Source organism: Nesterenkonia sp. CL21 (assembly GCF_031705515.1).
In the GTDB taxonomy this organism is placed as follows: Bacteria; Actinomycetota; Actinomycetes; order Actinomycetales; family Micrococcaceae; genus Nesterenkonia; species Nesterenkonia aethiopica.
This window is the reverse complement of sequence record NZ_JAUTWR010000001.1, coordinates 514,215-628,543: the sequence shown is the minus strand read 5'-3', so window position 1 is coordinate 628,543 and position 114,329 is coordinate 514,215. Positions and strand designations below refer to the sequence as shown.

At 68.5% G+C, this 114,329-nt stretch carries 107 protein-coding genes, 7 tRNA genes and 1 pseudogene (2 of these 115 cut by a window edge); 39 read left to right on the top strand and 76 right to left on the bottom strand.

All coding sequences use genetic code 11. From position 1 onward, the window contains the following. From Q7C18_RS02830 to Q7C18_RS02700, 27 genes are all read left to right on the top strand, one after another. Window positions 1-48 (top strand) — tRNA-Asn (locus Q7C18_RS02830) (it extends 24 nt beyond the left edge of the window). An 83-nt stretch (window positions 49-131) separates the two neighbouring features. Next, window positions 132-204, top strand: a tRNA-Trp gene (locus tag Q7C18_RS02825). 34 nt (window positions 205-238) lie between these two features. Next, on the top strand, window positions 239-1,657 hold the full coding sequence (locus Q7C18_RS02820) for a galactosyltransferase-related protein (RefSeq protein WP_311024070.1): 1,419 nt from the start codon (window positions 239-241) through the stop codon (window positions 1,655-1,657). Continuing rightward, entirely contained in the window at window positions 1,654-2,259 is a 606-nt protein-coding gene (locus Q7C18_RS02815) for a hypothetical protein (protein WP_311024068.1), read from the top strand. The genes Q7C18_RS02820 and Q7C18_RS02815 overlap by 4 nt, the downstream gene beginning before the upstream one ends. Before the next feature lie 11 nt (window positions 2,260-2,270). Continuing rightward, entirely contained in the window at window positions 2,271-2,567 is a 297-nt protein-coding gene (locus tag Q7C18_RS02810; RefSeq protein WP_311024067.1) for a glutaredoxin domain-containing protein, read from the top strand. A gap of 61 nt (window positions 2,568-2,628) precedes the next feature. Beyond that, window positions 2,629-2,901 carry an HNH endonuclease signature motif containing protein gene (locus Q7C18_RS02805; protein WP_311024065.1) on the top strand — a complete coding sequence of 91 codons (273 nt, stop codon included), beginning with the start codon at window positions 2,629-2,631 and terminating at the stop codon, window positions 2,899-2,901. A 14-nt stretch (window positions 2,902-2,915) separates the two neighbouring features. Beyond that, complete coding sequence (locus tag Q7C18_RS02800) at window positions 2,916-3,353, top strand: hypothetical protein (protein ID WP_311024064.1); 438 nt, start codon at window positions 2,916-2,918, stop codon at window positions 3,351-3,353. Between the two features lie 17 nt (window positions 3,354-3,370). After that, on the top strand, window positions 3,371-5,071 hold the full coding sequence (locus Q7C18_RS02795) for a terminase TerL endonuclease subunit (RefSeq protein WP_311024063.1): 1,701 nt from the start codon (window positions 3,371-3,373) through the stop codon (window positions 5,069-5,071). After that, window positions 5,058-6,530 carry a phage portal protein gene (locus tag Q7C18_RS02790; protein ID WP_311024061.1) on the top strand — a complete coding sequence of 491 codons (1,473 nt, stop codon included), beginning with the start codon at window positions 5,058-5,060 and terminating at the stop codon, window positions 6,528-6,530. Before Q7C18_RS02795 ends, Q7C18_RS02790 begins: the two co-directional genes overlap by 14 nt. 7 nt (window positions 6,531-6,537) lie before the next feature. Then, window positions 6,538-7,614, top strand: a complete 1,077-nt coding sequence (locus Q7C18_RS02785) for a hypothetical protein (RefSeq protein WP_311024059.1) — start codon at window positions 6,538-6,540, stop codon at window positions 7,612-7,614. After that, window positions 7,614-8,165 (top strand): hypothetical protein, encoded by a 552-nt coding sequence (locus tag Q7C18_RS02780; protein ID WP_311024058.1) that lies wholly within the window; start codon window positions 7,614-7,616, stop codon window positions 8,163-8,165. Before Q7C18_RS02785 ends, Q7C18_RS02780 begins: the two co-directional genes overlap by 1 nt. 74 nt (window positions 8,166-8,239) lie before the next feature. After that, window positions 8,240-9,409: a hypothetical protein gene (locus tag Q7C18_RS02775; RefSeq protein WP_311024057.1), complete on the top strand. Its 1,170-nt coding sequence runs from the start codon at window positions 8,240-8,242 to the stop codon at window positions 9,407-9,409. Between the two features lie 34 nt (window positions 9,410-9,443). After that, complete coding sequence (locus Q7C18_RS02770) at window positions 9,444-9,917, top strand: hypothetical protein (protein ID WP_311024055.1); 474 nt, start codon at window positions 9,444-9,446, stop codon at window positions 9,915-9,917. A gap of 11 nt (window positions 9,918-9,928) precedes the next feature. After that, window positions 9,929-10,339 (top strand): hypothetical protein, encoded by a 411-nt coding sequence (locus tag Q7C18_RS02765; RefSeq protein WP_311024054.1) that lies wholly within the window; start codon window positions 9,929-9,931, stop codon window positions 10,337-10,339. Beyond that, on the top strand, window positions 10,339-10,755 hold the full coding sequence (locus Q7C18_RS02760) for a hypothetical protein (protein ID WP_311024052.1): 417 nt from the start codon (window positions 10,339-10,341) through the stop codon (window positions 10,753-10,755). Before Q7C18_RS02765 ends, Q7C18_RS02760 begins: the two co-directional genes overlap by 1 nt. 3 nt (window positions 10,756-10,758) lie before the next feature. Beyond that, the gene (locus tag Q7C18_RS02755) at window positions 10,759-11,307 is read left to right on the top strand and encodes a hypothetical protein (RefSeq protein ID WP_311024050.1); all 549 of its coding nucleotides are present in this window, start codon (window positions 10,759-10,761) and stop codon (window positions 11,305-11,307) included. A 9-nt stretch (window positions 11,308-11,316) separates the two neighbouring features. After that, window positions 11,317-11,904, top strand: coding sequence for a hypothetical protein (locus Q7C18_RS02750; RefSeq protein ID WP_311024049.1), 588 nt, complete (start codon window positions 11,317-11,319; stop codon window positions 11,902-11,904). Window positions 11,905-12,014: 110 nt separating this feature from the next. Next, window positions 12,015-12,461 carry a hypothetical protein gene (locus tag Q7C18_RS02745; protein WP_311024048.1) on the top strand — a complete coding sequence of 149 codons (447 nt, stop codon included), beginning with the start codon at window positions 12,015-12,017 and terminating at the stop codon, window positions 12,459-12,461. 74 nt (window positions 12,462-12,535) lie between these two features. Further along, on the top strand, window positions 12,536-12,937 hold the full coding sequence (locus Q7C18_RS02740; RefSeq protein ID WP_311024047.1) for a hypothetical protein: 402 nt from the start codon (window positions 12,536-12,538) through the stop codon (window positions 12,935-12,937). A 45-nt stretch (window positions 12,938-12,982) separates the two neighbouring features. Continuing rightward, window positions 12,983-19,015: a hypothetical protein gene (locus Q7C18_RS02735; protein ID WP_311024046.1), complete on the top strand. Its 6,033-nt coding sequence runs from the start codon at window positions 12,983-12,985 to the stop codon at window positions 19,013-19,015. A gap of 103 nt (window positions 19,016-19,118) precedes the next feature. Beyond that, window positions 19,119-20,096, top strand: coding sequence for a hypothetical protein (locus tag Q7C18_RS02730; protein WP_311024045.1), 978 nt, complete (start codon window positions 19,119-19,121; stop codon window positions 20,094-20,096). Between the two features lie 33 nt (window positions 20,097-20,129). Then, window positions 20,130-22,097 (top strand): hypothetical protein, encoded by a 1,968-nt coding sequence (locus Q7C18_RS02725; protein WP_311024044.1) that lies wholly within the window; start codon window positions 20,130-20,132, stop codon window positions 22,095-22,097. Further along, window positions 22,098-25,271, top strand: coding sequence for a hypothetical protein (locus Q7C18_RS02720; RefSeq protein ID WP_311024043.1), 3,174 nt, complete (start codon window positions 22,098-22,100; stop codon window positions 25,269-25,271). Between the two features lie 12 nt (window positions 25,272-25,283). After that, window positions 25,284-26,045 carry a hypothetical protein gene (locus Q7C18_RS02715; protein WP_311024041.1) on the top strand — a complete coding sequence of 254 codons (762 nt, stop codon included), beginning with the start codon at window positions 25,284-25,286 and terminating at the stop codon, window positions 26,043-26,045. Continuing rightward, complete coding sequence (locus Q7C18_RS02710) at window positions 26,042-26,464, top strand: hypothetical protein (protein WP_311024039.1); 423 nt, start codon at window positions 26,042-26,044, stop codon at window positions 26,462-26,464. Before Q7C18_RS02715 ends, Q7C18_RS02710 begins: the two co-directional genes overlap by 4 nt. A 183-nt stretch (window positions 26,465-26,647) precedes the next feature. Next, entirely contained in the window at window positions 26,648-27,571 is a 924-nt protein-coding gene (locus tag Q7C18_RS02705) for a M23 family metallopeptidase (protein WP_311024038.1), read from the top strand. A 12-nt stretch (window positions 27,572-27,583) separates the two neighbouring features. Next, complete coding sequence (locus Q7C18_RS02700; protein ID WP_311024037.1) at window positions 27,584-27,796, top strand: hypothetical protein; 213 nt, start codon at window positions 27,584-27,586, stop codon at window positions 27,794-27,796. A gap of 73 nt (window positions 27,797-27,869) precedes the next feature. On the opposite strand, the gene Q7C18_RS02695 is transcribed toward Q7C18_RS02700, so the two are convergent. The 23 genes and pseudogenes from Q7C18_RS02695 to Q7C18_RS02590 form a co-directional block, all read right to left on the bottom strand. Next, window positions 27,870-28,271, bottom strand: a complete 402-nt coding sequence (locus tag Q7C18_RS02695; protein WP_311024036.1) for a hypothetical protein — start codon at window positions 28,269-28,271, stop codon at window positions 27,870-27,872. Between the two features lie 28 nt (window positions 28,272-28,299). Next, window positions 28,300-28,899 carry a hypothetical protein gene (locus Q7C18_RS02690; RefSeq protein ID WP_311024034.1) on the bottom strand — a complete coding sequence of 200 codons (600 nt, stop codon included), beginning with the start codon at window positions 28,897-28,899 and terminating at the stop codon, window positions 28,300-28,302. After that, window positions 28,883-29,089 carry a hypothetical protein gene (locus Q7C18_RS02685; protein WP_311024032.1) on the bottom strand — a complete coding sequence of 69 codons (207 nt, stop codon included), beginning with the start codon at window positions 29,087-29,089 and terminating at the stop codon, window positions 28,883-28,885. The genes Q7C18_RS02690 and Q7C18_RS02685 overlap by 17 nt, the downstream gene beginning before the upstream one ends. After that, window positions 29,086-29,751: a hypothetical protein gene (locus Q7C18_RS02680; RefSeq protein WP_311024030.1), complete on the bottom strand. Its 666-nt coding sequence runs from the start codon at window positions 29,749-29,751 to the stop codon at window positions 29,086-29,088. The genes Q7C18_RS02685 and Q7C18_RS02680 overlap by 4 nt, the downstream gene beginning before the upstream one ends. Before the next feature lie 8 nt (window positions 29,752-29,759). Further along, a complete protein-coding gene (locus Q7C18_RS02675; protein ID WP_311024029.1) occupies window positions 29,760-30,119 on the bottom strand; it encodes a hypothetical protein in 360 nt (119 codons plus the stop codon). Then, entirely contained in the window at window positions 30,116-30,253 is a 138-nt protein-coding gene (locus tag Q7C18_RS02670) for a hypothetical protein (RefSeq protein ID WP_311024027.1), read from the bottom strand. Before Q7C18_RS02670 ends, Q7C18_RS02675 begins: the two co-directional genes overlap by 4 nt. A gap of 38 nt (window positions 30,254-30,291) precedes the next feature. Next, window positions 30,292-31,530 carry a hypothetical protein gene (locus tag Q7C18_RS02665; protein WP_311024026.1) on the bottom strand — a complete coding sequence of 413 codons (1,239 nt, stop codon included), beginning with the start codon at window positions 31,528-31,530 and terminating at the stop codon, window positions 30,292-30,294. Beyond that, window positions 31,518-31,751, bottom strand: a complete 234-nt coding sequence (locus Q7C18_RS02660) for a hypothetical protein (RefSeq protein WP_311024025.1) — start codon at window positions 31,749-31,751, stop codon at window positions 31,518-31,520. Before Q7C18_RS02660 ends, Q7C18_RS02665 begins: the two co-directional genes overlap by 13 nt. Beyond that, window positions 31,748-32,425 (bottom strand): hypothetical protein, encoded by a 678-nt coding sequence (locus tag Q7C18_RS02655; RefSeq protein ID WP_311024024.1) that lies wholly within the window; start codon window positions 32,423-32,425, stop codon window positions 31,748-31,750. The genes Q7C18_RS02660 and Q7C18_RS02655 overlap by 4 nt, the downstream gene beginning before the upstream one ends. Window positions 32,426-32,447: 22 nt before the next feature. Then, entirely contained in the window at window positions 32,448-33,110 is a 663-nt protein-coding gene (locus Q7C18_RS02650; RefSeq protein ID WP_311024022.1) for a toprim domain-containing protein, read from the bottom strand. Window positions 33,111-33,135: 25 nt separating this feature from the next. Beyond that, window positions 33,136-33,288: pseudogene (locus Q7C18_RS16745) on the bottom strand (CHC2 zinc finger domain-containing protein); the annotation flags it as partial. Window positions 33,289-33,329: 41 nt separating this feature from the next. Then, the gene (locus Q7C18_RS02645) at window positions 33,330-33,527 is read right to left on the bottom strand and encodes a hypothetical protein (protein ID WP_311024020.1); all 198 of its coding nucleotides are present in this window, start codon (window positions 33,525-33,527) and stop codon (window positions 33,330-33,332) included. Further along, window positions 33,527-34,042, bottom strand: coding sequence for a crossover junction endodeoxyribonuclease RuvC (locus Q7C18_RS02640; RefSeq protein WP_311024019.1), 516 nt, complete (start codon window positions 34,040-34,042; stop codon window positions 33,527-33,529). Before Q7C18_RS02640 ends, Q7C18_RS02645 begins: the two co-directional genes overlap by 1 nt. 36 nt (window positions 34,043-34,078) lie before the next feature. Continuing rightward, entirely contained in the window at window positions 34,079-34,873 is a 795-nt protein-coding gene (locus tag Q7C18_RS02635; RefSeq protein ID WP_311024017.1) for a DnaB-like helicase C-terminal domain-containing protein, read from the bottom strand. Between the two features lie 10 nt (window positions 34,874-34,883). Further along, window positions 34,884-35,261, bottom strand: a complete 378-nt coding sequence (locus tag Q7C18_RS02630; RefSeq protein ID WP_311024016.1) for a hypothetical protein — start codon at window positions 35,259-35,261, stop codon at window positions 34,884-34,886. Continuing rightward, window positions 35,258-35,899: a hypothetical protein gene (locus tag Q7C18_RS02625; RefSeq protein ID WP_311024015.1), complete on the bottom strand. Its 642-nt coding sequence runs from the start codon at window positions 35,897-35,899 to the stop codon at window positions 35,258-35,260. The genes Q7C18_RS02630 and Q7C18_RS02625 overlap by 4 nt, the downstream gene beginning before the upstream one ends. Next, entirely contained in the window at window positions 35,896-36,390 is a 495-nt protein-coding gene (locus Q7C18_RS02620; protein ID WP_311024014.1) for a hypothetical protein, read from the bottom strand. The genes Q7C18_RS02625 and Q7C18_RS02620 overlap by 4 nt, the downstream gene beginning before the upstream one ends. Next, entirely contained in the window at window positions 36,387-36,566 is a 180-nt protein-coding gene (locus tag Q7C18_RS02615; RefSeq protein ID WP_311024013.1) for a hypothetical protein, read from the bottom strand. The genes Q7C18_RS02620 and Q7C18_RS02615 overlap by 4 nt, the downstream gene beginning before the upstream one ends. Continuing rightward, on the bottom strand, window positions 36,563-37,012 hold the full coding sequence (locus Q7C18_RS02610; RefSeq protein WP_311024012.1) for a hypothetical protein: 450 nt from the start codon (window positions 37,010-37,012) through the stop codon (window positions 36,563-36,565). The genes Q7C18_RS02615 and Q7C18_RS02610 overlap by 4 nt, the downstream gene beginning before the upstream one ends. Before the next feature lie 58 nt (window positions 37,013-37,070). Next, complete coding sequence (locus Q7C18_RS02605) at window positions 37,071-37,316, bottom strand: hypothetical protein (protein ID WP_311024011.1); 246 nt, start codon at window positions 37,314-37,316, stop codon at window positions 37,071-37,073. A gap of 89 nt (window positions 37,317-37,405) precedes the next feature. Further along, window positions 37,406-37,846: a hypothetical protein gene (locus tag Q7C18_RS02600; protein ID WP_311024009.1), complete on the bottom strand. Its 441-nt coding sequence runs from the start codon at window positions 37,844-37,846 to the stop codon at window positions 37,406-37,408. A 59-nt stretch (window positions 37,847-37,905) separates the two neighbouring features. Then, on the bottom strand, window positions 37,906-38,769 hold the full coding sequence (locus tag Q7C18_RS02595) for a PD-(D/E)XK nuclease family protein (RefSeq protein WP_311024007.1): 864 nt from the start codon (window positions 38,767-38,769) through the stop codon (window positions 37,906-37,908). Beyond that, a complete protein-coding gene (locus Q7C18_RS02590; protein ID WP_311024005.1) occupies window positions 38,750-39,019 on the bottom strand; it encodes a hypothetical protein in 270 nt (89 codons plus the stop codon). Before Q7C18_RS02590 ends, Q7C18_RS02595 begins: the two co-directional genes overlap by 20 nt. A gap of 596 nt (window positions 39,020-39,615) precedes the next feature. Here Q7C18_RS02590 and Q7C18_RS02585 point away from each other — a divergent pair. After that, complete coding sequence (locus tag Q7C18_RS02585) at window positions 39,616-40,278, top strand: site-specific integrase (RefSeq protein ID WP_311024004.1); 663 nt, start codon at window positions 39,616-39,618, stop codon at window positions 40,276-40,278. 122 nt (window positions 40,279-40,400) lie between these two features. Here the strand turns inward: Q7C18_RS02585 and Q7C18_RS02580 are convergent. Then, a tRNA-Gly gene (locus Q7C18_RS02580) sits at window positions 40,401-40,474 on the bottom strand. 110 nt (window positions 40,475-40,584) lie between these two features. Here Q7C18_RS02580 and Q7C18_RS02575 point away from each other — a divergent pair. Next, on the top strand, window positions 40,585-43,986 hold the full coding sequence (locus Q7C18_RS02575) for a glycosyltransferase family 2 protein (protein ID WP_311024003.1): 3,402 nt from the start codon (window positions 40,585-40,587) through the stop codon (window positions 43,984-43,986). Here Q7C18_RS02575 and Q7C18_RS02570 read toward each other — a convergent pair. The 8 genes from Q7C18_RS02570 to coaD form a co-directional block, all read right to left on the bottom strand. Next, the gene (locus Q7C18_RS02570; protein ID WP_311024002.1) at window positions 43,952-46,153 is read right to left on the bottom strand and encodes a glycosyltransferase; all 2,202 of its coding nucleotides are present in this window, start codon (window positions 46,151-46,153) and stop codon (window positions 43,952-43,954) included. The two genes, Q7C18_RS02575 and Q7C18_RS02570, sit on opposite strands and share 35 nt — an antisense overlap. Continuing rightward, the gene (locus tag Q7C18_RS02565) at window positions 46,150-47,418 is read right to left on the bottom strand and encodes an LCP family protein (RefSeq protein ID WP_311024001.1); all 1,269 of its coding nucleotides are present in this window, start codon (window positions 47,416-47,418) and stop codon (window positions 46,150-46,152) included. The genes Q7C18_RS02570 and Q7C18_RS02565 overlap by 4 nt, the downstream gene beginning before the upstream one ends. Before the next feature lie 120 nt (window positions 47,419-47,538). Then, entirely contained in the window at window positions 47,539-48,597 is a 1,059-nt protein-coding gene (gene mutM, locus Q7C18_RS02560; protein WP_311024000.1) for a bifunctional DNA-formamidopyrimidine glycosylase/DNA-(apurinic or apyrimidinic site) lyase, read from the bottom strand. A 19-nt stretch (window positions 48,598-48,616) separates the two neighbouring features. Beyond that, the gene (gene rnc / locus Q7C18_RS02555) at window positions 48,617-49,300 is read right to left on the bottom strand and encodes a ribonuclease III (protein ID WP_070161054.1); all 684 of its coding nucleotides are present in this window, start codon (window positions 49,298-49,300) and stop codon (window positions 48,617-48,619) included. A 68-nt stretch (window positions 49,301-49,368) separates the two neighbouring features. Beyond that, window positions 49,369-49,572: a 50S ribosomal protein L32 gene (gene rpmF / locus Q7C18_RS02550; RefSeq protein WP_070161041.1), complete on the bottom strand. Its 204-nt coding sequence runs from the start codon at window positions 49,570-49,572 to the stop codon at window positions 49,369-49,371. 73 nt (window positions 49,573-49,645) lie between these two features. Beyond that, window positions 49,646-50,209, bottom strand: a complete 564-nt coding sequence (locus Q7C18_RS02545) for a YceD family protein (RefSeq protein ID WP_311023998.1) — start codon at window positions 50,207-50,209, stop codon at window positions 49,646-49,648. A gap of 156 nt (window positions 50,210-50,365) precedes the next feature. Continuing rightward, on the bottom strand, window positions 50,366-51,274 hold the full coding sequence (gene galU, locus Q7C18_RS02540; protein WP_085437403.1) for a UTP--glucose-1-phosphate uridylyltransferase GalU: 909 nt from the start codon (window positions 51,272-51,274) through the stop codon (window positions 50,366-50,368). An 81-nt stretch (window positions 51,275-51,355) separates the two neighbouring features. Continuing rightward, entirely contained in the window at window positions 51,356-51,838 is a 483-nt protein-coding gene (gene coaD, locus Q7C18_RS02535; RefSeq protein ID WP_070161039.1) for a pantetheine-phosphate adenylyltransferase, read from the bottom strand. Window positions 51,839-51,960: 122 nt separating this feature from the next. On the opposite strand from coaD, the gene Q7C18_RS02530 reads away from it, so the two are divergent. Together Q7C18_RS02530 and Q7C18_RS02525 are read left to right on the top strand one after the other, a co-directional pair. Then, a complete protein-coding gene (locus tag Q7C18_RS02530) occupies window positions 51,961-53,286 on the top strand; it encodes an aminotransferase class I/II-fold pyridoxal phosphate-dependent enzyme (protein WP_311023997.1) in 1,326 nt (441 codons plus the stop codon). 5 nt (window positions 53,287-53,291) lie between these two features. After that, window positions 53,292-54,116, top strand: a complete 825-nt coding sequence (locus Q7C18_RS02525) for a fused MFS/spermidine synthase (RefSeq protein ID WP_311023996.1) — start codon at window positions 53,292-53,294, stop codon at window positions 54,114-54,116. A 63-nt stretch (window positions 54,117-54,179) separates the two neighbouring features. On the opposite strand, the gene rsmD is transcribed toward Q7C18_RS02525, so the two are convergent. From rsmD to Q7C18_RS02505, 4 genes are all read right to left on the bottom strand, one after another. Further along, window positions 54,180-54,731 carry a 16S rRNA (guanine(966)-N(2))-methyltransferase RsmD gene (rsmD, locus tag Q7C18_RS02520; protein WP_311023995.1) on the bottom strand — a complete coding sequence of 184 codons (552 nt, stop codon included), beginning with the start codon at window positions 54,729-54,731 and terminating at the stop codon, window positions 54,180-54,182. Between the two features lie 62 nt (window positions 54,732-54,793). Then, complete coding sequence (locus Q7C18_RS02515) at window positions 54,794-57,040, bottom strand: ATP-dependent DNA helicase RecG (protein ID WP_311023994.1); 2,247 nt, start codon at window positions 57,038-57,040, stop codon at window positions 54,794-54,796. After that, window positions 57,037-58,050, bottom strand: coding sequence for a DAK2 domain-containing protein (locus tag Q7C18_RS02510; RefSeq protein WP_311023993.1), 1,014 nt, complete (start codon window positions 58,048-58,050; stop codon window positions 57,037-57,039). Before Q7C18_RS02510 ends, Q7C18_RS02515 begins: the two co-directional genes overlap by 4 nt. 65 nt (window positions 58,051-58,115) lie before the next feature. Beyond that, complete coding sequence (locus Q7C18_RS02505) at window positions 58,116-59,156, bottom strand: LCP family protein (RefSeq protein WP_070161030.1); 1,041 nt, start codon at window positions 59,154-59,156, stop codon at window positions 58,116-58,118. A 335-nt stretch (window positions 59,157-59,491) separates the two neighbouring features. On the opposite strand from Q7C18_RS02505, the gene Q7C18_RS02500 reads away from it, so the two are divergent. Beyond that, on the top strand, window positions 59,492-60,007 hold the full coding sequence (locus Q7C18_RS02500) for a DUF3515 domain-containing protein (RefSeq protein ID WP_070161028.1): 516 nt from the start codon (window positions 59,492-59,494) through the stop codon (window positions 60,005-60,007). 74 nt (window positions 60,008-60,081) lie between these two features. Here Q7C18_RS02500 and Q7C18_RS02495 read toward each other — a convergent pair whose 3' ends face one another. The 6 genes from Q7C18_RS02495 to leuC all read right to left on the bottom strand — a co-directional run bounded on the left by Q7C18_RS02495 (window position 60,082) and on the right by leuC (window position 66,712). Beyond that, the gene (locus tag Q7C18_RS02495) at window positions 60,082-61,278 is read right to left on the bottom strand and encodes a D-alanine--D-alanine ligase family protein (protein ID WP_311023992.1); all 1,197 of its coding nucleotides are present in this window, start codon (window positions 61,276-61,278) and stop codon (window positions 60,082-60,084) included. Window positions 61,279-61,286: 8 nt separating this feature from the next. Continuing rightward, a complete protein-coding gene (locus Q7C18_RS02490; protein WP_311023991.1) occupies window positions 61,287-62,360 on the bottom strand; it encodes an NAD(P)H-dependent glycerol-3-phosphate dehydrogenase in 1,074 nt (357 codons plus the stop codon). 3 nt (window positions 62,361-62,363) lie between these two features. Beyond that, window positions 62,364-63,107: a 1-acyl-sn-glycerol-3-phosphate acyltransferase gene (locus Q7C18_RS02485; protein ID WP_070161026.1), complete on the bottom strand. Its 744-nt coding sequence runs from the start codon at window positions 63,105-63,107 to the stop codon at window positions 62,364-62,366. A gap of 20 nt (window positions 63,108-63,127) precedes the next feature. After that, entirely contained in the window at window positions 63,128-64,450 is a 1,323-nt protein-coding gene (gene murA / locus Q7C18_RS02480) for a UDP-N-acetylglucosamine 1-carboxyvinyltransferase (protein WP_070161024.1), read from the bottom strand. Between the two features lie 184 nt (window positions 64,451-64,634). Then, window positions 64,635-65,234, bottom strand: coding sequence for a 3-isopropylmalate dehydratase small subunit (gene leuD / locus Q7C18_RS02475; RefSeq protein WP_070161023.1), 600 nt, complete (start codon window positions 65,232-65,234; stop codon window positions 64,635-64,637). 32 nt (window positions 65,235-65,266) lie between these two features. Beyond that, window positions 65,267-66,712: a 3-isopropylmalate dehydratase large subunit gene (gene leuC / locus Q7C18_RS02470; RefSeq protein WP_311023990.1), complete on the bottom strand. Its 1,446-nt coding sequence runs from the start codon at window positions 66,710-66,712 to the stop codon at window positions 65,267-65,269. Window positions 66,713-66,909: 197 nt separating this feature from the next. Here leuC and Q7C18_RS02465 point away from each other — a divergent pair, with 197 nt between their 5' ends. After that, window positions 66,910-67,806 (top strand): IclR family transcriptional regulator, encoded by an 897-nt coding sequence (locus Q7C18_RS02465; RefSeq protein ID WP_396954320.1) that lies wholly within the window; start codon window positions 66,910-66,912, stop codon window positions 67,804-67,806. Window positions 67,807-67,885: 79 nt separating this feature from the next. Continuing rightward, window positions 67,886-69,214: a UDP-glucose/GDP-mannose dehydrogenase family protein gene (locus Q7C18_RS02460; protein WP_083277605.1), complete on the top strand. Its 1,329-nt coding sequence runs from the start codon at window positions 67,886-67,888 to the stop codon at window positions 69,212-69,214. Window positions 69,215-69,301: 87 nt separating this feature from the next. Here the strand turns inward: Q7C18_RS02460 and Q7C18_RS02455 are convergent, their stop codons facing one another. From Q7C18_RS02455 to Q7C18_RS02370, 18 genes are all read right to left on the bottom strand, one after another. Then, entirely contained in the window at window positions 69,302-70,606 is a 1,305-nt protein-coding gene (locus Q7C18_RS02455; RefSeq protein ID WP_311023988.1) for a thiamine-phosphate kinase, read from the bottom strand. A 67-nt stretch (window positions 70,607-70,673) separates the two neighbouring features. Then, entirely contained in the window at window positions 70,674-73,319 is a 2,646-nt protein-coding gene (locus Q7C18_RS02450; protein ID WP_311023987.1) for a helix-turn-helix transcriptional regulator, read from the bottom strand. Beyond that, entirely contained in the window at window positions 73,316-75,850 is a 2,535-nt protein-coding gene (locus Q7C18_RS02445) for a helix-turn-helix transcriptional regulator (RefSeq protein WP_311023986.1), read from the bottom strand. The genes Q7C18_RS02450 and Q7C18_RS02445 overlap by 4 nt, the downstream gene beginning before the upstream one ends. Window positions 75,851-75,979: 129 nt before the next feature. Next, window positions 75,980-76,055 (bottom strand) — tRNA-Glu (locus tag Q7C18_RS02440). Between the two features lie 83 nt (window positions 76,056-76,138). Continuing rightward, window positions 76,139-76,211, bottom strand: a tRNA-Glu gene (locus tag Q7C18_RS02435). A 79-nt stretch (window positions 76,212-76,290) separates the two neighbouring features. Continuing rightward, window positions 76,291-76,362: transfer RNA gene (locus tag Q7C18_RS02430), tRNA-Gln, on the bottom strand. A gap of 71 nt (window positions 76,363-76,433) precedes the next feature. Beyond that, window positions 76,434-77,165 carry an HAD family hydrolase gene (locus Q7C18_RS02425; protein ID WP_311023985.1) on the bottom strand — a complete coding sequence of 244 codons (732 nt, stop codon included), beginning with the start codon at window positions 77,163-77,165 and terminating at the stop codon, window positions 76,434-76,436. Beyond that, window positions 77,162-78,670: a glutamate--tRNA ligase gene (gltX, locus tag Q7C18_RS02420; protein WP_070159526.1), complete on the bottom strand. Its 1,509-nt coding sequence runs from the start codon at window positions 78,668-78,670 to the stop codon at window positions 77,162-77,164. Before gltX ends, Q7C18_RS02425 begins: the two co-directional genes overlap by 4 nt. Window positions 78,671-78,697: 27 nt before the next feature. Next, window positions 78,698-79,471 carry a fumarylacetoacetate hydrolase family protein gene (locus tag Q7C18_RS02415; protein WP_311023984.1) on the bottom strand — a complete coding sequence of 258 codons (774 nt, stop codon included), beginning with the start codon at window positions 79,469-79,471 and terminating at the stop codon, window positions 78,698-78,700. A gap of 70 nt (window positions 79,472-79,541) precedes the next feature. Further along, entirely contained in the window at window positions 79,542-80,615 is a 1,074-nt protein-coding gene (locus Q7C18_RS02410; protein WP_311023983.1) for a branched-chain amino acid aminotransferase, read from the bottom strand. Between the two features lie 69 nt (window positions 80,616-80,684). Next, entirely contained in the window at window positions 80,685-81,797 is a 1,113-nt protein-coding gene (locus Q7C18_RS02405; protein ID WP_311023982.1) for a 3-isopropylmalate dehydrogenase, read from the bottom strand. A gap of 108 nt (window positions 81,798-81,905) precedes the next feature. After that, a complete protein-coding gene (gene metG, locus Q7C18_RS02400; protein WP_311023981.1) occupies window positions 81,906-83,513 on the bottom strand; it encodes a methionine--tRNA ligase in 1,608 nt (535 codons plus the stop codon). Window positions 83,514-83,558: 45 nt separating this feature from the next. Beyond that, a complete protein-coding gene (serA, locus tag Q7C18_RS02395) occupies window positions 83,559-85,160 on the bottom strand; it encodes a phosphoglycerate dehydrogenase (protein ID WP_311023980.1) in 1,602 nt (533 codons plus the stop codon). Between the two features lie 95 nt (window positions 85,161-85,255). Beyond that, on the bottom strand, window positions 85,256-86,281 hold the full coding sequence (ilvC, locus tag Q7C18_RS02390; protein ID WP_311023979.1) for a ketol-acid reductoisomerase: 1,026 nt from the start codon (window positions 86,279-86,281) through the stop codon (window positions 85,256-85,258). 58 nt (window positions 86,282-86,339) lie between these two features. Continuing rightward, complete coding sequence (gene ilvN / locus Q7C18_RS02385) at window positions 86,340-86,873, bottom strand: acetolactate synthase small subunit (protein ID WP_085437541.1); 534 nt, start codon at window positions 86,871-86,873, stop codon at window positions 86,340-86,342. A gap of 2 nt (window positions 86,874-86,875) precedes the next feature. After that, a complete protein-coding gene (locus tag Q7C18_RS02380) occupies window positions 86,876-88,753 on the bottom strand; it encodes an acetolactate synthase large subunit (protein WP_311023978.1) in 1,878 nt (625 codons plus the stop codon). Window positions 88,754-89,055: 302 nt separating this feature from the next. After that, window positions 89,056-90,804, bottom strand: coding sequence for a dihydroxy-acid dehydratase (gene ilvD, locus Q7C18_RS02375; protein ID WP_070159518.1), 1,749 nt, complete (start codon window positions 90,802-90,804; stop codon window positions 89,056-89,058). After that, window positions 90,785-91,837: an EamA family transporter gene (locus Q7C18_RS02370; protein ID WP_311023977.1), complete on the bottom strand. Its 1,053-nt coding sequence runs from the start codon at window positions 91,835-91,837 to the stop codon at window positions 90,785-90,787. The genes ilvD and Q7C18_RS02370 overlap by 20 nt, the downstream gene beginning before the upstream one ends. A 94-nt stretch (window positions 91,838-91,931) precedes the next feature. Between Q7C18_RS02370 and Q7C18_RS02365 the strand changes: the two genes are divergently transcribed. Next, window positions 91,932-93,176 (top strand): LysR substrate-binding domain-containing protein, encoded by a 1,245-nt coding sequence (locus Q7C18_RS02365; protein ID WP_311023976.1) that lies wholly within the window; start codon window positions 91,932-91,934, stop codon window positions 93,174-93,176. 289 nt (window positions 93,177-93,465) lie between these two features. On the opposite strand, the gene Q7C18_RS02360 is transcribed toward Q7C18_RS02365, so the two are convergent. Then, window positions 93,466-94,086 carry an ANTAR domain-containing response regulator gene (locus Q7C18_RS02360; RefSeq protein WP_070159513.1) on the bottom strand — a complete coding sequence of 207 codons (621 nt, stop codon included), beginning with the start codon at window positions 94,084-94,086 and terminating at the stop codon, window positions 93,466-93,468. Window positions 94,087-94,240: 154 nt separating this feature from the next. On the opposite strand from Q7C18_RS02360, the gene Q7C18_RS02355 reads away from it, so the two are divergent. Continuing rightward, window positions 94,241-94,321 (top strand) — tRNA-Leu (locus tag Q7C18_RS02355). A gap of 276 nt (window positions 94,322-94,597) precedes the next feature. Here the strand turns inward: Q7C18_RS02355 and Q7C18_RS02350 are convergent. Next, window positions 94,598-94,768: a hypothetical protein gene (locus tag Q7C18_RS02350; protein WP_311023975.1), complete on the bottom strand. Its 171-nt coding sequence runs from the start codon at window positions 94,766-94,768 to the stop codon at window positions 94,598-94,600. A gap of 405 nt (window positions 94,769-95,173) precedes the next feature. Continuing rightward, a complete protein-coding gene (locus tag Q7C18_RS02345; protein ID WP_311023974.1) occupies window positions 95,174-95,581 on the bottom strand; it encodes a four-helix bundle copper-binding protein in 408 nt (135 codons plus the stop codon). Between the two features lie 197 nt (window positions 95,582-95,778). Here Q7C18_RS02345 and Q7C18_RS02340 point away from each other — a divergent pair, with 197 nt between their 5' ends. Continuing rightward, window positions 95,779-96,039, top strand: coding sequence for a hypothetical protein (locus tag Q7C18_RS02340; protein WP_139827706.1), 261 nt, complete (start codon window positions 95,779-95,781; stop codon window positions 96,037-96,039). Window positions 96,040-96,095: 56 nt separating this feature from the next. Continuing rightward, entirely contained in the window at window positions 96,096-96,695 is a 600-nt protein-coding gene (locus Q7C18_RS02335) for a hypothetical protein (protein ID WP_311023973.1), read from the top strand. 202 nt (window positions 96,696-96,897) lie between these two features. On the opposite strand, the gene pyk is transcribed toward Q7C18_RS02335, so the two are convergent. From pyk to Q7C18_RS02295, 8 genes are all read right to left on the bottom strand, one after another. Then, on the bottom strand, window positions 96,898-98,409 hold the full coding sequence (gene pyk / locus Q7C18_RS02330; protein ID WP_070159504.1) for a pyruvate kinase: 1,512 nt from the start codon (window positions 98,407-98,409) through the stop codon (window positions 96,898-96,900). Window positions 98,410-98,534: 125 nt separating this feature from the next. After that, window positions 98,535-100,001: a glutamate synthase subunit beta gene (locus tag Q7C18_RS02325; RefSeq protein WP_311023972.1), complete on the bottom strand. Its 1,467-nt coding sequence runs from the start codon at window positions 99,999-100,001 to the stop codon at window positions 98,535-98,537. Next, entirely contained in the window at window positions 99,994-104,652 is a 4,659-nt protein-coding gene (gltB, locus tag Q7C18_RS02320) for a glutamate synthase large subunit (RefSeq protein WP_311023970.1), read from the bottom strand. Before gltB ends, Q7C18_RS02325 begins: the two co-directional genes overlap by 8 nt. 357 nt (window positions 104,653-105,009) lie before the next feature. After that, a complete protein-coding gene (gene lgt, locus Q7C18_RS02315) occupies window positions 105,010-106,185 on the bottom strand; it encodes a prolipoprotein diacylglyceryl transferase (RefSeq protein ID WP_311023968.1) in 1,176 nt (391 codons plus the stop codon). 140 nt (window positions 106,186-106,325) lie between these two features. Next, the gene (gene trpA, locus Q7C18_RS02310) at window positions 106,326-107,144 is read right to left on the bottom strand and encodes a tryptophan synthase subunit alpha (RefSeq protein WP_311023966.1); all 819 of its coding nucleotides are present in this window, start codon (window positions 107,142-107,144) and stop codon (window positions 106,326-106,328) included. Further along, the gene (gene trpB, locus Q7C18_RS02305; RefSeq protein ID WP_311023965.1) at window positions 107,141-108,451 is read right to left on the bottom strand and encodes a tryptophan synthase subunit beta; all 1,311 of its coding nucleotides are present in this window, start codon (window positions 108,449-108,451) and stop codon (window positions 107,141-107,143) included. The genes trpA and trpB overlap by 4 nt, the downstream gene beginning before the upstream one ends. 60 nt (window positions 108,452-108,511) lie before the next feature. Further along, window positions 108,512-109,348: an indole-3-glycerol phosphate synthase TrpC gene (gene trpC / locus Q7C18_RS02300; protein ID WP_311023963.1), complete on the bottom strand. Its 837-nt coding sequence runs from the start codon at window positions 109,346-109,348 to the stop codon at window positions 108,512-108,514. 7 nt (window positions 109,349-109,355) lie between these two features. Further along, window positions 109,356-109,745 carry an HGxxPAAW family protein gene (locus Q7C18_RS02295; protein WP_311023962.1) on the bottom strand — a complete coding sequence of 130 codons (390 nt, stop codon included), beginning with the start codon at window positions 109,743-109,745 and terminating at the stop codon, window positions 109,356-109,358. A 153-nt stretch (window positions 109,746-109,898) separates the two neighbouring features. Between Q7C18_RS02295 and Q7C18_RS02290 the strand changes: the two genes are divergently transcribed. Continuing rightward, window positions 109,899-110,780 (top strand): sulfurtransferase, encoded by an 882-nt coding sequence (locus Q7C18_RS02290; RefSeq protein WP_311023960.1) that lies wholly within the window; start codon window positions 109,899-109,901, stop codon window positions 110,778-110,780. A gap of 147 nt (window positions 110,781-110,927) precedes the next feature. Here the strand turns inward: Q7C18_RS02290 and Q7C18_RS02285 are convergent, their stop codons facing one another. The 5 genes in view from Q7C18_RS02285 to hisG are tightly spaced (at most 49 nt apart) and all read right to left on the bottom strand, a layout consistent with a single transcriptional unit that may run on beyond the window. After that, the gene (locus tag Q7C18_RS02285) at window positions 110,928-111,506 is read right to left on the bottom strand and encodes a Trp biosynthesis-associated membrane protein (RefSeq protein ID WP_311023959.1); all 579 of its coding nucleotides are present in this window, start codon (window positions 111,504-111,506) and stop codon (window positions 110,928-110,930) included. Beyond that, window positions 111,503-113,074, bottom strand: a complete 1,572-nt coding sequence (locus tag Q7C18_RS02280) for an anthranilate synthase component I (RefSeq protein WP_311023957.1) — start codon at window positions 113,072-113,074, stop codon at window positions 111,503-111,505. Before Q7C18_RS02280 ends, Q7C18_RS02285 begins: the two co-directional genes overlap by 4 nt. Further along, a complete protein-coding gene (gene hisI / locus Q7C18_RS02275) occupies window positions 113,061-113,432 on the bottom strand; it encodes a phosphoribosyl-AMP cyclohydrolase (RefSeq protein WP_070162209.1) in 372 nt (123 codons plus the stop codon). Before hisI ends, Q7C18_RS02280 begins: the two co-directional genes overlap by 14 nt. Before the next feature lie 49 nt (window positions 113,433-113,481). Beyond that, entirely contained in the window at window positions 113,482-114,252 is a 771-nt protein-coding gene (gene hisF / locus Q7C18_RS02270; RefSeq protein ID WP_311023954.1) for an imidazole glycerol phosphate synthase subunit HisF, read from the bottom strand. Window positions 114,253-114,270: 18 nt separating this feature from the next. Next, window positions 114,271-114,329: the final stretch of an ATP phosphoribosyltransferase gene (hisG, locus tag Q7C18_RS02265; protein WP_311023952.1), read on the bottom strand. 793 nt of this gene lie beyond the right edge of the window; only the last 59 of its 852 coding nucleotides appear in the window; its start codon lies off the right edge, out of view; the stop codon is at window positions 114,271-114,273.

Below are 114,329 nucleotides of genomic sequence, written 5' to 3'. Positions count from 1 at the left end.
ATCCGACTGTTGATCGGCGGCGCGCAGGTTCGAGTCCTGCCTGGGGAGCTGCGCCCGACGGGCTCATAACCCAACCCAGGCGCCCTCGCGGGGGATTCGTCCACTGCTGCTTCAGTGGCCTGCGGGGATCAGTCACTCTAGCTCAACTGGAAGAGCAGCGGTCTCCAAAACCGCCGGTTGCAGGTTCGAGTCCTGCGGGTGGCGCTCATCAAGCCTGCGACGAGAGGTTCCCACCGCCATGCCCGACGTGACTATCGACGGCATCCGCTACGTCCCCATCGTGGACGAGGCTGGCGACATGCCGACAGGTCGAGTCGGGATTGCGGTCACCACCTACGGTCGTGACGCCATCCTCCAAGACACCCTGGAGCGCCTGACGCCCCTCCTGCCGCCCGGCGCGGTGGCCGTGGTGGTGGACGACGGGTCCGACACCAGCGTGGCCCCAGAGGCCCCGTGGGAGCTCATCAAGCTCGAGCAGAACCTGGGAGCCCCTAGCGCCAAGAATCGCTGCCTCGAGGCGCTCTACGAGGCGGGCGTCGAGCACTTCTTCCTCTTCGATGATGACACCTACCCCACTGAGGGTGGATGGTGGATTCCCTACGCAGCCTCCCCCGAACCCCACCTGCAGTACCAGTTCCCCTCGGCCCCGGACCACTGGCCGATCCGAGAGCTCCGCAGGGACGGCCAGCACCGCGCCTTCGAGCGCAGCCGAGGCCCCATGCTCTACGTGCACCGCTCAGCGGTGGATGAGGTCGGGGGCTTCCACTGCGCCTTCGGGAAGCGCGGCGGCTGGCATGAAGACTTCAGCCTCCGTGTCAACGAGGCCGGGCTGACAAAGTACCCATTCCAGGATGTCATCGCCCCCGCGCTCTACTGCCGCGACCAGGACGAGAAGGGCATCAGCAGCCGCTCGCACAAGGCTCACAGCCTCTGGCAGTACGTGGATCGCGCATCACTCCCCCGCTACGCCGAGTTCCGCACCACGCCGGTTCCGGTCCTGGTCCCCCGTCGCCCTGACGGCGGCCACCGGGACGAGCTCTGGAAGTTCCTCCAGGAGGCTGTGTGGGCCGACAGGAGCGACTACCAGCTTATCGAGGGGCTCCACCCCTGGGGTCCGTTCAACAGGGCTGCAGCGCTCAACACGGCTGCTCGCATCGCGGGCAACTGGGACGTGGCAGTCATCAGTGACGGCGACGCCTGGGTGCCCGACGCCCAGCTGGACGCAGCCGTGGAGGCGGCTCGAGAGACCGGAAAGCTCGTCTCGGCACTGACCGAGGTCAAGATGCTCTCCGAGGCCAGCACGCAGACGATCCTCGAGACGGGCGACCGCAGCAAGGGCCGCGCGTCGAGCGTCAAGAAGAAGGATGGCGAGACCCGTTCGATCTGCCTGGCAGTTCCGCGCGCAGTCTTCGAGGCCGTGGGCGGATTCGATGAGGGGTACCGCCACTGGGGCGCCGAGGATGAGGCGTTCTGGCACGCCTGCAAGGTGGCCGCTGGCGCCCCCGAGCGCGTTTCCGGCCCCGCATTCCACCTCTACCACCCTCCCGCCTCAACTCGGGAAGAGCGCTCCACGGACCCCGCGTATCAGCGCAACTGGGACCGCTGGCTGCGCTTCTCGCAGCTGACGACGCTGGAGGGGATCAGGAGCTTCACGTGAAGATCGCCGTCGTTGGACACCACGAGCGCCAGGCAGTCGCCACGCGCCTCGCCGATGCCCTCGAGGCCGAGGGTCTGTTCATTGACGAGGGTCACCACGGAAGCCTCTGGAATCACGAGCGCGCCCTGCTGTGGGCCGAGGGCCAGGACGAGAGGGTCCTGGTTCTAGAGGAGGACGCCCTCCCCTGCCAGGGCTTCCGAGAGGCCGCATCGGGCCTCCTGGAGCGTTTCCCAGACGACCTGGTCTCCCTGTACCTGGGCACGGGTCGTCCGCCTCAGTGGCAGGAGCAGATCGCCCTGAGTCTCATCGCCTCAGACGCGGCCAGGACCTCCTACTTGGTCCTTCCGCAGCTGCTGCATGGCGTGGCCTACTCGGTCCCGCACCACAGCGTCTCAAGCGTCCTGGCGGGCCTCCAGAAGGGTCCCGCCGACTACTCCATCGGCAATGCCTGGCGAGACGCTGGCGGCGGGCCGATCATCTACCCGACCTTCAGCCTGGTTGACCACATGGACGGTCCCAGCGTGGAGGCACACCCTGACGGAAGGCCCCGACTCGAGCGGAGGCAAGCCTGGCGCCCACCGAGGCGCCTCATGACTCTCTGAAGGAGACCCCCTTGATCACTGTCTGGTCCAAGCCGAACTGCGTCCAGTGCAACGCCGTCAAGCGACACCTGGACAAGAACGGCATCCCGTATGAGGAGCGCGACCTCACGCTGGACCCGGACAAGCTGCTCGAGTTCAAGGATCGGGGCCTCGCACAGGCCCCGGTGGTCGAGAGCTCGACGCGGGACACCTTCACCGGATTCAACCCTTACAAGCTGGACGAGCTCGTGGAGGACGCATGGGAGCTCGTGGCGGGCTGCGGCGAGGAAGACTGCTGCAGAACCCCTGACGACTGCGAACGGCCCTGACATGGCCTGGGAGTCCAGCGACAGAGGCTCCCGGCTCCCCAGCGATTGGCCGCAGACTCGCGTGCGCATCCTGCGCCGCGACGCCTACGCCTGCCAGCTCTGCGGGGCCGAGGCGACAGAGGTCGACCACATCAAGGCTGGCGACGACCACAGCGACGAGAACCTGCAGGCCATCTGCACCCCATGCCATGCGCGCAAGTCCTCCTCAGAGGGTGGCGCAGCGCGCGCCAGGGAGCTGCGACAGCTGCGGGCCATGATCAAACGCAAGCCGGAGCAGACGCCCGGCAGGACGCACTGGCGGGACGCCAAGCCCCGCGAGAACAAAGGATTCTGAGGGAGGGAAACCCCATGGGCAAGCGAGGCCCGATGCCGAAGCGCTCGGAGGAGCGCACGCGACGCAACAAGACCACCGAGGAGGGCCTCGAGCTCAAGAAGGGCGAGGCCCTCCCCTACTACTGGCGCGACCCAGACCCCGAGTGGGACGAAGCGATCATCAACTTCTACGAGAGCTTCGCCGAGTCCGGCATCGCCGCCTTCTACCAGCAGACGGAAGTTGAGTGGCTCTGGCTGGCATGCCGAGAGCTCAACGACTACCGAGACTCCCCGCGCCGCTCAGCCATGCAGCTGCAGGCGGTGCTCTCCATGTTCAGCGCAGACCTCGGCATCACCGAAGGTGCGCGACGCCGCATGGCCATTGAGCTCGACGCCCCCAAGGAGGAAGAGCGGGTGGAGGACATGGATTCCAAGGTGGCTTCGATGATGGACCGCCTCAACGCGACCGGCTGACAACTGAAGGAGGGTGAATGGCCGTCGATCTAACCGGCGTCACGCCCTCGCAGGAGGCAGCCGACGAGCTCTTTCCGCCCACCGACATCGGCCCCATCTGGAAGAAGGACGACCAGGGGCGCTGGCTCATGCCGGAGCGCACCATCGGCCTGCAAGCGGCCATCTGGGCCGAGGAGAACCTCGGCGCCATCGAGGGCACCGGGCGGCTCCAGCTGACCAACGAGCAGGTTCGCATCCTCGCATGGATGTACGCCCTGGACGATGACGGCGACTGGCTCTACCCCAATGTCTTCTACCAGGCGTTCAAGGGCGCGGGAAAGGACCCCTTCGCGGCGGTCGTCTGCCTCATCGAGCTCGTCGGCCCCTGCCGCTTCTCCCACTGGGACGAGAACGGCAACCCGGTGGCGCGAGAGGAGCCCGATGCCTGGGTGCAGCTGCTGGCGGTCTCCAAGGACCAGACCCGGAACACGATGAAGATGTTCCCCAAGCTGGTCACGAAGCAGCTCAAAGAGCGCTACACCATGGACGTCCAGAAGGAAATCATCTACGCGGACCATGGGCGCCGGACGCTCTACATGTCCGGCTCGGCTTCGCAGTCCGCCGAAGGCAACCGAGTCACCTTCGTGCTGGCCAACGAGACGCAGCACTGGACCACCTCCAATGGTGGCCGCGACCTCTGGGACACCGTATTCGACAACGTCGGCAAGACATATGGCTCCCGGATCATGCAGATCACCAACGCCTACGCGCCCGGCCAGGACTCGGTGGCGGAGACGATCCGCACCGAGCAGGAGAAGGTCTGGGCGGGCCTCGCCTCCCCCTCCGGCTGGCTCTACATGAGCCGCGAGGCGCACCCCGAGGCCCCGCTGGACCCCGAGTGGGTGCCCTTCATCATGGAGCGCATCATCGGGGATGCCTGGTGGCAGCGACGCAACATCAAGTCGCTAGTGACTCGAGTCCTCGACGGATCGAGGCCACCGTCGCGTACGCGGCGCATGTACTACAACCAGATCGTCACCTCCGAGTCCCAGTTCTTCACTCCCGACGAGTGGGACGGAGCCAAGGACCCCGGCGCCATCGGCGACCTGCGGGACCTGCGGCGCGGAGACGAGATTGTCCTGGGCTTCGACGGATCCAAGACCGATGACGCCACGGCACTGGTAGCCATCCGCATCAAGGACAAGCTCATCGTCCCGGTGCTGGTCGAGCAGAAGCCAGAAGGCCCACAGGGCGAGCACTGGCATGTCGACCAAGACGCCTTCGATGAGGCCGTGGCCATGTGCTTCGCGGAGTACACGGTCAAGGCGTTCTACGCCGACGTGAACCTCTGGGAGTCCTACATCGCCAAGTGGTCAGAGCTCTACGGCGAGCAGCTGGAGGTCAGCGACACCAGCATGTCCAAGGTCGCGTTCGACATGCGCCAGTCCAAGGAGAAAATCTCCCGGCTCTTCGAGGCGTACCGCCAGGCCATCCGCGACAAGACGCTCAAGCACAACGGGGACCCCGTGCTCCGAGTCCACGCCCTGAACGCCCAGATGGGCCACAACGGCAAGGGCCTCATTGCCCGCAAGGAGAAGCGCGGCTCCCCCCGCAAGATCGACTGCATGGTGGCGTCCTACGTGGCCTTCGCCGCCCTCTCGGCATGGATCGAGAAGGGCAAGAAGAAGACCCAGTACCGGCGCCGCATGCTGAGGAGTTCACAGTATGCAAACCATTAGCGAGCAGCTCGAGCGCGAGGGCGAGAACCCCCGGAACCTCGATGGGACCGACGGCGAGAAGCTGCTGACTCGCATGGAGCAGATGTACCGCCAGATCACCGAGGATGAGACCCACTACGACCTCATGTGCGACTACTGGCGGGGCGCCCATGCCAACCCATACGCCCCCAGCGACCAGCGCGCCGAGATTCGCGCCCTTCGCAAGCGGGCCATCACCAACCTGATCCCCCTGGCCGTCAACATCCCCGCCCAGCTGTCCTTCGCTGACGGCTTCCGGCGCAACGAGGAGGACTTCCCAGAGGAGTGGCAGGTCTGGGAGAACTCCGGGTTCAAGTCCCGGCAGACCTCGGCCTTCACCTCCTCCCTCGTGTACGGCGGCGCCTACATCTCCGTGGAGAACCTCGGCACCGGCGAGCCCCGACTCTGCCTGCTGAGCTCCCGCAACACGGTGGCCTTCTACCACGACCCCGTGAACGACATTCACCCGGCCTTCGCCATGACCATCAAGCACTACCCGCGCTTCCAGGAGCCGGGCCTCGCCGTCTACTACGACGCCGAGAAGACAGTGCACTGGGACATGGACGAGACCGGCGAGTTCTCAAATCCCCGCGAGTACCCTCACGGCCTCGGCAAGACGCCCATGCGTCGCCTGCCCTGCATGGTGGACGACGAGGGGGTCTCTCGCGGCGTGGTCGAGATGCTGATCCCCGCACAGGATCGCATCAATCAGACCAGCTTCGACCTGCTGGCCACCCAGTCCTTCAGCGCGTTCAAGGTGCGCTGGGCGTCCGGGATGATGGGCGACCCCATCCTGGACGAGAACGGCGAGCCGAAGGTCGACGCTGACGGCAACCAGATGTACCGCCCGGTCCCCATTGACCAGTCCACCTTCCTCCAGACGGATGACCCCCAGGCCCGCTTCGGGACCATGGATGAGACCCCGCTGGACGGCTTCCTCGAGGCCCGCGAGAACGACATTCGCTCGTTCGCTGTTCAGGGCCAGCTTCCCCCTCACTCCCTGTTGGGCAACATGTCCAACCTCTCCGCCGAGACGCTGGTCGCTGCCATGTCGCAAACGCAGCGCTTCGCCCACGTCCTGAAGACGGCATGGGGCCAGGCGATTGTCGACCTCATGCACCTCGTGGCCATCGACCTCGGCGTCGTCGGCCCTGACGAGGAGTACGAGGCGGAGGTCCGCTGGCGTGACATGGAGGAGCACACGCTCGGCGCCCAGGTTGACGCTCTCGCCAAGGGTGCGGAGTCCCTGCAGATTCCCGTGCGCGGCCTCTGGTCTCGCTTCCCCGGCACTACCGCTGGGGAGATTGCCCGCTGGGAGCGCCTGCGCGAGGAGGAGTACGAGGCAGGCTTCGACGTCCCGGACAGCGTCGATGACGTCAACATGCGCGAGGCCGTGGAGCCCCCGACCGGAGACGGCATTGATCTTGGAGAGGACGAGTGATGACTGAGTGGAGTTCCAGGAAGCCTTTCGGGCCTACCGGGCTGCACAGGCTCGGCTGAACAACGCAGCCGCTTACCTCACTCTCCGCTGGTGGGTCGCCAGGGTCGCACCTCTGCGCCCTGGCGCCCAGCCCGCCCTCGCCCAGGACCTGGCCGTCGTCACCGCAGCCGCGCGCCGCATGGCCCGACGCCTGGCCATCGCCTACTACCAGTACGCACGAGCGCTGGACAGTGGGCGGCAGTTCGGCCCTGTGGACGGGCGCGAGGAGCACAACGACACGCTCAACGGACTCCGCCAGAACTTCCTCGACCGCCTCAACGATGCAGCCCTCCTCGGCGAGGACGAGTCCGATGACATGGACGAGAACGTGAAGCGCTTCGAGCGCGAGCTGCGCGACAGCGGCTACCTCGAGGAGGGGCGCAACGAGCGCTCCGACGCCCTGGACCGCGAGGTCGTGGACCGGGCCATCCAGCGCTTCCTGGACGAGTGGGGCGAGGACAACCGGCTTCAGCGCGACAACATGCGCTGGAGGGGTGACTCAAACTTCGATGACATTCGGCGCCGCGTCGAGCAGATGCTCCGCGAGACCGCCGAGGAAGAGTCCCGAGAGCGGCGACGCAAGCTCGGCGACGACAGCTCCGACGAGAAGCTCGAGCGCGAGCACCGCACTGTCGGACAGAAGCTCGCGGGCGAGGTGCACGGTCTCAGCGCCGACTCCGCCCGCAAGATCACGGAATGGGCTGCCAGCTTTGACGACTACGTCATGGCAGTCGCCCGTGGCACCTCGATGACCCCATGTGGCTTCTGCGCCATGTTGGCGTCGAGAGGGTTCACCTATCGCTCCGTCGCAAGCGCGATGGGTGGGCTCACCCGTGACGGTGGATTCCGCAAGGTCCACCCGAACTGCAACTGCTACCCGATCATCCGATGGAAGAACGTCTCCGACGAAGTCGACCTTCCCGAGGAGAACCAAGAGTTCCTGCGCATCTGGAAAGAGGTTAGGAACGAGCGGGAATTCCGTCGCCGGATTCGGGAGCGCAACCGAGAACTTATCGAGCAGGCAGAACGTTCCCAGGAGGAGTAATGCCAGAGACTGTAGAGGGCCAGGAGCCCGGCAATGAGCAGGCGCCGAACGCTGAAGAGGCGCAGGCAGGTCAGGCGACCGAGGCAACCGAGGAAGTGAACGGCGGCTCCCCCCTGTGGGAGGGCATCGCCGAGGATCACCCGGTTCGGGCTGAGGTCGAGAAGCTCCGCAAGGAGGCTGCCGCCAAGCGCACGACTGCTCAGCAGATCAAGCAGGAGAACGACGACCTGAAGGCCAAGCTGGCCGAGGCCAAGACCTCCGAGGAGGTACAGGAGCTCATCAACGACTACGAGGCCAAGGTGCACACCCTGGAGGTGGAGAACCTCAAGGCCAACGTGGCGGCTGAGTACAAGCTCCCGAAGGACCTGGCCGCACTGCTTCAGGGCTCCGACAAGGAGTCTCTGGAGGCGCACGCGGAGACTCTCTCCCAGTACGCCCCGAAGGGCGCCACTCCTCCTCCTGCTCCCCCCAGCGGTGGCCGCGTGCCCGCCGACAAGCCCAAGTCCATCGAGGACATGAAGGCTGCGGTGCGCAAGCACTACCGCCGCTGACCATTCACCCCCTTTTCTCACACCTCAACCCCCGGTCCACATAGGGCCGGGGGTTTCCTATTGGAAGGACCCCCATGCCTTACCAGGAGCACGGCGTTACCAAGCCGCAGGTCATCGCCGACACTGGCGTTGAGCTCATCGAGGAGCAGCTCTCTGTGCTGCCCCTGTTTACCGTCGAGCAGCCGGACAATTTCTACAACGCCGCCGACGACACCATCATGGTCCGCATTCCCGGAACCCTGCCGGTGCGCACCTACGGCTGGCGCAACCCGCGCACGGAGCCGATTAAGACCGACGTCTACTCCGAGACGCTGGTTCCGATCACGGTCAACGCTGACAACAAGTACAGCTCGGTGGCCCTGACGGACGAGCAGAAGGAGTACGACCTCGAGGGCTCCTTCGGTCGACTGACCGCCGCCCAGACCAAGGCTGTCGCCGAGAAGCTCGACCACGAGGCCCTCGGCATTCTGCGCGACCTTCCCTTCGAGGTCGGGATCGGCGTCGACACCACCCCCGAGGCCCAGAAGGCGCTGCGCGAGGTCGGCCAGGATGTCTTCTTCAACGCCTTCGTGGACGCCGGGGAGGCCCTCAACCGCATGCGCGTGCCGTTCTCCGAGCGTGTTGCGCTGGTTGGCTCCCGCGTCGCGTCGGACATCCGCAAGTCGAACCGACTGGACCGCCTGCAGGGTGACGCCTCTGGCGGCGCCCTGGCCAACGCGGTGCTCGGCAACTACGCCGGGTTCACCATCGTCCAGGACCTGGCGATCCCCGCCGACGAGGCGCTCATCATCTCCTCGACCGGCCTTATGTACTGGAACCACGCCCCCTCGATCCCCGAGGGCGCCGTGAAGGGCGCGCACGCGAACCACAACGGTGTCGCCATGCGCTGGATCGTGGACTACGACTCGGCCTACCAGGTCGACCGCTCCACCTGGTCCACCTGGAACGGCTTCCGCCACGTGGAGGACAAGCTCGTCCAGATCAACGAGGACGAGACCCAGAAGCTCGTCGGCGAGGACACCTACTTCCTGCGCGGCGCCAAGATCATCTTCGGCGACGGCACTGGCGGCTGGGAGCCGGGTGACGGGTCCTCGGCCGGTCCGACCTCCCGCAAGGGAGCCGACGCCGACTCTGAGCTCGCCAAGGTCTGGAACGGCCTGCCGTTCGAGGGCACTCTGCCGGAGGGCCGCGACTACCCGAACGTTCTGGGCACTGTCGCTGCTCGTGGTGGCGACGGCTCCTGACCCACTCTCCGCCCGCAACCTCTAGGAGGGTGACATGAGCGAGGAGCCCCTCGCCTCCCGCGACCGGCTCGAGGCGCGACTGCCCGAGCCTATCTCCACCGATCAAGAGATTGCCCTGGCGGACGAGATGCTCTCTGACGCCTCTGCGGAGGCGCGGGCGCACGGCAACCAGATGTGGACCGTCCAGACCGTTCCGGCTGGCGTGGTGAACATCGTCCTCCGCGCAGCTGCCCGAGGGTTCATGAACCCAGGCGGCTTCGCGGAGGAGGCTGCCGACAGCGCACGCCTCCGCAGGGGCGACGAGTACGTGATGGGTGCCGCCTTCACCGAGGCGGAGATTCGCCAGGTGAAGGCATTCTCGCGCCGCACCGGCATTAGCCACGCGCAGGTGACAAAGCCCAGCGCCTGGTCCGCCCGATCCGACACGAGCCTCCGGGGCGCCATCTACGTGCCCTACAGCGGATACGGCAGCGAGGAGAACCCCCCGAAGCCGTTCCCCTACTTCTGAGAGGAGGGCCTATGTGGTCCCACCTACTCGACAGGGGGCGCGAGGCGCTGGTCGTCTGGCCGGTCATTCAGGTCACTGCAGATCGCGGCTCGAAAGAGTACGAGCCTGACCTGGAGAACCCGATCCGAATGAAGGTCACCACCTCCGAGGATCGCTCCCAGGTCGCGGACCTGCACGGGCAGATCGACGTCGACATTCTCCGCGCAGTCACCCGCTCCTTCCCCTCGCGGGCTGGGGCGACATGGTCGCGCTGCCTCCTCAATGGCATCGAGTACGACATGGCCGAGCCGCCCCGGTGGTCCGCAGGCCCATCCCGCTCCATGTCCCACTGGGAGTTCAAGCTGCGCTCAAGAGCCAACCTCGGGGCGACGGAGATTGCCGACATCGAGGAAGTCCCCCTGATCGTGCGGAGGACTGAGTAATGGCTGGCGGACCCACCGTCTACTGGGTGGATGGCCTGGTCGGCGCCGTCGACTACCCACGCGGAGGCATGGGCAAGGGCGGCGTCGAGGACATCGTCTCCCACCACCTTCGCGTGAAGTCAGAGGTCCGCAAGCAGGCCATGCTCGCTGGCAACAAAGCGCGCGGCATCCTCGCCGTCCACCAGGCCAACTACCCCGGCACCTCGACCAGCATCGACGTGCGCGGCCCTGCCGCTGGCCACAAGCTCGACTACTCCGTCCACCTCGTCTCCAACAACGGCGACGTGGCAGCGACGGCAATCGAGTACGGCCACACCGGCATCGGCGTCGACGGGCCATTGGCCCCCTTCCAGGTCAAGGGGAAGCGATACCCCGGCCTGTTCATCCTTCATCGAGCCTTCGGACTACGGAGGTAGTGCATGGCCTCAAGGCCCACTGTCTACCCAGTATTCGGGGCGCTTGAGGACCTCATATTGGCGGTCCTGCGGGACTACTTCAAGGACCGCGACGACGTGCATATCTACGACCGCTACTCGGAGGGCATGGACCTCCCGGCAGTCGTGCCGCTCAGTGCGAACCGGGCGGGCATGGTCGCGTACCAGACCCCCGAGGACTCCTGGGCGCGCAGCGGAATCATCGAGCTGAACACGTTCGCCGATGGCCCGAACCGCGACATCGTCGCCTCCCAGCTGCAGGAAGCCTGCCGCCACGCGATCTACGAAGCCTTCTTCAAGCAGACCGACTACCCCGGACTCGGGGTCATCAACAAGGTCAGCAACTCGAACTACTCGAGGCCAGAAGGCGACTGGGCAACCACCACGCACGCCGTGCAGTACGCACGCCTGCCCAACTCCGTGACGCGCTACGAGGCCCGCTACCGGCTCCTCATCCGCCCCAGCAAGACCTACTCGAACCCCTTTCTTTCCGTCCCGGAGGGCGCCAACAAGGGCTCCTCCGAACTTCCCTAGGAGTAACACATGGCTCTGGCCGACGACGCAGTTCTCAAGGTTGGTATTGGCCACTTCTACACCGCCCCGGTGGGGACTCCGCGCCCGACCGACCTGGCCAACATTGGCCCGGAGTGGGAGCACATGGGCCACACCTCCCTCGAGGACATCCTCTCCTCGAATGTGGAGGGTGGCGAGCGAACCCAGCTCGGCTCTCTGCAGCGCCGCGCCCTGAAGACTTCGGTCTCGGGCCGGACTGAGAGCTTCACCATCAACCTGCTCCAGTTCGACACCGACAGCCTGCAGCTGGCCCTGGGCTCCAACGCCCGGATCAACGACGACGGCGACATCGAGGTCCCGGAGACCCCGGTGGCCACCGAGCGCGCCTGGCTGTTCCTGTTCTTCGACGGCGAGACCGTTGGCGGCATCTATGCCTCCCGCGCGTCCTTCATCGCCGCCGAGTCCATCTCCATCTCGGACACCGAGTCGCTGACCCAGCTCCCGCTGGAGGTCACGCCGATGTCGGATGGCGACTCCACCTCGCCCTACCGCTTCATCCCCCCGCGCGTCGTGGAGGGCATTGACGACGGCTCTGGCGAGGACGGCGAGGGTTCCTGACCCTTCGCTCTCTCTGACTAGCGGTGGGGGTCCCTGGCGGGTGGCCCCCACCGCTCTTTTCTCACACCCGCCGCAGTCTTCCAACCCGCCGGAATGAAAGGCGCCCCACCATGGCACTGAAGCCCCAGGACTTTCTGAAGAAGATCAACGAGGAGCACCCGAACGCCGTGCTCGACATCGAGATGGACGGCGAGGAGGTGCAGCTGACCCTGCGCAACTTCCTCCGCCTCGAGGACGAGGAGCAGAAGGAGGTCTCGGAGGCCCTGGACATCCTCTCCCTCGGCGCAATGTCCGAGGACTCCGAGCTGTCCATCGAGGACCTCCTGAAGGAGATTCTCTCCGAGGAGGAGCAGGAGCAGACCTTCGAGCGCGTCATGGTCGAGCGCCTGGTCCGCGCCCTCCGCTCCGCAGCCGAGGACAAGGAGCTCTACGACGAGTTCATTGACGGCCTGCGCGGGACGCTCAAGGGCGACTTCAAGGAGTTCATCAAGCAGCTGTTCGCCGGATTCTCGGAGGAGACCCGCCTGGGGGAAGCCGATACCTCTGGCGACTCCTGAGTGAGGCCCCAGAGGAGCTCTACCTAGACCTCCGTGAGTACTGGGGCCTTGACCTCAACGCATGGCTCAACGGCGTGGGGCACGAGACGGTCTCGACCATCCTGGCGATGGTCAAGGACCTCCCCCGCCAGTCCCGATACGTCGTCCTCCTCGACTGGAGGCGCAAGAACGGGAAGGCCCCCGAGTCTGACGAAGAGGAGTCCGAGGAGCGCAAGGCCCAGACAGAGCGCTGGGAGATGCGCCAGTGGGCCACCCTCGACCGCGAGCTCGCCGCTGGGCAGCTCAACACCCTGAATGACCTGCTGCGCTTCGTCCCCTCATGGAAGAAGACCCCGCCCGAGCAGGACGTTGTTGGCCCGCCCGCGTGGCGAGAGGCCCAAGAGCGCAAGCAGCAGACGCCTGCGCAGACACGCAAGCAGGCAGGAGAGTCCCCGTCCGTCGCGGACGCCATGGCCGTCTTCGGATGGCCCGGCTGAGTCAGCGATGGGCGGGGATTTCCCCGTCTCTAGAAGGGAATTCACATGGCACGCCAGATCGGCTCCGTCTACATCAAGGTCGAGCCCGACGCTGACGGATTCCGGCGCAGGGCGCAGAACGACATCCGGCGTCAGGGTCCTATCACCGCAGAGGGCGAGGTCGACCTCGACCGCTCGCAGGCCATGCGAGAAAAGCAGCAGGCGGAGCGCGACATGAACCGGCGCCCCATCAAGGTGGACGCCGAGATTGATCTTGACGACCGGCTTCGCGGGATTGAGCGCGCTATGCAGGCGTTCTCCCAGATGTCCGACGACACCCGCTCCATGGGCAAGGATGTCGACCGACTGAGCGAGCAGATGCGCCGCATGCAGCGCTCCATGGAGGACGTGAAGCTCGGTGTGAACTCCGAGGACTTCGACCGCCTCGAGGAGCGCATTGACGAGCTGAAGGCAGAGCTCGAGCTCTCTACCACCTCGGCAGAGGCTACCTTCGAGCGCTTCCGCACGCAGCTGGAGGCCCAGGGGGTCGGCGTCGACCTCGAGGCCAACCCTGACATGACCTCGGCCGCAGCTGCCAACGCGGCGATGCGCACTGCCGTCCGCCCCATCCCTGTCCGCACTCGCGTGGACCGCAGCTCCCTGCTGGCGACCCTGGCGCAGCTCCAGATGGTGGGCTCTCGGCCCTACAGCGTCGAGATGCGTCCGGTTCTGCGCGGCTGGCTGGCCGTCGAGGCCCAGCTGCTGGCGCTCTCTCGGGACCGCGTGGTCCGCCTCCGCGTGGACCTGGGCCGCAGGGCCTGGAACACCGTGCGCGGTGGCCTGCGCTCCATGGCCGGTCTGGGCGACATGGACGAGATGATCGAGACCTTCGAGAAGCTCACGCAGCAGCTCGACGTCTACGGCACGAAGATCGCCGCGATGGGCACGATCATCGGATCGGCTGTCAACGTCATCGGCCACGCCCTCGGCGGAGCGCTGGTGACTGCAGCCGACCTGAGCCGCGCATTCGGCCTGATCGCAGCCGCACCCACCGCCATTCTGGCGGCATGGGCTGGCTTCCACGTCCACCGGACGATCTGGTCCGGCTTCGGCGACGCGCTCGAGGGCATCCCCGGCGCGCTCGAGGAGCTCCCGCCTAACGCGCAGCGCGCAGTACACGCCATCAATGACCTCTCCGAGGCTGTCAACGAGTCCGTCCAGGACGGCTTCTGGGGCGAGATGGCGGACGAAATCACTCGCTTCACCGAGACCGTGGGTCCTGTTCTCGAGGAGAACATGAACCGCACGGCGCAGATTTACGGCGACGGCCTCTCTCGCATGCTCGACCTGGCGCAGACCTGGGCCGAGTCGGGGCAGCTGGGCGCCGCATTCAAGAACATCAACAACATGTTCGAGGGCATCGCCGATGGTGCCGTTGAGCTGGTCGACGCCTTCGTGAGCGTCGGCATGCGAGCCTCCAGCCTGTTTCCCCGGCTGGGCCACGACTTCGGCCAGCTCATGAGCGGCCTGAATCAGTGGACTCAGTGGGCCATCGAGATGGGCCACATTGAGCGCTGGATCACCCAGGGCGTCAATGTCATCCATCAGCTGGTCCGGGCCTCTGGCGCACTCGGCGGCATCTTCGCTGGACTGACGCAGGCTGCCCGCCGCGCTGGCATCGAGGGCCTCCCCGCCTTTGTGCGCGGCCTTGAGCGGGCGCGTGATGTCATGCAGGACCCCGCATGGCAGGTCCAGATGGGCAACATCTTCGAGGGCATGGCCATCGGCGCACGTGACACCTGGACGGGTGTTGAGCGCCTGGCTGGCGCATTCATGGAGGCCCACTGGTGGGCGCGCAGCCTCTCCATCGCCATCGGTGAGGTGGCCCGAGAGGGCCTGTTCCGCCTGGCTGAAATCATCGAGAACCCGGTGTTCCAGCGCGGATCGGTCGACCTCTTCGAGGGCGTGCGCGACTCGCTCATCACCCTCGAGCCTGCCTTCCAGTCCATCGGCACAGTGCTTGGTGAGCTGGGCACGCTGGTCGGCGAAATCATTCGCGAGATGGCGCCGGGGATCAACACCCTCATGGGCATGTTCTCCGACGCGGCGACTCGCCTTGGCCCCTACCTGGTGGCGATGGTTGACCCGCTGACGCAGTTCATCGACAACATGGGCCACACCGTCCGGCACAACCTGAACACCTTCGTGTTCCCTGTGCTGGAAACGCTCTTCGGCTGGTTCAACAGCCTGCCGGGGCAGATGCAGGTCTTCCTCTCCATGCTGGCGGTTATGACCCGCTGGCTCCCCGCCTTCGGCAACGCCGTGGGCCGGGCGGCGACCAAGCTGGAGGCCTTCCATCGGGCCAACAGGGCGCGTGAAGCCGGAGCCTTCGGTGGGCCGCGCTACGTGGCGCAGATTCAGGCCGTGGACAACGCCCTCGCTGGCGTGGCCACGCGCTTCGACCGCACGGCAGAGGCGTCCCGCAGGATGTCTCGCGTGATGGCCACTGAGGCCCGCACGGCACAGACCGTGTTTGGCCGCACTCTCGGCGCCATGCGCACCGGGTTCGCCTCCCTGGGGCGAGCGGCAGAGCGACCCCTCGCGGGCATCGCAAATTACGCGGCCGGTGGGGCAGCATCCATGGACCGCATGAACGCCTCGCTCATCGCGGCGCAGCGCAACATCCGCAACCTGGGCGAGGCTCAGCGCAGGGCCATGGGGTCGATGGGGGCAGGTCGATACGACCGCCTCATGGGCTTCTATGACCAGCGCATCGTGGACTCCTCCCGGCTCACTGGACCCCTGAATGCCCAGCTGACCGCCCTGCAGCGAGTCCAGCAGCAGGCCCAGCGGACTGGCGAGTCTCTGCGTCGCGCCTTCACCCTCGACGGCGCACGCGCCAACGCGGAGCGTGCCATCTCCGGCGTCAACACGGCCATTGGCCGCATCGGCTCGGGGGCACAGTCCGGCTGGAGTCGCATGACCGCCAACGCCAACCTGGCATTCACTGGCATGCAGCAGTCCGCTGAGCGGGCAGCCGGTCGAGTGAACGCCACGCTGGGAACCATCGGTCAGCGCGTCTTCACGCGACAGGGCTGGAGCTCGACGTTCCTTGGCCTGCAGTCCGCTGCAGCCACGGCGGCGTCAAGCGTGGCCACCTCCATGCGCACTGTGGCAACCCCCGCCGTTCAGGCGCTCGGGACTGCCGCACGTGGCACCGCAGGTCTTCTTCGAGGCATGTACGGCCTCATCGGAGGCGCGCCAGGACTTGCTCTGGTCGGACTCATCACGTCCATCGGCCTCGTTCGGCAGCGCGCAGCCGAGGCCGAGCAGGCGGGTGAGCGCATGTTCGAGGCGTTCCGTGAGGGCGACGAGGCGATGCTGCGGTCTCAGGTCATTGACGAGATGGCCGACTCGATGACTGCGCTGAGCCGTGCCGCCCACGAGGTTGGCGCCAACATCGACTTCTCCAACATGCTGGATGACCTCGCATCCGGGGGCGACCCGGAGGTGTGGCTGAAGCACGCCGACAGCCTCGACCAGTACGCCCGCGCCTGGAAGCAGGCGGAGGGCACCATCGGTGGCATCGACGCCGTCATGAAGAAGGCCGAGATCGGCATGGATGACGTTCGAGCCGCAGCCGAGGCGTTCGGGCTGTCTGTCGAGCAGGTGGACAAGATCATGGAGCAGGGCGACGGCCTTCGCTTCTTTGGCAACAACCTCTTTGGGGACCTACTCAAGGACCTGAACGCCACTAGCGATGCGCTTGACCTGGGCCAGGCGAAGTTTGCCATGTGGGCGGCTGCCACCGATGAGGCCGCAGATGCCCTGCCCGCGACAGCCGCAGGCGCCCGTGCGCTGGCGGACGAGATGAAGCGCAACGGTGAGTCCTTCTATGAGGGCTCCGAGGGTGCGCGGCAGTTCTCGCAGGCAATCGCCCAGATCGGGGCTGACGGCGCCAATATCGAGCAGCAGCTCTCCGGCATGCGCACCGCCATGCAGATGATGGGCGGCGAGGCGTACCGCCAGGCTGAGGTCGCCATGGAGGCATGGTCGCACTACGAGGGTGCGATGATGACCGCCAACAACATGGCGCAGGACAGCGTCATGGAGACCGGCCGCGTGGTCGGCAGCTCGACTGACGGCATCGCCAAGGACTTCGAGTCCATGTCAGAGCGGCAGAACCTGGCTATCCAGGGGACGCAGCAACTGCACGACCTGGCTATGTCCCGAGCCCTGGATGCGTACAACGAGGCCATCAACGCAGGCGCGGACCACGCCGACGCCATCGAGGCAGGCAAGGAGGCATACCAGAGCATCGACGGAGCAATCGAGGACTTCATCTCGTCGGCCAAGATGTCGAACGAGGAAGCCGAGATTTTCCGGGCTGAGATGCAGCAGCTCCAGGACGTTGACGACCTCGAGGTCGTGCTCCAGCTGACCAACCTGGCTGACGGCGAGATTGAGGCTGCCTACGACGGGCTCACGAAGCTCAACGAGGCTGGCCTGAAGATCGACCAGGCCGAGTGGATGGCGTTCATCGCCGCCAACCCCGACCAGGCGTACCTGGCGGTGTCGAACCTCGAGCTGGTCTTGATGAACTTCGAGGCCAACGAGTGGCTCGCCACCCTCGATGCCAACGACCACAATGCGGTCGAGGCGCTGGCTCGAATCAAGGGCATGGGTGAGGAGTGGAACAATGGCGACTACGCCGCCATCCTCGGAGCAATCCTCCAGACGGAGGATGTCGACTCTGCCTACGAGCTGCTCGTGCAGTGGGATCAGGAGACCGCCGAGGCGTGGCTGGGGGCCAACCCCGACGAAGCCAAGCAGGCCCTTCAGGACATCTTCGATGGGATGGAAGGGATCGACTGGGAGAAGACGGTCGAGTTCCACGAGAATGGGGGCGAGACCCTCCAGGAGACCATCGGCAACCTTGCCGAGACTATCGAGAACCTGGACCGGTCAATCCGCATCGCCCTCGGCCTGGATGACCCAGAGGATGCCGAGACCCGGATCAAGGACCTGGTCGAGAACCTCGACCTGCTGAACGGCCAGGAGGCTCGGCCCTTTGTCGAGCTGGATGACCAGGCGACGCCCGAGATTGACTTCCTCACTCAGTCGGTCACGGACCTCGACCTCCGCACGGCCTCTCCGCATGTCTCCCTCAACGGACTCGCCGAGTTCATGGGTGGCACGGACAACGCTCGCCTGGCACTGGACAACATCCCGCCGCACGTGGCTTCCGAGCTGCGCGCGCGGGGTGACATCTGGAGCCGGGCCGGTGACGCCACCGAGGCCATCCGAGGCATCCCGAAGAGCGAGGTCTCAACGCTCACCGCACAGGGCGACGTTTGGTCTCGGGCTCACGACGCCCGCGAGGCCATCGTCGGCATCCCCAAGAGCGAGACCTCCACGCTCAACGCGGCTGGCGACATCTGGGGCCGCGCTGGCGAAGCCGAGTCCTCCGTGCGCAACATCCCGGAGAGCTGGCACTCGACTCTGGACGTCCGAAACCAGGTCGTCTTCATCCGGCTGGCCGAGGCTGCCATGCGGACGGTCCAGGCCATCCCGCAGCAGTGGCAGTCCCGCCTCATGGCGCTGGATGGAATCTCTCGCGTGGCAGCCAATGCGCGTCGACAGATTCTGTCGATCCCGAACCGCACCGTCCGCATCCGGGCAGTGGCTACCGGCGTCGGGGCAGCTGCCGCAGCGATCAAGTCGGTGCGCTCCGCCAACGGCAACATCTTCCCTTCGGTGAAGGCATTCGCTGACGGAGGCTTCGAGAATCACACGGCGCAGATCGCTAAGCCGTCGACCACGTACCGCATCTGGGCTGAGCCCGAGACGGGCGGCGAAGCATACATTCCGCTGGCTGCGTCCAAGCGGGCTCGCTCCCTCGCCATCTGGGAGGAGACGGGCCGCAGGCTCGGAGCCTTCGAGGACGGCGGCGTGGTGGGTGGTGACACTGGCTCCACCGAGGGTCGGGTCGTCATCAACCAGACGAACTACTACCCGCAGCAGGAGTCCAACAGCAGGCGCCTGCAGCGCTCCCTCGAGTTCGTCTCCTCCGGGGACGAGACCTTCGCGGGGGTCTGAGCGCCCTTCTGCGGGCCTCCCATAGAGCGCAGGCCCCCTGGCGGCAAGGACATTCTTCCGAGCCGCCAGGGGGCCTTCTGCGCACCTACGAAAGGTATTTGCGTTGTCTTCATTCGACTACGTGATTCAGGGCGTGAAGTGCACCGATGCCCGGTGGGCGGACGACCCTACTGCAGCCTTCCCTGGGGCCTGGCACCTCCGCACGGACACCGCCCTGCTGCCCCAGTTCCCCGGCCTCCGGGCCACGCGCTTCACCCGGCCTGGCCAGCACGGGGAGTCGCTGGCCCAGTTCGCACCCATCGAGCCGCGCACCGTGCGCCTGGCCATGCGATTCGTCGCAGTGTGCTCAGACCCGCGAGACCCGCGCTACGGGCAGATGGGCGGCAGCTGGGAGGAGCGACTGAGCTTCATCGAGGCCAACGTCAACGAGTTCATGTTCAGGACTCAGATCGGCAACCAGGCCGGGCTCGGTCAGCTGCGGCTGGAGCGCACCTTCACCGACTTCGAGCACTTCCCCTACGGCGAGGCCGACCAGACCATGGGCACGCAGTGGTGCACGGGCCGCTTCCTCTCCTCCAGCGAGGCCGAGGTGGACCGAGACGCCCGCTGGGCAGAGTACGACCTGGTCTTTGAGAACCCCGAGGGCACCTGGCTGACCGAGCAGCAGGAGGTCCGCGTCGACGTTCCTGCCAACGCGGACACCGCAGTCGACCTCCCCATGGGCACCGCCCCAGTGTGGGACGCGATGCTGGCTGTCCGCTCGGCTGACGGGCGCCTAGAGGCGGGCACCAGCTTCAAGAACACCGCAGGTGTCGGGTTCGAGCTGGCCCGGTGGACTGAGTCCTGGTGGATTCTCGACATGGAGTCCCGCATGTCCTCCCTCGCTGGGACCGCCACGGGACCCAACTGGGGCGCGAACCTCAACGACGCCCAGATGATTTCGGAGCTCGGGCGCCCCCAGGGCTCGGCCCTGCTCGTCAACCCCGGAGTTTCGAGCTCCGGCGACCGGATCGGGCGCATCACCATCAACGCTCCGCAGGCGTGCCAGGTGCGCATCCGGTACAACCCCCGCTTCTTCTGAGCACCCTTCACCCGCCGCAATGGAGGAACGCAAATGACAACTGTCCCCAATGTGGACGAAGGGGTCGCCACCGACCCCGACATCATGCTTTGGATCAACGCCCCGGACACTCCGGCGCGGGAGTCCGTCCGCGAGCCGATTCGCTACGCCTTCGACATCTCGGCCTCCTACGGCGACGGCTCGGAGCACAACGCCCTGACCTTCTCCACCTACAAGGACGACCCGGCGGTCGCCAAGCTGGCCACCGGCAACTACGAGATTGTCCTCCGCTGGTGGGACCCCCGCCGCGAGGCATGGCTCGAGCCGCCCAACTCGCGATTCATGGTCATGAAGCACCTTGAGGACATGGTGGACGAGACCAATAAGATCAGCTTCACCTGTGTCAGCATCTCCTGGCTGCTGGAGAAGATTCGCGTCCGCGTGGCCGACCAGTTCAACACGGCGGTCCGGCTCAACCGCGAGCTCGACCAGGCCCAGGAGCGGTACGACGAGGCTGAGTCCGAGTACGAGTCCCTTATGAGCCAGTTTGACCGCACCGCGAAGCGCGTGCAGGAGGCCCACTGGCCAGACATCTACCACGGCCCCAACTGGGCAGTCCGTGGCGTCACCTGGATTGCTCGACAGGGCAAGGCTCGCGGCCGCTCCATCGTCAGCGACGCCGCACGCAATGGCTCGCTCTGGTGGTACTCCACTGACCGTGGGAAGTTCGTGCGCCTCTCCATGACGAGCGGCGACAGCATGACCCAGTCGGACAAGGAGACCCTGCGCGAGCTTGGCCCTCAGATCGACCGAGCGCGCCGGGCCATGCGCAGGGCGCAGTCGAACCTGGCGTCAGCCCAGCGCGCAGCGCGCGAGAGCTCCCGCAACGGCACGCGGCACTTCCACAACAGGACGCCGGGCCGCGTGCTCACGACCCTGTGGCGAGAGGGTATCGAGCGTGACGCGGGGTATGTGAACCATGGGGAATCGACCCCCGGCTGGCCGGACAGCCCCTACGCCCTGCGCGTCCGCATCGCCAAGGGCATCTACCGCGCCTGGACCAGCACCCATGACAGCAAGGACCGAGCCTGGACCAGCTTCGCTCCGCAGCAGAACTGGGAGATTCCTCTCAACTCGAGCATCTGGGACGTCATTCAGGACTTCCGCGAGAAGGGCATCCTGGACTGGCAGATGGGCGGAATTGCCCCCGGAGGCGGTGGCCGCAACCTGCGTCTGGTGCGCAAGGGGGGCCTCGAGGTCGACCAGACCCGGCGCGTCTCTCTCCGACTGGGTGTCGACGTGCTGGAGGCTCCGCAGGAGGTTGACCACTCTGAGCACCAGACGGTCAGCTTCGTGCTGGACTCAACGGGGCTCAACCGCTACACGTACCGGCACCGCGACCGCGCCGCCAACCAGACCCCCTGGGGGCTGTGGGAGGGCGGCATTAGCGAGTCCGACGCCACCGACCTGGACACGGCGATCAGCCTGACGCAGGAGGAGCGCGACCGTCGCGCCAACCGCTACGTGATCGACTCCTCGCGGCAGACCATCGTCAGGCCCAGCGGCCCTCTCCCGATGCTGGACTACCAGCCGGGGCACACCGTCACCGTCTACGACCACGACGGGAACGCACCCCGCAAGGTCACTCAGATCATCGTGGAGAAGAAGAGCGACGAGGACCCCATCGTGGCCACCGTCCGGCTTGGCACGCGCACCACGAACCGCCCGGTCAAGTACGCCCGCACCCTGAACAAGATCACGGGCGGCTCTGACCACATCCAGGGCCTGATCCCAATGAACCCGGCACTGGACCCTGGCGAGCTGCCTCAGTCCGCCCTGCGCGCCCCGGAGATTACCTCCCTGGGCGCCAGCGTGCGCTTCAACGAGGCCGGGCGCCCCCAGGTGCACGTGTCCGCGCAGGTCTCCACTGCAGACGTCCCCGTGCCCGAGGACGCCGAGCTGTACGACGACGCAGCCGACGCCGAGGACTACATGGACGACGAGGAATACGAGGGAGCCTAAATGGCAACGCAGATGCTCGACCCAGTGGACAGCTGGGCGGAGGTCGATGAGAACTACGAAGAGTTCCCCGAGCTGGACGACGAGCTGGACCTGCCCGACGAGGACGACGAGCTCACCGAGGCGGAGCAGGAGCCGCCCGAGCACCCTGGCGACATTGAGCCCTACTGGCAGCAGTACGAACTCCACGGGCGCAACCTGGACCAGGGCACCGCATGGGAGCGTCTCGCCGTAGAGGACTACACGGGCGAGCTCGAGGTGGCCGTTGAGGGCCTGGTCGCTGGCGCCCGCTGGGAGTTCCGCATCCGGCTGGTGGACCGCAACGGGCGATACTCCCGCTGGTCCACCCCGTTGCAGCTCACCCTCCCCACCGACTTCACTCCCCCGCCTACGCCCACCGCACCCGTGGTGGATGAGAACCAGGGCTACGTGACGTTCGGCTGGAACGGGAGCCTGACTGGACCGATCCCCGAGGACCTGTCGCATGTCTTCGCCTGGGTGCGTCAGATGCACCCAGTGGACGACCCCGAGGGTGAGCCGGGAGACCCGCGACGCCTGGCCCGCTTCATGGAGGAAGGGAGCCAGACGACAGGCGCCCTCGCCTTCGACGTCCCGCACGAGTTCTGGCTAACCTCCGTCGACACTACGGGCAATGAGTCCCCGTGGTCCGAGACGGTGACCGTGACCCCGACCCTCCCAGTGGACGCCGAGTCCATCCGCGAGGAGCTCAAGGAGCTCGACGGGCGCATGGAGCGTCTGGACCAGGACCTCAGCGGCGCGGTTTCTGACGTGCAGTCGGACCTCAATGACTTCCGCCAGCAGTGGAACGATGAGTGGGACCCCGAGGCGATTGACGGACTGCGAGACCGCCAGGACTCGCTGGAGCAGGACATCTCGGACGGGCTGGCTCGGGCCGACGAGACAATTCACCGCCTCGCCATCACGGACCCGCACAACCTGGTCCGAGACCTCACGTTCGAGACCTTCTACGAGCCTGGCGACCCTGCCCAGGACTTGCCTGGCTGGTACTCAAATGCTGCGAACACCTGGGAGCTGGTGAGTGCGGACTGGGGCGACCCCCACACGCAGTTCGTTCGGTTCAACCCGGACAACCTCAGCGAGGGGTCGCAGCTGTGGTACGGCGGGCACCTGTTTGCCAACAGGTGGATCAAGGTCACGCCGGGCGAGCAGCTGCGGATTCGCTGGCAGGTTCTTCGCTACGCAGGCTGGAGCGCCAGCGACGACTTTCGTTTCCGCGTGCGCTTCCAGGACGGGGACCAGAACGGCGTCTTGTGGACGGACTACTACCGCTGGGAGTCCGTAGGCAACCAGCAATGGGCTGAGACGATTGTCACCGTCCCCGAGGGCGCGGCAATCGGGAGCTTCCAGTGGATCAAGGGCTCTGGCGCCACCGGCGCCTCGCGGGGCATTGGCAACGTTCACGTGACCCGCATGAACAACGGCGAGCTGACGGTGGATGGAAGCATCAAGGCTCGCCACATCGACACCATCGACCTCTCGGCGGAGACGGGCTTCATTGACCGACTCGAGACCAACCTCCTTCGGGCGCGGCTCCTCGACGCTGACGAGGCGATGATCGACGGCATCCTGCTGAAGAACAACACCATCTCGGCGTCCAAGCTGCGCATCACCAACATAGACAACATGATTGGTGACCCTGAGTTTCGGGACACTGAGTGGTGGACAACCAGCGGCGCCGCCGAGCCAGAGTTCGGCACTGCAAGCCGGGGTCGCGCCGTCTACCTGCACTCGAACCTCTCGAGCGGGGACATCTACGTCTCCAATCAGGAGCGGCCGTGGGTGCTGCAGCCTGGCACGCAGTACTACTACTCGTTCGACGTGTACCGAAACTCTGCGGCGGCGTCAGGCGCCGATGATGCGCGCATATGGTTCATCCGCACCGACGAAACCGGCGCGTACCAGTCCGGCACTATGGGGCCGCACGGGACCAGCTACAACATCATGACGGACCAAGGTGGCGGTTGGTCGCGGGTCGAGGGCAGCATCTGGGGCGACGACTACGGCGAGGCGTACTTCTACCTCCAGATGAGACTCCAGGGGTACACGGGCGGACAGTTCATCATCGCCAACCCGACGGTGCGACCGATGACTGGCTCTGTGCTCATCGAGGACGGCGCGGTCAAGGCTCCCCATGTGGATACACAGGACCTGGCCGCCGACTCCGCCAAGATGCAGGACCTCGCAGTTGGTACGGGTCGATTCATCGAGATTGACGCCGACCAGATCAGGGCCAACAGCTACGAGGGCCACGTGATGACCTCGCCGCTGGTCCAGTCCCACAGCGCGAACAACCAGGGATGGAAGCTCAACCCTGGTGGCGACTTCACGATCTACGACGGCAGCGGCGACGTGTCAATCCGGCTCGACGGCCAGAACAACGTGCTCACGGGCCGCATCGAGGCTGGATTCGACTCGGGCTCCGGCTCCGAGGGCGTCAACATCGACTACGGCACCGTCACGCTCACCACTGGGTGGGAGGACGCCGATAGCCCCGGCGAGGTCACCTCGCAGTTCGAGACGGCCTACCTGGAGTTTCAGCCGAACAACTCGAACCAGGTCATCACCCCCAAGATTTGGGTGGACGACAACGGCCAGATGCGCATCAGCCCTGGCCGAACGAGCGACGTTCCGCAGCTGCGCTCCATGCTGCGGGTACATGGCGACATCCGCACGGGCCGCTTCCACGCGACCCACGGCGAGTTCTCCCGCAACATCAGCGCATGGGGCAGTCAGATCAACACGCTAGCTGGCGGCGTCCGCGTGCTCACGTCGTCCTCAACGCAGCACGCCGGGATCATCCCGGACGGCCCGCGCACCCGGTACCAGGGGCGCATGCCTGACGAGCCTGCGGGGATCGACACGTTCACGGTGGGGACCACCTCATCCAGCACCCTGTCGCCCGGCGCGGCCACGCGCTCCACGGTGACGTTCGGGACGCCTGCCATTTCTGGCGTGCGGCGCATGATCCTCTCGTCCCATGTCGCCAACACCGGCCTGGGGTACGACAACTGGAGGACCTCCATCGTGTCGTCAGCTGGCGTCAGTGCGAGCTCGTTCCGCTACATCGTGCGCGCCCCCGACGAGAACGGCGGCGACGTGCAGACCTGGGTCTACTACCTGGGCATCTGGCAGTAACTAGGAGACAACATGGACATCACTATCGAGGCGTCAGCAGACGATGAGCGCCCGCTGATAGTCGCGCGATGGGTGGCGGGCGATGGCATAGGCGAGGAGCACCAAGTGGACCTCGACGCCATCGCCTCGTGGTCCGAGCTGCTCGGCCACACGGATGCTATCGACACGCTCGAGGCCATCCTGCGAGTGGCAGCGCTGGGCACAGAGCCCGAGCCCGACGAGCGCACCGGCGAGAACGCATGGACCGAGGCATTCGCCGTCCTTCAGCATCGGGAGGTGGCCCGCGAGTCGGAGGTATTCCGGGCGCTCCAAGAGGGCACAGCCGAGGACCCTCGATCCCCTGCCCTCCGGGGCGCCCTCGCCGCCCGGCGCGCGGTCATGGAGCCCATCGGCGCCACGCGGGACTGCGACTCCCTGCTGGCCAGGTGCCGCGACAAGGCTCGCAGCCGCATGGCGTGCGCCTGCCCCACGAAGGCCAGCATCTGCGCAAGGCCCGCGACCATGACCGTGGAGGAGCGGCCGCAGTCGGTGGAGAACCACGGCGGCGAGGCATTCATGGCCCAGGAGGACAGGGCCAAGGCTCGCGCAGTCCTGGAGCCACTGCTCCCGGAGGTCCGTAGGCGCAAGGCTCGATTCCTTCATAGCCTCACGGGCAACCCCGTGAACCCCTTGGGGGACGACGAGCCCGACGAGGTGCCCGAGGTCGAGCCTGTTGAGGACCCAGGCGACCTGAATACCCTGATCGACCGCTGCACCCGCGAGGAGGCTGCATGATTCTGGCAATCGCGGGCTCCGCCTCCGAGGTTCAAGCGAGCGGCGGGCCAGAGTGGCTGCAGGGAGCAATCGGCGCCCTGGTCACGGTCGCCGTTGCGTGGATCGGATATAAGGGCGTCAAGCGCAAGTCTGAGGCCAATCACCAGCAGGTTCTGTACGACAGCCTGTCCAGGCGGCTCGAGGTCCTCGAAGAGAAGGTGGCCAGCCTCGAGCAGGAGAACCTGCACCTCGAGGCCGAGAACTCCCGGCTGTCCGCCGAGAATCGCAGCAGCCGCGACATCATCGCAGGCTTCATGCGCTGGCTGGACCTCTTTGAGGCGTGGGAGAACCACAACTACGAGGGCTCGCGCCCCGTGTATCCGTGGTCCATCCGCGTGATCCGCGACGGCGAGCCATTAGGTCCCACCGGGCTCAGCTGACCAGTGCCCCAGAAACACGAAAAGACCCCCTCCAGGAGGCTCTCAGAGCTTCCCAGAGGGGGTCTTCGCACGAGGAGGAGACATGAGCGACGAGAAGGACCTCATCGAGGTCCCAGAGCTTGACGACGAGATTGGCGACGAGGCGTGCGGCGAGGGAGTCCCCGCTGACGCAGAGGAGGAAGAGTGACCACCTTCAGCTCCCCGGTGCCCGCAGGGTGCCGGTTCACCAGCGCCTTCGGCCAGCGCACCCTGAATGGCCGCACCGCCCTGCATGCTGGGGCTGACTACGCTCCGCCCCGAGTCGGACAGACTGGCGTGACGGTCCACGCGGCGGCTGACGGCACTGTCCGTCGTACTGGGCGCGGCACGGTCGTCCCGTACCACTCCGGGTTCGCCATCTGGCTGGACCACGGGAATATCGGCGGCGACCGGATGCGCACCTATTACGGCCACCTTGCTTCGATCCGGGTCAAGCCCGGCCAGCGGGTGAAGGCCGGTGAGGTTATCGGCATCATGGGTGGTTCGGGCAACCGGACCATGAACGACTTCGGGGTGCACCTGCACTTCGGCGTGGCCCAGAACCACGACCGCCCCGTGCATGCGGCTCCGCGCCTCGGCGCTCCGGGATGGATCGACCCCATCAAGTGGCTGGCCTCTAAGGGCGTCAGCATCGGCAAGGACTCGCCGGTCACGCCGTCCGCATCTTCCGGATCGTCCTCCAGCGGCGGCTCCAGTTCCAGTGGCAAGCACGTGCACCCGAATGCCACGCTGACGGCCCGCCTGGACAAGGCTGGCTACAAGCGCCGGAAGTTCATCGCCGACCGCGTGAAGACCTATCAGGGCGCCCAGCTCTTCGGGGGCCTCGTGGCTGACGGCCACTGGGGCAGTGTGACCGACGCGCACTTCGAGTGGGTGAAGCGGCTGCAGGGCGCCATGAATGGCTGGAAGGGCACGAAGCTCCAGGTCGACGGCGACTACCGCCGCCTGACCCAGGACCGCGTGACGGAGCTGCAGCAGCGCAACCGTGGAGGCGCCTATCAGGGCGTCGTGGACGGCGTGCCCGGCCCAGTGTTCTGCCGCATGCTCGGCATCCCCACTCATCCCTGACAAGGAGGCGTCATGACTGACAAGCTCATCAAGGACCGCAAGACGCGGAAGTATCTGTACCGGGTCTCCATGGCCCTGATCCCCCTGCTCATCTCGTTCGGATTCCTCAACGAGGACATCGCCGGAGATGTGGCCCTTCTGCTGGCTGCAGTCTTCGGGTTCGGCGCGCCGGGCCTGGCTGACGCCAACACTGGCGACGAGCCGGACCAGGGGCTCGGAGCATAAGGGTCCAGAAACACGAAAAAGCCCCCTCACCGGGAAGCCGTAATGGCCTCTCAGTGAGGGGGCTTTTTGTCGTTTAGAGGGAGTCCAGATCGTGATGCTCGAGCCAGTCCTGCAGCTTGCCCCACTCGCCAGGGCACTCATGGGCGACGGACACCTGCATGCGGACTGCCATGTTGGCGCGGTAACCGCGCATGGCCTCCGGTCCAGCTTCGTCAATGTCGCTCTGGGCGACATAGGACGGGGGGCCGTAGAGGAGGCTATACCAGGAGCCCTGCACGCTGTCGTGGTCCTCGCCGCACGCTGGCATCAGGTCGCGCATGCTCAGCAGCTCGGCATCGTCCATGCCTGCAGTGCTCTCGTAGTGCTGCAGGTCGTGCAGCCATGCCTGGCGCTCCGGGTATGTCATGTCACTGAAGCCCACCGGGTCGGAGCCGGAGCACCCGACAAGCATCAACGTGGCGACGAGCGCCGCCATCCCCCTCTTCTTCATGCCCGGCACCCTCTCATAATGTCATGACTTTGTCAACCTCGCTGGCGATGTACGAGGCGATGGACTCCGCTGGCTGCGTGGCATCCACGAGCCGCGCCTTGTGGTTGCCCACGAGGAGCTGCCTGTATCGCCACCTGACGGCCTCCTGGTACTCGACGCTGGCCTCGTACCCATCCAGTGCCCCTCGGGCCTCCAGGCGGCTCCTGGCAGCCACTGCGGGCATGTCCAGCAGGAAGACCAGGTCCGGCTCCAGCTTACGCGGTCTGAGCAGGAAGTTTGCAATCTCCCATGAGGGGTTCTGATAGGCCAGGGTCGAGTAGAAGGAGCGGTCCTGGATGACCGGATACCCGTCGCGGATGGCATCCACTAGGCCCTCTTCCGCGTCCATCCTGTCAACCTCATACGCGAGAGCCTTCGCGTCGGCAGTGTGGGCCAAGTGGGCGTGGTCCGCCGTCTCCATGAAGTGCGGCTCGGATGCGAGGGACGGATGGCAGCCGTGGCTGAATATCAGGTGCCTGTCCAGCATGTCCACCTGCGTGGACTTCCCGGTGCCGTCGATCCCCTCGAGGATGATGTATGGATGGCGCCCATGGCGCTCAAAGAAGCCCATCATCCTCCTGCACCGGCTCGGACGCCATGAGCATTGCGGTAAAGAGCGTCACGGCTCCGGCGAAGACGGCGAGGATCGGCCCGTACCATCCGCTCATCGACCACGCGGCAATCGCCGTCACGCCGAGCGATCCGCCGATCATGCTTAGCGCGCCCAGCGGTCCTACGTCCAGGGTTCGGTGCATCTTGCTCATCTCTGCTCTCCTCCGTACTCGTTGCCGTAGCCCCACCGCGCTCCGCGATAGAGCTCCTTGCCCGGCAGGCCAGTGGTGGCCTGCTCCACTTCATCCAGTACCGCCGGGACGTCGAGCTTCTCCGGGACTTCCTTCGCCCAGCGGTTCAGCGTGTGAGTGATGTTGTCGACGCCGCGCTCCTCGTTGCGCTTCTCCGCCTCACTGAGGGCGGAGGCGGGCTCCTTGAGGGCGAAGCGCTTGTAGACGGCCAGGCGCTGCTTCGGCGGCAGCTTCTGGAATGCCTGCTGCATGTCGACTCGGGCGTCCACGTCGGGCACCTCGTCCTCTGGCGCCCATGCGCAGGTCTCGAGGTAGGCCCGCACCTCACGCGGCGTGTAGATATACGCGCCGGAGAAGTACATGTAGTCGATCTGCTCCTGGCTCTGGAGCCTCGAGGCTGCGCGGTACAGGCGCTTGCGCACCGCCTCCGGGCCTTGGTCTTTGAACGCCTTGTCAAAGGTCCGGGTGACCTCGACCCACAGGTCTCCCGCCAGGTCCTCGGCGGTTGAGACGTGGTAGCGGCGGTAGACCTGTTGCGCCACGTCCTGTACCGTGTCCCAATGGAGAAGTGTGAACTCCTCCAGCGTCTCGGCTCGACGCTCGACTTCGATCATGTCGGTCATAGAGCTCCTTAGAGGAAGATTGCGAGCAGCAGGGCCACGAGGCCGAGGATGAGGGAGAGCCCGCTCGCCACGGCGGCGCAAACGCTGACCTTGTCAGTGCGATCCAGCTCATCCTCCAGGTTGGGATGCAAGGTCCGCCGCGTCACCGACCAGTCCCTCGGGTCCGCCTCGCGGTCATCGAACTGGCGGCGCATAAAGACTCGCTCGTTGCCGAGAGCATCCTCCATCCGCTTCTCCAGGTCGATGAGGTCCAGGATCGTGGCTGCCTCATGATTGGCGTCACGGAGAGTCTGATTCAGCCCGACACGCTCGGCATCGGCGCGGTGATATCTCGGCAGGTCCTCGATGCTGTCGTAGTTCCCACTCATGCGTCCTCCTTGCGCTCCTCGGCCTTCGCGGCCTCAATCAGTCCATCCAGCAGCTTCTCGAATGCCTCGAGAGTCTCCTCTGAAGGCGGGTGCATCAGGCCGTTGCTGGCAACCCCCAGCGTGAATCCGGTCATGCACATGATCTTCCAGTCCTGCACACTTCCAGCCCGACTCATTCATCCCCCTTGGTCGTGAGGCGCTCCATGTACTGAATGCGCCCGCCGTTGATCGTCAGCAACAGGGAGCCGGGGTTGCCCGGCGTGCCCGTCTTGTGCTTCCACCACGTGCTCTCCGTCTCGAGTGCCGGGGCGCCAATGCGGATGCGCTGGCCCTGCTCCTCGACGGTGAAGTGGTGCTGGTGGCCATGCAGCAGGATCGTCGCCCTGCCTTCCGGCTGGCCTCCGAACGTCTGGCCCTGCCACCACTGGTACTCCTTGCCGATGCGGAACTGATGGCCGTGGACCTGGCAGACGATGGCACCGCCAAGCTCCTGCACCACCGACTGCTGGTCAGGCCCCGGAACGTAGCACTCCACGTGTCTGAAGGCGTCTGACTCGGAAAAGGCGATGGCATCCTCCACGGAGACCAGGGCCTGCACGGCCCATGAGTCGTCCATCCGCGTCTGGAGGTCCCGGCTCGACGCCTCGTCGTGATTGCCGGGCACGGAGGCCACGGTGAGCTTCTCGCAGTGCGGGGCGTACGCCTTGATCGCGTACATCATGAGCCGCTGGAGCACTCGCACCTGCTCGGTGAGGGTGCCGGTGGTCCGCCAACGGTTCTTGCCGCCCTGAGAGACGACGCCCTCGATGCAGTCGCCCAGCCAGGCGATGTGTACATGGCCGGGGCGATGTGGCCCCATGTCCATGTAGCTCTCCACGCCCATGTCAATGTGGTCAATGACCCGCTGGGCGGTCTCCTCGACGGGGCTCTCGAGCTTGTAGAGCTGAGGGTCACCCAGTGCATGAACAAAGGCTCCGCCCGAGAAGTTGCGACTGCCGAGGGTTGTGATGACGGGAAGACCCTCGATCATCCGAAGCAGGCCCTCGATGTCCGACTTGGAGCTGGTGCGCTCCACCACGTCGAACTTGTAGGCCACAGCCGTGAAGGTGAAGGCGTCGAGGTCATCCTCGCCCTCGCTCACCTTGCGGTACGCCTCCGGGCGATAGGCCGTCCATGAGGACTGCTTCCACCCATTGGGGAGCATGTAGTGCTCCGGGTCGTAGCCGTGGTCCCGCAGCAGGGACTCCTCGGTGACCCCGTCAGCGTCGCTGTAGGGGCGGGAGACGATCTCCCTGGAGCCGTCCTCGCGGACTCGCTCACGAGCCCGCCACGCCTTCGGAATCTGGGCCTCAGCCTCCTTGCGGAGCTGGGCCTGCGTTGTGGCCTCGAGCTCTTCCTTCAGTACTGCCATGCACCCCTCTTCTCCTTGAAGTGGCCAACCTGTCGGCCCGTCACGCTGGAGTGGGCGTACTGATTCAGCAGTCGCGCCAGCGTCGTGTGCTTGTAGTCGCCGGAGTCCAGGGCTCCCAGCCACGCCGCGCAGTCCTCGTGGCTCAGTCGGCCGAGCGCCCGCGCCACCGCATCCCCGCGAGCGTCCGGCCCAATCTCATCCAGCTCATCCGCCAAGCTCATTCAGCCTCCCCTGCGTAGGTCCAGTCGTCGCCGTTCCAGACGTGCATGCGGTTCTGGTCGCGCCCGTCGACCTCCGCCAGGATCACAGGGGTGACGTCAAAGGCTCGTACGGCTGCCTTCTCCCCCGATGCATCCTCGATGACGATGGTGTTGTCGCTGTCGAAGAGGACGTCCGTCACCTCGACGCGGGTTCCCTCGGGGATCAGCACGCGCTGGAGGCCGAATGTGTACGCCTCCACGTCGTCATCGAGGATGACGACCGCCCCCGGAGTGACCAGCGAGTGGTAGCGCTGCAGCTCTGCCTGGTTCACGGCCAGGGGGTGCAGGGCGTCCACGTCGGAGGCAGCTGCGATGAACTTCAGCGTCTCCACGAGGTCGCTCGGCCCCTCGTTCTCTGCCAGCAGCTCCACGAGGCTCATGCGGGGCGACAGCCGCCACCCTCCGTCGAGGATGAACTGGTTCCGGCTTCCGGTCTCCAGGATCACCTCGTAGCGGTCTCGCTTCACCCCTGACCACAGGCGGGCGAAGACTCGCTTCAGGAACGGGACGAAGCGGAGCCCCACGGTGAAGCCGTTGACCCCGTCCGGGTGCCATGCGCGGTCAGCGTGCTGGCCTAGCATGGGCTCAACCTTCTCGTCATCGGCCTGGGCTTCAGCAGTGTTCTTCTCGGTCATGTCTCCCCTAGTTGTTGCGGGCTCAGAAGGAGCCCTGAATCCAGTCACGGAGGCTCTCGGCCCCGCCGTCCACGTAGGCACTGTTCACGTCGTGCCCGGCTGGCATTAGGACCACCTTCACGCTGCGGTTGCCCAGCTTGCTGGCGAGCATGTCGCCGAACTCTGCGCCCTGACCCTTGTCGTCGTTGTCCGCGAGGATCACGACGTTCTCGAATCCGTCGAGCATGAGGCCGAAGTGGTCGCGCCACCCCTGCACCCCTGCGATGCCGACTGCGGTGTAGCCCAGCTGCTGGGCGATCAGGGCATCCATCTCGCCCTCTGTGATGTACGCGGTGCTGCCGGTCTGGTCTCGGGCCAGCGCCAGCGCGTTGTACATCTTCACGTCGGCGCCGCCGAGGTCCATGTACTTCGCTTTCGCCCCACTCGAGGGCATGGCCCGAAAGCGGAGCTTCACCACGCCCGAGGTGGTCAGGTATGGGATCGAGATGCGGCCCTGCACCTGCTGGTGCTCAGGAGCGGCGTCTCCTACGTACCCGAGCCTGGCGTCTGCGACGGTCTGCTCTGTCAGGCCGCGACTCAGCAGGTACTCCATGGCCTCCCCATGGTCCTGCAGCTGGGCCTGATATGCCGTCGCCTGTGAGCCAAGCTCGCTCTTCTGCTCGCTGCTTAGCGGTCGGGAAATCACAGCCCTCCTCCCTCATGATGATGTCGAAGCTGTCGCCGCCCCAGTCGCAGCCGAAGCAGCGGGCTCGATTGTTGGTCACGTCCACGGACGCGGAGGCGTGGCGGTCGAGGTGGACCGGGCAGTTCACCTTCACGCGCCCGTGGGACTGGTGGACGGTCAGGTCGTAGTAGTGCTCCACGACCTGGCGGATGTCCGGCTTCTCGTCCGCCACGCCGCCCCCTAGAAGGTTGCGAGGATGAAGGCTCCGGCCATGCCCAGGAGTGCCGTGCCAGCGAGCATCGCGCCGCCGATGATGGTGAGAATCCCCGCGTCGGACACTGTGTCGCTGAAGACAATCCCCTCGCCGACCGCCCACAGCATGAATCCGACAAATGCCGCTGCGAGCCCGGCGAGAACTGCGAAAGACAAAACGATCATCACTTCTCCTCCTTGAGCTTGACGACCTCCGGGTAGATCAGGCTGTTCTCCAGCCCGATGTACTCGAGGCCCATCTGGGCCAGCCAATAGGCGTCCACCTCGTCCGAGTTGGACAGGATGCTGCGAGCCCGCGCCGACTGCATCTCTGCGGCCTCGCGCATGCCCTGCTTGTCGGCCCGGCCGGAGCCGGTGGCGGACTTCTTGAGGGTGGCGGGCGAGGTGCTCATGTACGGCACGTCCAGTCGCCGCAGGACCTCTCGTGCCACGCCTTGCGCCCGGCCCGTGAGTCCTGCGCTCTTGGCGTGGGTAGGTAGGTCCTCCAGTACCACCAGAGCGGGCTCCCACTGTCGCAGCAGGCCCTCCAGGTCCTTGCTGAGGTGCACCAGGCGATAGTCGCCCTTGACCTTGCGGTCCAGCGGGAGGGTCCACGCCATAGTCATGGCGTCCTCCCAGTCCACGACTGCGACACCCGTTGAGGTGAGTGACAGGTCAAGACCCATCACGTACTTGCTCATCTTCACTTGTGTATCCCCTAGTTGTTTCGAGGAGCGTCACTCCTCTATGCGCATCCGACCGGGGTCAACCCTCAGTCGCGCCATGCGTCCACCGCTGGCGTCCGCCGCCCCATTCCGGTTCTTCACCACAGACACGTGGAGGTACTGCTCCTCGGGCCTGTGAAGGGTGAGAATGAGACTGGCGGTCTTGGTGATCTTGCCGCGCACGCCGGAGAGCGGAATCTTGGCAGAACCGTTCTCGAACTCGCCGCCCACATGGTGGAGGGCGATGCAGGCCGCGCCCGTCTCGAACGCCAGGTTGCGCAGGAACTGCGTGGCGTCTTCGAGAGCGCGGAACTCGTCCGCATCTTCCGGGTCCGACAGGTCCTTGAGTACGTCGACCACGATCACCTCGGGGTAGGCCCCGTGGAGCTCCACGTAGGCATCCAGTCGCCGCTCGATATACGAGGGCGTGGGCGAGGTGGTGAAGTCGAAGTCGATGTGCGAGGACTCGCGCAGCACTTTGGCCTGGATGGCCTCGGAGGCTTTCGCCTCCTCCATGCGCTCAACCTCGGACTGCTCGTAGCCAGTGGCCAGTGCAGCTGCGCGCTTGTAGATCACGTCCGGGCCGGTGTCGGCGCTGAAGTACAGCACCGAGTTCTTGCCCGTCTTGTCGCCGTGGTGGACCATGGCGTGAGTCAGGAGGGTCTTGAGCCCGCCGGGGCCAGCAGCAATGAGTGTCAGTTGACCCCGGCGAATGGTGGCTCCGAGCCGCTCGAGCCCCTGGAGTGGGGACTTGATCGGCTCCCCCGCGTCGGCAGTCCTGCGTAGTGCTTGAATCAGACTTGCCAACGAGGCTCCTCTACTTCTTCCAGGCGGGCTTCGGCCGACCGCCAGCAGCGGCAGGCTTCGCCTCCTCCTTGGGCTTCTCATCGGTGAGGCCGGGCTCGCTCGGCCATGGAGACTCGCTGGTCTCGGCGGGCTTCGCGGAAGCCGGTGCGGGCTTCTTCTCCTGCGGCGGGCTCATAGGCTCCGCGCCCAGCTGCTTGCCGAGCTGGTACGCAGCCTGGAAGTCCTTCGCCGCATTGCCCAGCGTGGAGAACACGGCGCCCTCCTGCACGGCCTTCACGCGGTCATGCAGCTGCTCCACCGTCTCGGCCTGAATGCGCAGCCACGGTGCGTCGTAGCCCTTGTCCGCCTTCAGGGTCAGTTCATAGGGGGTTGATACTCCCTCGCTCATGCATCCTCCTTCGGGACGTACTCAAGAACCTCGTAGTCGAGGATGTCACCGGAGTCCAGCCAGCCGATCCCTTCGACCTCCCACTGGATGCCGGGGTCGCCGTCGTGCATCGCCTCGACCGGGAGGTCGATCTGGCCATAGTTGTCCGCCTGCTGGGCGTCCAGCTCGAGGATCAGGATCAGGGAGCCCTGGCCCATGTCCTTGAGCGCGGGCTTCGTCGCAGGCAGGCTCTTGCCCAGCTGCTCGGCGGCGGCGTCTCGCACGGCCTGCTCGAAGTCCGCATCGGGCGCCACCTCGCGGGCCTGCCCCACGGGGATCAGGCGGACGGATGCGCCGACCTCGTCCCCCTCGGCGATGAAGAAGCTCTCGAACTCGGCGAGATTCGCGTCATCCAGCTCGAAGTCCAGGGTGAGGGTCTCGCCCTCCTCGTCCTCGAGCTCCAGCTCGACCTCAAAGGACTCCTCCTCCTCGGGCAGCAGCTCGATGATGCTCAGGCCAACCCGCGCCGCATCCTCGGACAGGCTGGAGGCGAGCTCTGAGTTGCCGAACTCGGCCTGCATGCCGGACCACTGGGCCAGTGCGAGTGCGTGGTCCACGCGCTCCTTCGCCAGCGCTCGTGTCAGTTCGCTCGTGTTCATGCGTCCTCCTTCTTGGGGATGAACTCAATGACTTCGTAGTCGAGGATGAACATGTTGCTGATGAACCCCACTGGACTCTCCATGCGCCACGGGGCCGTGTTGGTGCCGTCATGCTCTGCCACCACTGGCACCACGGAGTTTGTGGACCACTCCCGGTCCACCTCGAGAATCCGAATCTTCGACCCCTCGCCCATGTCCTCGAGCGCAGGCTTTTCGACCACGATGCGGTCAGCCCGAATGGAGCCATCCACGGTCAGCTTGTCAGCACTCCAGGACGTGGGTAGGGGCTGGCTCTCGCGCAACTGCGCGTACGCCACGACGAGGGCCTCGTTGGTCGACCTGGCCATCTCGGCCAGCTCGTTCATGACCTGCCTGGCGCTCTCGAGCCACCGCTCAGCAGAGTCGTCACTGCCGAGCCCCTCGAGCTCGCCAGCCACTCGGCTCAGCGTGGCGAAGTGGCTCAGCTTCTCCTCAAAGACGTCGATGTTCATGCACCCTCCCCTTGCTCTGCCTCCATGCGAGCGATGTGGCCAACCGCCCCGAGCAGCGTCTCGAAGTAATCGGCGTCAAGCACCTCCCCGCCACCCTTCGGCTTGGTCGTGAGCTTCGCCCACCAGCCCCTGCGGTCCTGCTCGATGGACCACCACGCCTTAATCTCGATGTTCATTCGTCCACCTTCCTCACGTACTCGATGCGCTCGGCGCCCTCTGCTTCTGCTGCGTAGATGGCCTCGCCATGGTCGGTGGCCCAGACGTTCATGACCACGAGCTGGTCGACCCCGCCCAGCACTGCCAGGTAGCCCACCTCGAACTCGTGGACGACCTCCTCGTCACGCATAAGGGACTGCGCCTCCACGCTCACGGGGGCAAAGGAGGCCACGCCCCCCAGCTCCAACTCCATGCGCGTCAGCGGGGCGCCCTGGACTTCGTGCTCGTGGGTCGCGGTCGCCTCTTGGGCCGTCACCTCGTAGGTGATGCCCCCATGGGTGAAGGTCAGCTGCACGGGCACCTGGTAGTTGACCGCCTGCGGCTTTTCACGAGCGCGGAGGCGGTCGGCCTCCTCCTGAATGTCCGAGAGGTCGCCCACGTACGCCTCCCAGTCCCCGATTGCCACGCTGTCCTCATGCGTCTCGAGCGCAGCGATGGCCTTGAGTGTCAGCTCTTTCCAGCTCCTAGCCAATGCGCTCAACCCCCACTGCAGTCAGCATGTAGTCGCGCTCCTCGCCTGCGCGGGCGACCTCGTCACCCAGCAGGGCCTGCGCCTCCTCGAGGGCGGCGTCAACGGCTCCGTCCTCAGCGCTTGATAGCACGGTCAGCTCGTACTCGGCGCCGCTCAGCTCGTCCTCCACTCGCACGAGCCACTCGCCGGGCTCGTCACTCAGGACGCTGCTCTCATATGCGCTCTCCCAATTGCGCATGGCGCTCCTCTCCCCTAGTTGTTGAAGTCTGGTGGCCCAGACCGGGAGAGCTTGTGACCCTCCCGGTCCTGGACTCGCTCAGCGTGGCGTCATGCGCCCCACGGAGTGTCGCCCGGCTCGGGGGCGGTGTACTCGGCGTCGAACTGCTTCGGCGGGTGTGCGCCGGGGCGCGCCGGGGTGCCGAGCCCGGTGTAAGTGAGCTTGAGGATGCCGCCCGGCTCGAGTGACGAGACCCCGGCGTCCATGAGGGCCTTGCCGATGGCCCGCTTCTGGGCGAACTTGGAGACTGCGAGGACGACCTGCGCCTCCTCCTCCGACTCGGCGTCGTAGTCGAGGCCCTCGATCATCTCTTCCATGATCTGGTTGCCGTTCTTGTCGACCTCGGGCTCAGAGGTGCCGAAGATCATCTTCGGGCGCGAGGTGTGCCCGCGAACCTCGAGGGTCACGGAGTCGCCGGGGTTCGCAAACCGCTGACCCTGCTTGATGAACTTGCCGGAGGCGGACTGTGCTGCAGAAAGGAATCCGTTCAAGGTATCTCCCCTAGTTGAAGTGGTAGTGATGAACCGATATGAAGTTGTCGTTCAGGAGCTCAGTAGCTCCTGAGTCCTGCTGTGTGGGCCTGCGCTGCGGCCATGTGGCCCTTTGCTCGGCACCACTGGGCCACGCCGCAGACCCGCTCACAGCCGTCCGTGGGGTTTGGCAGGAAGACCTGCTCCCGGATGCCGTAGTCGGCGTCGCGGAACATCTGCGCCAGCACCTGCTCGCCGTTGGTGCCTTCGCCGTCGAGGTCCACCTCGATGAGCTGGCACTCCTTGCCCGCCGCACTGCGCGCATTGGGGTTCGGGAGCTTGAGGTAGCTGGCCCGCGAGACCTCCATGCCCGCCCGCTCTAGCGCCAGCTTGTAGACGCTGAGTTGCAGGTTGGACGCTGGGGTCTTGGCGCCGGTCTTGAGGTCTCGCACCTCGATGGAGCCGTCGCCCCACTCCACGACCTGGTCGATGTATCCCCTGACCGGGATGCCTCCCAGCTCGAGGTCGAAGCTGCGCTCACTCTCAACGACCCGCCACAGGTGATCCTGCGTCCTGGCCCAGTTGAGATACTCGAGGACCTGCCACCAGCCCTTGTCCTCTCGGTCGCTGAGGTCGTCAAACCCCTTCTTGCGCCCGCCTGTCATCCAGTGCTGCTCGTCGGGCCACGCCTCTACGAGCTTGTTGGCCTCGTTGCGGTAGCTGGTGAGGTACAGGTCCTCGAGGTCCTCCACCCGCATTCCCCGCCCGCTGTTCTCCCAGTGCTCGATGACCTCGTGCACTGCGTGCCCCTGGACGAACCAGGCGGCGGGGCGGGCGGGCGCCTTGGCGATTCGCTCGAGGCGGAATGCCTCACCGCAGCTCGCGTAGCTGCTCAGCTGACTGACGCTCCTGTGGGGCGCGCCCTCAGTCGTGGCTTCGGCCAAGCCTGGCCTCCTCCTCGTAGATTTCGGCCTGCGCTTCGTGCATCTCGCGCAGCAGGGGTTCCATCTCCTCCCGGAGCCATGTGGCTCGGGCGAAGAGGACCACCGCCGTCGCCAGCGGCGCCAGCCAGGCCAGGGTGAACCACATCTTGTGGTCGCCAGCGAATGGGAGGTAAAGGAGCGGGACGACGCTGGCCCCGGAGAGCCAGGTGGCAGCCCGCTCAAGATGGATGGGAACTTTCAGTCGTGACATGACATCTCCTCTCAATCGGCTATCAACTATACGGTGACAATGGCTAGCCGGTGGACGGTATATGGCCGTCGTTGGGCGCCATCCTCCGACACTTGCGTGATTGACGACATGCCAATGACACGTCATACTCTTGCCTCATGGCAGTGAAAAAGAATCCCCGGAACAGCAAGAAGCCCTGGACTGTCGACTATCGAGACGGCGCCGGACGTCGCGTGCGCAAGAGCTTCGCCACCAAGCGAGAGGCACTGGACTACGATTCCGACGCCAGGCGCCAGGCGTCCAGCGCGGGCGCCACCGACCCCGCACTTGCGCAACGAACGACAGTCGGCATGGTCTGGCCGAAGTATCTTGAGCGCGTGACTCAGGTGGGGACGGATGGCCGTGGACCCGCCTCTCCGCGCACAGTGGCGGACTACGAGTGGTCCTGGAGGGCATACGTGGAGCCCCGATGGGGCCTCGTGCCCCTCTCCGCCGTTCGCACAGGCGAAGTGGAGCAGTGGGTGGAATCCATGCCCGCGAGGCGCGGAGGGGGCGTTGCTGGCCCTCGGCCTCGGGCTGAGGCGGGCAAGCTGTTGCGGCGAATCATGGACCATGCCGTGAGGCTCAGGCTGATCGACTCCAACCCCGTTCTCGGCAGGCTGGGCAAGCAGGAGGGCTTGCCATCCCCGCGCCGCAAGCGTCCGCATAGCCCGCTGACCATGAGCCAGCTCAAGCGCCTCGCCGGGGCGACGGGAGAGTGGGAGGGGCTGATCCTACTGGCAGGGACCTCCGGCCCCCGCTGGGGGGAGCTTACGGCCCTGCGGGGAGGCGACGTGAGGGGCGACCGACTGCGCATCGAGCGCGCCTGGTCCAACGTTCACGGCAGGCTCGAGCTCGGCCAGGTGAAAAGCAAGGAGCCGCGAACGGTCCCGATCCTCCCCAGCGTTGCTGAGAAGCTGCCGGAGGTGGACCCCATGGACCTCCTGTGGCGTGGGCCTCGCGGAGGGGTCCTGCGCAACGGATGGTTCCGGGAGCGGGTGCTCGAGCCCGCCATCGAGGAGTGCCAGGCAGAGGACCCTCTGTTTCCCTCCATCGTGATCCACGACCTGCGGCACACCGCCGTGAGCATCGCCATCGCCTCCGGCGCCAACGTGAAGGTGGTCCAACGGCTGGCGGGGCACGCGACGGCGATGCTCACCCTCGATACGTACGGCGGAATGTTCGACCGAGACCTGTTCGACATGGCCGGACAGCTCGACGCCGCGTACCGCGCAGCGTGACCTCTGTGTGTCCACAATGTGTCCATGACACCCTGTGCGAGGGGGTATTTCGCGTGGTCATGGGGCCTCGTGGGATGCCCCCTCGATGCGCTTACTTCCGCATGATTCCGGGGGTTCTAGCGTGGAGGGGATGACGGGAATCGAACCCGCGTCGTCGGTTTGGAAGACCGAAGCTTTACCATTAAGCTACATCCCCGTTCGCGACCGTCGTCGCAACGATCACCCAGCTTAGCAATGCGCTCCGCTGAGGCCAAAACCGACGCGCCGCCACCGATCCCGGCGCGTGTCGGGATACCCTCGACAGTGATGAGTTCAGAGCTTCCCCGCCCCGAGGAGCAGCATCCGACGGAGCAGCCTCCCGAGGATTCCACCTCGGCGAGCCTGATCACCGCCGCCTCCGCGCATGACGACGCCGCCGCCGCCTTGGCGCGCACCCGTCGCCCTGAGATCTGGGCCCCGCTGGCCCAGGCCCATGGCCGCCGGGCCTCGGCCATGCGTGCCCGTGCCGCCGAGCAGGACCCTGCCGACACGCCGATCACCGAGTCGGCCCAGTCCCGCGCCACGGCTCGCCGCGCCATCGAGGAGGCTCTCGAGGCAGCCGCCGCCCTGCCCTCGCCGGAGGAGGGCGCCACCCGGCCGCGGCTCCGACTGAGGATCGGCATCATCTGTGACCGGTTCCTGTTCGACACCTTCTCAGGGATCGCCGAGCTCATCCCGCTGACTCCCACCACGTGGCGGCGTCACCTGCATGACGTGGACGTGCTCCTGGTGGCGGCCACCTGGCGCGGCCATGACGGCAGCTCCTGGGACGTGACGGGTGCGCAGGCGCGCAGACGGCGCCGGCTGCTCACCGAGACCCTCATCCCGGCCTACCGCCGAGCCGGTGTGCCCACGGTCTACTACGGCAAGGAGGATCCGCCGGACTACCGGCAGTTCCTCGACGTCGCCCGCGCCTGTGAGCACATCCTCACCACGGCCGCCGAGATGGTCGAGTCCTACCAGCACGACTGCCCCGGGGCGCGCAGCATCGAGGTGATGCCCTTCGCGGTCAACCCGCTGCTGCACTCCCCCCTCGGATCCCGGCCCGCCGCGGGGGAACCGAACTGGTCCTCGGCCCGCCGCCCGGTCCTGTTCGCCGGCTCCTGGATGGGCCGGAAGTACCCGGAGCGGGCCGCCTACGCGCGCTGGATCTTCGACGGCGTGCTCCAGGCCGGTCGTCCGCTGGCCGTGGTGGACCGCTATCACGACGTCGAGGTGCCGACCCCCAACCAGCTCCTCCCCTATGAGTACTGGCCCTACCGCGTGCCCGCGATCGACCATCGCCGACTCATGGATCTGCAGAGGGTCACCGACGTCGCGATCAATCTGAACTCCGTGCTGGCCAGCCAGACCATGTTCGCCAACCGGGCGCTCGAGCTCCAGGCGGCGAGCACCCTGGTCCTCTCGACCTACAATCAGGGTCTGAACTCCTACCATCCGCAGGTGCGCATCGCGAACTCCGCGACGGAGGTGGCGGCCTCGCTGCGGGACCTGGACCTGGAGACCCTCCGCCGGGCGCAGGGGGACGGCGTCCGCCAGGTGTTCCTCGAGAACCACGGCGCTGACCTGCTGGCGCGGCTGGCCCGCATCGTCGGCCTCACTGTGGAGCTGCCCGGTGAACGGGTGCTCGCGGTGGCCGAAGCCCCCACCGAGCAGCTGCGCACGGACTTCGCGACTCAGAGCCGCGGCGCGGTCGACGTGGTCAGCTGGGAGGAGCTCCCGCAGCGGGCCGCCGAGGCCGAGATCCTGCTGCCGGTCTCCCCCGCCCGACGCTACGACCCCGAGTACGTGGCCGACCACACCGCCGCGCTGAGATTCCAGTCTGCGGGCCTGACCGTCAAGCTCGACGGCGATGCCGCCTCCACCGATCCTCTCGCCCACCGCCACCACCGCTTCGACCTGCTGGGTGGGCAGGCCGGCGCGCTCGAACTCGCAGCCGTGCATCGCCCCGCGGACCGCATCGCGGAGGGATCGCTGTCCCGCCGAGCTCTGACCGGGCCCCAGCAGCTGGCCTCCGCCCTGCAGGACGAACGTGCCTACGCGCTCGACCACCTTCAGCATCGGGTCCATCCGCAGTCGACCGTCCAGCCCCGGACGGACAGGCGCCAGGCAGATCGACTCCACCCCCTGGAGGTCTCAGCCTCGGACGAGGAGCCGGCGCTCAAGGAGCGGACGCCCGAGGGTGACAGTCTGGCGGCGGCCCGGCGGATGTTCCGCAGCACGGCCGAGGACCATGCCCTGCAGCTGGCGGTCATCGTGCCCATCTACAACAACGGACACCATCTGCGGCACAAGGCCTTCGCCTCGCTGCGGCGATCGGCCTCCTTCGAGCAGATGCATGTGCTGCTCATCGACGACGGGTCCACCGACGGCACCACCGCGGCGGTGGTCGACGAACTGGCCCGCACCTACCCGAACGTCTCCGCGTTCCATCACGCTCCCGGCGGATCCGGCTCCGCCTCCCGGCCCCGCAACACCGGGCTGGAGCTGACGTTCACGCCGTTCGTGACCTACCTGGATCCCGACGACGAGCAGCACGAAGACGGCTACATCCACCTCATGGAGCGCCTCCACGAGGCCGAGGAGGCCGACTTCGCCCTCGGCACCCAGATCACCTGGACCCACCGACGCACCGTGCTGGACGTGCACCGGTGGCTCAACGCCGGCATCCCCGAGGCCGACGGTCTTCGCCGCCCCGAGGCGGGGTCCCTGCGGGCGGTGAAGTTCCGGCCCGCCAGCATCGAAGGACTGGTGGCCCGGACGTACTGGCTCAAGAGTCTGGGCCTCACCCAGCCGGTGGGCGCCACCGGCCAAGACACCTTCTTCTTCCAGCAGATGCTGCACCACACCAAGGCCTACGTGGCGGTGCCGGACCCGGTCTACGTGTACTACGGCGCCGTGGACACTTCGATCGTCAATGTGGTGACTCCCAAGTATTTCCGGAAGTATCAGATCCTGGAGGCCGCGCGCGCGGCTTGGCTGCGCGAGACCGGCCTCATGCAGGACTACCTGGAGACCCGGTTCGAGCACTTCCTGGTCACCTGGTACCTGTGGAAGCTGACGCGTGTCGCCCCGGTGCATCGCCGCGAGGCCGAAGAGATCCTCCGCCAGATCATCATGGAGTACGTCCCCGATCCCTGGTCCCACCGGTGGCGCTCCCCCAAGGCGCTGCGCTTCTTCGGGCTGGCCAACCCGCAGCAGGTCCTCCGGGGGCGTCTCCCAGCCCCGGCGGCGCTGCGCCCGGCGCTCGGCGCGGCCCGGGACCGTCTGCGCGCAGAGGCCTCCGCGAAGGTCGGCTCCTTCAAAGGCTCCCCGCCCGGGCGTGCCCTCGGCGCAGTCTACCGGCGCACGATCAAGCCGGAGCCGACGGCGCAGCTCGCCATGATGGCCGACCTTCGGGAGGACCAGCGCAGGCTCGAGGCCGCCGACGGACCGTGGGAGTCGGTGATGGCCGCCGAAGATGCCGTGGACCGAGCCCTGCAGAGCCCGGCCGCGCGGAAGTCCGTGCCACAGGACCCCGCGGCCCGGAACTCCGCGACACAGGACACGGAGACACAGGACACCGCAGCGCAGGATCCGTCCCCCCAGCGCCCAGCGACACACGCCGTCGCTCCGCAGGACACGGCCGAGGAGCTCAGCGAGCGTACTCCTCGCGGGCGCGCCCGGTGACGGCCTGGACCATCCCGACTCCCTCGCGCAGCCACAGGCTGTCCTGATAGGTCACAGACTGACCCCGCAGACGCCTCAGCGCCACGCGGCCGGCGCCCAGCCCGATGCGGGCCACGGCCTCGCCGGTGATCCGGGCGGCCGAGTTCCCGGCCTTGACGGCCTTCTTCGCCCGGACATGTCCGGCGCGCACTCCGCGCGCGCGCATCCACTCGCGGGTGGCGCGCTCCGCGGGAACGTCCTCCTCCACGACGGCCTCGGCGCACCACCAGCTGGTGGCGCCGGCGGCCTGAAGGCGCCCGAAGAGCTCGGAGTCCTCCCCGCCGCTGAAGTTGAAGTCCTCGTCGAACCGGAACGCCGGCTCACCGGTGAACCAGTCCGCACGGACCAGCACATTGTTGGTGGCGGGTCGATACCTCCACGGTCCGGTGGGGAAATCGATGCGGCGGATGAAGCCCTCACCGGCAGCCTCTGCGGGAGCACCTGCCGGCATCACGGAGCGCACCGGACCGGAGACCGTGTCCGCTCCTGACCGATCTGCGGTGCGCACCAGCGCCGCGAGCCAGTCCGGATGGGCCCGCTCGTCGTCGTCGAGGAACACGACGGCATCCGCATCGTCCGGCAGCGCGTCGAGAGCCGCATTGCGCGCCGCCGCGATCCCGGGACGTGGCTGGTGCACCCACCTGGCCCCGGGCCAGAGGCGCCGGACCGTCTCCTCGGAGCCGCCGTCCGGATCGTTGTCCACCACCAGCAGATGCGGCCTCTGCGGCGCCCGCTGGGCCTGCAGGGACGTCAGGAGCTCGGCCAGCAGATCGTTGCGCCGATAGGTGCACACACAGATCCACAGCCGGTCCCAGTCGATCGGGCCGCGCGCGCTGCGAGCTCGCGGGTCGACCGTCTCGGCGGTGTCTCCGACGAGGTCGGCGAGCAGTCCGGCGTAGCGGCGACCGAGGCCGGGCAGATCCGCGTGCTGGGCCACCCAGCGACGCCCGCTCCGGGAGATCGGGGTGGAGGCCGGGTCCCGGGCCAGGTCCGTGAAGGTCGCCGCCAGCCGGTCGGCGCGATCAGCGGTCCGAGGGCAGGAGCCGGCGTCGGCGTCGGCGCCGTCGAGCACCGCGTCATCGAGCACCGCGTCATCGAGCACCGTGACGTTGTCTGCCTGCCGCAGGATCTCGGCGGCCTCCCCGGTCACCGCGGCGGTGATGTGCTTGCCGAGACCGAGCAGCTCGAAGGTCTTCGAAGGCACCGTCCAGGCGAAGGAGGCCCAGTCGGTGCGCAGGCTCACCAGCAGCGTGTCCGCCCAGCGGCAGTGCTCCCACACGGCCTCGCCGTGGCAGGGATCATGGAATTCGATGGCCGGGCAGTCGCCGGCCCGCTCCTGCAGCCGCGGCTTCTGGGTCCCGGAGCCGATGAGGCGCAGCGTCACCGTGACCTCTCCAGCGGCGTGCACCGCGCGGACGGCGTCGATCACGGACTCCAGGGCCTGGCTCTCTCCATGATTGCCCAGGTAGGCGACCCGCAGGCTGCCGGGCTCCCGCTCACGGTGCTCCAGGGACGGGACGCCGTCGAGATCCACACCGTTGCTGACCGTGGCCACCCGCTCCACGCCCCGCTCTGCCAGGCGTCGGGCGAAGCCCTGCGTCACCGTGACCACCAGGTCCGCGTCGCGCTGCACCCCGGTGACCACAGCCTCCATCAGTCGTCCGGCAGGCCCGGCGCGGACACCGGCCTCGCGGGCCAGCTCCGGCCACGCATCCCGCATGTCCACCACCAGCGGCACGCCCCGCAGGCGTGCCGCCGCCCAGCCCGCACAGATCACCGGCAGGGCGGGCACCGTGGCCACGACGACGTCAGGGCGGCGCGCCATCAGCGCCCGCGGTGCCATCAGCAATGAGGCGACGGCGTCGGAGGCGAACCTCCCCATCCGCGAGTTCGGCAGCAGGACGCGTGGGAGCCGCAGGACCCGCTCCCCGGCCGGGCCCGACGCGGCCGACCGGGGCGGCTCCCCTGCCGGGCCGCGATCCGGGGTGAGCCGCGGGTCCGGAGAGGGGGTGACGACGTCGACGTCCCACCCCTCCTCCACCAAGGACGCGGTGAGCCGCTGCCAGCGTCGCTGCGGCGGCGTGGATTCGGGCCAATAGGAATGGGTGAGCAGCTGCAGGCGCCTCACGGCTGAGTGACCTCCGCCCCATCCTCGACGAGGCCCTCCGCCGACTCCTCCTCGGTGAGCTCACCCTGCCCCGGCTCCTGGTCCTCCATCGGGTCCACCGTGAGGTCCTCGGGCGCGTCCTGCTCCTCCTGGGAATCCAGGTACTCCAAGAAGCCGTCCATGTTCTCCTGGCGCAGCGAGCGGCTCAGCAGCTCGAGGGCCTCCTCATCCTTGAGCAGGACCTGCGCTCCGCCGGAGGTCACGGTCGGCTCGCCGGTGGGGATGGTGAACATGTGGATGTCCTGGGACCGCAGGTCCCGCAGCTGGATCGCGTAGTCCACCGCGGTGCCGGAGTCCAGCCCTTCGTCCATCCAGAGGTACGGGACGATGCTGTTGACGGCGTCGGAGATCCGCTGCGGGCTGGTCAGGGTGTCCGCACTCAGGAAGCGGTCGACGATCGCCTGGACCACACGCTGCTGGTTCTGCACGCGCATGAAGTCGCCCTCGAGGAACGACTTGCGCTCGCGCACATAGCGCAGCGCGTCCGACCCTTCGAGACGGATGGTGCCCTCCGGGTAGAAGGAGGGGTTGAGCTGGCCCGCGGAGAACGCGACCGGGTTGTCCACGTAGACACCCTCCAGTGCGGTGGTCAGCTCCTCGAAGCCGTCGAAGTCGATGATCCCGATGTGGTCGATATGGGTGTCGAGCAGCTCCTCGACGGTGTCGATCACCAGCTCGTACCCCCCGGCGTCGAGGGCCGAGTTGATGCGGCCCTCTCCATGCCCGGGGACGTCCACCCAGAGATCCCGAACGATCGACATGACGTAGACCCCGGAGCGGTCGGCCGGAATGTGGACGAACATCATGGTGTCCGAGCGTTCCCCGTCCTCACCCTTGACCTCCGCCAGGTCGAGGCCCTCACCACGGCTGTCGGAACCCAGCAGCAGCATGTTGATCACGCCGTCGTTGGTGCGGTCGGCGGTCTCGTCCTCCAGGTCCATCTGCAGCACGTTGCGGTTCTCGTCGAAGTCAGTCTGCAGCTGACGCAGATAGAGCCCGGCGGCGACCACCGCCACGACGACCACTGCGGTCACAGCGACCAACGACCAGCCGGCGATCCGGCGGCGCCGGCGTCGTCGCGTCCGCTTCTCGTCCGAGGCGTCGGCCGACGGGCGGGTCGGCGCAGCCTCGGATGCGGAGGCGGCCGACGCAGCGGTCTCGCTGAGCCGCTTGGCCCGGCGGGGCCGGTGAGGCTGTCGCCCTGCGGCGGAGTCATGGTCGGCCACGGGGCCTCCCCTCGGAACGGAACGATCGGACGATCGGCGAGCCGGTGCGCACGCCGCAGAGCCGCGGAACGACCTGCCGCCCCGCGACCATCCCAGCCATGCTAGCGGACCGCAGGAGAGTCACCAGCGTCCGCGCCGAGGTCTGGGCTGGCATGTGGGGCACCAGTAGGAGGATCGCCCCATGAAGGCTGTGCGCCGGATCACGCCCGCGCGGGGCGTTCCAGCGCATCGGGGACAGGGCCGGCCCTCCTGACCGTAGGCCGCCAGGGACCGGTCGAAGTAGCCCGAGGCACCGTTGACGTTGACGTAGAGCGCATCGAAGCTCGTCCCTCCGGCGGCCAGCGCCTCCTCCATGACCTCGCGGGCGGCGGCCAGGACACGGCCAGCCTCAGCCCGGGTGATGGTCTCGGTGCGCCGGGCGAAATGCAGCCGCGCTCTCCAGAGCGCCTCGTCCGCGTAGATGTTGCCGATCCCGGAGATCAGCGTCTGGTCCAGCAGCGAGCGCTTGAGCCCGGAACGCCGGCGTCGGAGTGCCCGGAACAGCCTCTCTGCCGCGGTCTCCTCCGCCGCCGGCCCCTCCGAGGACACCAGGTCCTCGAACGGGTCCGGAGCGATGTGGACCACCGGAGCAGGGACGGCTCCGGACCAGTGGTCGGCCGGCACGAGAGGGCTGACCTGCATACCGCCGAAGATCCGCTGGTCCACGAAGCGCAGCTGCTCGGGAGCCCCGGCACGGGGGCTGAGGTCCAACGAGATCTTCAGGTGCTTCTCCACGGGAGCGTCGCGGTCCTCGACAAGGACCTGGCCGCTCATCCCCAGATGCACCAGCAGCGCGGAGGGCTGTTCCTCCGCCACAGGGACGGCAGGGCGGGCGGTGGCCGTGGAGGCGGCGTCCTGCGACGTCGAGGGACCCTCGTCGGCCGGCGACGGCCCGAGCGGGATCCACAGGTACTTGCCGCGCCGCTGCGGAATCTCCAGCAGCCGCCCCACGAGCCGGGTACGGAAATCCTCTCCGAGGGGAGGCGGTGTGCCGACTGCGGACTCCGGTCCTGCAGGGATCCGCGGCTCGTGCCGTCGGAGGCTGCGCTCGTCATGGACGTCGACGGCGGTGATCACCCGGCCGGTCGCCCAGTCGGCGATCCCGCGTCGGACGACCTCGACCTCAGGAAGCTCCGGCATGGCGTTCGGGTCCGAAGGGTCAGCGGTCCAGGACGGCGCGCAGCACGTCGTCGCCGTCGGAGCCGGTGGACAGCGTCGAAGCGGTCAGGCGGGCGGCCTCCCGCTCGGCCTCCTTCTTGGACTTGCCGGTGCCGGAGGCATACGACTCGCCGCCGATGGTCAGCGTGGCTGTGAACGTCTTGTCATGGTCGGGGCCGGAATCCTCGATCACGTAGCGGACCTCGCCCAAGTCACGCTGTGCGGAGATCTCCTGGATGGTGGTCTTCCAGTCCTTACCGGCGCTCATGGCCTGGGCGTCGGAGAGCAGCGGCACCACCAGTCGCAGCACGAGGCGCCGCGCGGTCTCGAAGGAGGTCGAGAGGTAGGCGGCTCCGATGAGCGCCTCCATGGTGTCCGCGAGGATGGAGTCCTTGTCCTGTCCCCCGGTCCGCAGCTCGCCGGTTCCGAGACTGATGTGCGGGCCGACGTCGTGGCCTCGGGCGATGCGCGCCAGCGCCCGGGTGCTCACCAGCGCAGAGCGCAGCTTGGCCAGGTCACCTTCGGAGAGGTCCGGATACGTCCGGAACAGATAGTCGGTGACGGCATAGCCCAGCACCGAGTCGCCCAGGAACTCGAGGCGCTCGTTCGTGGGGATCCCGTCGTTCTCGTAGGCGTAGGACCGGTGCGTCAGGGCACAGCGAAGAGTCTCGGGGGCGATGTGCACCCCGAGACTCTTCACCAATGATTCATGGTCGTCCGCTCCGACGGGACCGTCGGAAGGAGCCGCTGAGGTCACGCGTCGGCGACCTTGCGACCCTTGTACTCGTAGAACAGCGGGGTGCCGGCCGAGTCGGTCACGAGCTTGGCCTGGTGCGGCTGGCTGTAGACGACACGACCGTTCTCGACCGTCTTGACCAGCGTCGGCGCCTGGGCCTTCCACTGCGAACGACGGTGACGGGTGTTGGCACGGGACTTCTTCCGCTTCGGAACAGCCACGGTGTCTCTCTTCTCTCTCGGTGTCGGTCAGGTCAGCAGGAGGGACGCTCGCCCCTCCCCGATGGAGTCTCGGTCAGTCTTCGGGCTCGTCCAGCCCGTTCCGCAGGTCGGCCAGGGCCGCCCAGCGGGGGTCGATCTGCTCGTGGAAATGCTCGGGGTCGTCCTCCATGCGGAAACCGCACTGGGAGCACAGCCCGGGGCATTCCTCGCGGCAGACCGGCTGGAACGGCAGCGCCGAGACCATCAGGTCCCGCAGCACCGGCTCCAGGTCGATCGTGAGGTCGTCGCCGATGAGGCGTTCGTCCTCGTCCTCAGCCTCTCCGGACGCCTGAGCGGCGCGCTCCGGAAAGGTGAACAGCTGCATGACGTCCACGGTGAGCGGGTAGCCCAGCTCATCGAGGCAGCGTCCGCATTGGCCGGCCACCTGTGCCGAGGCGGTGCCGGTCATCAGCACACCTTCATGCACCGACTCCAGCCGCAGGTCCAGTTCGAGGTCTTCGCCCTGGCGGAATCCCACCAGCACTGTGGAGAACTCCGCGGGCACGCCGACGGTCCTGGTGAGATGCTGCTGGGTGCCGGGCCTGTCCCGGAGCTCCTTCACATCGATCACCAGGTGGCTTCCGCGCGGTGCAACCACGGTGGACACTCCCTGAGGACGACGAACACTTCGATCCTGTGGACCGACGTGCCAGTCTATCCCACACGATGCGCCGCTGACGAATCCTGGGACGGCGCCCTTCCAGGCGTGTCGCGACCCGTCAGCACCTGGGCGGCTCGGCGACCGCCCTGACGCTCACAGCTGGGTCACGAACTCCTTGAGCCAGCCCCGCAGGTCCTGGCCGAGGTCCTCCCGGTCCACGGCGAGGGTCACCACGGCCTTGATGTAGCTGAGCTTGTCCCCGGTGTCATAGCGACGTCCGCGGAACACGACGGCGTGGACGCCGCCGCCCTCCTCGACGGGCCGCTGCGCCATCGCCTCCAGGGCGTCGGTCAGCTGGATCTCGTCGCCCCGCCCCGGAGGGGTCTGCTCGAGCTGGTCGAAGATCGCCGGATGAAGCACATAGCGGCCGATGATCGCCAGGTTCGACGGCGCCTCCTCGGCCGGCGGCTTCTCCACGAGCCGCGTCACCGGCACCACGGTGTCGCCGTTCTCGGCCTGCCCGGTCCCCCGCCCACCGGTGTCGACCACACCGTAGGCGCTGATGTCCTCGAGCGGGACCTCCATCACCGCGATCACGGACCCTCCCAGGTCACGCTGCGTCTGCAGCATCGTGGTCAGGAGCTCATCACGCGAGTCGATCAGGTCATCGCCCAGCAGGACGGCGAAGGGCTCCTCGCCGACGTGCTGGCGGGCACACAGGACCGCATGCCCGAGGCCCTTGGGATCGCCCTGTCGCAGATAATGGATGTCCCCCAGCTCGGTGGCCTCCCGGACGGCGGCGAGCTTCTCCTCGTCGCCCTTGGCCTCCAGCGTCGCCTCAAGCGCCGGGACCCGGTCGAAATGGTCCTCCAGCGAGCGCTTGTTCCGCCCGGTGATCATCAGGATGTCGTCCAGGCCCGCCGCAGAGGCTTCAGCCACCACGTACTGGATGGCCGGCTCATCGACCACCGGCAGCATCTCCTTGGGCATCGCCTTCGTCGCCGGAAGGAAACGGGTCCCCAGACCCGCCGCGGGGATGACGGCCTTGGTGATCGGCTTCATGGTGCTCCTCGACCTCTCTCTGGACTGGACGACACTGGTATCCGGGAATCTAACACGGCGCCGACGTCGCCCCGCCCCCGGTCAGCTCTCATGACGCCGGTCGGCGAGCCGCCGCTGCACAGCGCGCGGCACATGCTCCGAGACGTCCCCTCCGAGGCGGTGCACCTCTTTGATCAGCGTCGAGGACAGATGCGTGTACCGGCCGTCCGCCGGGAGGTAGACCGTCTCCAGGCCGGAGAGATGGCGATTCATCGTGGCCATGGGCGTCTCATAGGCCAGGTCCTTCGCGTCGCGGAGCCCCTTGACCACCGCATTGGCTCCGTGGGCACGGCAGAACTCCGTCAGCAGCCCCTCCCCGAGCGGCTTGACCGTCACGCCGCGCACATACGAGAAGGTCTCCTGCGCCATCTCCATGCGCTCCTCCACCGAGAACATCGGGGCCTTGTGCATGTTCGGGGACACAGCGACGATGACCTCGTCGAAGAGGTTCGAGGCACGGGCGATGATCTCGACATGCCCGTTGTGCAGGGGGTCGAATGATCCGGGGCACACAGCAGACTGCATGTACAGGACCCTACTGCAGGTGATCACCGCCGAGTGGGAGCCGACGGCGATGTGTCTGCCGGATGTCGAACGGGAAGACCCGAGCAGGAAGTGTCGAGCAGGAACTGTCTACGATGGGAGGCATGCTCTCCCGCCCTGACCCCAGCTCCGCGACCGGTGGCGAGTCCGCCGCCGAGGCCGGAGGCGCGACGGCCTCCCGGGCGCCCCTGGACCACCGCCCCCTGTGGGTCAAGGCGTCCATCGGCGCGAACACCTATGACTTCGCCTCCGGGCGCGTCCTGCCCACCGTCTACGAACGCACCACTGCGGCGGCGCTGCACCACGGAGCCGTGAACCTCGGCCAGGGCTTCCCCGACCGGGACGGACCCCGGTGGCTCACCGACGCCGCGGCCGAAGCCATCACGGACCCCGACGTCGGACCGACCAACCAGTACGCCCCCGGCACGGGGCTGCCGGTGCTTCGGGCCGCCGTGGCCGATGCGCACCGGGCCCGCTACGGCGTGGAGCTGGACCCCGTCGACCAGGTCATGATCACCACGGGCGCCACGGAAGGCATCACCGCGGCGATCCTGGCGTTCGCCGAGCCCGGATCCGAAGTCCTCACGTTCGAGCCCCACTACGACTCCTACGGAGCCTGCGCGGCGCTCGCCGGGGCCGAGCTCATCGGGGTGCCGCTGCGGGGGCCGGACTTCAGGCCCGACGTCGAAGCGCTCCAAGCGGCCGTCACCGAGCGGACGTCGCTGATCCTGCTGAACACCCCGCACAATCCCACCGGCACCGTCTTCAGTGCGGAGGAGCTGCGGCGCATCGTGGACATCGCGCGCAGGCACGGCCTGCGCATCATGTGCGACGAGGTCTATGAGCATCTCGTCTTCGAGGACGCCGCCCACCAGCATCAGACCATCCTGGCCGTGCCGGGCGCCGACGAGGTCGCCGTGGCGGTGGGATCGGCCGGGAAGTCCTTCTCCGTGACCGGCTGGAAGGTCGGCTGGGTCACCGGGTCCGCGCGGCTGCTGAACCAGGTGCGCGGCGTCAAGCAGTTCCTGAGCTTCTCCTCCGGTCCCGCCTACCAGTGGGCGGTCGCCCAGGGGCTGCGGGACGATCACGGATTCTTCGCCGCGAACGTCGCCGAGCTCGCCGCGGGACGCGACCTGCTGCGCGCCGGCCTCGCCGACGTGGGACTGCGCCCGCACCGCGCTGAGGCCGGATACTTCGTGGTCGCCGACATCCGCGCGATCACCGACCTTCCCGGACCGGCGTTCTGCGATCTTCTGGTCCGCCGGGCCGGCGTCGCCGCGATCCCCGTCTCCGCGCTGACCATCCAGCATCGCGCTTCCCTCGACGACGAGCTCCAACATCTGGTCCGGTTCGCCTTCTGCAAGGACCCTGCGACCCTCGAAGAGGCGGTGCGCCGCCTGCGCACCCACCTCCCCGCGGCCCTGGAGTGATTCCTGTGGACCGCGCCCGCCTCCCCCGACGCATCCGTCTCTCCGCCTCCGGGACCGTGGCAGAGCTCCGCCAGGACGAGCTCACCGAGGCCGGGGTCATGCTCACCATCGACGGCGTGGAGCAGTCCCATGTGGAGACCGACGACCCAGGGTGGCTGCTCCACGACTACACGCTGCGCATCGCCGCCGTCCTGGACGCGCTGGCGGGGTGGTCGGCGGAGCGGCCCTGGTCCGTGCTGCATCTCGGCGCCGGCGCCCTGACCCTGCCTCGATGGGTGGAGCACCGCGCCGGGCAGCGCCGGCTGCCGCCCCCTGAGCAGACCGTGCTGGACTTCGAGCCCGAGCTGATGGACTTCGTACTCGAGCATCTGCCCATGCGCACCCGCCCCCGCACCGTGGTCGCCGACGCCGCGGCGGCCCTGGCCGACGGCGGGGAGCTCGAGGGCGAGCGTCACGACGCCGTCGTCGTCGATCTCTTCAACGGCGCGCACGCTCCGGACCAGCTCACCTCGGCGACGTTCTGCGCCCACGTGGCTCGCACCGTGGACGATGACGGGGTGCTGGTGATGAACCTCGGCGACGACCCGGGGCTGCACTTCGCCCGGCCCCTGATCCGGCGGATCCTCCACGCAGCCGCAGGCGCGGACCCCTCCCGGCTGCTGGTCACCGCCCCGGCCGACGTGCTCGCCGGCGCGACGGCGGGGAACCTGGTGGTCGCCGCCCTCGGGGAGCCGGTGCCCACCCGGGCCGCCGAAGCCGTATGGGCGGCCGGCCCCCATCCGGGGGACGTCCTCACCGGAGACGAGCTGCGGCAATGGCTCGGCCTCTGACCGACGCCGAAGCCCCTGACGGGCGAAGCCGCCGCTGAGATCATCCGGCGGAGAGGCGCACGCTCAGGCCGGCTCCGCGAACCAGAGCCGCGTGGTGCCGTACGCACGATCTTGGAACCGTTCCAGTCCAGCGGGCCACTGCGGCTCCGGACTGCGGGACTCCCGCTCCACCACCACGGTGGCCGCCGGATGCAGCTGCGGCACCGCGGCGGCGAGCACCTCGGCGAGCTGCTGCTCGGTGAAGGCATAGGGCGGATCCAGGAACAGCAGCTCGATCGGTTCGCCCTCCCGGCGGCGAAGATGGCGCAGCGCCTCGGACTTCTGGACGGTGACTGCCCCGGCGTCGAACAGGGCCGCGTTGCGTCGCAGGGTCCGTAGCGCCGGCTCGGCCCGATCCACCAGCTCCGCGCGACGGGCACCCCGACTCAGCGCCTCCAGTCCCAGTGCCCCGGAGCCGGCGAACAGGTCCACCACGACGGCGTCGCCGATCGCGTCATAGCCCTCCAGCCGGGAGAACAGCGATTCCTTGACCCGGTCGCTGGTGGGACGCGTCCCCTCCCCCGGAACGGCCGCCAGACGACGTCCCTTATGCGTGCCCGCGATGATCCGCGCCACGGCGGTCCTCCTTCTCGGTGGGTCTCCGGTTCCCTGTCGTCTCCGGCGTCGTCTCCGGCGCCTCAGCCGCGTTCAATATAGGCGTCGGCGCCGTCGCTGCGCGCGATCCAGGAGTCGATCGCCTCCCGCAGCTGCGGATGGCCCTCCCATCCAGGGTCGTTCGCGGTGAGCGCCTGGACATGGTCGGCGGCCGAGCTGATGATCCCCTCGTCGCGCACGATGCGCAGCAGCTTCAGCGTGGAGCTCCGTCCCGCCTGCGAGGCCCCGAGCACATCGCCCTCCCGACGGCGCTGCAGATCCAGCCGGGCCAGCTGCATGCCGTCGCTGTGCGCGGCCACCTCCTCCAGACGCTCCAGAGACGGGTGGCCGTCCGGCAGCCGGGTGACCAGCAGGCACAGCCCCTGGGCGGAGCCTCGTCCGATCCGGCCCCGCAGCTGGTGGAGGGTGGAGATGCCGAAGGCGTCAGCGTCGAGCACCGCCATCACCGTGGCGTTGGGGACGTCGACCCCGACCTCGATGACCGTGGTGGAGAGCAGCACGTCGATCTCGCCGCGTTCGAAGGCCGTCATCACCTCCTCCTTCTCGGAGGAGTCCATCCGGCCATGCAGGCTCGCCAGTCGCAGCCGGCCGATCAGCGGATGCTCCGCCAGCCGGTCCGCCAGCAGCTCGACGGAGGCGTCCTGTTCGATCTGCACACCGGTGGCCGGGTCCTCACGCTGGTCCGACTCGGAGATCTTGGGACAGACCACGTAGGCCTGATGTCCGGCGGCCACCTCCTCGGCGATCCGCTCCCAGACTCTGCCGATGATCCGAGGCCCCTGGGTCATCCGCGCCACATGGGTGCGGATCGGCTGGCGGCCGGCCGGGAGGCCGGCCAGCATCGTCAGCTCCAGATCGCCGAAGACCGTCATCGCCACCGACCGGGGAATGGGGGTCGCCGACATCACGAGCATATGGGGGGTCACCGGGTACCGGTGCCGCAGGGCGTCCCGCTGCTCCACGCCGAACCGGTGCTGCTCGTCGACGACGACGAGGCCGAGGTCCGCGAACTGCACCTTCTCCCCCAGCAGAGCATGGGTCCCCACCACGATGCCGGCCCTGCCGGAGGCGATGTCCAACAGCGCCTGTTTCCGCTCCGCCGTGCTCATCGACCCCGTCAGCAGGGTCACGGTGACCGCCGGCGCGTCGTCAGGGGCGTCCCAGGCCGAGAGCAGATCCGTGCCCGCCAAAGCTCCGAGCATGCCCCGCAAGGACCTTTCGTGCTGGGCCGCCAGCACCTCGGTGGGCGCCACCAGTGCCGCCTGGGCGCCGGCGTCGACCACCTGCAGCATGGCTCGCAGCGCCACCAACGTCTTTCCCGAGCCGACCTCGCCCTGCAGAAGCCTGTTCATCGGCGCCGCACCGGAGAGGTCCTCGGCGATCAGCTCCCCGCAGCGGCGCTGGCCCTCGGTGAGGGTGAACGGCAGGGCGGCGTCGAACACGCCGAGCAGGCCGTCCTCCCGGCGTGGGGCGGGACGCCCGACCCCGGAGCCGGCGAGCACTCTGCGCCTGGCGAGCAGAGCCTGCAGCAGGAACGCCTCCTGGAAGCGAAGTCGCTTCAGCCCTTCGGCGGGGTCCTCCAGACGAGCGGGCCGATGGATCAGCAGATACGCCGTCGCCAGTCCGCGCAGGCCCTCACTCTCGGACACCTCCGTGGGGACCGGATCCGGCCAGGCGTCGAGATCCACCATGTCCAGGACGAGACGAACACACCGGTAGATCTCCCAACTGGAGACCTTCGCCGTGGCCGGATACAGAGGCACCGGCGTCGACTGCCCCTCGCCGGGCAGCGGAACGCCCGCCGGACCACGGGAGTCAGCTCCCGGTCCGACGTCCCCGTCCTCGGGGAGCACCGAGTAGTCGGGATTGTTCAGCGTGAGGCGCCCGCCGTAGCTGCCCACCTTCCCGTGGAACATCGCCCGGGCGCCCGAGGTCAGGTCACGGAAGGCCTGATGCCCCTGGAAGAACGCCATCTGGAGCCGGACGCCGTCGTCGTCCTCCACCACGACCTCCACGAGGAACCCGCGACGCCGCTGCATGCGACGCTTCGAGGCGCTCACCACCCGCGCGACGAACGTGACGTGTTCGTCCTCGCGGAGCTCCGCCAGAGAGGAGAGCTGCCCGTGCTCGACCCACCGACGCGGGATGTGGTTGAGCAGGTCCTCGGCGGTGTGCAGGCTCAGCTCCCGCTCCAGGGTCCGCGCCGAGGCGTCGCCCAGCAGTCGACCCAGCGGGGTCTCCGGGCCCTGGACGGATCCGTGAGCCGTCATGCGCCGAGCTCCGTGAGGGTCAGGGCCTCGACCGAGCCGGCCGATCGGATGGCCTCGGAGGTCGGTCCGCGCCGTGCGGTGTGGACGTGGATGCGCCATCGGTACGCGCCGGCGGCATCCGCTTCGACGTCCACCGGGGTGATGATCACCGAGTCCCCCAGCTCGTCCAGACGGTGGCGCAGAGAGGCCGCCCCCAGCGGGTCGAGCCGGACCGTGGCCATGATCTCCACCAGCGGAGGACCCGGTGCTTCCCTCGCCGGCGCGGCAGGGCCGACGCTCCGTCCGTGGAGGTCGCCCTCGGGAGTTCGCGCGCCGCCCGCAGCGGGTGCACCGGGCAGGCCCGGAAGACCGTCGAGCAGGTCGTCGTCGAGCTCCTCGCCGCACACGGTCGCGCGCAGGGCGTCCAGGATGAGCAGCAGTCCGGTGCCTCCGGCGTCGACGACGCCCGCCCGGCGCAGCACGTCCAGTTCGTCGACGGTGGCGGCCACGGCGGTCCTGCCGGCCGCGATCGCCTCACGGAGGCTCCCCTCCAGGGCGGCGCGGCTCTCCAGCTCCGCAGCACCGGCGAGACCGGCTCGGACCCGCTCGGAGACGGCATCGATCACGGAGAGCATGGTGCCTGCCACCGGTTCGGACAGAGCGGTCCAGGCCCGCAGGCTCCCTCGTTCCAGGGCGTCGGCCAGGCCCGGCACGGTGAGCCGCTCATGCCCGTGCAGCGGCTCCCCGATGCCGGAGAGCAGGACCGCCAGCAGGGTCCCGGAATTGCCGTGGGCCTCGACCATCGCCGTCGATCCTGCCGTCGCCAGCAGCGCCCCCAGGTCATCCTCCCGGGATGCCTCCACCGCGGCGCGACACGTCCGCATGGCCGCAAGCATGTTCGCGCCGGTGTCCGAGTCCGGCACCGGGAAGACGTTGAGCCGGTCCAGCTGTCCGCGGCGGGACTCCAGGGTCTGTTCGGCGAGCTGGAACCATGCCAGCACCGCCTGCCGACCTCTGACCTTTCCTCTCATGGCCCTCCTCCGGTCCTGCCGACCCCACCACCCCGGTTGTCGGACTCCGCCTCGCGGCGGTGCCCTCAGAGGTCGTTGTCGTCCACGTACTCCTGCAGCGTGCCATCGCTGAGCGCCTCGGAGATCTCCGAGATCGCCTGGGTGTCCTGGTTCCAGATCCACTGGCCGTCCGCCGATCGGCCCGAGTCCCCGGTGGGGAGGGTGAACAGCTGGATGTCGCTGACCGCGCCGCGCATCTGCCAGCCCAGGGAGGCCACCGTCGAGGAGTCGAGGGTCTCATCCACCACCAGGTGGGGTGCGAAGGTCTCCACCATGTCCTGCACCTGCCCCGGGTTGGTGAGGTTCGACGGGGAGACCGACTCCTGGATCACGGCGCGGATGAAGGCCTGCTGGTTGCGCACGCGCTGGAGATCGCCGTCAGGGAACGTCGCGCGGTGGCGGACGAAGGACAGCGCCTGCTCAGAGTCCATGTGCTGGACCCCGGGCTCGAAGGTGTAGCCCTCACCGGTTGTGAAGGACTCCGGGTAGCTGGAGTTGACGTCGACGCCGCCGAGGGCGTCCACCAGGCCGATGAAGCCGAGCATGTCCACCGACGCGATGTGATCGATCCGCGCGTCGAAGAGGCCCTCCAGGGTCTGGACGGTCAGCGAGATCCCACCGAGCGCCAGCGGAGCGTTGACCTTGTGCCAGCCGTGGCCCGGCACCTCCACCCACAGATCACGCGGGATCGACATGACCTGCACGCTGTCCCGGTCCGCCGGGATGTGCACCAGCATCATCGTGTCCGAGCGTCCGCCCTGCGGCACACGGGGCAGGTCCTCCGACTCGCCGGAGCCTCCATGGTCGTCGGAGCCGATGAGCAGGATGTTGATGGACTCGTCGTCCTCGTCCTTCTCCGGACGGTCCGCCTCATCGGGGAAGGTCTCCTCGTCCCCGAACGTCTGGACGTTCTCCTCGTAGCTGCGAGAGAGCGAGTTCAGGTACAGCAGCGAAGCGACCAGGGCACCTGCCACCAGCACCACCAGGGACCCCAGCACGATGCCGATGGTGAGCCGGCTGCGCCGCTTCCTGCGCCGGCGCGACTCTTCGACGGTCTCTTCTGCCATGTGTTCTCCTCAGCTGAGCGCGCCCATGCCCCCGGACGGCGGGCTATGCCCGCACACGGCGTCCGGCGGTCGACGTGCAACGGATGGGTCGACGTCGTTCCAGGATATGCCAGAACTGTGACAGGCCATGACAGCGGCGCTGCATCCTCAGTCCGCAGTCCTCCGCTAGCGTGTCCTCCATGAGCTCCGCCTCGTCCCCAGCAAGGTTCCGCGCATCCTCCCGTGCCTCACTGCGTGCTCGGCCGGGAACCGGTTCGTACACCGGACCGTCCGCCCCGGCTCGGAGCTGGATGCGTCCTTGGTCAGCGTCGCCCGCCGGGCGACGGAAGACGGCGATGCTGCTCGCCCCTGCCGCGCTGGTGCTGAGCTCGTGCGCCCCCGGAGGCGCCGCCACCGTGGAGCCCGCCCCCTACGCCTCCGACCCGGTCTGTGCAGAGGTCATGCTCGCGCTGCCGGAGACCATCGACGGACACCACCAGCGGGAGACCAACTCCCAGGGGACCTCGGTCTGGGGCGACCCGAGCCGCGTGGTGGCGAGATGCGGCGTCGAGCCGCCCGGACCGAGCCCGGAGCACTGTGTGACTGCCGACGGCGTCGACTGGCTCGCCGTCGAGGAGGAGGGGTCGGACTGGCGACTGGTCAGCTACGGCCGGGAGCCCGCGGTGGAGGTCCTTCTCGACGTCGACGAGATCCCGTCCTCCACCGTCATGCTGGCCCTGGCCACGGCCGTCGAGCGGGTGGAGCAGACGCGCGGGTGCACGTCCACCGAACAGGAGATCGAGGGCACCGAGGATTCGGACGCGGTGACCGAGGACTCGGCGGACTCCGACCATGCGGAGTCCCATCACTGACCCTGACGCTCGGGCGCGGCGGCCTCTCCGCCGTCCCGGCCGGGGCAGCCCAGGCCGGATCAGCGCAGGCCGGGTCAGCGCAGGCCGACGGGCCGCTGAAGGGCCAGCGTGATGAGCTCGGCGATGAGCTCCGGGTACTGGATCCCGGTGGCGTGCCACATCTGCGGATACATGCTGATCGGCGTGAACCCCGGCATGGTGTTGATCTCGTTGATCACGACGTCGCCGTCGTCGGTGTAGAAGAAGTCCACCCGCGAAATCCCCTCAGCGTCCACCGCCTCGAAGGCGACGACCGCCTGACGCCGGATCTCCTCGGCCGCCTCGACAGGCAGGTCGGCAGGACAGCTGAGGTCGGCGGCCGCAGCATCCGTGTATTTGGCCGTGAAGTCATAGAACTGGTGGGACTCGCCGCCGTCGTGGACCACGATCTCCCCCAGCTGGGAAGCCCGGGGCGGCTGACCGTCATGGCCGTCCAGCACGCCGCATTCGATCTCGCGGCCCGAGATCCCCTGTTCCACGACGACCTTCGGGTCATGCTTCTGGGCCAGGGCGACGGCCTCCTCCAACTGCTCCCAGGCATCGACCCGGGTGATCCCCACCGAGGACCCGGCCCGAGCGGGCTTGACGAACACCGGAAGATTCAGGCCGCGCACCCGTTGGAGGGCTGCCCCCGGGTCTCGGCGCCACTGGCGGGCCGTCAGCGTCTCATAGGGCCCCACCGTCAGCCCGGCGGCCTCGAAGGCCAGCTTCATGAAGTGCTTGTCCATTCCGACGGCGGAGGCGAGCACCCCAGCTCCCACATAGGGCACGCCGACCGACTCGAGCAGCCCCTGCACCGTGCCGTCCTCGCCGAAGGGGCCGTGCAGCAGCGGCAGCACGACGTCCACCGGACCCAGGGAGGACGTCTTCCCCGCCGGGCCGACCTCCAGGAGCTCGCACCGACGTTCCCCGGTGCCGTTGGAGGCGCCGTGCAGGGCCACGGTGGACTCGGTGGGCCGCACCCGGGGCAGCTCGCCGTCGGCGAAGGTGTGGGTGCGGGGGTCCACCGCCGGACGGGTCCACTGCCCGTTCGAGGTGATCCCGACCGGCACGACATCGAACCGCTCCCCGTCGACGGCCTTCAGCACTCCGGCGGCCGTCACACAGGAGACGGCATGCTCCGAGGACTGCCCGCCGTAGAGGACCAGCACGCGCGGACGGGCGCTCGAGCCCTGGGCAGCCACCCGCAGTCCGTCATCGACGGTGGTGCGCGGCACGGTGCTCTCGGACATGGAAGGAGTCACTTCCCTTCGGGTTTGAGGTCTCGGGCGAGCAGGAGGGTGGCGATCCGGTCCACAGCCAGGGATCCGTCCAGGACTGCTACGACGGCCTCGGAGATCGGCATCTCCACACCATGTCGGCGGGCCAGGTCGACCACCGCCGATCCGGACTTCATGCCCTCGGCGGTCTGTGTCAGCTCGGCGGTCACCTCATCCGCGGACAGGCCGTCTCCCAGCAGACGCCCCGCGGTCCGGTTCCGGGACAGCGGAGAGGCGCAGGTCGCCACCAGGTCCCCTAGCCCCGCGAGGCCGGAGAAGGTCTCCAGACGACCGCCGAGCACGGTCGCCAGACGGGTCGTCTCGGCGAGGCCGCGGGTGATCACGGACGCCTTGGAGTTGTCTCCGAGCCGTTGTCCGTCGCAGATCCCCACGGCCAGGGCGATCACGTTCTTCACGATGCCGGCGATCTCCACGCCCACGACGTCGGTGTTCGTGTAGGGCCGGAAGTAGGGATTGTTGCACAGCGCGGCGACACGTTCGGCGACGGCGGCGTCCTCACAGGCGACGACCGACGCGGTGGGCTCCTGGCGGGCGATCTCCATGGCGAGGTTCGGGCCGGAGACGACGGCGACACGATCGGCCCCGACGCCGAGCTCCTCGATGATGACCTCGGACATGCGCATGTCCGAGCCTCGCTCGAGCCCCTTGATCAGGGACACCAGCACGGCACGCTCACCCAACGCCGCACCGACGGCGGCCAGGTGCGACCGCAGCGACTGCGCCGGGACCGCCAGCACCACGACCTCGGCACCGGTGACGGCCTCGGCGACGTCGGTGGTCGCGCGGATGCCCGGAGGCAGGACGATGTCCCCCAGGTAGGTGGAGTTCGTCCGTCGCTCGGTGATCTCACGGGCGATCTCCTCGCGGCGAGCCCACAGCACGATCTCCGCAGGGGCCCCCGAGGCCACGGCGGCGTCGCCGAGGACCTTGGCGAAGGTGGTCCCCCAGCTGCCGGCGCCGAGCACGGCGATGCGTGCGGCCCCGGGCGCTCCCTCAGGAGCCCCGGTGGACGGTCTGACGCTCTGTGCGCTCATGGATCACGACTCCTCGATCTGACGGCGCGGAACACGCTGGCGCAGGGCACGGTCCCAGATGAGCTCAGGGGGCTCCTCACCGCGCAGCTCAGCCACGCCGGCCGTGAGCGCATCTTCGATGCGCTCCGTGGCCCGGGCCAGCGCCGTGCGGGTCATGGGGCCCTCCCGGAGGTCCGAGAGGTCGACCTCGTCACCGACGAGCAGCCGATAACGCGGACGGGGCAGCACCGTGGGCACGCGGCCGTAGGGCGCCAGGAGGTCCTGGACGCCCCAGTGGGTGATCGGCACCACCGGCGCTCCGGTGGTCAGCGCGAGACGCGCCGCCCCGGTCTTCGCACGCATGGGCCACAGCTGCGGATCCCGCGTCAGCGTGCCCTCGGGATAGATGATGATAGCCCCGCCCTGAGCGATGACCTCACCCGCCACGGTCAGCGACGACTGGGCGTCCCGCTGGTCACGGGCCACCGGGATCTGCTGGAGCCGACGCAGCAGGGTCCCCAGCGCCGGAGCCCGGAACAGGGCGTCCTTCGCCAGGAAGTGCGGCGTGCTCCCGGAGCTGTAGACCGCGTGGGCCACGGCCAGCGGGTCGATCTCGGTGACGTGGTTGGCCACCACGATGTACCCCTGCCGGGGCAGCCGGTCGAGCCCGTCCCACTGCTTGCCGATCACGAGGTTCAGGGCAGGGCGCACGACGGCGGCGGCGGTGCGGAAGCCCAGCGAGGGCGCGTCGTCTCGTCGGGAAGTCACAGACAGAAGCCTACCGAGGCTCAGCGCTCAGTCATCTCGACGTCGGCGCCGAGTCCTGCGATCTTGTCGATGAACCGCTCATAGCCGCGATTGATGATCTCGATCCCGGTGACCCGGGAGGTGCCCTGGGCCGCCAGCGCGGCGATGAGGTGGGAGAAGCCGCCGCGCAGGTCCGGCACGTCGATGTCGGTGCCCTTCAGCTCCGACGGCCCGGAGATCACAGCGGAGTGGAGGAAGTTGCGCTGGCCGAAGCGGCAGGGATTGGACCCGAGGCACTCACGGTGCAGCTGGATGGAGGCCCCCATGCGCTTGAGCGCCTCGGTGAAGCCGAAGCGGTTCTCATAGACCGTCTCATGGACGATGGACACGCCGTGGGCCTGAGTGAGGGCCACGACCATGGGCTGCTGCCAGTCGGTCATGAAGCCCGGGTGCACGTCGGTCTCCAGCACCAAGGGCTTGAGCGGCTCGCCGGCATGCCAGAACCGGATCCCGTCGTCGTCGACCTCGAACTCGCCGCCGATCTTCCGATAGGTGTTCAGGAAGGCGGTCAGGTCCCGCTGGGCCGCTCCGCGCACGTAGATGTCACCACGGGTCACCAGCGCCGCCGACGCCCAGGACGCCGACTCATTGCGGTCCGGGATGGCTCGATGCTTGAAGCCGCTGAGTCGGTCCACACCTTCGATCCGGATGGTGCGATCGGTGTTCACGGAGATGATCGCGCCCATCTGCTGCAGGATGGCGATCAGATCGTGGATCTCCGGCTCGACCGCCGCGTTCTTCAGCTCCGTGATGCCTTCGGCCATGACGGCCGTGAGCAGCACCTGCTCCGTGGCCCCCACGGACGGGTAGGGCAGGTCGAGCTTGGCACCCTTGAGGCCCTTCGGAGCGGTGATGTGGATGCCCGTGACCTGTTTGTCCACCACGGCGCCGAAGTTGCGCAGCACCTCGAGGTGGTAGTCGATGGGACGGTCTCCGATGCGGCACCCGCCGAGATCGGGGATGAACGCCTCACCGTTCTTGTGCATCAGCGGACCGCAGAACAGGATCGGGATCCGCGAGTCTCCGGCGTGGGTGTCGATCTCCGAGTGCTCGGCGTTGCGCATCCGGCGCGGGTCCAGCGTGAGGTCCCCCGTCTCCGGGTCGACGTCGACCGTCACGCCGTGGATGGTCAGCAGATTCTTGACGATCTCGACGTCCTTGATCTCCGGGACGTTCCGGAGCTCCGAGGGTTCGCTGCCGAGCAGAGAGGCGACCATGGCCTTCGGAACGAGGTTCTTCGCGCCGCGGACGCGGACGCTGCCCTCGAGGGGCTTTCCACCCTGGATGGTGAGCAGTTTGGCCATAGTGACTCGACGGTCCCTTCGTGAAGCACAGGAGATGTAGCCATGCCACTGTATCCAACCCGGACGCCTCCCCCGGACAATTCCGCCGTGGGGGAAGGCAACGATTCCATGACGGACCGGATGTCCAGCTCGCACTCAGCAGATCCCCAGGATGACGGCGATCCGCGTCACACCCGCAGCCGTCTCAGATCCTGGCCGGCAGCGTCTTCGGCTTCCACTCGGGCCGGGTGGCCTCGAACTGCTCGATGTCCTCCGCCCGGGTGAGGGTCAGGGAGATGTCGTCGAGCCCCTCCATGAGGCGCCAGCGCGTGTAGTCGTCGATCTCGAAGCTCGCCTCGACCGAGCCGCAGCGCACGGTGCGGGCCTCCAGATCGACCTGCACCTCGGCGCCGGGCTCCTTCTCGAGCTCCTTCCAGATGAGTTCGACGTCGGGCTGGGCCACCTGAGCGGTGACCAGCCCCTGCTTGCCCGAGTTGCCGCGGAAGATGTCGGCGAAGCGGGAGGCGACGACCACCCGGAAGCCGTAGTCCTTCAGCGCCCAGACGGCGTGCTCCCGGGAGGAGCCGGTGCCGAAGTCGGGGCCGGCCACCAGCACCGTGCCCTGGGCGTAGGCCGGCTGGTTCAGGACGAACTCCGGATCCTTGCGCCAGGACGAGAACAGAGCGTCCTCGAATCCGGTGCGGGTGATCCTCTTCAGGTACACCGCCGGGATGATCTGGTCGGTGTCGACGTTGGAGGCGCGCAGCGGCACGCCGACGCCGGTGTGTCGAATGATGGGTTCCATAGCTATGTCAGCTCCTCGTCGGGGCACGCTGGTCAGGCCGGCTGGGGCTCAGTGGACAGGACGTCCGACGGCGCAGAGAGCGTGCCGCGGACCGCCGTGGCCGCCGCCACGACCGGAGACACCAGGTGCGTGCGACCACCTTTGCCCTGGCGCCCTTCGAAGTTGCGGTTCGAGGTGGAGGCGCACCGCTCCCCCGGCTGCAGCTGGTCCGGGTTCATGCCCAGGCACATCGAGCACCCGGCGAAGCGCCACTCGGCCCCGAACTCCTTGAACACCTGGTCCAGCCCCTCGGCCTCAGCCTGCAGGCGGACCCTCTGGGAGCCGGGGACCACGATCATGCGCACCTGAGGGTCCTTCTCCCGACCGCGGATGATCCCGGCGGCCGCCCGCAGGTCCTCCATCCGCGAGTTGGTGCAGGATCCCAGGAACACGGTGTCCACCCGGATGTCCCGCATCGGCGTACCCGGGGCGAGGTCCATGTACTTCAGGGCCCGCTCGGCGGACTCCCGGTCCACGGGGTCGTCGAAGTCCTCCGGAGCCGGCACCGTGTCGGAGAGGCTCACGCCCTGGCCCGGGTTGGTGCCCCAGGTGACGAAGGGCTCGAGCGCATCGGCGTCGATCACGACCTCGGCGTCGAACTCTGCGCCGTCGTCGGTGCGCAGCGCACGCCAGTTCTCGACGGCCGCGTCCCAGTCCGCGCCCTGCGGCGCGTGGGGACGTCCCTTGATGTAGTCGAAGGTGGTCTCATCGGGGGCGATCATGCCGGCTCGGGCGCCGGCCTCGATCGACATGTTGCAGATGGTCATCCGGGCGTCCATCGAGAGCTGTTCGATCGCCGAGCCGCGGTATTCGAGCACATAGCCCTGGCCGCCTCCGGTGCCGATCTTGGCGATGACCGCCAGGATGATGTCCTTGGAGCTGACTCCCGGCTTCAGCGTGCCCTCCACTGTGATCGCCATGGTCTTGAACGGCTTGAGCGACAGCGTCTGGGTGGCCAGCACATGCTCGACCTCGGAGGTCCCGATGCCCATGGCCAGAGCTCCGAACGCTCCGTGGGTGGAGGTGTGGGAGTCTCCGCACACCACGGTCATCCCGGGCTGGGTGAGTCCGAGCTGCGGGCCCACGACGTGGACGATGCCCTGGTCGTCATCGCCCAGCGAATGCAGCCGGATGCCGAACTCCTCGGCGTTCGCACGCAGCGTGTCGACCTGCTTGCGGCTGATCGGGTCGGCGATCGGCTTGTCGATCTCCAGGGTCGGGGTGTTGTGGTCCTCGGTGGCGATCGTGAGATCAGGCCGGCGCACGGGCCGGTCGGCCAGCCGCAGCCCTTCGAAGGCCTGCGGCGACGTCACCTCGTGGACGAGGTGCAGGTCGATGTAGAGCAGGTCCGGCGTGCGCTGCCCGCCCTTCTCCTCACCGGGCACGACGACGTGCTCGCGCCACACCTTCTCCGCCATCGTCAGCGGCTTGTCCGCCATGGGGTCCTCCTGAAATCGGCCTTATACCACTACAGAAGCACCGATGCCAGATGGTATCCAGACCTGCAGGCCCGGGTCTCACTATCTGAACACGCCCGGTCGGCAGAGAGGAGTGTGCGCGTCCCGTGCTCTCCCCGACAGCGACACGAGGTCTCACTATCTGAGATTTCCGGGCTTTTCGCAGTATGATGTCGACCATGTCCAGCCCTCGATCCGGCGCTCCCCGATCCGGCGCCTCCCGACCGACCGGCCCCGCCTCCGCCCGGGCCGGGGCTTCGCCGAGCACCCCGCCGCGCACGAGGCCCACCGAGCCTCCCCTGGATCCGCCGCGGCCGCTGCACACTCCGTCCGGGATCGGCGTCGTGGACAAGTCCGTGATGATCCTCGACGCCCTGGAGGCCGGACCGGCGTCCCTGGCGCAGCTCGTGGAGTGCACCGGGCTGGCGCGTCCCACCGTGCACCGACTCGCCTCCGCGCTGATCCACCACCGCTTCCTCAGCCGCGACGTGCGGGGACGCTACGTGATCGGATCCCGCCTGGCGGAGCTGGCCTCCGCCGCAGGAGACGACCGACTCGTCTCGGCGGCCGGCCCCATCCTGCTCAAGCTGCGGGACGCCACCGGAGAGAGCTCGCAGCTCTATCGCCGCCAGGGCGACGCCCGCGTCTGCGTGGCCTCGGCGGAGCGGCCCATCGGCCTGCGCGACTCCATCCCCGTGGGGACCCAGCTCTCCATGAAGGCCGGCTCCGCCGCGCAGGTCCTGCTGGCCTGGGAGGACCATGAGCGCCTCGTCGAGGGGCTGCAGGGCGCCCGGTTCACCCCCACGGTGCTGGCCGGCGTCCGGCGGCGCGGCTGGGGCGAGTCCCTGGGCGAACGGGAGCCCGGAGTGGCATCGGTCTCCGCCCCCGTCCGTGGCCCTTCCGGACGCGTGATCGCCGCAGTGTCCATCTCCGGCCCGATCGAGCGGCTGACCAGGCAGCCGGGCCGCCAGCACGCCGAGGTGGTGGTCCAGGCCGCCCACCAGCTGACCGAGCTGGTGAGGAAGAACCCGGACGCTGCCGAGCACGGGCTGGGGGAGGATCTCGGACGGCACTGACCGGGCTCCGAGCCGTCACAGACAGGCCGCAGACAGGGCCGTCCCTCACTGCCGGTCACCTCCCACCTATGATGGGTCCGTGATCAAGAACATCAGTGTCATCGGTACCGGATATCTGGGCGCCACGCACGCCGCCTGCATGGCGGAGCTGGGCTTCGACGTCGTCGGCGTCGACGTCGACCCGGAGAAGATCGAACATCTCTCCCGCGGAGACCTGCCCTTCCACGAGCCCGGCCTGCCCGAGCTCATCCGCCGCCACGTCGACTCCGGCCGGCTGCGCTTCACGACTGACCTGGAGGCCGTCGGCGGATGGGCGGACGTCCATTTCATCGCCGTCGGGACCCCGCAGCAGGCCGGCGGCACCGGGGCCGACCTGACCTACGTGGACACCGCCGCGGTCTCCCTGGCTCAGGCCATCACCAAGGACTCCCTCATCGTCGGCAAGTCCACCGTGCCGGTGGGCACCGCGCGTCGGCTCAGCAGCCTCATCGCCGAGGAGTCCCGCGACGACGTCTCCGTCTCGCTGGCATGGAACCCCGAGTTCCTGCGCGAGGGCTTCGCCGTGGAGGACACCCTCCGCCCCGACCGGCTGGTGGTCGGCGTCGGTTCCGAGGCCGACGAGGCCGTGCTGCGCGAGGTCTACGCCGAGGCGCTCGGCCGTGAGACCCCCTGGGTCAGCACCGACTTCGAGACCGCGGAACTGGTCAAGGTCGCCGCGAACGCGTTCCTGGCCACCAAGATCTCCTTCATCAACGCCTTCTCCGAGGTGACCGAGACCGTGGGCGGCGACATCCGCACCTTGGCGGACGCCATCGGCCATGACACCCGCATCGGCCGCAAGTTCCTCAACGCCGGCGTCGGATTCGGCGGCGGCTGCCTCCCCAAGGACATCCGAGCCCTGCAGACCCGTGTCTCCGAGCTCGGCCTGGACCACACGATGACCTTCCTCAACGAGATGGACCAGATCAACCTGCGTCGCCGCGAGCGCGTGGTCACCCTCTCCGAACAGATCCTCGGCGACCTCGCCGGGCGGCGCATCGCCGTGCTCGGCGTGACGTTCAAGCCGCTCTCCGACGACGTGCGGGACTCCCCCGGTCTGGATGTGGCCAACCGCCTGTTCAACGCCGGCGCCGACGTGTTCGTCTACGACCCGGAGGGCAACGCGAACGCCGCGAAGCGCTTCCCCCGGCTCGGATACGTCGACTCGCTGGCCGAGGCGGCCCGGGACGCCGACCTCGTGGTGCTCACCACCGAGTGGAACGAGTTCAAGGCCCTCACGCCCGCGGATCTGGAGGACGTGGTGGCTGCCAGGAACTTCCTGGACGCGCGCCACGTGCTGGACGCGGGCCAGTGGGAGTCCGCCGGATGGACCTTCGCCCAGCTGGGCCGGATGTTCCCGCAGGACTGAGACCCAGCCATGACTGGGTCCGGCCACGGCTGAGGGCCAGCCCGGATGGCGCCGTTCGGACCACGGGCGGCCCAGGACGCCAGCGGATCAGGACTCGCGCAGGGAGTCCCAGCCCTCGTCCACAAGACGCTCGACGGTGCCCCCGGTGATCACGCCGGGGGCACCGTCGTGTCTGCGCACCTCGCCGATGCGGCGGAACCCCGCGGGCAGCGGGGACCCACCTGGGAAGGTGGCCAGCAGCGCGTAGTCCTCGCCGCCGTGGAGCACGAGCCGCAGGGCCGTCATCGCGACCTCCGAGAGGGCCCCCGACGACGGCGCAGGGTGGGCCTCCTGCGTCTCAGGGACCTCCTGGACATCCTGACCCGTTCGGGGCCGCAGACGGTCGGCGATCCCCTCCAGAGCGGCGGCCTGCTCCCGCAGCGCATGGGTGTCGAGCAGCAGGGCGACGTCGGAGGCCCGGGCCAGCCGGGCCGCGTCGCGCAGCAGCCCGTCCGAGACGTCCATGCCGGCGGTGGCGCCGGCGGCGGTCGCCCGCGGTCCCGCGGTGAGGTCCGGGGCCGGGCAGGTCTGAGCGCTCAGGCAGGCCTCCAGCATCCCGTCGCCGAGCCCCTCCGTCGGCTCGGGAGCCTGCAGCCCGGACTCCAGCAGGCGCAGGCCGGCCGCCGCATGCCCCAGTGCTCCGCAGACGGCGAGCTGGTCTCCCGGACGGGCGCCGTCGCGCAGCAGGCTCGTGGCACCAGCAGGACGCCCCAACGCGGTGATGGTCACGGACACCGTCTCCCCCGAGCCCAGGTCCCCGCCCGCGATCAGGCATCCCGCCGCACCGGCGACCGAGGCTGCCTCAGAGATGCCCTCCATGACGCCGACCGCCCAGGACACGGCGGTGCTCGGGGGCAGCGTCAGACTGACCAGCAGAGCCGTCGGCCGCGCCCCCATGCCACTGAGGTCCGAGAGGTTCTGGGCGGCGGCCTTAACACCGACGCTCCGCGCCTCCTGCGCAGGGTCGGACCACCAGCGGTGCCGGAAGTCCTGGCCCTCGCTCATGGTGTCCGTAGTGGCCACCAGCCGATGGTCCGCGAGCTGCAGGACCGCGGCGTCGTCACCCGGTCCCACCGGCATCGGTCCGACGGCGGCGTCTCCGGCGGCCCGGCTCTGCGTGGCGGCCTCGGCGCGGAGAGCCTCACGGTTGTGGGCGTCGATGACCTCGCGCAGGGCGGACAGCACGCGGTCCTCACCCAGCCGCCCGACGGTGTCAGCATCAGTGTCAGCATCAGTCTCAGCATCAGTGTGAGCATCGGTGTGAGCCCCGGCGTCAGATCTCAGCGGCACCGGGGCCGGATGGACGGAGCCGTCGGCGGAGAGGGCCGAGTCCTGTCGGCGCAGGTCAGACATGTCTCCATGATCCCATGCAGACCCCGGCACCCCTCCCCCGGTCCTTGCCGCCCGTCAGGCTCACCGATCACCCCGCACCTGGCGGGCCTGCCAGGGGCCACCCGCGGCCGGTGGCCTCCGCCGTCTGCTGGTCCTGTGCCGGCGGCTCGTCCTCCACCAGTCCCAGCTGCAGCAGCTCCAGCCGGTTCCGGCAGGAGAAGCGCTGCAGCAGCCCGGAGACCACCGCCTCCACCGTCCGCGGCGAGAGGTGGAGCTCCGCGGCAGCCTCCCGCGTGCTCAACCCCTCCTGCAGGAAGGTCAGGACCCGGTGCTCCCGCAGGCTCAGGGCGAGCTCCGTGAAGGCACCCAACACCCAGGACGCCTCCGGGGCGGACCGCTGGGCCCGGCGCACCGCCCCGACGAGGCGAGCGCGCTGGCCGACGTCGAGCTCGGCCCGAGACTGCCAACGCACCAGCAGGATGGAGCAGCCGAAGAACTCCGCGTCGGCGTCCAGGAGCGTCTCCGCGATCTCCAGCGCACGATCTCCGGAATCGGTCGTCATCGCCTCGGCGAGCAGGACGATCATCCGAGCCCTGCCGCCCGATCGGACCCAGGAGGAGCTGAGGATGGCCTGCGCGGCGGGCGGCCACCCGCTGAGCACGCTGAGCAGCAGCAGCTGCTGCTCCTGCGCCCATTCCCCTGCGGCTCGGGCCCTCGCTCCGAGGCTCGCCAGCTGGTGGGCCACCTCCTGCGCCGGCGGGCCGCCGCCGATGAGCGCCATCCCCTCGGAGATGAGGCGCAGCTCCGGCAGACCCGTCTCGCCGCACGTCACCGAGCGTCCCTCCCCCTGCGTGGCCTCCTGCAGGAGCTCGCGAGCCTGCCGGTGGCGCACCGGGCCCACGTAGGAGGCGCAGGCGGCGTGGACGGCTGCGGCGAACCCCGCGAGGCCGTAGGGATCGTCCTCCCACCACGCCTCCAGCGCTGCGACGGCCAGCTGCGCGGCGGTGGCCATGCGGTCCCCCTGCATGGCCGCCACGGCGCCGATGATGTCGTCCACGGCAAGGGCCGTGCCGGCATCGCCGTCGGCGTGCCGCCATGCCTCCAGCTCGAGGCGCAGAGTGTCCGTGCGCCAACCGGCGATCATGGTCAGCATCTGCAGCACCGCGCGGGCGCACTCCTCCACGTCCGGGCTGCCGCCGTCGGCGGAGAGCTCGTCGACCAGCGAGGAGAGCACCAGTCTGCCGAAGTCCGGATGCCGCCGCAGCCCCAGTCGAGTGCCGATGATCAGCTGAGCCATCACGCCCTCGTCCCGCGGCGCCTCCTCGCGGACCCGACCGAGTTCGCGAAGCCACTGACGCACCTCCCCGAGCCCTTCCGGGTCTGCGGCGCCGGCCGAACAGGGCTCCTCGAGCAGCACGGTGACCCGGTCGATGCTCGGAGTCGCCGAGGGGCCGAGAGCGGCTGACAGCCGACGCCGCACCGGACCGACGAGCTCGGGACGGAAGATCTCGAGTCGACGAGCGAGCAGGAGCACCTCACGCAGCACCGCGGTGAACCCCGGCGTCAGGGGCGGCTGCGCGGCGTCGACGAGATCCTCCATGTGCCGCACTCCCTCCCTGACGCGGCCGAGCCCCAGGAGGCTGCGGACCCGGGCAGCTGTCCGCGCACCGTCGGGCTGCCCCGCGGCGGCGTCGAGGATGCTCAGCGCCGCCCGCGGCCAGGACCGCTGCAGTGCGGCTTCGGCGGCGCCGAGGGCCTCTCCGGCCGGGATCGACCGACCCACTCGAGCGGCCCACCAGGCGATCCCGGCCTGGGCGGCGGGACCGACCGCCTCCTGGTGGACGGCGGACCCGGCCGTGTACCAGAGCCGAGCGTCCTCTGCCGGCCGCAGCTCCGTGCTCAGCCCGAGACCCAGCATCCCCGACCTCACCGCGAGCACGGTGGGACCGTGCGGGGTGCCGTCCGTCGCGGAGATCAGGCCCTGCGCCAGGAGGCTGTCCACCACCTCGACGCCGAAACGCCCCACCGCCCAGGACTCCGGAAGCCTCCAAGCGCAGGAGATGACACGCAGCAGCTCATGCTCGGCCGCGTCGAGGCCCGCCAGCAGCTCGGGCAGCCCTTCGGCCAAGGCCCACCGGAAGGACTGGTCCTGGGACCGCCACCGCCATGCCCCGTCGACGGCGTGGAGGACACCCGTCCGTCGAGCGCGCTCCAGCACCATCCGGACCGCCTGCGGCTGTCCGTCGCTGAGCATCACGACACGGCGCGCCGCTGAAGACGTCACTGGCCCCTCCAGGTGACGGACCATCGCCTCGACCACCTGTTCGGGACGAAGGCTGCGCACGCCCGCGAGGACGACCCTCCCCGTCCCCCCGTGGGCCCTGACGGGTGCGGGGACGTCGAGGTCGCTCCGGAGGGGGATCACCAGCCGGTGACGGGCCTGCGCGGCGGACGCGATGAGGGCCTCCAGGGCGGACGGGTCCTGGCCCGCGGGCTCGTCCAGCACGAGCAGCCCGCCTGTCGGGTGCCCGGGCGGGATGCCCGCGGTCGCGTCGTGGAGTCGATGCAGCGGTGCCCGCTCGCCGAGCCGCAGGACCAGCTCCTCGGCTCCCCACAGGGCAGGCATCAGCGCCAGCACCACATCACGCGGGTGCGACCCCAGCACCGCATCCGCGATCGCGCGGTCTGGGCGGAGGTCTGGGGCGTCGACGAGCAGCGGAGAGGGCAGCATCATGGCGTGCTCCTGCTGATCAGCCGCGCCCGAAGCTCAGTGCGGGAGGTCACCCGCAGCTTGCGATACACATGCCGCACATGCGTCTGCACCGTCCTGACGCTGATCCCGGCCCGATCGGCGACATCGGCCGAAGAGAGCCCCCGGAGCAGCAGCTCGACGATCTCCTGCTCCCTGGGCGAGAGCAGCATGCGCGCCTGGGTCCACACGGGACCACCCGGGCCGAGGCCGGAGCCCTCCAGCCTCGGCCGCAGGTGCGGACGTCGGCGTCGCAGGTGTTCCTCGGCCTCGTCCTTCGCCGCATCATCATCCGCCAGATGCGCGGTCAGCAGATCGACGAGCTCGGTCTCGACGTCCAGACGTCGGCACGCTCGCCTCAGTTCCACCAGCGCGGTCCTCGGCAGGTCATGGCCTCGGCGCAGCGCCACACAGCGAACCATGAGCCTGCGCACCCCTGGCAGCGCCTCGGTCCGTCTTCCGCGAGCGCAAAGCGTCGCCGTCAGCTCCTCGACCGGGGCATGCAGGAGTCGGGCGAGTTCGACGATCACCGTCACCCACGGATCCGCGAGACTCTCTCCGACGAGCGCCACCGACGCTCCGGGCGGGCCCTGGAGCTGACGGGACCTGTCGCCGTCGACGAGGAAGTCCAGGGCCTCCAGATGCTTACGCGTCACATGCCCGATCGGCCCCTCGGCCTCGAACTGGCTCCACAGGTCGTCCAGGCGCTCCCGCAGCTCCTCAGGAGGGGTGCCGCGGGCGACCTCCGCGAAGAGCTCCACCGCACCGGCGGCCTGGGCTGTGAGGAGCATCCGCTCAGGAGGCTGCCGGTCCCGGAAGGCCCCGGGGACCGTCGGCAGGCTGAGGTCCAGCAGAGTGCGGGCGACGCCCATCCGGTCTGTCACCCAGGACAGACACACCACCGGGACGCCCGGCTCGCCGATCGCCTCCAGTTCCGCCAGCGACTCCCGGGCCCGCGCGCATTCATCCAGTTGGGCCGCCGCGTAGGCCTCCAAGGCCAGGGCGACACAGCGTTCGAGACGGCGGGCGTCCAGATCGGGGAGGATCTGCTCTCCTCCGCGGGACGAGTCCTCCGCGGGGCGCCGCGCCGGTGGCGAGAATCGGCGCAGGCACTCCCGCGGACCCCCATCGTGGAAGGACCGCAGTCGTCCGGCGAGTCCGGTCTCAGAACCCGTCCCGAGGTGATGGGGGCGTCCCATCCTGTCCTGGAGCAGGCCCCATCGGATGAAGGCATGCAGGGTCCCGGGCAGGCTCGCGGACCGCACGTCGGCGTGCGGCGGGCCCAGCAGCGCCAACGCGGCGTGCATCTCTCCGGTGGCCGCCAGCGCGGCAGCGGAGAGACAGCGCACTCGGGAGTCCAGCGCCTCGGCCACCATGCCCGGAGGACGCCCCGCACCGGGCTCTGGCGGGCAGGGCTCGCCGGTCCCCGATCCGTCGGCACTGAGCAGCGCGACGTGCATCGCGGTGATCTCTCCGGCGCCCAGCAGAGCCGCGGCCGCGACGAGGGCGTCGTGGCCCTCGTCCTGTGCGGGGCCGCCGGGTCCAGCGACGTCCCGTCCAGTGGGGTTCCCCGCGGACGCCCCCGGCTCCCGCAGGGCATGCCGATGCAGAGCGTGCGTCAGCGACGCAGTGCGTCCCGTCAGGCGGACCAGACCCTCGGCCTCCAGGGCGAAGACCGCCTCAGGGGGCTGGTCGCCGTGCAGAAGCTCCTCCAGCTCACGGGGGCCCCGTCGGGCGAGCCGCCGCATCACCTCCAGACCGTCACTTCCGACAGCCGCGGCGAGCCGGTCGACCACGAGCGACCTGGTGCGTCGATCCGTCCAGGCAGGCAGCCGCGCGACCGCCGCTCGTCCGGCTGAGTCGACGATCCAGCCCTCGGCTGTACCGATCGCCACGAGGTTCTCCAGCTCGAGGATCCGTCCCTGGGAATGCTGGTGCATCAGGCGGGCCAGCGCGGCGGTGGGAGGGGCCCCGAGCATCTCCGCCAGCGTCCTCGCCGTGTCGTGGAAGGTCTGCGGACGTATCCTCAGGCGCAGCCCTCTGCCCTGACCGGCTGCGCGGACGAACCGGTGCCCGTACTCAGGCCCTGGGCGGGCGGTGACCGCCACCGGGACGGCGCCGGCTCTGAGCACGGCGTCGACGGCCTCGAGGTGGGCAGGAGGTTGACGAGTGATGTCACGAAGCAGCAGCGCCGTCGTCGGGGCCTCTGCGCGGGCCGCCTCGGCGTCGGCCAGGTCGCCGACGTGCTGGAGGCCCTCCAAGTCGCCCAGGTCACCCAGGTCGCTCAGGTCACCGAGCCGTGGCAGGCGGTGGAGGTCGTGGATCTCCACCAGGTGCGTCTCGGTGCGTCGGGCGATCTGGTGGACCATCCGTTCCGGGGCCAGCCCATGCTCTCCCTCGACCAGAAGTGCGGGTGCCGGGCATGACTGCCAGTGCTCCTGTGCCTGCCGGCGCTGGGCCTCCCAGGAGCTGAGTGAGGCGCCGCCTGGCACAATGGCCGAGCCTGCGCGGGACATGGACCACCTTTCAGCGATACATCATGCATCCTAGGGAAGTCCTCGGCTGTCGGGAAGAGGTCGCCGCCTTCTGCCATGTCCACCGACGAGAAATGCCCCGGATCCGAAGATCCGAGGCATTTCCGAATATGGTGACCCCAGCGGGATTCGAACCCGCGTTACCGCCGTGAGAGGGCGGCGTACTAGGCCGCTATACGATGGGGCCATATTCACTTTTCCAGCCGCCTGCGCAGACAGCTGACGGAGAGATGGTCTCCGACCCCCGCAGGGATGAGAGACCACCAACCGTGACCCCAGCGGGATTCGAACCCGCGTTACCGCCGTGAGAGGGCGGCGTACTAGGCCGCTATACGATGGGGCCCTATGTCATTGTTCGGCCCTCGTCTCCGAGGGCCGCACCAGTGTCTCCACTGGATTTTCGATCCGCAGAACGGATCGAGCTGGGCTACTAGGACTCGAACCTAGAACGACGGTACCAGAAACCGCTGTGTTGCCGATTACACCATAGCCCATCGGCGTCTGCCGGACATTCGGCCCTTGAGGATCGCTCCTTCGAGGTTTCCGTGCGCCCCGCAACGGGAAGCTACTCTACACGAGCAGGTGCCCCGAGCACAAAATCGACGGCGGCCTCGAGCGTGGAGACCTTCGTCACACCGGCAGGAGCGTCGACGAGGTCCCGCCGATCTACCAGTACGGAGACCAGTCCGGCTTCCCGCGCGCCCGCGCCGTCGACGACGGGGTTGTCCCCCACATAGGCACACTGCTCAGGAGCCAGCCCGAGCTGTCGCGCCCCCTCATGGAAGATCGCCGCATCGGGCTTGACCGCGCCGACAGTGTCGGTGCCCACGACGACCTCGATGCTCTCCAGACCGGCGATGCGCAGCTTCTCCCGCTGATAGTCCGCCACGTTGTTCGTCACCGCACCGACCGCCACACCCGCGTGCCGCAGGCGGTCCAGCGCCTGCGGCACGTCGTCGAACGGACGCCACCGGCGACGGACCACCTGCTCGTACTCGTCCTCCCACCGCAGCAGGCTCTGCGGGTCCGGCACGGGCGCTCCCGCCGCCCGGTAGGCGTCCCGGACGCGGGCGATCCGCTGCTCCAGGAAGCTCAGGTCACCCGCCAGATAGCGCGCGTACTGGCCCCCGGCGTCCTCGCAGAAGGTGCCCAGCGCAGCCTCCCAGGCCGCGTCCTCCCACACCGTCCCCTCCTGGAGAAGATGCGCCGAGGCCAGGTCGCGGAACGCCGCGCGCATCGCGCTCTCGAGGTCCACAAGCGTGTCGTCGACGTCGAAGAGCACCCCGCAGGCGTTCATCGGGCGGCGACCTCGGCGCGGAAGCGGGCCAGACGCGCCAGCGAGGACTCCCGACCCAGCAGCTCCATCGACTCGAACAGCGGTGGGGAGACCTTCCGACCGGACACCGCCGAGCGCACGGCGCCGAACGCCTTGCGCGGCTTCAGCCCGAGGCCGTCGACCAGTGCGGTGCGCAGCGCCTCCTCGATGGCCTCCGTCGTCCAGGCGTCGTCGTTCAGTGCGTCGAGAGCGGCGACGGCGGCGTCGACGGTGCCGAGCACGTCCTCCCCCAAACCGCTGAAGGCCTTCGGCTCGATGACGAGCTCTGCGTCCGCCACGAAGAGGAAAGCCATCATGTCCGCCCCCTCGCCCAGCAGCGCGATCCGTTCCTGGACCAGCGGGGCCGCGCCGTCGAGAATCCGTGCCTCCCGGGCCGTCAGCTCGTCACCGACCAGACCGAGCGCCTGCAGGTAGGGCACCAGGCGGTCCCGGAAGTCGCCGGGCTCGAGGCGGCGGATGTGGGTGCCGTTGATCGCCTCGGCCTTCTTCGTGTCGAAGCGCGCCGGGTTGGCCAGCACATCGGCGACGTCGAAGTGCTCGACCAGCTCCTCGACGGTGAAGATGTCCTCATCCGCCGACAGCGACCAGCCCAGCAGCGCCAGGTAGTTCAGGAGCCCCTCACGGATGAAGCCACGGTCCCGGTGGTGGAACAGGTTCGACTCCGGGTCCCGCTTGGAGAGCTTCTTGTTCCCCTCCCCCATCACATAGGGCAGGTGCCCGAACAGCGGCATGTGCCGGGCCACCCCGACGTCGTGGAGTGCGCGGTACAGCGCGATCTGACGCGGCGTGGAGGACAGCAGGTCCTCGCCCCGGAGGACATGGGTGATCTCCATCAGCGCGTCGTCCACGGGATTCACCAGGGTGTAGAGCGGCTTGCCGTTGGCCCGAGCCACCACGAAGTCCGGCGTGGAGCCGGCGGAGAACGTGATCTCCCCGCGCACCAGGTCGGTGAAGGTGAGGTCATCGTCCGGCATCCGCAGTCGCAGCACCGGCTCACGTCCCTCGGCGCGGTAGGCGGCGATCTGCTCATCGGTCAGGTCGCGGTCGGCGTTGTCATAGCCCAGCTTCGGGTCACGTCCGGCCGCCCGGTGCCGAGCCTCGACCTCCTCCGGAGTGGAGAAGGACTCGTAGACATGCCCGGCGTCCTGGAGCCGCTTCAGGACGTCCGCGTAGATCTCGCCCCGCTGGGACTGTCGGTAGGGGCCATGGTCTCCCCCGGCCTCGACGCCTTCGTCCCAGTCCAGGCCCAGCCAGCGCAGCGCCTCCAGAAGCTGCTGGTAGGACTCCTCCGAGTCCCGGGCGGCGTCGGTGTCCTCGATGCGGAAGATCAGCTTGCCGCCGGTGTGCCGGGCATAGGCCCAGTTGAACAGCGCGGTGCGGATGAGGCCCACATGGGGCGTGCCGGTCGGCGAGGGGCAGAATCTCACGCGGACCGGGGTGGAGGCGTCGACGACGGGGATGCTCATAACGGTGTGGTGGCTCCTGTGGATGGTCTAACGACGGAAATGGGTGACGAGGGTGCCGATCCCCTCGATCTCGGCGTCGAAGCGGTCCCCGGAGGAGACCAGCCCGACGCCGGCGGGGGTGCCGGTGAGGATCACATCACCGGGCAGCAGGGTGAAGGCCTGCGAGATGTGGGAGACGAGCTCGGGGACGCCGAAGACCATGTCCGAGGTCGTGCCGTCCTGGACCGTCTCCCCGTTGAGGCGACCGGTGATGCGCAGGCCCTCGGGATCCAGTTCGGTCTCGATCCAGGGCCCCAGCGGCATCGAGCCGTCGAATCCCTTGGCCCGGGCCCACTGGCCGTCGCTGCGCTGGGCGTCGCGCGCGGTGACGTCGTTGCCGACGGTGTAGCCGAAGATCACGTCGTCGACGCGTTCGACGGGCACGTCCTTGCAGATCCGGCCGATCACCACGGCCAGCTCGACCTCGTAGCTGACCTCCTCGGAGAAGGAGGGCAGCGTCACGGGCTCGTTCGGCCCGGACACCGCGGTGTTGGGGATCAGGAACAGCAGCGGAGAGACCGGCAGCTCATTGCCCATCTCCTTGGCGTGGTCCGCGTAGTTGCGGCCCACCCCGATGGCCTTGCTGCGAGGGATGATCGGCGCGACCAGCCGCACATCCTGCAGGTCATGGGTGTTCTGGGTCTGCTGGATGCCCTGGTAGAAAGGATCCCCGATGAGTTCGGTGATGGTCTCCTGCCCGGGCTCTCCGGCGACGACTCCGAAGGCGGGCTCAGCGTCGGTGACGAAACGTGCGATGCGCATGCATCCCACCCTATCGCCCCGGCGCCCGTCCTCGCGGAGGCCCCGGGCAGGATCCTGTGTGGCAGGGCTCTCAGGCGAGCCGGTGCATCCAACCGTGGCGATCCTCCACGACGCCGGTCTGGATGCCCAGCAGCTCGTCTCGGATGGCCTGGGTGACGTCTCCGGTGCCGGTGGAGGCGATGGTGCGGTCACCGTCGCGCAGCTCCCCGATCGGGGTGATGACCGCGGCGGTCCCGCAGGCGAAGACCTCCGTGATGGTGCCGTCCTGGACCCCTCGGTCCCACTCGTCCAGGGTCACACGCCGCTCCTCGACCGTCATGCCGCGATCCTTGGCGAGCTGGATGACGGAGTCCCGCGTGATGCCTTCGAGGATGGTGCCGGTGAGCTCGGGAGTGATCAGGCGTCCATCGGAGGTGACGAGGAAGACGTTCATGCCGCCCAGCTCCTCGATGGCGTTGTCATGCAGCGGGTCCAGGAACAGCACCTGGTCGCAGCCCTGCTCCGAAGCCTGCGCCTGGGCGGCCAGAGAGGCGGCGTAGTTGCCGCCGGTCTTGGCGTCGCCGGTGCCGCCGGGAGCCGCCCGGGCGAAGTCGCGGGAGACCCAGATGCGCACGGGCTTGAGCTCGCCGCCGAAGTAGTTTCCCGCCGGGGAGGCGATCACCCGGTAGGTGAACTCCCGGGCGGGCCGCACGCCGAGGAAAGCCTCCGTGGCGAACATGAACGGACGCAGGTACAGGGCCTCGCCCTCTCCGGAGGGAACCCAACCGGCGTCCAGGGCCAGCAGCTCCTCCAGGGACTGGACGAACAGCTCCTCGTCGAGCTGCGGCATCGCCATCCGACGGGCCGAGCGGTTCATGCGCCGGGCGTTGGCATAGGGGCGGAAGGTGTAGATGCCGCCGTCTGCGTGCCGGTAGGCCTTCATCCCCTCGAAGATCTCCTCCGCGTAGTGCAGCACGGCGGCGGCGGGATCTAGGGTGATGGGGCCGTAGGCCTCGATGCGGGCGGAGTGCCAGCCGGCGTCCTGGGTCCAGTCGATCACCGCGGTGTGGTCGGTGAAGTTCGTGCCGAAGCCCGGGTCGGCCAGGATCTGCTGGCGACGGGCCTCCGGCGTCGGCTCGGGGTGTGACGTGACGTCGAACTTCATGGGAGCAGCCTTTCGCTCGTTCTGTGAATGCGGTCCACTCTACCGCCGACCGAGCCGCTGAGAAGCGCCTCAGCCGAGGCGGCTGAGGATGGCCTCTCCGCGCTGAGCGGTGCTCAGCCCTCGGGAGCCCTCCGGCTCCTCCGCCCAGGCGGCCAGCTGGGCGTGGACGGCCTGCTCCAGACGGCTCGCAGCTTCGGTCAGACCGAGGTGCTGCAGCATCAGCGCCCCGGAGAGCACAGCGGCCGTGGGATCGGCGATCTGCTGCCCCGCGATGTCGGGTGCAGATCCGTGGACGGGCTCGAACATCGACGGAGCGGTCCCCTCGGCGTTGATGGACCCTGATGCGGCCAGGCCGATCCCTCCGGTCACAGCGGCGGCCAGGTCGGTGAGGATGTCTCCGAAGAGGTTGTCCGTGACGATCACGTCGAAGCGGCCCGGATCCTGCACCATGTGGATCGTCGCGGCGTCGACATGCATGTAGTCCCAGCTGACGTCCGGGTGCTCGGCGGCCGCCGCCTCGACGGTGCGGCGCCACAGGTCCCCGGCATGGGTGAGCACGTTGTGCTTGTGCACCAGGGTGAGTCGGCCGCGGCGCCGCTCGGCCCGGGCGAAGGCGTCCGCGACGACACGGCGTACCCCGTGGGCGGTGTTCAGCGAAACTTCGGTGGCCAGCTCATGGGCGGTGCCCCGACGGATGGTGCCCCCGTTGCCCACATAGGGCCCCTCGGTGCCTTCCCGGACCACGACGAAGTCGATCTCGGGGTCCCCGGCCAGCGGCGTCGCGGTGCCCGGATAGGTGCGGGCGGGACGCAGGTTGATGCTGTGGTCCAGGCTGAACCGGAGCTTCAGCAGGAGCTCACGCTCGATGAGTCCCGAGGGGACGCGGGCGTCCTGCGGGTCGGCCCCCACGGCCCCGAAGAGGATCGCGTCGTGACCGCGCAGCCGCTCGAGGGTCTCCTCCGAGAGGGTCTCCCCGGTGTCTTTCCAGTGGGAGGCGCCCAACGAGTACTCGGTCCAGGTGGCCTCGACGGAGGCGGAGTCCAGCACGGCCTGGAGGATCCGGCGTGCCTCGGCGATCACCTCAGGGCCGATCCCGTCGCCGGGGATGACGGCGAAGTCGAACGTGGTGCCGGACGGGTCCACGGACGCGCCGGCGGCAGTCTCTGCAACGATGTCAGCCATGCCACTCAGGCTAGGTGCTCGCTGCGGGCCTCGGCGAGAGCGGAGGTCGGGACTCTCAGCATCTGAGACCGCGGCCCGGGCGAGCCGCTCCCGGACCGCGGGGACGGGTCAGACGGCGGCGGGCTCCTCGTGGCGGGGGAAGATCGGCTGGGGCCTGTCGATCGGTGATCCGCCGATCAGCTGCTCGCCGAAGGCCGAGAAGCTGCGGGGGCCGGTGTTGGAGGCGTTGGTGGCCCCGGCGTCCCCTCCGGCGTCCACGCCCAGAGCGTCGAGGAGTCGGGTGGCGGATTCCGGCATGACGGGCTGGATCAGCAGGGCCACTCGGCGGAGGACCTCCGCTGTCACCCACAGGACGGTGCCCATGCGCGCCACATCGGTCTTCTTCAGCTGCCACGGCGCCTGCTCGGCGAAGTAGGCGTTGGCCTCCCCCAGCACGTACCAGGTCCGCTCCAACGCCCTGTGGAAGTCCTGCTTCTCATAAGCGGTCCGGCTGATCTCCAGCAGGCTCGCGGCCTGGTCGAGGATCGCCTGGTCCTCGGCGGTCAGCTCTCCCGGGCTCGGCAGTGCGCCGTCGCAGTTCTTGACGATCATCGACAAGGAGCGCTGCGCAAGGTTGCCCAGGTTGTTCGCCAGGTCGGAGTTCTTGCGCCCGACGACGGCCTCATGCGTGTAGGAGCCGTCCTGCCCGTACGGGAACTCGCGCAGCAGGAAGAAGCGCACCGCGTCGAGCCCATAGATCTCCGTCCAGGCGGCGGGCGCGACCACGTTGCCCACCGACTTGGACATCTTCTCGCCCGCGTTGTGCAGGAATCCGTGGATCATCACCCGACGTGGCAGCTCCAGCCCCGCACTCATCAGGAACGCCGGCCAGAAGATGCAGTGGAACCGGGAGATGTCCTTGCCGATGATGTGCAGGTCGGCGGGCCAGCGACGACGGAACTGCTCGGAGTCGGTGTTCGGGAAGCCCGCACCGGTCAGGTAGTTGGTCAGCGCGTCCACCCACACGTACATCACGTGGTCCAGCTCCGTGTCCCCCGCGGTGAGGTCCTTCGGCACCGGCACGCCCCAATCGAAGGTGGTCCGTGAGATCGACAGGTCCTCCAGACCGCCCTCCACGAACCGGATGACCTCGTTGAAGCGGCTCGCCGGAGCGGCGAACTCGGGGTGGGAGCGATAGAGCTCCAGCAGCCTCTCCTGGTACGCGGAGAGCCGGAAGAAGTAGCTCTCCTCCTCCGTCCAGGTCACCGGAGTGCCGGTCTCGACGGCGTAGCGTCCACCGTCCTCCCGGACCTCGGTCTCGTCCTCGGCGAAGAACCGCTCGTCCCGCACCGAGTACCAGCCGGCGTACCGGTCCAGGTAGATGTCTCCGGCGTCGACCATGCGGCGCCAGATGGCCTGCGAGGCGGCGTAGTGGTCCTCGTCGGTCGTCCTGATGAACCGGTCGTAGGAGATGCCGAGGACCTCGTCGTCGACCTTCTTGATGGCCTGAGCGTTGCGCGTGGCGAGCTCGTACGGGGTGATCCCTTCACGGTCCGCGGTCTGCTGGACCTTCTGGCCGTGCTCGTCGGTCCCTGTCAGGAAGCGGACGTCGTAGCCGTCGAGCCGTTTGAATCGGGCCATCACGTCCGCCGAGATGTACTCGTAGGCATGGCCGATGTGCGGCTCACCGTTGGGGTAGGTGATCGCCGTGGTCAGGTAGTAGGCAGGCTGAGACATCTCAGGTGGTCCCTCAGTTCCTCTCCGTTCAGACGCGGTCCAGGCTCAGGTGCGGTCCTCGAGGTCGACCTCGGCGGCCAGGGCCGCCCCGACCTCTTGGGCGATGGTGTCCAGGACTCCGGCGGGCAGGGCCGCGTCGACGGCCAGCACGGCCAGGGCCCGCTCCTCCCGGGTGTCCTGCGAGACCTGCATTCCGGCGATGTTGACCTCCGCCTCGCCGAGGATGCGGCCGAGTGCTCCGACCACTCCGGGGCGGTCCGCGTACTCGAAGATCACCAGGTGGTCGGTCAACGGGATCTCGAGGTCGTAGCCGTTGACGCCGACGATCTTCTCGATCTGCTTGGGACCCGTCAGCGTGCCGCGGACCTCCAGGTTGACCCCGGAGGCGGTGGCCCCGCGCACGGTGAGGGCGTTGCGGTAGTCCTCGACGTCGGGCGTGGTCGTCAGCCGGGTGGCGATGCCGCGCTGCTCGGCGAGAACGGGCGCGTTGACGTAGGAGACCTGCTCGGAGACGACGTCAGTGAACAGCCCCTTCAGCGCGGCCAGCTGCAGGGCGTCGACGTTGTGCTCCGCCAGCTCCCCGGCGGCCTCCGTCTCGATGTCGGTGAAGGCGTCGGAGGCGAGCGCGTTGAGGACCCGGCCGAGCTTCTCGACCAGCGGGATGCCCGGGCGGACCAGCTCGTCGATCGCGCCGCCGGCCACGTTCACGGCGTCGGGCACCAGTTCGCCCGCCAGGGCCAGACGCACCGAACGCGCCACGGAGACCCCGGCCTTCTCCTGGGCCTCCGACGTCGAGGCTCCCAGGTGAGGGGTGACGACGACGTTCTCCCGACCGAAGAACGGCAGGTCCGTGGACGGCTCGGAGGAGAAGACGTCGATGGCCGCGCCGCCGATGAGGCCTTCCGCCAGAGCGGCATCCAGGTCCGCCTCGTCGACGAGACCGCCGCGGGCCACGTTGACGACGAAGGCGGTGTCCTTCATCTTCTCGAAGGCCTCGCGGTTGAGCATGCCCAGAGTCTCAGGGGTCTTGGGCATGTGGATGGTGATGACGTCCGCCTTGGCGAACAGGTCGTCGAGGCTCACCAGCTGGGCCCCGACCTGGTGGGCCCGGGCCGAGGTGACGTAGGGGTCGTAGGCGATGAGCTCCATGCCGAAGGCCTTCATCCGCTCGGCCACCAGCCCGCCGATGCGGCCGAGCCCGATGACGCCGAGGACCTTGTCCTGCAGCTCCACGCCGGAGTACTTCGAACGCTTCCACTCCCCGCCCTTCAGCGCCTGGGTGGCGGGGGCGATGTGCCGGGCCAGCCCCAGGATGTGGGCACAGGTCAGCTCCGCGGCGGAGACGATGTTCGACGTCGGGGCGTTGACCACCATGACGCCGGCGGCCGTGGCGGCCTTGATGTCCACGTTGTCCAGACCGACGCCCGCGCGGGCGACGACCTTGAGCCGAGGGGCGTGGCTGAACACCTCGGCATCCACCGTGGTGGCGGAGCGCACCATGATCGCCTCAGCGTCGGCGACGTCGGCAAAGAGCCGCTGACGATCGGTGCCGTCGGACTGACGGATCTCGAAGTCGGGCCCGAGGGCCTCGACGGTGGCAGGAGAGAGTTCCTCGGCAAGTACGACGACGGGGCGGTTGCTGCTCACAGTGTCCTTCTTCTCGGTGCTGATGGTCGGGGGTTCTGCGGTCAGACATGTGGGGCCGGGTCGCACGGCGACCCGACCCCACACACTCTAGCCGCTCAGCGGGCCGCGGTGCCCTCGGTGTAGTCGTCCTCCTGGGTGATCCAGGAGAACAGCTTGCGCAGCTCGCGCCCGGTGGACTCGATCGGGTGCGACTCGTTCTTCCTACGCAGCTCCGCGAACTCGGAGGCGCCGTTGCGCTGGTCGTCCATGAAGCGCTTCGCGAAGGTCCCGTCCTGGATGTCGGCCAGCACGGCCTTCATGTTCTCCTTGGCCTCCGGGGAGATGACCCGGGGGCCGGAGACGTAGTCGCCGAACTCGGCAGTGTCGGAGATGGACCAGCGCTGCTTGGTCAGGCCGCCCTCGACCATGAGGTCCACGATCAGCTTGAGCTCGTGGAGCACCTCGAAGTAGGCGATCTCAGGCTTGTAGCCGGCCTCAGTGAGGGTCTCGAAGCCGTACTGCACCAGCTGCGAGGCGCCGCCGCAGAGCACTGCCTGCTCGCCGAAGAGGTCGGTCTCGGTCTCCTCGGTGAAGGTGGTCTCGATGACGCCGGCACGCGTGCCGCCGATGCCCTTCGCGTAGGCCAGCGCGATGTCCTTGGCCCGACCCGAGGGGTTCTGCTCCACGGCGATCAGCGCCGGCACTCCGCGGCCGGCCTCGTACTCGCGGCGCACCACGTGGCCCGGGCCCTTGGGGGCGACCATCGCGACGTCGACGTCCTCCGGCGGCGTGATGAAGCCGTAGCGGATGTTGAAACCGTGCGAGAACAGCAGCACGTTGCCCGCGGACAGATGCGGAGCGATCTCTGAGGCGTACACGTCGGCCTGGTGCTGGTCCGGGACCAGGATCATGATGATGTCAGCCTCGGCGGCGGCCTCGGCCACCGGCTTGACGGTCAGCCCCTGCTCCTCGGCCTTGGCCTTGGACTTCGAGCCGTCCTTCAGACCGACCCGCACGTCCACGCCGGAGTCCCGCAGGGAGAGCGAGTGGGCGTGCCCCTGGGATCCGTAGCCGATCACGGCCACCTTCTTGTCGCTGAGGACCGCCAGGTCTGCGTCGTCGTCGTAGTAGAGGTCAGTCACGTCGAGATCTCCTTGGATGATGGGTGAGTTGTTCGGATGTCGTATGGGAGCCGGTCGCTCAGCGGAGCGCCCGGTCGGTCATGGACTTCGACCCGCGGCTGATGGCCAGGGTGCCGGAGCGCACGATCTCGCGCACCCCGTAGGGCTCGAGCACCTCCAGGAGGGCGTTGAGCTTGTCAGGGGCGCCGGTGGCCTCGATGGTGAGCGAGTCCACGGAGACGTCCACGATCTTGGCGCGGAAGAGGTCCACCGCCTGGGTCACCTGGAGTCGGGTCGGGGAGTCGGCCTTGACCTTGATCAGCAGGTGGTCGCGCTGCACCGAGTTCTCCGGCGCCAGCTCGATGATCTTGATGACGTTGATGAGCTTGTTGAGCTGCTTGGTGATCTGCTCGAGAAGCTCCGCATCGGCGTCGACGACGACCGTGATCCGGGAGAGCCCGGCGATCTCGGAAGGGCCGACGGCCAGGGAGTCGATGTTGAACGCGCGGCGAGCGAAGAGGCCCGAGACGCGGGTCAGAACACCGGGCACGTCCTCGACGAGCACGGACAGGGTGCGGCGCTGCGTGCCGGGGTTCGGCTGAGGGCTGGTCATGGTCACTCCTCCTCGTCCCAGTCCGGCGTCATGTTGCGCGCGACCTGGATGTCGCTGTTCGAGACTCCGGCAGGCACCATGGGCCACACCATCGAGTCACGGCTCACCACGAAGTCGACGACCACCGGACGGTCGGTGACCTCCATGGCCTGCGCGATGACGTCGTCGATGTCCTCCTCGCGCTCACAGCGCAGACCCACACAGCCGTAGGCCTCGGCCAGCTTCAGGAAGTCCGGGATCCGGACGACCTCCTCGCCAGAGGGGTTCAAGGCGGTGTTCAGGTCGGTGTTCGAGTAGCGGGACTCATAGAACAGCGTCTGCCACTGGCGCACCATGCCGAGCGAGGAGTTGTTGATCACGGCCACCTTGATGGGGATGTTGTTGATCGCGCACGTGGCCAGCTCCTGGTTGGTCATCTGGAAGCAGCCGTCGCCGTCGATGGCCCAGACGACTCGGTCCGGGTTGCCGACCTGGGCACCCATGGCTGCCGGCACTGAGTAGCCCATGGTGCCCAGCCCTCCGGAGTTCAGCCACTGCCGGGGACGCTCGTAGTCGATGAACTGGGAGGCCCACATCTGGTGCTGCCCGACGCCGGCCACATAGACGGCTTCGGAACCGGCGGCCTTGCCGATGCGTTCGATGACCTTCTGCGGTGCGATCGCGCCGTCCTCCGGCTCGGTCCAGCCCAGCGGGTAGGTCTCCTGGAAACGGCGCAGCTGGCGCCACCAGCCGTCCAGGTCCGGGGCCCCTTCCTTCTCGAAGAGGTCAGCGACGGCGGCGTCGAGCTCGGGGATGATCTCCTTCAGCGAGCCGACGATCGGCACGTCCGCCAGGCGGTTCTTGGAGATCTCCGCGGGGTCGACGTCCGCGTGGATGACCTTCGCGTCGGGGGCGAAGGTGGCCAGCTGACCGGTGACGCGGTCGTCGAAGCGGGCGCCGAGGGTGATGAGCAGGTCCGAGCGCTGCAGGGCCGCGACGGCGGCCACGGTGCCGTGCATCCCGGGCATCCCGACGTTGAGCTCGTGAGAGTCAGGGAACGCCCCGCGGGCCATCAGGGTGTTGACCACCGGGGCACCGACGGATTCAGCCAGCTGCCGGAACTCCTCGGAGGCGTCGGCCTTGATGACGCCGCCTCCCAGATAGAACACCGGCCGGCGGGCCTCACGGATGAGCTTGGCGGCCTCACGGACCTGCTTGGCGTGCCCGCGGGTCACCGGCCGGTAGCCGTTGAGCTCGATCTTCGGGGGCCAGGAGAAGGTGGTCTTCGCGGTCTGCGCGGACTTGGTGATGTCCACCAGGACGGGCCCGGGTCGGCCCGAGGAGGCCAGGTGGAAGGCCTCCGCCATGACCTGAGGGATCGTGTCCGCATCGGTGACGAGGAAGGAGTGTTTGGTGATCGGGGTGGAGATGCCGACGATGTCGGCCTCCTGGAAGGCGTCGGTGCCGATCACCTGGGCGTTGACCTGCCCGGTGATGGCCACCATCGGGACCGAGTCCATGTGAGCGTCCGCCAGCGGCGTGACCAGGTTGGTGGCGCCGGGCCCGGACGTTGCGAAGCAGACTCCGACCTCTCCGGTCACCATGGCGTACCCCTGGGCCGCGTGACCGGCACCCTGTTCGTGGCGGACCAGGATGTGGTTCACCGTGGAGGAGTCCATGAGCGGGTCATAGGTCGGCAGGATCGCACCGCCCGGGATGCCGAACACATCGGTCACGCCGAGCGACTCGAGGCTGCGGATGATCGACTCGGAGCCGGTGACCTCCACAGGCTCCACCGGACGGCCGGGGCCGTAGAGACGGCGGTCGGCCGAGGTCGTATGACTCGGGCGAGGCTTCTTCGCGGCCATCGCCGCGGGGCTCGTCGCAGGTGTTCTGCTCATCGTTGACTTCCTGTTGTCCTGTCCCATGGGCGGGTGATGCGGGAACCCGGAAAGAAGGAACCCCGACAGAGAAGCGACCCTGCTGGGGCTCTCTACCGGGGTGAGCGTGCGCGTCATCTCAGGATGCGGCCGTCGACCCGCCCTCGTCGAGCAGGGTTCGGGCCGCCCTGAGGAGGTGGATCACTCCACGACTCCCCCGGCGGCGAGTACGGCTACTCGTAGCAGGTGACGCATGGCCCCCATGCTTCCCCGGCGTGTGGCGGGTGTCAACAGACCATGACCCCGTCTCACTGTGTGGACCGTCAGCCGCAGAAGGCTCCCTCGGCGGCCGAGCGGACCAGCTTGGCGTACTTGCCGAGCACGCCGGTGGTCACGTAAGGCTCCAGCGGGGTCCAGTCCTGTCGGCGGCGCTCGAGCTCGTCCTCTTCGACCACGAGGTCGATGGAGCGCCCGGCGATGTCCACTCGGATGGGGTCGCCGTCCGCGATGTAGGCGATGGGGCCGCCGTCGACGGCCTCCGGGGCGATGTGGCCGATGCACAGTCCCGTGGTGCCGCCGGAGAAGCGCCCGTCGGTGATCAGCAGGACATCCTTGCCGAGTCCTGCGCCCTTGATGGCTCCGGTGATCGCCAGCATCTCTCGCATACCGGGCCCGCCCTTGGGGCCCTCGTAGCGGATGACGACGACATCGCCGGACTGGATGTGCCCCTCCTCCAACGCCTTCAGGGCGGCCTGCTCGCGTTCGAAGACGCGGGCGGTCCCTTCGAAGACCTCGGCGTCGAATCCGGCCGACTTCACCACCGCCCCCTCCGGAGCCAACGAGCCGTGCAGCACTGCGATGCCGCCGTTGTGGTGCATCGGGTTGTCCAGCGAGCGGATGATCTTGCCGTCGATGTCCGGCGGGTTGATGGCCTCCAGGTTCTCCGCCACAGTTCTGCCGGTGACCGTCAGGCAGTCACCGTTGAGCAGTCCGGCGTCCAACAGCGCCCGCATGACGACCGGCACTCCCCCGACCCGGTCCACGTCCGCCATCACATACTGGCCGAACGGCTTGAGGTCGCCGAGATGCGGCACCTTGTCCCCGATGCGGTTGAAGTCCTCCAGGGTCAGGTCCACGCCGGCTTCACGGGCGATGGCCAGCAGGTGCAGCACCGCGTTGGTGGATCCTCCGAAGGCCATGGTCACGGCGATGGCGTTCTCGAAGGCGGGCTTGGTGAGGATGTCTCGAGTGGTGATGCCCTGACGCAGCAGGTTCACCACGGCTTCGCCCGAGCGGTGGGCGTAGCTGTCCCGGCGCCGGTCCGCAGACGGCGGCGCGGCCGAGCCCGGCAGAGACATGCCCAGGGCTTCGCCGATCGCGGCCATCGTATTGGCGGTGTACATGCCGCCGCAGGCGCCCTCGCCCGGGCAGATGGCCCGCTCGATGACGTCGAGATCATCTTCGCTGATGGTGCCGCGCGCGCAGGCTCCGACGCCTTCGAAGGCGTCGATGAGAGTGACCTCCTTCTCCGTGCCGTCGGAGAACCGTGCCACACCCGGCATGATCGAGCCGGCGTAGAGGAAGACCGAGGACAGGTCGAGCCGGGCGGCGGCCATGAGCATGCCAGGGAGGGACTTGTCGCAGCCGGCCAGCAGGATGGATCCGTCGAGGCGCTCAGCCTGCATGACAGTCTCCACGGAGTCCGCGATGACTTCGCGAGAGACCAGCGAGTAGTGCATGCCCTCGTGGCCCATCGAGATCCCGTCCGAGACGGAGATGGTGCCGAACTCCAGCGGGTAGCCGCCTCCGGCGTGCACGCCCTCCTTGGACGCGCGGGCCAGGCGGTCCAGCGACAGGTTGCAGGGCGTGATCTCGTTCCAGGAGCTGGCAATGCCGATCTGGGCCTTGCCGAAGTCCTCATCCCCCATGCCGACGGCGCGGAGCATGCCGCGGGCGGGAGCGCGGGTATAGCCGTCGGTGACCTGCCAGCTGCGGGGCTTCTCCGCGCTGGAGGGCCCGGTGACCGGCTGCGGCGGGGTGAACGGAGTGTCCTCACTGGTGCTCTGTGCCATAGCCAGATCGTATACCCGCCCGGGGACGCGCCGGGATGAGCCTCGCCGTCGTTCTGGTATGTGAGACAGGCTCGGCGGCATCGTCCGACACCGGCCCCGACGGTGCGGGACGTCGGCCAGGAGGCGTCGAGGCGGCAGACGGCGTCGCCCACACCTCGTCGCCTCGGCGCCGCGATCGGCCGTTGGCCCACAGCACCCCCAGGACCACGAGCACGCCGCCGACGAGCTCGCCCCGGAGCGGGACCTCTCCGAGCCATGCCCAGGCGGCGACGAACCCCACCACCGGCACGAGCATCGAGAAGGGTGCCACCGTGCTGGCGGGATGCCGAGCCATCAGCCACACCCAGACGCCTGAGCCGACGACCGTGCCGGCGACGATCGTGTAGAGCAGTCCCAGCCACGCCGGCAGCGCCTCTGCGGTGAACGCGCCCGCCAGCGCGTCGCCGATCTGCGCAGGTCCCTCGACGGCGAGGGAGAGCGCCAGCATGGGCAGCGGCGGCACCACCGCCATCCAGAGCACCAGATGCATGGGCCGCTCGGCTTTGGCCTGCCGCGAGGCGAGATTCCCCAGTGCCCAGCCGAACCCGCCCAGGACGACCAGCAGGAACGGGACCCAACCGTCCAACCCGCCCCGTGCCAGTCCGACGACCCCGAGACCGGCCACGGCCACCGCCACCCCGGTCATGCGACGGCCGCTGAGCCGCTCACGCAGCAGCAGGGCCCCCAGCAGCACGGTGAACGGAGCCGAGGACTGCAGCACCAGGGACGCCAGGCCGGCGGGGAACCCAGCCGCCATGCCCAGATACAGCCCGAAGAACTGCAGGGTCCCGAACCCGAGGCCATAGCCGATCAGCCAGCGCAGCGGCACATCGGGCCGCGGCACGAGCACCAGCGTCGGGATCGCCAGCAGGGCGAAGCGCAGAGCGACGAGGAAGAGCGGCGGGAACTGCTCCAGGCTCAGATGGATGGCCAGGAAGTTCAGCCCCCACAGGACGGCGACAGCGAGGGCGAGGGCCACGTGACGGATCGGCATGGCCCCAGTCTTCCGTCGACGACTCATCAGCACCAGCGAAGAGTTCTTCAGGTCAGGTGAAGCAGAACTGAAGAATCGATGCGATGATGACGGCATGGAGCACAGACATCTGGAGCTGCTGCGCGAAATCGCCGCCCGCGGCACGCTGGCGGCCGTCGCCGAGGCCACTCATCGCTCGCCGTCGGCGGTGTCCCAGCAACTGCGCGCCGCCGAGCGTGACCTGGGGGTGCCGCTCGTGGAGCCCAGCTCCCGGACCGTGCGGCTCACCCCGGAGGGAGAGCTGCTGGCCGCCGGGGCGGAGGAGATCGCCGAGCGCATGGCGCAGCTGCAGTCCACGCTCGACGCGCGCCGCGGCCAGCCGGCCGGCGTGGTCTCCCTCGGCACGCTGCCGAGCGCCGGCGAAGCTCTCATGTCTGGCCTTCTGGCCCGCATCGATCAGACCCGCATCACCCTGGACCTCGACGACTTCGACCTCGCGGAAGGTGACTACGCGGCTCGGGCGCACGACGCCGACGTCGTCATCGCCCACAGCCTCAGTGGTGACGTGCCCCTCGGGGCGGAAGGCCTCACCTGCACTGTCCTGGCGCGTGAACCCCTCCGGGTGGCCCTTCCCGCCGATCATCCCGCGGCGGCGGCCGAGATGATCGGCCCGCAGGAGGCCGCCGGCCTGGACTGGATCGGTGTGCCCCACGGGTATCCGTTCGACATGGTGCTGGTGGCGATGGAGAACCAGCTCGGAGCCGCTCTCCCCCGCCGGGTCCGACTGCGGGACAACCGACTGGTGGAGTCCCTGGTGGTCTCCGGGATGGGCGCCGCCGTCCTGCCCGGCTTCACCACCAGACCCCGGGAGGGCCTCGTGCTGCGTCCGCTCGGCGGCGTCCGGGCCCAGCGGACCATCGTGGCGCTGAGCCGACACGATCGCCACGCCCGCCTGGCGGTGCGCACAGTGACGGCCATGCTCCAGGAGGCAGGTGCCGAGCTGGAGTCCGTCCGCAGGGAGCTCCCGCAGGGCCAGGTCGGCGGTTCCGTGGTGGACGACGAGACACGCTGCGCGCACTATGCGTCGCCGCTCGACGTCGTCGCGATCCGTTTCCACTGCTGTGGACGCTGGTACCCGTGCCTGCACTGCCACGCCGAGGCGGAGGACCACCCGGTGCTGCCCTGGCCCGCGGCCCGACGAGAGGCCCAGGCGCTGCTGTGCGGGGTCTGTCGACACCGATTCAGCATCGCCGAATATCTGGACACCGACCGGTGCACCGCCTGCGCCGCGCGGTTCAATCCCGGCTGCGGCCGACACCATCCGGCGTACTTCGACCTGGACGGCACCGCTGATCCGTGAGGTGCCGCCCAGCTCAGCGGGTCGTCCAGGAGGTCCCGTCACGCCGGATCAGATGAGCCGGCCCCGCAGACGAGTGATGGTCCCCTCATCCGCCCGGACGGAGGAATCTGGCCTCGGCACCCCGGCCGTGGCCGCCGCCCCTGAAGTCCTGCTCGACCTGCCACTCCAGATGCTCCCCGCACCACTCGTAGGCACTCCGACACGTGGGCTTCCACCGGTTCCGTCGTGACCGCTCGGGAGGCTCCCCGTCGTCGGCGGGAATGGCGCCCAGGTGCCCTCCCCGCCCAGCTCAGCCCATCTGGTCGACCACGGTCTCCGCGACCTCCCGCATGGAGAGCCGACGGTCCATCGAGGTCTTCTGGATCCACCGGAAGGCCTCGGGCTCGCTCAGCCCCATCTTGGTGGTCAGCAGGGACTTCGCCCGGTCCACCAGCTTGCGCGTCTCAAACTTGTCGGCGAGATCGGTGACCTCCTCCTCCAGCGCCCGGATCTCATCGAACCGAGCCGCCGCGACCTCGATGGCGGGGATGAGGTCGTTCTCCGTGAACGGCTTCACCACGTACGCCATCGCGCCGGCCTCTCGTGCCGACTCCACCAGGTCCCGCTGGGAGAAGGCCGTCAGCATGACCACCGGCGCGAGGCGCTCCTCCGCGATCGTCTTGGCAGCCGTGATGCCGTCCATCTTCGGCATTTTCACATCCATGACGACGAGGTCGGGCACATGCTCGCGGGCCAGCTCCACGGCCTGCTCACCGTTGTCGGCCTCTCCGACCACCTGATAGCCGGCACCGGTGAGGATCTCCACGATGTCCAGACGGATGAGGGTCTCGTCTTCGGCCACGAGGACTCGGCGGCCCTCGTTCTCTGCCGAGGCGTCGGCGCCTTGGGCTGCCTGCTGCTCTTCAGTCACCGTTCTCCTTGGATGAGGTCGTCGCCGCCGGCTCGACGCCGGACGACAGGTGGACGGGTCAGTTGTCCCCCTCAGGGTATCGCCCGGTATGCTGTGGGGGCACCTCGAAGGCGCCTGCGTTGTCCTTGCAGGCCCGGCGACGGTGCTGGCACCAGCCCGAATGGCGGAATTGGTAGACGCGCCGCACTCAAAATGCGGTACCTCTGGTGTGCGGGTTCGAGTCCCGCTTCGGGCACCGAAATGACGCGGATCACACGCCGATTGGTGGCGAAAGAGCCGGATTTGTTGGCGAGATGCCAACGAGACGTCATGGCAGGCACATGACGTACCTGCCGTGGCATCTGTCCGCCCCACGCCTGCTATGAGAAGGGCAGGCCCTCCGTCAAGCAGGTCACGAAGGCGGCTCGGGCGGTGACCCCGCGGGAGAGTCCGCGGCCCGGTGCCGCAGCTGTGACAGGGCGCCATGGAGCCGAGGCGGTGTGCGTCGACGCATGACGCGCGCGGCGCCGACTCAGACGGTGGGGTTCGCCCGTCCAGCCCTCTGGCGGATGAAGCCGACGACCAACGTGCCGACAAAGAGTACGATGCCGACGGCTGCCAGCCACATGAGGCCCTCAAAGACGAACCCCACGATGGCGAGCACCGCCCAGGCGATGAGCAATACCACGATGAGTGTCCACATACTTCGAATGTACGCGTGTCCATGCTCGGCGGACAGGTGCGGTGTTCGCGGATGCCGAACCGTGACCATCCCGTCGGAGCACCCTTGGCGGCCAGAAGGGTCCCCTGGCCGAACCGTCGGTGTCGGAGCCGGCAGTCGCCGGCGACGGGGCGGCGCGCCGCCCCTGCCGACCGAGTGGGCTTCGGACGCGAGAAGGCCCCCGGGTCTGGCCGGCGTGAGGGGGACGCTGCATCGACCAGACCTCGGGGGCCCGAATCACTCGCACCTTGATGAGGCAGAACCAGCCTAAGGCCCTGTCCTGACCGAAGCCCGGTGCCCCACTGACCGTCGGCTGGACGCACCTCGGCGACACAGGAAGCATCCGCGCGAGCACCGTCTGTCGCCCCAGGTGCCCCCTCGGTGGGCTCACCCGATGACGGCCAGAAGATCAGCGCACGCCTGCTCACAGCGCCGGCACGCCTCCGCGCAGAGGCGGCAGTGCTCGTGCATCTGAGCATGCGCCTCGCAGTCCGCCGCACACTGGGCGCAGGCCGCCTGGCAGGCCCGGAGCACAGCGCGGACCGTCGCGAGGCCTCCCCCGGTGCTCCTGCTCAGGATCGAGGCGGTCGCCGTACAGACGTCGGCGCAGTCCAGGTCGGTGCGGATGCACTGGGCCAGGTGAGCCACGTCCTCCTCCCCGAGGCAGGCGTCGGCGCAGGCGGTGCAGGCCTGCGCACATTCGAGGCAGGCGACGATGCAGTCGGAGAGGGGCTGCACGTGCAGCCCATCGGGGGTGTTCGGGTGGCTCTCGATGATCTCCGTGATCCGTGACATGGGTGGAACCTCCTGAGGGTCTCGGACTCCGTCGGCGTCCCCTGCGCCGACGCTAGCGAGTCTCCGCCGCACCGCTCAAGATCCCACAGCCCGCCCTCCCCCGCAGGGCGCCGTGCCTGCGGCGGCGCAGACCGTTGTCAGTGGTCCGCCGTAGTCTCAGAGTCCGCTGGCCCGAGGCGGAGGATGAGGGGAGACCCATGGGACCGACACGACCCATGCCGACCGAGGAGGTCCGTGCCCTGTTCGCCGAGGGCTGCCTCCAGCACCACCGCCCTCGCCCGGGCCAGGACATCGACGCCGCCCGCCGGGCCTACGCCGACGCCTTCGACGCGTGGCTGACCGATACCGTGGCCACCGCCCGCGCCGAAGGCCTCCGTGATGCCGAGCGTCATCTGGCCCGCGACGGGTGGATCTCCTGGGCGACGGCGCTGCCGCCGCCCGAGGACACGCTGCGCTGACGGCGCCCCATGGCGTCAGCACGAGGTGATGGCCGTCCGGCATAGAATCGGGGACGATGCCGCGCCGCGCCCTCCTCCGTCTCGCCCGGATCGTAACCGAAGTCCTGAGTCCCTCTCCCCTGATCGCCGTACTGTTGGTCCAGGTGGCGGTGGCCACTGACCCCGCCTGGTGGTGGTCCTCCACGATCGCGGTGACGTTCCTGGCCGCCCTGCCGTGGACGATCACTCTGGTGCTGGTGCGTCGGGGCGCCGCCACGGATCTGCACGTGCGACACCGGGAGCAGCGGCACCTGGTCTACGCCCTGGCGCTGGGCTCCATGCTCCTCGGCATGGCCCTGCTGGTGATCCTGCCGACCACCGCCGACGTGCGACTCGCCGCAGCGATCGGAATCCTCACCCTGCTGATCGTCATGATCGTGAACACCAGGCTGAAGATCAGCGTCCACGCCGTGCTCGGCGCCCTGACCGGCCTCGTCATTCCCGCGGGACTGTCCGGGACCGTCTGGTGGGTCCTGGGCGCAACTGGCTGGCTGCTGGTCTGCTGGTCCCGCCTGACGCTCAGGCGGCACAGCGCCCTGGAGGTCGTCACAGGCAGCCTGCTCGGAGGCGCGGCGGGAACGGCGTTCCTCGTCCTGGCTCCGCAGTACCCGGGGTGACCCGGGTGCGGTTCCATGTCCCGAACCGCCCGGGCCGTAGGAACCGGGGCGCAGGTGGGCCTGGGACCGGACGTCGTAGACACGCCGCAGACACGCCGCAGACACGACGTCGTAGACACGCCGGAGCCCCGTGACGTCCAGGCGTCACAGGGCTCCGTCGTGTCTACGGTCCACCAGCGGGATCAGCCCCGCCGTGCTCCGCTCAGAGCGCGCTGTCTGCGCTCCGGGCCGGCCACGGGCCGACCGGCTCGCGGTTCGGCGGCGCGTCGCCGCGGCGCAAGGAATCGATGTCCGCGGCCTCCGGGATGTCGCCGATGCGGTGCACCTTGACCATGTTGGTGGTCCCGGCCTGCCCGGGGGGCGAACCGGCCGCGATGATGACCAGCTCATCCGGCTGGGCGATGCCCTCTTCCAACAGGAGCTTGTCCACCTGGGCGGTCATCTTGTCCGTGTGGGACGCGAACTCCACCCACCGGGGCTGCACGCCCCAGCTGAGGCACATGATGTTGTGCGTGTGCTCCACATGCGTGAAGGCGAAGATCGGCTGCTCCCGGCGCAGACGTGAGAGCCGGCGAGCAGAGTCGCCGGACCGCGTGAACGTGGCGAGGTACTTCACTCCCAGCTGCTCGGCCATCTCGGCCGCCGCGCGGGTCACTGCCCCGCCGCGGGTCCGCGGAGTCGAGCCCAGCGGGGGGATGCGTCCCAGGCCCTTGCTCTCGGTCGCCTCGATGATCGCGGCCATGGTCTCCACCGTCTTGACCGGGTACTTGCCCACGGAAGTCTCACCGGAGAGCATGACCGCGTCGGCGCCGTCGAGCACCGCGTTGGCGCAGTCGGAGGCCTCCGCCCGGGTGGGGCGGGGGTTGTCGATCATGGACTCCAGGACCTGGGTGGCCACGATGACCGGCTTGGCCCAGCGCCGAGCCAGCTCGATGGCGCGCTTCTGCACCACCGGGACCTCCTCCAGCGGAAGCTCCACGCCGAGGTCCCCGCGGGCCACCATGATCGCGTCGAATGCGTCGACGACGTCCTGAAGGGCGTCGACCGCCTGCGGCTTCTCCACCTTGGCGATGACCGGCACGCGCCGGCCCTCCTCGTCCATGATCCGGTGCACCGACTCGATGTCGGCGGCATCCCGGACGAAGGACAGCGCGATCATGTCGAAGCCCATGCGCAGGGCCCACCGCAGATCTTCCTCGTCCTTCTCGCTCAGGGCGGGTACGGAGACGGCCACACCGGGAAGGTTGATGCCCTTGTTGTTGGACACCTTGCCCGGCACGACGACCTCGGTCACCACATCAGTGTCGGTCACCTCGACCGCCCGCAGGGAGACCTTGCCGTCGTCGATGAGCAGGGTGTCGCCGACGTTGACGTCACCAGGCAGACCCTTGAACGTGGTGGAGCAGCGCTCCTTGGTCCCCTCGACGTCGTCGACCGTGATCGTGAAGCGGTCGCCCTCGGCAAGCTCGTGCTCGCCCTCGATGAAACGCCCCAGCCGGATCTTGGGGCCCTGGAGGTCGGCGAAGATGGCCACCGCCTGGCGCAGGTCTTTGGACACCTCGCGGACGGTCCGGTACGTCTCCTCATGGACGGTGTAGTCGCCGTGGCTCATGTTCACCCGTGCGACGTCGACACCTGCCTCGATGAGCTGGCGCGTCTTCTCATAGCCGGCGGTCGCCGGGCCGAAGGTGGCGACGATCTTCGCGTGTCTCATGCCTCACCCTTGTCGTATAGGACGGTTCGATCTTCTGATCCCCTGGCACGACGTTGGGCCAGCTGGAGGGCGCACCGAATTCCGGGCGCCGACATGACAGAGCCTATCTCACTCAGGCTCGGGGCTCACCCGCTCAGCGAGATCGCCCGATCCGACGGCTTCACCGGCGCCGGGAGGCGGGAGGACCCTTCGAGGTACTCGTCCACCTCCTTGGCGGCCGCCCGGCCCTCCGCGATGGCCCAGACCACCAGAGAGGCCCCGCGGCCGGCGTCGCCGACCGCGAAGACGCCCTCGGCCGAGGTCATGTAGTCCTCCGAACGCTGGACATTGCCGCGCCGGTCGAACTCCACCGATCCCTGACCGGACAGCGTCTCCTGCTCCGCCCCGGTGAAGCCCAGGGCCAGCAGCACCAGATCCGCGGGGATCTCGCGCTCGGTACCAGGCATCGGCGTACGGGAGCCGTCGTCGTTGTACTGGGTCTCTGCGACGCGCAGCGCACGCACGTGGCCGTTCTCGTCCCCGAGGAACTCCACGGTGGAGGCCAAGTAGCGACGCTCCCCGCCCTCCTCGTCGGCCGAGGTGACCTCGAAGACCTTCGGGTCCATGGGCCACGGCTCGTGGGCGGCCCTCGACTCGGGCGGCTGCGTACCGATCGCCAGCGTGGTCACCGAGGCCGCACCGTGGCGATGCGCGGTGCCGATGCAGTCGGCGCCGGTGTCGCCGCCGCCGAGCACGATCACGTGCTTGCCCTCGGCGTGGATCTGCTCGGGGACGTCGTCTCCGGCAAGGGCCTTGTTGGACTGGACCAGATACTCCATCGCGAAGTGCACCCCGTCCAGACCACGGCCCGGGATGGGCAGATCGCGAGGCACCATGGCGCCGGTGGCCACCACCACGGCGTCATAGCTCTCGCGCAGCGAATCCCAGGTGATGTCCTCACCGATCGCGGTGGACGTGTAGAAGCGGGTCCCCTCGGCCTCCATCTGGTCGATGCGGAAGTCGATGTGGTGCTTCTCCATCTTGAAGTCCGGAATGCCATAGCGCAGCAGGCCACCGAGACGGTCGTCCCGCTCATAGACGGCGACGGTGTGACCGGCTCGGGTCAGCTGCTGGGCCGCCGCCAGACCGGCCGGTCCCGAGCCCACCACGGCCACGGTCTTGCCGGTCAGCCGCTGCGGCAGCACCGGCTCCACCCAGCCGTTGGCGATCGCCTCATCGGCGATGGAGACCTCGGACTGTTTGATGGTCACCGCGGGCTGGTTGATCCCCAGCACACAGGACGTCTCACACGGAGCCGGGCAGATGCGACCGGTGAACTCCGGGAAGTTGTTCGTCATGTGCAGCCGCGAGGAGGCCTCCTCCATCTGGTCCCGCCAGATGAGGTCGTTCCACTCCGGGATCAGGTTCCCCAACGGGCAACCGGTGTGGCAGAACGGGATGCCGCAGTCCATGCAGCGGCTCGCCTGCGTCTGCACCGCACCCTTCTGCTGACGCTCGTAGACCTCCTTGAAGTCCATGATGCGCACGGGCACGGGGCGTGAGGGCCGGTCCTGCCGCTCACGGTGCTTCAGGAATCCGCGCGGGTCAGCCACGGGTCACCTCCAGGATCTTCTGCCAGGTCTCGTCCCCGTTCGGATCCAGCCCCTCGTCCAGGGCGGTGGAACGGGCACGAAGCACGGCGTCGTAGTTGCGGGGCAGCACCTTCGTGATACGGCCGAAGGCGCCCGCCGGGTCGGCCAGGAGCCGTTCGGCGACGGTCGACCCGGTCTCCTCCAGGTGTCGGCGGAGCAGGTCGAGGATGATCTGCTGGTCCTCCTCGTCCGGCGGCAGGAGCAGCAGGTCCCCGGCGGAGCGAGCCTGGGTGTTCATCCGGTCCTCGTCGAAGTCCAGCACGAAGGCCGTGCCTCCGGACATCCCAGCGCCGAAGTTGCGTCCGGTCGGGCCCAGGATCAGCGCCTGGCCCCCGGTCATGTACTCGCAGCCATGGTCCCCGATGCCCTCGACGACGGCTGTGGCCCCCGAGTTGCGCACCAGGAAACGTTCTCCGACCTGCCCGCGGAGGAACAGCTCGCCGGAGGTCGCGCCGTAGCCGATCACGTTGCCGGCGATGACGTTGGACTCCGCCTGCAGCGGTGCCGTGGGGTCCGGATGGACGACGACGCGTCCGCCGGACAGGCCCTTGCCGACGTAGTCGTTGGCATCCCCCGAGAGCCGCAGCGTGATGCCGTGGGGCAGGAATGCTCCCAGCGACTGGCCGGCCTCCCCCACCAGGTCCACCTCGACGGTGTCCTGGTCGAGGGTCTTCAGCCCCAGCGCCTTGGTGACCTCGTGCCCCAGCATGGTGCCCACCGACCGATCGGTGTTGATGACCTTGCGCTCCAGGCGCACGTGCTGTCCGTGGCGGATCGCCGGCTGGGCCTGCTCGATCAGCGCGACGTCGAAGTGCTTCTCCAGCTCGTGGTCCTGCCCGCCGGTGCGGCGCAGCATGGCCTCGACGGTCGGGTCCTCGGGGTCGTAGCCGCCCAGCACTGCGTCGAGGTTCAGGCCCTCGGTCTTCCAGTGGCGCTTGGCGTCGTCGAGATCGAGGGCGTCGATGTGCCCGATCGCCTCGTCCAGGCTCCGGAAGCCCAGCTCGGCCAGATACTCCCGCACCTCCTGGGCCACGAATTCGAAGAAGTTCACCACGTGGTCCGCCTGACCCGTGTACCGCTCACGCAGCACCGGGTTCTGCGTGGCCACGCCGACGGGACATGTGTCCAGATGGCAGACGCGCATCATGATGCAGCCGGAGACCACCAGCGGGGCGGTCGCGAAGCCATACTCCTCGGCACCCAGCAGCGCGGCGATCACGACGTCGCGCCCGGTCTTGAGCTGTCCGTCCACCTGCACGGTGACGCGCTCGCGCAGACCGTTGAGCATCAGCGTCTGCTGAGCCTCGGCCAGGCCGAGCTCCCAGGGCGCCCCGGCGTGCTTGAGCGAGTTCAGCGGAGAGGCACCGGTGCCGCCGTCGTGACCGGAGATCAGCACGACGTCGGCCTTGGCCTTGGTCACGCCGGCTGCCACAGTGCCCACACCGTTGAGCGCCACGAGCTTCACATGGACCCGCGCACCCGTGTTCGAGCGCTTGAGGTCGTAGATCAGCTGGGCGAGGTCCTCGATCGAGTAGATGTCATGGTGCGGCGGCGGCGAGACCAGCGAGACCCCCGGGGTGGAGTGCCGGGTCTCGGCGACCCACGGGTAGACCTTCTTCCCCATGAGCTGGCCGCCCTCGCCGGGCTTCGCGCCCTGGGCCATCTTGATCTGCAGGTCATCAGCGTGGGTCAGGTACTGGCTGGTGACGCCGAACCGGCCGGAGGCGATCTGCTTGATCGCGCTGCGCCGCTCCGGATCCACCAGGCGGGCCGGGTGCTCGCCGCCCTCACCGGTGTTGGACCGTGCTTTGAGACGGTTCATGGCGATCGCCAGCGTCTCGTGAGCCTCCTGGGAGATGGAGCCGTAGCTCATCGCCCCGGTGTTGAACCGCTTGACGATCTCACTGACCGGCTCGACCTCGGAGACCGGGATCGGGGCGCGGCCGCTAGTGAAGCGGATGAGACCGCGCAGGGTCATCAGCGCCTGGGACTGGTCGTCCACCGCCTTGGTGTACTGCTTGAAGATGTCATAGCGACGCGACTTCGTGGAATGCTGCAGCTTGAAGACCGTCTCGGGGTTGAACAGGTGCGGCGGACCTTCGCGCCGCCACTGGTACTCTCCCCCGATCTCCAGCTCGTCACCGCGCCCGAGGTCGTTGCCGTCCTGCGGGTAGGCCTTGGCGTGACGGGCCAGGGCCTCCGCAGAGATGACGTCCAGGCCGACCCCGCCCATCGGCGAGTGGGTGCCGGAGAAGTACTGGTCCACGACGTTCTGCGCCAGACCGATCGCTTCGAAGGTCTGCGCCCCGCAGTAGGAGGCGACCGTGGAGATGCCCATCTTGGACATGATCTTCAGCACGCCCTTGCCGAGGGCGGTGAGCAGGTTGTGCACCGCCTGGGACTCGGTGACCCCGGTGATCTCCCCGCGCCGGACCATGTCCTCGGCGGACTCCATGGCGAGATACGGGTTGACCGCGGCCGCACCGTAGCCGATCAGGCAGGCCACATGGTGGACCTCGCGGACGTCGCCGGCCTCCACGATGAGCGAGGCACGGGTCCGGTTGGCCGACTTGAGCAGGTGATGGTGGATCGCCGAGAGCAGCAGCAGCGAGGGGATCGGGGCCCACTGGGCATTGGAGTCGCGGTCGGAGACCACGATGTAGCCCACTCCGCGGTTGACCGCCGCGGAGACCTGCTCGCACAGGTCACGGATGCGCTGCCGGAACTCCTCCTCCGAGCTGCCCACCCGGTAGAGACCGCGCACCTTCATGGCGATCTTCTGACCCTCGTCGCTGCGGATGTTCGCGATCTTGGCGAGCTGGTCGTTGTCGATGACGGGGAAGTCCAGGGCGACCTGCTTGGCCGTGACCTTCTCCGTGGTCAGCACATTGCCGTTGGGGCCGATGTGCAGCCCCAAGGAGGTCACCAGCTCCTCGCGGATCGCGTCCAGCGGCGGGTTGGTCACCTGGGCGAAGTTCTGCACGAAGTAGTCGAACAGCAGCCGAGGTCGGTCCGCGAGGACGGCGATCGGCGTGTCCGTACCCATGGCACCGATAGGCTCCGCGCCGGTTGAGGCCATGGGACCGACCAGGATGCGCAGCTCCTCATGCGTGTACCCGAAGGTCTGTTGACGCAGGCGGACCGACTCGGTGGGGTGGCGCACGTGCAGCCGCTCCGGGAGGTCCTCCAGCTCGATGAGGTTCTCCTCGACCCATTCCTGCCAGGGCTGGGAGGAGGCGAAGCCGGACTTGATCTCCTCGTCCTCGATGATGCGCCCCTCGACCGTGTCGAGGAGGAACATCATGCCGGGAGCCACACGCCCCTTGCGCACGATCGTGGAAGGATCGAGGTCGACGACGCCGACCTCCGAAGACATCACCACGAGCCCGTCGTCGGTCACCCAGTAGCGCGCCGGGCGCAGTCCGTTGCGGTCCAGGACCGCGCCGACCTGCTGACCGTCGGTGAAGGCGATGGCCGCCGGACCGTCCCAGGCCTCCATCAGCATGGAGTGGTACCGGTAGAAGGCCCGCAGGTCCGGGTCCATGGACTCATGGTTCTCCCACGCCTCAGGAACCATCATGCGCATGGCCTGGGCCAGCGGACGGCCCGAGAGCATCAGCAGCTCAGCGGCCTCGTCGAAGGACGTGGAGTCGGAGGCCCCCGGCGTGCAGATCGGGAAGAGGTACTCAGGGTCCTCGCCGAGCAGCTCTCCGGCCATCATGGACTGGCGGGCACGCATCCAATTCCGGTTGCCCTTGACGGTGTTGATCTCCCCGTTGTGGGCGATGTTGCGCAGCGGCTGCGCGAGGGGCCACGAGGGGAAGGTGTTGGTGGAGAACCGCGAGTGGACGATGCCCAAGGTGGTCTTGAAGCGCTCGTCGGAGAGGTCCGGGAAGAAGGGCTCGAGCTGCGCCGTGGTGAGCATGCCCTTGTAGGTGATCGTCTTCGACGACAGCGACGGGAAGTAGACGCCCAGCCGGTTCTGGCCGCGCTTGCGCAGCCGCCAGGCGCGCTGGTCCAGGGTGCCGGAGGCGGAGAAGCGGAACTCCTCAGAGTCCTCCTCGGCCAGCGCGACGAACAGCTGCCGGAAGTGCGGCATCGATTCCCGGGCCAGGGTCCCGATCATCGAATCGTCGATGGGGACCTCACGCCAGCCGATGACCGTCAGCCCCTGCTCCGCCGCCAGATCTTCCAACGAGGCGCACATCTGCTCCCGCTCGGACTCGGACTGGGGCAAGAAGGCCGTGCCGACTGCGTACTCGCCCGCGGAGGGGAGCTCAAAGTCGACCACCGCCCGGAAGAATTCGTCCGGCACCTGAGTGAGCAGGCCTGCACCGTCGCCGGTGCCCACGTCACTGCCGACGGCACCGCGGTGCTCGAGGTTGCGCAGAGCGACCAGGGCGTGGTCGACGATGTCGTGACCGGGCTCACCGCGCAGCGTGGCGATGGCGGCCATCCCGCAGTTCTCGTGCTCGTTCTCGGGGCTGTAGAGCCCCGCCTTCTCCGGGTACGCGGAGAACCGCACGAACGGGCTGACGACGCCGTCGTCGGCGCCCGGCGCGACGTCGGCGGGAGCCGAGCTGTGCGTAGCCGACAATCCCTGTGTGGACATGACGGTGTTCCTTCCTCCGCATACGGACGTTCCATGGGAGGGGACATCATCGACCCCTTATGAGCTGGAGTGACGCAGGTCGACCAGACGGACCGCACCGCCGCCGTCGTGCGTGGTGGACGGTCGGGGGCCCTCGATATGCGTCTCATGCGTCGCGGCGCGCAGGCCGAGCGCGGGGTGCGCGCTCCGGCATGGGCCGACGCCAGCATCGGGTGCCCGTCGCCAACGGGTGCGAGTCGACGGGCACACCAGTGTTGCCTGAGTCTCAGGCTGATCAGATCAATCTTCCGCGCGCAGGCACCCCGGAAGCAAATCGCATCTCACGATCTGGACCTTGCCGGCGGCCCTCCGAGTGGTTCAGCTCTCTCTGCGAGAGTCCTCCCGAGGATCGGGCCCGTCCTCCGCCACAGGTGTCTCAGCATCCGGAATCACGGAGGACTCGTCCTCCGCATCGGCCGGCTCGGCAGCATCCTGCTCGTCAGACTCGTCAGACTCGTCGGCTTCGGCTTCGTCCAGCTCAGACTCGTCGGCTTCGGCCTCGTCCAGCGCAGTCTCTGCTTCATCCAGCTCCGCCTCGCCCGCGTCGGTCCCCTCAGCGCGAGGACCATGCCCTGCGCGGAAGACCTCCTGCTCCTCAGCCAGCTGCTCTGCGGTGCGGGGCCGCTTGGACCACAGCACGTAGAGCATCACGACGGCGACGAGGAAGGTGAGCACGGAGGCCCACATGTTCAGACGCCAGTCCAGCCCGAAGATGTTGATGAACTGGGTGGACTTGTCGAGCTCGTCAATGCGCAGGCTCTCGATCCAGAAGCGGCCCAAGGTGTAGTAGGCCACGTAGGTCCAGGCGAGCAGCCCCTGTTTGACCTGGAAGCGCCGGTAGAGGACCAGCAGGAGGGCCACACCCAGCAGGTTCCAGACGCTCTCGTAGAGGAACGTCGGGTGGAACAGGGTGGACTCGCTCATGTGCGAGACCTGCGGCACCCGGTGCTCCAGCTCGACATTGAGCCCCCAGGGCAGGTTCGTGGGTCCGCCGTAGAGCTCCTGGTTGAACCAGTTGCCCCAGCGCCCGATGGCCTGGGCCAGCAGCACCCCCGGCACCACGGCGTCGGCGAAGGCGCCGAACTTCATGCCGTAGCGACGGCAGGCGAACCAGACGCCCACCGCGCCCAGCAGGATGGCGCCCCAGATGCCGAGTCCTCCGCGCCAGATCTGCGGGATCAGCGAGAGATCGCCGGAGCCGTCGAAGTTCGGGCCGAAGTAGGCGTCAGGAGAGGAGAAGACGTGGTAGAGCCGTCCACCGACGATGCCCAGCAGCACCGCCCACAGGGTGGCGTCCATGACGTTCTCAGAGCTGCCGCCCCTCGACTTCCACAGCTTGGAGGTCAGCAGGATCGCCACGACGATGCCTGCGACGATGCACAGCGCGTAGAAGTTCAGGGTCAGCGGACCCAGGTCGAGTCCGCTGGAGGGCGGTGCGGGGAATCCCGCCAGCAGGTCGCCGTCGGTCGCGGCCGCCGCTGCAGTGGAAGTCATTGACGCGTCGTCCTCTCGGTGGTGGGGCTGGACCGCCCCTGAGGTGGCGGGACGGCCGGGTGCAGTCTAAGCGGTCAGGCTGATCATGGCGACCAGGCTGACTCCTCGGGCGCGCCCCGCAGACAGGCGAGGCGCCCGCCTCAGGCCGGTGCTGGGCGACCGGAGAGCTCGCCGGCGAGCCGGCCGACCGCCGCTGGGCCACCGTCGCGCAGAGCGGCCACCAGCGCAGTGCCGACGATGACGCCGTCGGCGTAGCGACCGATCTCCTCCACGTGTGCCCGGGTGGAGACGCCGAGTCCGACGCAGACCCGCTCCGCCCCGGCCTCATGGGCGGCCCGGACGACTCGTTCCGCGGCGTCCGAGACCTCCGAGCGAGCTCCGGTGACACCCATCAGGGACACGCCGTAGACGAATCCGCGGGAGGCCTCCACGATCTTGGCGACACGCTCCGCAGATGAGGTGGGCGCGGAGAGGAACACCCGGTCCAGACCGTACGCGTCGGTCGCGGCGATCCAGTCCTCGGCCTCGTCCGGGATCAGATCCGGCGTGATGGCCCCTGCTCCCCCGGCCTCGGCCAGACGGCGGGCGAACTCCTCGGCTCCCATGCGGTCGATGAGGTTGTAGTAGGTCATCACCAGCACGGCGGCGTCGGTGGCTTCGGTGACTGCTCGGACGATCTCGAAGACCTCGTCGATGCGGAACCCGCGCCGGAGCACCTGGGTGGTGGCCTGCTGGATCACGGGCCCGTCCATGACCGGGTCCGAGTACGGGATGCCGATCTCGATGACCTCGGCCCCGTTACGGGCCAGCTCGATCGCCGCGGCGATCGAGGTCTCACGGTCCGGGTAGCCGGCCGGCAGGTAGCCCACGAAGGCCGAACGTCCTGCGGCACGGGCGGCCTCGATGGCCGTCGCCGTCTTCGACGGAGCAGCTGCCCCGCGGCTGGTCTGCACGCTCATGCCTGCACTCCCGTCTCCGGCGCGCGGCCGGCATGGTCGTCGGTCTCCCCGTCAGCACCCTCGGCCTCCTGGCCCGGCAGCAGGCGGAACCATTCGGCGGCGGTGGCCACGTCCTTGTCGCCGCGCCCGGAGAGGTTGACGATGATGATGCGGTGCGCCGCGGCCTCGGCGTCCTCCTCCGTCCAACGCGCCGAGAGCCGGGCCGCCCCCGCCAGGGCGTGGGCCGACTCGATGGCCGGGATGATCCCCTCGGTGCGACAGAGCGCTTCGAAGGCGGTCATGCACTCGGCGTCGGTGACCGGCTCGTAGACGGCCCGGCCCACGTCGGCCAGGTGGGCGTGCTCCGGGCCCACGGACGGGTAGTCCAGTCCTGCGGAGATGGAGTGCGAGTCCACGGTCTGCCCATCCTCGTCCTGCATGAGGTAGGAGCGTGCACCGTGGAGCACTCCGGAACGGCCCAGCGTGATGGCCGCCGCGTGCCGACCCGTGTCCACACCGTCGCCCCCGGCTTCGAAGCCGTACAGGGCGACATCGGCGTCGTCGAGGAAGCCGTGGAAGATGCCCATCGCGTTGGACCCTCCCCCGACGCAGGCGCAGACGGCGTCAGGCAGACGCCCCGTCTGCTGCAGGATCTGCTGCCGGGCCTCCTCGCCGATGACCTGATGGAACCAGCGGACCATGGCCGGGAACGGGTGCGGACCGGCCACGGTGCCCAACAGGTAGTGGGTGTTCTCCACCGTGGCGACCCAGTCGCGCAGCGCCTCGTTGATCGCGTCCTTGAGGGTCTGAGCGCCATGTTCGACGGGGACGACCTCGGCACCCAGCAGCCGCATGCGGGCCACGTTCAACGCCTGACGCCGAGTGTCCTCGGCACCCATGTAGACCACGCACTCCATGCCCATCAGCGCCGCCGCCGTCGCCGTGGCGACCCCGTGCTGGCCTGCCCCGGTCTCGGCGATCAGCCGGGTCTTGCCCATCCGGCGCGCCAGCAGCGCCTGCCCGAGGACGTTGTTGATCTTGTGGGAGCCGGTGTGATTGAGGTCCTCCCGCTTGAGGAACACACGGGCCGCACCCTGCTCGGCGGCGAACCGCGGGACCTCGGCCAGCAGCGAGGGACGACCGGTGTAGTCCCGGCAGAGCCGCTCGAACTCCGCGATGAACTCCTCATCCTCGCGTGCCTCGAGGAAGGTCCTCTCCACCTCGTCGAGCGCAGCGACCAGGGACTCGGGCATCCATCGGCCGCCGTAGGGGCCGAAGTAGGGGCCGGCGGCGTCGCGGTAGCTCGCGGAGTCGGACTCTGCAGTCATGGGTTCTCCTGTTCAGGTGATGGTGCGTGCCGCTCGGCGACGCCGTGCCGGGAGCCGGAGTCAGGAGCGGCTGGCTGCTCGGAAGCGGCCCAGGGCGGCGGCAGGGTCGCCGTCGCGGACCAGCGCCTCCCCCACGAGCACCGCATCCGCACCCCGGGAGGCGTAGTCGGCGACCACGTCCGGACCGTCCACGCCGGACTCCGCGATACGGACGACGTCATCGGGAAGATGGCGGGCCATGGTGCCGTAGTGCGCCACGTCGACGTCGAGGGTCTTCAGATTGCGCACGTTGACACCGACGATGCGGGCGCCCACGTCGACGGCGCGGGAGATCTCCTCCTCCGTATGGGCCTCTACGAGCGCCTCCATCCCCAGCTCATGGGTCAGCGCGAGGAAGTCCCGGAGCCGAGTGTCGTCGAGGGCGGCCACGATGAGCAGGACCAGGTCCGCCCCATGGGCGCGGGCCTCGAGGAACTGATACTCGTCGACCATGAAGTCCTTGCGCAGGACGGGAAGGTCGACGGCGGCACGGACGGCGTCCAGATCCGCCAGCGATCCGGCGAATCGGCGACGCTCCGTCAGAACGCTCACGGCGGAGGCTCCGCCGGCCTGGTAGGCCCGGGCCAACTCCGCGGGATCGGGGATCTCGGCCAGGGAGCCCTTCGACGGCGAGGACCGCTTCACCTCGGAGATGATGCGGACTCCTGCGGCGTCGTCACGGCCGCCGCACAGCGCGGCCAGCCCGTCGAGGGCCGGCGGGACGTCAGCGACGCGGGCGCGGAGCTCGGCCAGCGGAACCTCGGCGCGACGGACCTGCAGATCCTCACGGACGCCGGCGATGATGCCGTCCAGCACCGTGCCGGTTCCGGCGGCGGAGGCGGGTGTCTCGGTGTTCACCGGCGGCTCAGTTGGTGGAGGCGTCGGGGATGCGCTCGCCCTTGCCGGAGGTGTTGTCCGGCACGGCGGGCCCCTGGTGGCGCCGAGGGTCCTCGCCGTGCTTCAGCACCGACGAGCTGTCCATCTCGACGCCGAGACCCGCCTTCTTCAGGGCGTAGCCCAAGATCAGGGCGAGCGGAACGCAGGCCGCACCGATGTAGGCCAGGACCCAGATCTCGGCGACGAAGCCGATGCCGGCGATGATCGAGCCGACGATCAGCGTCAGGCTCAGCGTCCAGGCGGCAGGGGTCGACCCGTGACCGATGTGGTCATAGTGGATGAAGGCGTCATCCGGCTGCTCGCCGACGGCCGGCTGCTGCTCGACATCGCGCACGGTCCGCTGCTGCGTGGTGGTCATCAGAGTCCTCTCTCGGTCACTTCAGCTCAGCATCCATTCTGCCATGCCTGCTCCCCGCGGCCCGACCAGATTTCCTCCCGTGCAGACCAGGTGGTCTCCCCTGCCGTGGCGGCGGGCTGGACAGCGGAGGGGTCTCGGAGCAGGGTGGTGGTCATGCAGACACTCATCACCGCCGACGAGCTCCACAGCCTGCTGGGCTCCGCCGAGCCGCCGCATGTGCTCGACGTCAGATGGAGGCTCGACCAGCCGGACGGCTCCGCCGACCACCGCGCCGGCCACATCCCCGGTGCGGTCTACGTGGACCTGGACCATGAGCTCAGCGACCATGGGCGTCCCGCCGTCGTAGGACGTCACCCGCTCCCGCGGCATGAGACGCTGCAGCAGGCCGCGCGACGGTGGGGGCTCCTGCCGGGACGCACCGTGGTGGTCCACGACGACCTGCAGAACCTCGCCGCGGCCCGCGCCTGGTGGCTGCTGCGCCGGGCCGGAGTCCGCGACGTCCGGGTGCTCGACGGGGCGTTGGAGGCCTGGCGGCGGGCAGGACTGCCGCTGGAGGAAGGCGATGTGCGCCCGGAGCCGTCGACGATCCGGCTTCAGGACCCGCAGCGGGACGTCACCGACACGGCTGCCGCGGCGGCCGTCGATCTGGAGTCCGTGCGAGACTTCTCCTCCCGGCTGAGCCAGGGGCTCCCTGCCGACGCCGTGCTGCTGGACGTCCGCGCACCGGCGAGGTTCCGCGGAGAGCACGAGCCGATCGATCCGCGGGCCGGCCACATCCCCGGGGCGCGGAACCTCCCCACGGCCGGCAACGTCGACGCCGCCGGCCGGTTCCTGACGCCCCAGGCGCTGCGTGAGCGGCTGCTGGCGGCCGGCGCGGACGACCACCGGCCGGTGGTGAGCTACTGCGGCTCCGGCGTCAACGCAGCCCACGCCACCCTGGCGGCCCACCTGGCCGGCTTCGACGCCGTGCTGTACCCGGGCAGCTTCAGCCAGTGGTCTCAGCATGCCGAGCTGGAGGTCGCCGTCGGCGAATGAGACCCACCGCATGATCTGCGCCTCCTTCTCGAGGTTCGGCAGACTCCGCCGTCGGGACAGCGCGTGACGAGCGCACCGGGAGAGGCCGTGTCTGCCGACCCTCGGCGCAGAGGAGGAGGCTGGGGGCGGTGACAGAGTCCGCCGGGCTCAGCCTCGACGCTCGGAGGTCGGGTCGTCCCCGGCGCTGAGTCCGTCCCACAGGTCGAACTCATCGGGGTCCTCCTGCGGCGCCGCGCCTGCCTCGCGGGCTGTGGCGTATCGCCGCGAGGACCGATCCCGCCAGCGCGGGGAGAAGATCAGCAGCGCCAGCGCCGCCAGCGCCAGCAGCACAGCACCGGCCAGACCAGCCCACACCGCCGGACCGAGGACATACTCACCGGCGAGCTCCGTGGTGCCGGTGACCTCCCCCAGGGCGGGCAGCGAGGCCTCCCCGGGCGCAGCGATCACCCGGGCCACCGTCACGACGGCCGAGACGCCCGCGGCGAGCATCACGACGCCGATGATGAGTCGAGCGATGCGTCGGGCGATCGTCACAGCCACGGAGGAGGCCAGCCCGACCAGGGCCATGGCGGTCACCGTGTCCGAGACATCGGTGCCGGGGATCTCCACCTGGCCCGCCGCGGAGGTGTCCCCCAGCCCGACGGCGGTCACCCACGTCTGTGTGGCCGAGGCCAGCAGCAGCACGCCTGCGGCCAGGCCCACCAGCACCACCGCGCGGCGGCTCATGGCTGCTCCTGGAGCCGATCGGCGGCCAGCACCGCACGCAGGGGCGCGGCGGCCTTGTTCACCGTCTCCTGACGTTCGGCGTCGTCGTCGCTGTCCGCGACGATGCCGCCGCCGGCCTGCACGTAGGCCCGGCCGTCCTTCAGCAATGCGCTGCGGATCGCGATGGCCGCATCCATCCGCCCAGAGAGGTCAAAATAGCCGACCACTCCCCCGTAGACCCCTCGTCGAGCCGGCTCCCAGGCGTCGAGCAGCTGGAGGGCCCTGGGCTTCGGCGCTCCGGAGAGGGTGCCGGCCGGGAAAGTCGCCGCCAGGACGTCATAGGACGAGGCCTCGGGCGCCAGCTCTCCCTGCACATGCGAGGTCAGGTGCATCACATGGCTGAAGTGCTCCACCGCCATGAACCGCGTGACCTGCACCGAGCCCGGCACGCACACCTTGGCGAGATCGTTGCGGGCCAGGTCGACCAGCATGATGTGCTCGGCACGCTCCTTCTCATCAGCGAGCAGGTCATCGGCGAGCGCCTCGTCCTCCGCGGGGGTGTCACCTCGCGGACGTGTGCCGGCGATCGGATGTGTCACCACGGTGTCATCCTCCACGGTGACCAGCGCCTCCGGGGAAGCGCCCACCACCTGGTAGGGCTCCCCATCGGGAGTCTCGAAGTGCAGCAGGTACATGTAGGGGCTGGGGTTCAGCAGCCGGAGCATGCGGTAGACCGCCAGCGCGTCCACCTCCGTGGCGACCTGGAAGCGCCGGGAGACCACGATCTGGAAGACTTCGCCGTCGATGATCGCCTGCTTGGCCCTGCCCAACGTGGCCAGGTACTCGTCCTGGTCCCAGGCATGCTCGACGCGGTCCTCGAGATCTCGTTCGACCGTCTCCTGCCAGTCCGCCGGGGCCACCGCGACCCCGGGGCGGACCGGTTCGGCGAGCGCGGCACGCATCCGCTCCAGCCGGGCCACCGCATCGGCGTAGGCCCGCTCGACGCCGGAGTCGCGTCCGTCCTGGTTGAAGGCGTTCGCCACCAGGGTGACGGTGCCGTCCCGGTTGTCGTGCACGACGAGGTCGCTCACGAGGTTCATGGCCATCTCGGGCACATGCAGGTCGTCAGCGGGCGGGTGCGGCAGCCGCTCCCAGTGACGCACGACCTCCCAGCCGATGTACCCGACCAGCCCGGAGGTCAGATGCGGCAGGGCCACCGTGCGTGCCCGGCCGTTGTCGCCGCCCAGGAAGTCGAGACTGGCCCGCAGCACCTCAGCAGTGGTGCCCTGCTGCGGGGTGCCGGCAGGAGGGTCTCCCAGCCAGACCGCCCGGCCGTCACGCTCGGAGAGGGTGGCCTGCGAGCGCACGCCGATGAAGGAGTGCCGGGACCACGCAGCGCCGGGAGCGGCGGATTCCATGAGGAAGCTGCCGGGCCGCCCGTCAGCCAGCGTCCGGTAGATGCTCAGCGGCGTGTGGCCGTCGGCCAGCAGGCGCATGGTCACCGGGATGACCCGGTGGTCGCAGGCGAGCTCGGAGAACTCCTCCGCACTCGGGGACACCACTCCGAAGCGCCGATCAGACCTGGTCATCGCGACCTCCCTCCAGGGTGATCTCCCGCGAGGTGAAGCAGGTGCGGGTGCCGGTGTGGCAGGCCGGGCCCGTCTGGTCCACGGTCAGCAGGACGGTGTCCCCGTCGCAGTCGAGGGCCACACGGCGGACCTGCTGCACATGTCCGGAGGTCTCCCCCTTGCGCCAGAGCTGACCGCGGGACCGGGACCAGTAGGTCGCCCGGCCGGTGGACAGCGTCGCCGCGAGAGCCTCCTCATCCATCCAGGCCATCATCAGCACCTCGCCGCTGACGGCGTCCTGTGCGATGGCCGGGACGAGGCCGGCGTCGTCGAAGCTGACCTTCTGGCGGATCTCGGCGGGAAGCGGGGTCGTGGTCATGGGGAGGTCCTCGGCAGGTGGGCGGGCGGGAGGTGTGCTGGGGGCTGCGTTAGCGCACGGGATGGCCGGCGGCGCGGATGGCCTCCTTGACGCGGGCGATCATGTCCACCGGGCCGAAGTGGAACATGGAGGCGGCGAGCACCGCGTCGGCGCCGGCATCGATGGCGGCCGGAAAGTGCTCGGGGCGGCCGGCGCCGCCGGAGGCGATGAGCGGCACTGAGGTCACCTGGCGGACCGCACGGATCATCTCCACATCGAATCCGGCCTGGGTGCCGTCGGCGTCGATGGAGTTCAGCAGGATCTCCCCCACTCCGCGCGCGGAGGCCTCGCGGCACCAGGAGATCGCGTCGATGCCGGTGCCGCGGCGACCTCCATGGGTGGTGACCTCGAAGCCGGAGGCGATCTGCGGGTCATCGGTGCGGCGGGCGTCCAGGGACAGCACTAGGACCTGGGAGCCGAAGCGGTCGGTGATCTCGTCGATGACCTCCGGTCGGTTCACCGCGGCCGTATTGATGGAGGCCTTGTCCGCCCCGCTGCGCAGCAGTGTGGCCACATCCTCCTGGGTGCGCACCCCGCCGCCGACGGTCAGCGGGATGAAGACCTCCTCCGCGGTGCGGGTGACCACGTCATAGGTGGTCTCCCGGTCGGAGGACGAGGCGGTGACGTCCAGGAACGTCAGCTCGTCGGCGCCGGCGTCGTTGTACCGGTGCGCCAGCTCCACCGGATCTCCCGCATCGCGCAGATTCTCGAAGTTCACGCCTTTGACGACGCGGCCGGCGTCCACGTCGAGGCACGGGATGACTCTGACGGCCAGTGACATGTGGTGTGCCCTCCCTGCTCAGACCCGGCAGGCGTGGATGGAGGTGACCAGGATCGCCCGAGCGCCGAGCTCGTAGA

Coding starts and splice junctions, on each gene's coding strand:
- Q7C18_RS02820 (WP_311024070.1), top strand. CDS start 239: ATGCCCGACGTGACTATCGACGGCATCCGCTACGTCCCCATCGTGGAC.
- Q7C18_RS02800 (WP_311024064.1), top strand. CDS start 2,916: ATGGGCAAGCGAGGCCCGATGCCGAAGCGCTCGGAGGAGCGCACGCGA.
- Q7C18_RS02795 (WP_311024063.1), top strand. CDS start 3,371: ATGGCCGTCGATCTAACCGGCGTCACGCCCTCGCAGGAGGCAGCCGAC.
- Q7C18_RS02790 (WP_311024061.1), top strand. CDS start 5,058: ATGCAAACCATTAGCGAGCAGCTCGAGCGCGAGGGCGAGAACCCCCGG.
- Q7C18_RS02780 (WP_311024058.1), top strand. CDS start 7,614: ATGCCAGAGACTGTAGAGGGCCAGGAGCCCGGCAATGAGCAGGCGCCG.
- Q7C18_RS02775 (WP_311024057.1), top strand. CDS start 8,240: ATGCCTTACCAGGAGCACGGCGTTACCAAGCCGCAGGTCATCGCCGAC.
- Q7C18_RS02770 (WP_311024055.1), top strand. CDS start 9,444: ATGAGCGAGGAGCCCCTCGCCTCCCGCGACCGGCTCGAGGCGCGACTG.
- Q7C18_RS02765 (WP_311024054.1), top strand. CDS start 9,929: ATGTGGTCCCACCTACTCGACAGGGGGCGCGAGGCGCTGGTCGTCTGG.
- Q7C18_RS02760 (WP_311024052.1), top strand. CDS start 10,339: ATGGCTGGCGGACCCACCGTCTACTGGGTGGATGGCCTGGTCGGCGCC.
- Q7C18_RS02755 (WP_311024050.1), top strand. CDS start 10,759: ATGGCCTCAAGGCCCACTGTCTACCCAGTATTCGGGGCGCTTGAGGAC.
- Q7C18_RS02750 (WP_311024049.1), top strand. CDS start 11,317: ATGGCTCTGGCCGACGACGCAGTTCTCAAGGTTGGTATTGGCCACTTC.
- Q7C18_RS02745 (WP_311024048.1), top strand. CDS start 12,015: ATGGCACTGAAGCCCCAGGACTTTCTGAAGAAGATCAACGAGGAGCAC.
- Q7C18_RS02735 (WP_311024046.1), top strand. CDS start 12,983: ATGGCACGCCAGATCGGCTCCGTCTACATCAAGGTCGAGCCCGACGCT.
- Q7C18_RS02725 (WP_311024044.1), top strand. CDS start 20,130: ATGACAACTGTCCCCAATGTGGACGAAGGGGTCGCCACCGACCCCGAC.
- Q7C18_RS02720 (WP_311024043.1), top strand. CDS start 22,098: ATGGCAACGCAGATGCTCGACCCAGTGGACAGCTGGGCGGAGGTCGAT.
- Q7C18_RS02715 (WP_311024041.1), top strand. CDS start 25,284: ATGGACATCACTATCGAGGCGTCAGCAGACGATGAGCGCCCGCTGATA.
- Q7C18_RS02710 (WP_311024039.1), top strand. CDS start 26,042: ATGATTCTGGCAATCGCGGGCTCCGCCTCCGAGGTTCAAGCGAGCGGC.
- Q7C18_RS02700 (WP_311024037.1), top strand. CDS start 27,584: ATGACTGACAAGCTCATCAAGGACCGCAAGACGCGGAAGTATCTGTAC.
- Q7C18_RS02695 (WP_311024036.1), bottom strand. CDS start 28,271: ATGGCGGCGCTCGTCGCCACGTTGATGCTTGTCGGGTGCTCCGGCTCC.
- Q7C18_RS02690 (WP_311024034.1), bottom strand. CDS start 28,899: ATGATGGGCTTCTTTGAGCGCCATGGGCGCCATCCATACATCATCCTC.
- Q7C18_RS02685 (WP_311024032.1), bottom strand. CDS start 29,089: ATGAGCAAGATGCACCGAACCCTGGACGTAGGACCGCTGGGCGCGCTA.
- Q7C18_RS02680 (WP_311024030.1), bottom strand. CDS start 29,751: ATGACCGACATGATCGAAGTCGAGCGTCGAGCCGAGACGCTGGAGGAG.
- Q7C18_RS02675 (WP_311024029.1), bottom strand. CDS start 30,119: ATGAGTGGGAACTACGACAGCATCGAGGACCTGCCGAGATATCACCGC.
- Q7C18_RS02670 (WP_311024027.1), bottom strand. CDS start 30,253: ATGACCGGATTCACGCTGGGGGTTGCCAGCAACGGCCTGATGCACCCG.
- Q7C18_RS02665 (WP_311024026.1), bottom strand. CDS start 31,530: ATGGCAGTACTGAAGGAAGAGCTCGAGGCCACAACGCAGGCCCAGCTC.
- Q7C18_RS02660 (WP_311024025.1), bottom strand. CDS start 31,751: ATGAGCTTGGCGGATGAGCTGGATGAGATTGGGCCGGACGCTCGCGGG.
- Q7C18_RS02655 (WP_311024024.1), bottom strand. CDS start 32,425: ATGACCGAGAAGAACACTGCTGAAGCCCAGGCCGATGACGAGAAGGTT.
- Q7C18_RS02645 (WP_311024020.1), bottom strand. CDS start 33,527: ATGATCGTTTTGTCTTTCGCAGTTCTCGCCGGGCTCGCAGCGGCATTT.
- Q7C18_RS02640 (WP_311024019.1), bottom strand. CDS start 34,042: ATGAGCAAGTACGTGATGGGTCTTGACCTGTCACTCACCTCAACGGGT.
- Q7C18_RS02630 (WP_311024016.1), bottom strand. CDS start 35,261: ATGAGCGAGGGAGTATCAACCCCCTATGAACTGACCCTGAAGGCGGAC.
- Q7C18_RS02625 (WP_311024015.1), bottom strand. CDS start 35,899: ATGAACACGAGCGAACTGACACGAGCGCTGGCGAAGGAGCGCGTGGAC.
- Q7C18_RS02620 (WP_311024014.1), bottom strand. CDS start 36,390: ATGAACATCGACGTCTTTGAGGAGAAGCTGAGCCACTTCGCCACGCTG.
- Q7C18_RS02615 (WP_311024013.1), bottom strand. CDS start 36,566: ATGAACATCGAGATTAAGGCGTGGTGGTCCATCGAGCAGGACCGCAGG.
- Q7C18_RS02605 (WP_311024011.1), bottom strand. CDS start 37,316: ATGCGCAATTGGGAGAGCGCATATGAGAGCAGCGTCCTGAGTGACGAG.
- Q7C18_RS02590 (WP_311024005.1), bottom strand. CDS start 39,019: ATGTCACGACTGAAAGTTCCCATCCATCTTGAGCGGGCTGCCACCTGG.
- Q7C18_RS02575 (WP_311024003.1), top strand. CDS start 40,585: ATGAGTTCAGAGCTTCCCCGCCCCGAGGAGCAGCATCCGACGGAGCAG.
- mutM (WP_311024000.1), bottom strand. CDS start 48,597: ATGCCGGAGCTTCCTGAGGTCGAGGTCGTCCGACGCGGGATCGCCGAC.
- galU (WP_085437403.1), bottom strand. CDS start 51,274: ATGAAGCCGATCACCAAGGCCGTCATCCCCGCGGCGGGTCTGGGGACC.
- coaD (WP_070161039.1), bottom strand. CDS start 51,838: ATGCAGTCTGCTGTGTGCCCCGGATCATTCGACCCCCTGCACAACGGG.
- Q7C18_RS02530 (WP_311023997.1), top strand. CDS start 51,961: ATGCTCTCCCGCCCTGACCCCAGCTCCGCGACCGGTGGCGAGTCCGCC.
- Q7C18_RS02515 (WP_311023994.1), bottom strand. CDS start 57,040: ATGACGGCTCACGGATCCGTCCAGGGCCCGGAGACCCCGCTGGGTCGA.
- Q7C18_RS02510 (WP_311023993.1), bottom strand. CDS start 58,050: ATGAGAGGAAAGGTCAGAGGTCGGCAGGCGGTGCTGGCATGGTTCCAG.
- Q7C18_RS02505 (WP_070161030.1), bottom strand. CDS start 59,156: ATGGCAGAAGAGACCGTCGAAGAGTCGCGCCGGCGCAGGAAGCGGCGC.
- Q7C18_RS02500 (WP_070161028.1), top strand. CDS start 59,492: ATGCTGCTCGCCCCTGCCGCGCTGGTGCTGAGCTCGTGCGCCCCCGGA.
- Q7C18_RS02495 (WP_311023992.1), bottom strand. CDS start 61,278: ATGTCCGAGAGCACCGTGCCGCGCACCACCGTCGATGACGGACTGCGG.
- Q7C18_RS02490 (WP_311023991.1), bottom strand. CDS start 62,360: ATGAGCGCACAGAGCGTCAGACCGTCCACCGGGGCTCCTGAGGGAGCG.
- murA (WP_070161024.1), bottom strand. CDS start 64,450: ATGGCCAAACTGCTCACCATCCAGGGTGGAAAGCCCCTCGAGGGCAGC.
- leuD (WP_070161023.1), bottom strand. CDS start 65,234: ATGGAACCCATCATTCGACACACCGGCGTCGGCGTGCCGCTGCGCGCC.
- leuC (WP_311023990.1), bottom strand. CDS start 66,712: ATGGCGGACAAGCCGCTGACGATGGCGGAGAAGGTGTGGCGCGAGCAC.
- Q7C18_RS02465 (WP_396954320.1), top strand. CDS start 66,910: ATGTCCAGCCCTCGATCCGGCGCTCCCCGATCCGGCGCCTCCCGACCG.
- Q7C18_RS02455 (WP_311023988.1), bottom strand. CDS start 70,606: ATGTCTGACCTGCGCCGACAGGACTCGGCCCTCTCCGCCGACGGCTCC.
- Q7C18_RS02450 (WP_311023987.1), bottom strand. CDS start 73,319: ATGATGCTGCCCTCTCCGCTGCTCGTCGACGCCCCAGACCTCCGCCCA.
- Q7C18_RS02445 (WP_311023986.1), bottom strand. CDS start 75,850: ATGTCCCGCGCAGGCTCGGCCATTGTGCCAGGCGGCGCCTCACTCAGC.
- Q7C18_RS02425 (WP_311023985.1), bottom strand. CDS start 77,165: ATGAACGCCTGCGGGGTGCTCTTCGACGTCGACGACACGCTTGTGGAC.
- gltX (WP_070159526.1), bottom strand. CDS start 78,670: ATGAGCATCCCCGTCGTCGACGCCTCCACCCCGGTCCGCGTGAGATTC.
- Q7C18_RS02415 (WP_311023984.1), bottom strand. CDS start 79,471: ATGCGCATCGCACGTTTCGTCACCGACGCTGAGCCCGCCTTCGGAGTC.
- Q7C18_RS02410 (WP_311023983.1), bottom strand. CDS start 80,615: ATGAAGTTCGACGTCACGTCACACCCCGAGCCGACGCCGGAGGCCCGT.
- Q7C18_RS02405 (WP_311023982.1), bottom strand. CDS start 81,797: ATGGCTGACATCGTTGCAGAGACTGCCGCCGGCGCGTCCGTGGACCCG.
- metG (WP_311023981.1), bottom strand. CDS start 83,513: ATGTCTCAGCCTGCCTACTACCTGACCACGGCGATCACCTACCCCAAC.
- ilvN (WP_085437541.1), bottom strand. CDS start 86,873: ATGACCAGCCCTCAGCCGAACCCCGGCACGCAGCGCCGCACCCTGTCC.
- Q7C18_RS02380 (WP_311023978.1), bottom strand. CDS start 88,753: ATGAGCAGAACACCTGCGACGAGCCCCGCGGCGATGGCCGCGAAGAAG.
- ilvD (WP_070159518.1), bottom strand. CDS start 90,804: ATGGCACAGAGCACCAGTGAGGACACTCCGTTCACCCCGCCGCAGCCG.
- Q7C18_RS02370 (WP_311023977.1), bottom strand. CDS start 91,837: ATGCCGATCCGTCACGTGGCCCTCGCCCTCGCTGTCGCCGTCCTGTGG.
- Q7C18_RS02365 (WP_311023976.1), top strand. CDS start 91,932: ATGGAGCACAGACATCTGGAGCTGCTGCGCGAAATCGCCGCCCGCGGC.
- Q7C18_RS02350 (WP_311023975.1), bottom strand. CDS start 94,768: ATGTGGACACTCATCGTGGTATTGCTCATCGCCTGGGCGGTGCTCGCC.
- Q7C18_RS02345 (WP_311023974.1), bottom strand. CDS start 95,581: ATGTCACGGATCACGGAGATCATCGAGAGCCACCCGAACACCCCCGAT.
- Q7C18_RS02340 (WP_139827706.1), top strand. CDS start 95,779: ATGGGACCGACACGACCCATGCCGACCGAGGAGGTCCGTGCCCTGTTC.
- Q7C18_RS02335 (WP_311023973.1), top strand. CDS start 96,096: ATGCCGCGCCGCGCCCTCCTCCGTCTCGCCCGGATCGTAACCGAAGTC.
- pyk (WP_070159504.1), bottom strand. CDS start 98,409: ATGAGACACGCGAAGATCGTCGCCACCTTCGGCCCGGCGACCGCCGGC.
- gltB (WP_311023970.1), bottom strand. CDS start 104,652: ATGTCCACACAGGGATTGTCGGCTACGCACAGCTCGGCTCCCGCCGAC.
- lgt (WP_311023968.1), bottom strand. CDS start 106,185: ATGACTTCCACTGCAGCGGCGGCCGCGACCGACGGCGACCTGCTGGCG.
- trpA (WP_311023966.1), bottom strand. CDS start 107,144: ATGAGCGTGCAGACCAGCCGCGGGGCAGCTGCTCCGTCGAAGACGGCG.
- trpB (WP_311023965.1), bottom strand. CDS start 108,451: ATGACTGCAGAGTCCGACTCCGCGAGCTACCGCGACGCCGCCGGCCCC.
- Q7C18_RS02295 (WP_311023962.1), bottom strand. CDS start 109,745: ATGACCACCACGCAGCAGCGGACCGTGCGCGATGTCGAGCAGCAGCCG.
- Q7C18_RS02290 (WP_311023960.1), top strand. CDS start 109,899: ATGCAGACACTCATCACCGCCGACGAGCTCCACAGCCTGCTGGGCTCC.
- Q7C18_RS02285 (WP_311023959.1), bottom strand. CDS start 111,506: ATGAGCCGCCGCGCGGTGGTGCTGGTGGGCCTGGCCGCAGGCGTGCTG.
- Q7C18_RS02280 (WP_311023957.1), bottom strand. CDS start 113,074: ATGACCAGGTCTGATCGGCGCTTCGGAGTGGTGTCCCCGAGTGCGGAG.
- hisI (WP_070162209.1), bottom strand. CDS start 113,432: ATGACCACGACCCCGCTTCCCGCCGAGATCCGCCAGAAGGTCAGCTTC.
- hisF (WP_311023954.1), bottom strand. CDS start 114,252: ATGTCACTGGCCGTCAGAGTCATCCCGTGCCTCGACGTGGACGCCGGC.